Genomic DNA, 113,088 nt, shown 5'->3' on the forward strand with positions numbered 1-113,088 from the left:
GTCTGGCACGGCCCGCAAGGCGCGGTCGAGCGCAATGTCAGCGAGGCATTCCCGGCCGACCAGCTCGAGCTGCTGCGTCATGGCCTGTCGCTGGATGGCGTGCTGCTCAAGCCGGCCAAGGTCAGCTGGCAGAACGAAGAGCAGCTGCGCTTCGTGCTGCGCGAAGGCCGCAAGCGCCAGATCCGCCGGATGTGCGAGCAGGTCGGGCTGGAAGTGGTTGGCCTGAAGCGCGTGCGCATGGGCCGCGTGGTACTGGGCGACCTGCCGCCGGGGAAGTGGCGGTTTTTGGGGCAGTTTGAGAAGTTCTGATGTGAAAAAAGCGGCCGGGATGGCCGCTTTTTTTTGACAGACTTTGGCAAATTGCCACAGCCTCATATCTGTACCGATTGCGTGCTCCCTCTCCCGCTTGCGGGAGAGGGTTGGGGTGAGGGCCGGAGTATCGACGAAGTAAAGCCGTCAGTATGCCAGCGCCTGCCCTCACCCCCTGCCCCTCTCCCGCGCGCGGGAGAGGGGAGCAACCCACCGCCAGCGATCAGTCGTCGCGATCAGTCGTCGCTATTGGCCGGCAAATCCGGGAACAGGATCTCGGTAAACCCGAACCGCGAAAAATCCCTGATCCGCATCGGATAAAGAATCCCCTGCAGGTGGTCGCACTCGTGCTGCACCACGCGCGCATGGAAACCCTCGGCAACCCGGTCGATCCGGTTGCCCATCAGGTCATGCCCGCTGTATTTCAGCCGCACATGCCGCGGCACCACCCCACGCAGGCCAGGCACCGACAGGCAGCCTTCCCAGCCGTCTTCCTGCTCATCCGACAGCATCTCCAGCACGGGGTTGATCAGCACCGTCTTGGGCACCATCGGCGCATCCGGATAACGCGGGTTGCGGTCGAAGCCGAAGATCACCACCTGGAGGTCCACGCCGATCTGCGGCGCGGCCAGCCCGGCGCCGTTGGCATGGTCCATGGTGTCGAACATGTCTTCGATCAGCGTGCGCAGTTCCGGCGTATTGAAACGCTCCACCTTCCGCGCCACCTGCAGCAGGCGCGGATCGCCCATCTTGAGAATCTCGCGGATCATGGCTGTTTCTATTTCCCCGGTTTATTCCTGCGCGGGCGCAGCGCCCGCTTCTGCCAGCAACGCGAGCATGCCGGCTTCGTCCAGCACCGGCACGCCCAATGCCTCGGCCTTGTCGAGCTTGCTGCCGGCTTCGGCCCCCGCCACCACATAGTCGGTCTTCTTCGACACCGAGCCCGCCACCTTGGCGCCCGCGGCTTCAAGCAATTCCTTGGCGTCCTCGCGCGACATGGTCGGCAGCGTGCCGGTCAGCACGAAGGTCTTGCCCGACAGCGGCGCCGGCGCCCTGGCGGCCGGTTCGCTCTCCGGCCAGTGTACGCCTGCGGCGCGAAGTTGTTCGATGACTTCGACGTTATGCGGCTCGCCAAAGAAGTGCGCGATCGATTGCGCCACCACCGGACCGACGTCGTTGACCTCCAGCAGCGCGGCTTCGTCGGCGGCCATCAGCCCGTCGAGCTTGCCGAAATGCCTGGCGAGATCCTTGGCGGTGGCCTCGCCCACATGGCGGATGCCGAGCGCGAAGATAAAGCGGTTCATCGTCGTCTCGCGCGATTTTTCGATCGCCGCGACGAGGTTGGTGGCCGACTTGTCGGCCATGCGCTCCAGCGCCGCCAGCTTGGCCACGCCCAGCTTGTACAGGTCCGCCGGCGTGCGCACGATACCCAGGTCGACCAGTTGCTCGACTACCTTGTCGCCCAGCCCTTCGATATCCATGGCACGGCGCTGCGCAAAGTGCAGCAGCGCCTGCTTGCGTTGCGCCGCGCAGATCAGGCCGCCGGTGCAGCGCGCGATCGCCTCGTCTTCCAGCCGCTCGATATGCGAACCGCACACCGGGCAAGCCGTCGGCATCACGAAGGCGCGCGCATCCGCCGGCCGGCGCTCGGCCACCACGGCCACCACCTCCGGGATCACGTCGCCGGCGCGGCGCACGATCACGGTGTCGCCGATATGGACGTCCTTGCGGCGGATCTCGTCCTCGTTATGCAGCGTGGCATTGGTCACGGTCACGCCGCCGACGAACACCGGCTGCAGCCGCGCCACCGGCGTGATCGCGCCGGTACGGCCGACCTGCACCTCGATGTCCTCGACGATGGTGGTCATTTCCTGCGCCGGGAACTTGTGCGCCAGCGCAAAGCGCGGCGCGCGCGAGACAAAGCCCAGCCGGTCCTGCTCGGCCAGCGCATTGACCTTGTAGACCACGCCGTCGATATCGTAGGGCAGGTCGTCGCGGCGCTTGCCGATATCGCGGTAGAAACCGAGCAATCCCTGCGCACCCTTGACCACGGCGCGCTCCTTGCACACCGGCAGGCCCAGCGCATCGAAGCCGTCGAGCATGGCGCTGTGCGTGGGCGGGCGCTCCACGCCCTGCAGCTCGCCCAGGCCATAGGCGAAGAACGACAGCGGCCGCTTCGCGGTGACGCGCGGATCGAGCTGGCGCAGGCTGCCGGCAGCGGCGTTGCGCGGATTGACGAAGGTCTTTTCGCCGGCTTCCGCCTGGCGCGCGTTGAGCTTGTCGAAGTCGCGGCGATACATGAAGACTTCGCCGCGCACTTCCAGCACCGCGGGCGCCTGGCCGCGCAGCTTCAGCGGGATCGCCTTGATGGTACGCACGTTGACGGTCACGTCCTCGCCGGTCTCGCCGTCGCCGCGGGTGGCGGCCTGCACCAGCCGCCCGTCTTCATAGCGCAGCGACATGGCCAGCCCGTCGAATTTCAGCTCGCAGGAATACTCGACCGCGTCGGCCGCGCTGAACAGGTCGGCCTCGCCCGCCGCGGGCGCGGTGTGCCCCAGCCCCTGCGCGCAGCGGCGGTCGAAGCTGAGCACGTCGTCGTCGGCGAAGCCGTTGTTCAGCGACAGCATCGGCACGCGGTGGCGCACCGTGTCGAAGGCGGCCAGCGCCTCGCCGCCGACGCGCTGCGTGGGCGAGTCCGGCGACTGCAGCTCGGGATGCTCCAGCTCGAGCGCCATCAGTTCGCTGAACAGCGCGTCGTACTCGGCATCCGGGATGGTGGGCGCGTCCAGCACGTAGTACTGGTAGCTGTGGCGGTTGAGCTCGTCGTGCAGCCAGGCGACGCGCCTGGCTGCGGCTTCGGGCGGCAAGCCGCCGGCGGGCGCGGAGGCTTCAGCCTGCGCGCCGCGTGGTTTTGCGGTCATGGCAGGCTCCGGCTAGACGCTGAACAAGCGCAGCGCCACCGGCGAGCCGGCTGGCATGCCGCGCGCTTCCAGCTTCTGGTACAGGGTTTCCAGCTGGCTGAAGATGGCGATGAACGAAGCCTCGGTCAGCGGACGCATGTTGTCGTCGACCAGCTGCGCGCCCATGCGCTGGGCCAGCGTGTTGCCGTACTCGCATACCGTCTTGAACGGCCTGGCGCCCTGGTCCGCCAGCGGCACGTCGAGCAGCAGCGTGATCTGGCGCCCCGACTTGACCGTCAGGTCGTCGCGCAGGAAGTTGGTATCGCCGAACTGCAGCGTGAACAGCGGGCGCTGCACGCCTTCGGCATTGGCCTGGTAGCGGATAAAGCGCGTGCCGTCGCGCGACAGCACCAGCCCGTCCTGGGTGGCCACGTTCTGCACGTAGGCGGCCGACCACGGCGCGCCGTCGGAAATCACGTTGACGCCCAGCTGCACGTCGCTGCCGGCAGCAAAGCCATCGAGCTCGCGCGCGTTGGCCACGGTCTCGCTCATGTCGGGCAGGTCGGCGGAAGCGTCGAGCGCCTCGGCCAGCGATTCCACCGCCGTGATGAACTCGGAGAACTCCAGCGCATTGAGCGGGCCGCTGCGGTTGGCCAGCTGCACGCCGACCTGCAGGTCTTCGTACTGGTGGCCGGCGGTGACCGGTTCCCAGGCATTGGCTTCGGCGCGCAAACCCTCGATATGGACCTGCTTGGTGCCGGCGCGGCGCAGCCGGCCGGTCAGCGGCAGGATGCGGTCGCCGGAGGCCTTGCGCTCCAGGTGCAGCGGCACGATGCAGTCGATCAGCGGATCGACCACGGCCGGCGCGGGCTGGCCATCGGGGACAGCGGCGACTGATGCAGGCGCAGGCGCAGGCACGGGCGCAGGCGCCGCAGCGGGCACCGGCGCAGCGGCCACCGCAGGGCTCGGCGCCGGAACGGATACGGCCTCGCCCTCGTCGCCCTCGTCGCCCTCGTCGCCCTCGGCGCTGGTGGGCTCGGCCTGTGCCACGCCGGCAGCCACCGCGACTTCTTCCGCCACGGCCTCGTCGGCATCGGCGGTACTGGCTGCGGCCGCGGCAGCGGCGGCCACGTGGTTGGGCTGCGACGATGCTGCCGGCGTGCCCGGCGCCAGCGTCGGCTCGCGCCGCTGCACCGAATCGGCGGCAGCCTCGTGCAGCCGCGCCGCGGTTTCCGGCGCGGTGGCCTGGCCGACCACCGGCTCGCGCATCGGCGGCAGGTCGTCCTCGGCGCTCAGCTCGCGGGGACGGCGCGCCTTGCGGATCTGCCACTGGTTGTAGCCAAACAGCAGCACCAGGAAGACCAAACCCGCGACGATCAGCGCGGTCTGCAGGTCCATGTTCAGCGTCATGCTGCAATCTCCAAAGCGCCCATATTGGTCACAGCACGGCCCGCTGCGCGGCCCCCCTGCTTACTCCTCATGCTGCCTCCGCCATCGAAACCGCCGCGTCCATATCCACGGCCACGATCCGCGAAACGCCCTGCTCCTGCATGGTTACGCCAATGAGTTGATGAGCCATTTCCATGGCGATCTTGTTATGTGAGATGAAAACGAATTGAGTCTTGTCCGACATGCGCGCCACCATGTTGGCATAGCGCTCGGTGTTGGCATCGTCCAGCGGCGCGTCCACCTCGTCCAGCAGGCAGAACGGCGCCGGGTTGAGCTGGAACATCGCAAACACCAGCGCGATTGCGGTCAGCGCCTTCTCGCCGCCCGACAGCAGGTGGATGGTCGAGTTCTTCTTGCCCGGGGGCTGCGCCATCACCTGCACGCCGGCATCGAGGATTTCCTCGCCGGTCATGATCAGGCGCGCCTGGCCGCCGCCGAACAGCGACGGGAACAGCTCGCCGAAATGGTGGTTGACCTGGTCGAAGGTGCCCTGCAGCAGCGCACGGGTTTCCTGGTCGATCTTGGCGATCGCGTCTTCGAGCGTGTTGATGGCGTCGTTCAGGTCGGCCGACTGCGCATCGAGGAAGGTCTTGCGCTCGCGCGCCGCCGCCAGTTCATCCAGCGCGGCCATGTTGACCGGGCCCAGCGCATTGATGGCGTTGTTGATGCGCGTGACTTCGCCCTGCAGGTATGACGGCTTCAGGTCGCCGGTGAGCTTGTGCGCCAGCCCTGCCTCGTCGACCTGCGCCGTGGTCAGCTGCTCGCTGAACTGCTCCTGGTTCAGGCGCGCGGCCTGTTCCTTGAGCTGCAGTTCGGTGATGCGGTCGCGCAGCGGCTGCAGGCTGCGCTCGGCGGCCAGGCGCTGCTCGTCGAACTGGCGCAGCTGCGCCGACAGCGCATCGAGTTCGGTGCGCGCGACGGTGAGCTTTTCTTCCTTCTCGGCGCGCAGCTCCAGCGCGTCCTGCAGGCCGGTATGCGCGGTCTGCTCGTTGATGGTTTCCAGCTCGGCGCGCGCGTTTTCCAGCGATTCGGCGATGCGCTCGGCCTGGTCGGCCGCGACCTGGATATTGCGGCGCAGCTCTTCGATGCGGCTCGCCAGGTTGCGCTCGGCAAAGAGCGCTTCCTGCGCGGCGCGCTCGAAGTCGCGCAGCTGGTGGCGCGCGCCCGACAGCTTGCTGTCCAGCGCCTCGAAGGCCATCTGCTGGTCTTCGTGCGAGGCCTGCATCTCGGCCAGCGCGGCGTCGTGCTGCTCGAAGCTGGCTTCGGATTCGGCGCGGATCGCGCGCTGCTCTTCGATCTGCGCGTGGATTTCTTCCAGCTCCTCGCGGATCTGGCCGCTGCGCGCGGCATAGCGCTCCATCGCCTGCGACAGCTTGAGCACGTCCATCTGCAGCGCATGCACGCGGCGCGTGGCCTGCTCGGCGCGCGTGCGGGCCTCGCCCAGCGCCTGGCTGGCCTGCGTGTAGGCGGCCTCGGCGCGCACGGCCTGGGTCTTGGCCTCGTCCGACAGCAGCGCCTGCGCGCGCGCCTGCTTCTGCAGGTTTTCGATTTCCTGCTCGCGCGCCAGCATGCCGGCCTGCTCGGAATCCGCGGCGTAGATCTGGATCGCGTTGCGGCCGACCAGATGGCCCTCCGCCACCACGAACGACGCGCCTTCGGGCAGCGTGCCGCGCGCGGCCAGCGCCTGCGCCACGTCGGTGGCGACGAAGATATCGGCCAGCCAGTCCTGCATCACCGCGCGGATGCCCGGCTCGGTGATCTGCACCAGCGACATCAGCGGACGCAGCCCCGCCGGCGTTTCGAGCGGACGGGCCGCGGCCGGGGGCGAGTAGAACGCCAGCTTGGCCGGCGGCGCGTCGCTCAGGAAGGCCTTGACCCAGTCCAGGTTGGACACTTCCAGCGCGTTCAGCTTCTCGCGCAGCACGGATTCCAGCGCGTTTTCCCAGCCCGGCTCGATATGGACCTTCTTCCACAGGCGCGGCAACTCGGCCAGTTCGTGCTTCGCCAGCCAGGGCTGCACCTTGCCGTCGGTCTGCACGTTCTCCTGCAGCTGGCGCAGTGCATGCAGGCGCGCTTCGAGCGCGGCAATCGCGGCGGCTTCGCTGTGCACGCGCGCCTGTGCGGCGCGTCGCTCTTCATCGAGGCGCGGCACGCTTTCCTCGGCATCGGCCAGCACGGCCTGGGCTTCCTCGACCAGCGCTTCCTGCTCGGCCAGCTCGGCGCGGGCCTGTTCCAGGCGAGTCTCGTCGGGACGATCCAGGCCCTTCTCTTCCGCCGACAGGCGTTCGCGGCGCTGTTCCAGCTGCTGCAGCATCTGGTCGGCGCTGCGCTGCTGCGCGGCTTCGAGCTTGAGCGCCTGCTCGGCCTGCATGATGCCGGCGCGCTGCTCGTTGAGCAGCTGCTGGGCATCGCGCCACTGCGCTTCCAGCGTCGGCAGCTCGTCGTTCTTGTGCGCGACGGCCTCCTGCGCCTCGACCGTGCGGCCTTCGGCCACGGCCAGGTTTTCCTCGGCCTGCGCCAGTTCGTCGGTGGCCTGCTCGGCCTTGCCCTGCCACTGCTCCCGCTGCGCGGTCAGCGCGGCGATCTGCGCCTGCACGCGGTTGCGCGATTCCACCACGTAGCGGATCTCGGCCTCGAGCTTGCTGACCTCGGCATTGGCTTCATACAGCGCGCCCTGCGCCGCGTGCATGCCGTCCGATGCGGCATAGTGCGCGGCGCGCATGGTTTCCAGCTCGGCCTCGACGTGGCGCAGCTGCGCGGTCTGCGCTTCCAGGTCGATCTGGGCCTGCTCGATGGCGCGCTGGTGGCGTTCCTGCTCGACCTGTGCCTCGCGCTTGCGCAGCAGCCACAGCAGGTGCTGCTTTTCTTCGCCATCGGACTGCAGCGTCTTGAAGCGCTGGGCGACTTCGGCCTGGCCTTCCAGCTTTTCCAGGTTGGTGCCGAGTTCGCGCAGGATGTCCTCGACGCGGGTCAGGTTCTCGCGCGTGTCGGACAGGCGGTTCTCCGTCTCGCGGCGGCGTTCCTTGTACTTGGATACTCCCGCCGCTTCTTCCAGGAAGATGCGCATGTCATCGGGCTTGGCCTCGATGATGCGCGAGATCATGCCCTGCCCGATGATGGCGTAGGCGCGCGGGCCCAGGCCCGTGCCCAGGAAGATGTCCTGGATGTCGCGCCGGCGCACCGGCTGGTTGTTGATGTAGTAGGACGAGGTGCCGTCGCGGGTCAGCACGCGCTTGACCGCCACTTCGGCGTACTGGCTCCACTGGCCGGCGGCGCGGCCCTCGGCGTTGTCGAACACCAGTTCGACGCTGGCGCGGCCCGCCTGCTTGCGGGCGGTGGAACCGTTGAAGATGACGTCCTGCATGGACTCGCCACGCAACTCCGAGGCGCGTGACTCGCCCAGCACCCAGCGCACCGCATCGATGATGTTCGACTTGCCGCAGCCGTTGGGCCCTACGATGCCGACCAGCTGGCCGGGCACTTGGAAATTGGTGGGATCGACAAATGACTTGAAGCCCGCCAGCTTGATCGAGGATAGTCGCACGGTTTCTCGTGTGGTATCGGCCTGGTATGGGCCTGGTATGGGCGATGGCCAGTGTTCAGACGCCGGACTATGCGGGAGCCGGCGCGGCGTGACGACTGCGCCCCAAAATACCCCCCAAGCCCGAGAATTGGGGCTAATCATACCATCGCAAATGCCCTCTCCGGCCCGTTTGGCGGTCGCGCCCGCGTCATATTTTCGGGCGATTTCCCTTGCTTTTCCGTCCCTTACACGCGCTTCCGCATGCACTTTGGCAAGCAGCGCCCGCGGCGCCCGGCCATGGCCGCGCGATGTGCCGGGCCTTTGCACGAGATATCAGTTACGCCTTGCGCTGGGCAACTCGCGTACTATCATTCAGGCAAAATGGATAGTTCCGGGCTGTGCCCTGAATGTCCTTTAATGGCGCCTTTGCGCCATTTGACGCTCGGGGGAAAATAAAAGAGTGCCCCACCCACGCGGTGCTCGGAGGCAGGAAGCATTATGGGTTCCTTTCTTCGCAACGCTCGCTGCCTGCAACTGGCAGTACTCAGCCTGCTGAGTGTTCCCGTTTTTTCCGTTTTTGCCTATGAAGTCGCCCCGGTCAGCGGCGGCGGCAAGATCGAGGGCAAGGTCACCTTCCAGGGCACGGTCCCGATCCGCAAGATCATCCCCACCAAGGATCGCGAGGTCTGCGGCGGCCCGCGCGACGAACCCCAGGTTCGCGTCGGCGCCGGCAAGGGGGTCCAGGATGCCGTCGTCTATCTCAAGGAAGTCCCCAAGGGCAAGCCCTGGGGTGCGGCGGACAAGGTTCCCGTGCTCGACCAGGAACACTGCATCTTCAAGCCCGCGGTGCAGGTGATCCGGCCCGGCAAGCTGGAAGTCGCCAACTCCGATCCGGTCCTGCACAACACCCACGGTTTCTACGGCCAGCGCACCGCGTTCAACCTGGCGCTGCCCGAGAAAGGGGTCAGGATCACGCGCGAGCTGCCGCGGCCCGGGCTGGTCCGGGTCGAATGCGACGCGCATGGCTGGATGCTGGCCCACATCTATGTGGCGGACAGCCCGTACTACGCGCTGACGGGCGAAGACGGCAGCTTCCGCATCGATGACATTCCACCCGGCAACTACACCCTGGTCGCCTCGCAGCACTACACCGGCGACACCGAGACGCCAGTCACGGTCACCGGCGGCCAGACCGCGAAACTGACGATCGAACTCAAGAAGAAATAGAGCGCCAGGCTTCGCCGCAGTACTTTCATCACCCCCCGGGGGGCGGAGGACCGCCAGATGAACTCTCTCGACAGCGAACGACGCGAATTGCACCGGACCCTCGCCGGTTCGGGCGATCGCCCGGAAGGCGGCGCGGTGTGGACACGCCGCACCTTCCTGCACCATGCCCTGTTCAAAGGCGTGGCAGGCGCGGCCGCATGCGGGTTTTTCCCGCTCCTGAACACGCTCGACGTGGCCTACGGGCAGACCGGCCAGAGCTTCCGCTTCGCCTGGGTCTCCGACACGCACCTCTACCCCAAGGAGCTCAACTCCCGCTTCGTGGAGAAGACCGTGCGCGCCTTCAGGGAGGTGCAGGCCATGAACCCGCCGGCCGACTTCATGATCTTCGGCGGCGACCTGGCGCAGCTGGGCGACCCCGTCGAACTGCAGCTCGGCTCGGAACTGCTGAAGGAGGTGAAGATCCGCAAGGTCTTCATCCCCGGCGAGCACGACTGGTATCTCGACATGGGCTCGACGTGGAACAAGATGTTCGGCGCCTCGCCCTGGACCTTCGACCACAAGGGCGTGCGCGTGATCGGGCTGAACACGATCGCCGGCGCGCCGGACTTCTGGACCGCGCGCAAGATGACGCCGAAGGAACGCATGGGCCATATGGCCACGCTCGACGGCACGCTGGGCGGCGCGTGGTCGGTCATCGGCGAGAAGCAGCTGCGCTGGCTCAATTCGACGCTGTCGAACTGGCCCAAGAGCAGCCCGGTCATCCTGTTCACCCATACGCCGCTGTACGAGTACTACCCGCCGTGGAATTTCTGGATCCGCGACTGGCGCGAGGCGCATGAAATCCTCAAGCCCTACGCCAACGTCACCAACGTCCACGGCCATACGCACCAGGTGCTCTACAACGAGATCGGCAAGGTGCGCTCGATCGGCATGCTGGCCACCTCCTGGCCGTGGCCGTATGCGCCGGAAGGCGTGCCGCTGCTGACCAAGCCGATGGTCCGCGCCGATCCGGGCGACCACTTCGACGGCGTGGGCTGGAGCATCCTGACCATGACGCCGCAGGGACGGGTGGAAAACGAGTACAAGATGTGGCGCAAGACGGTGTTCGCCGACCAGCCGGCGGATTCCGGCACCGAGGACAACCGCAACCAGGTCCTCAGCCCGCGCATCGCCGACCGGATCTAGTCCGGCCGGCCCCTCATCCGGCGCAGCAATGCGTGAGGAGAGACATGATGAAAAACGACAAATGGCATGCCCGCGCCCTGACGGCGGGCGTCGCCGTGCTGCTGCTGGTCGGCTATGACAGCGACCAGCCGATGGCACACAAAGAACCCCACACCGCAGAACAGTTGAAGGCGTTCGAGGACGTCTTCATGGAACAGGTGAGGACTGGCGACCTGCTGTTCCACGGCGACGCCGCCACGGAGAAACAGCTGAACGTCAAGCTCTCGAACACCGGCATGGCCTGCGCCATGTGCCACCCCTTTGCCTCCGACACGCATCCGCACGAATTCCCCAAGTTCCAGGAGCAGATGAACGAATTCGCCACGCTGCGCGACATGATCAACTGGTGCATCGAGAAGCCCAATGAAGGCGAGAAGATCGACCCCAACGGGCCGGCCATGAAAGCGCTCGAAGCCTACACGTACTACTCGAACCGCAACAGCAAGCTGGACCCCGGCAGGCACTGAGCCGCCGCCCTGCTGACGGAACCAACGGAGCAAGGATATGACCGCCGCCCGCGCGACATCGGCCGCATCCGAGGCCTTTCCCGACCTGGATTCGCTGATCGACCGCGGGCTTGTCCTCAAGTGGCTCTACTGGGGACTGTTCTGGCTGATGTTCACGCCCAGCATCGGCGTGACCATCTCCAGCCTGTTCAACTTCCCCGACTACCTGGGCACCTCGCAATACCTCACCTTCGGCCGCTTGCGGCCGATGCATGTCAATGGCGTGATCTTCGGCGCCTTCTCCACGCTGTTCATCGGGCTGTGCCACTACCTGCTGCCGCGCCTGTGCGGCGTGCCGGTCTGGAAGGGCCACTGGGGGCACTGGCTGGTGTGGATCTGGAACCTGGGACTGATCGCCGGGATGGCGTCGCTGATGCTCGGCTACAACCAGGGACTGGAAGCCGGCGAGTTCCCGCTGGCGATCGACGCGGTGATCTTCTTCGTGGTCTCGGTCACGACCGTGCAGTTCCTGATGACCATCGCCCACCGGCGCGAACCCCAGCTCTACGTGGCGGTGTGGTACCTGATCGGCGCCTTTGTCTGGACCGTGATGAACCTGGTGCTGGGCAGCTTCATCCTGCCCTACGCCATCACCGGCATCAACAGCGCCGCCTTCCACGGCCTGTTCATCCACTACATCGTGGGCTTGTGGATCACGCCGGCGGGCTACGTGCTGATCTACTACTTCCTGCCGGCGAGCGTGCAGAACCCGGTCTACAGCCACAAGCTGTCGCTGGTGGGGTTCTGGTCGCTGGCCCTGTTCTACCCCTTCGTCGGCATCCATCACTACCTGTACAGCCCCATCGCCGACTGGGCCGAGACGCTGGCGATCATTACCTCGATGCTGCTGATCGTGCCGGTCTGGACGGTGCTGCAGAATTTCTTCGGCACCATGATCGGCCGCTGGCACACCTTCACCCAGAACCTGACCGCCAAGTTCCTGATCATGGGCTCGCTGATGTACCTGGTGGGCTGCTTCCAGGGCTCCACCGAGGCGCTGCGCTCGATCCAGCAGCCCACGCACTTCAGCGACTTCGTCATCTCGCACTCGCACCTGACGGTGTTCGGCACCTTCGTGGTGTGGGCCATCGGCGGCACCATCTATGTGCTGCCCAAGCTGGTGAAGCGGCCGCTCTGGTCGCCCAGGCTGGGCAACTGGTCGTTCTGGCTGATCACCTTCGGCATCAGCCTGATGGGACTGGACCTGACCATGGCCGGCCTGCAGCAGGGCTACATGCTGATGGCGGGCGTGGAATGGCTGGACTCGCTGGTGGCGATCCGGCCCTACTGGCTGGTGCGCACCATCGCCGGCATCTCGATGGACATCGGCATGTCGCTGCTGGTCTATAACCTGATGCGCACCGCGCTCTCGGCCGAGCCGGCCACGGCACCGGGCGCGGCCGGTGCCGTACGAGGGGCGTCGACATGACCCGGCGCCGCCCGGACGGCCGCTACGGCCTGCGCTACTATGCCCTGGTCGCGGGCTTCGGCTGCATCTCGCTGGCGGCCTTCGTGCAGGGCGTGCTGCCGATGCTGGAGCCGCAGTCGCGCACCGACAAGGTCACCCAGGTGGTGCGCACCGACCTGGGCGAGCTCAAGTGGACCGAGGCTCGTGCCACCGACTACTCCCCGTTGCAGCTGCGCGGCCGCGAAGTCTATACGCGCGAAGGCTGCTGGTACTGCCATTCGCAGTTCGTGCGCCCCGTCACTGGCGAGACCCGGCGCTGGGGCCCGGTGTCCCAGGCCGGCGAATACGCCTTCGACCTGCCGCACCTGTTCTCGACCCGCCGCATCGGCCCCGACCTGTCGCGCGTCGGGCTGAAGTACAGCGACGCCTGGCACCTGGCGCACTTCTGGGATCCGCGCATGCTCTCGCCCGACTCGATCATGCCGCGCTTCTCCGCGCTGTTCTCCGGGCCGCATACCGCGAAGCTGGTGACCGACCCGCAGAGCCGCCGCACCATCGAGAACACGCCCGAGACCCGGCTGCTGTTCGATTTCGGCAGCAGCGAAACCATCGCGCTGACCCCCAATTCGGCCGGCCTGCTCTATGTGCCGGAACGCGGCAAGTACCCGGTGATCCTGACCCCGAACAAGGAATTCGAAGGCGAGACCGTGATCCTGATCGCGGACACCGAAGACCTGCGCGCGCTGGTGGCCTACCTGCAGAAGCTCGGCACCAACCGCGGCAAGTGGCGCGACCGCTTCGAGCCCCAGCAGATGGAAGCATCGCAGACCAGCCTGCCGCGCTCGGAGGAATGGATCGCGCACGGCAAGAACGTGTACGAGCGCCGCTGCCTGGGCTGCCATGGCGTCAAGGGCGACGGCAACGGGCCGGCGGCCGCCTTCATGCAGCAGGATCGCCCGCGCAACTTCACGCTGGGCGTGTTCAAGTTCCGGCTCACGCCGTCAGGCTCCATGCCGGACGACGGCGACCTGCTGCGCACCATCACGCGCGGCGTGCGCGGCACGGCGATGCCCAGCTGGCACGAACTGCCGGAAAAGGACCGGCTGGCCGTGATCCAGTACATCAAGTACGTGCTGGCGGCCGACCGCAGCAACCCCGACAAGCCCTATTACTATTTCCTCGAAGAGCCGCCGCTGGCGCCGATCTTCATCGGGGTGCCGCCCAAGCCGTCGGCCGAAACCATCCAGCGCGGCAAGCAGGCCTGGGACCGCGCCAAATGCTGGGAATGCCACGGCCGCGGCGGCAAGGGCGACGGGGAGAAGGCAGCGGGGCTCAAGGACGATTTCGGTTTCCCGATCCCGCCGGCCAACCTGACCACCGGCCAGTTCAAGTCCGGGGCCTCGGTAAAGGACATCTTCCGCACCATCAGCACGGGCCTGTCGGGCACGCCGATGCCGTCGTTCAGCGACACGGTGTCCGAGGAGGACCGCTGGGCGCTGTCCTACTTCGTCCTGTCCCTGTCGGCCTACACCGATCCGCTGACCGGAGAGCCGCTGCCGATTCCGCCCGGGCAGAAGGCGGCACTGAATGACCCCGCCCTGCGCGCCGACGAATCGCACCACGCCTATCGCCCGGCGCCGGCCGGACAGCCGGCGGAGCACGGCACCTATGCCGGCGAGGCGTGGGCCAGGCGGCATGGTTTCGTCTTCGCCGACGAGCGCTAGCCGGAGACCTGATATGGCCGAACTCACCTTCCTGCAATTCGTGGTGGCCTTCTTCATGAGCCTGGGCGCGGTCTGCCTGTTCATCTGGGCCGTGCTCTCGGGGCTGTTCGAGGATGTCGAGGCCATCAAGTACAAGGCCTACCGGGCCGAAGTCGATGACGACGAGAACGACGAGAACGACGAGACGGAGACCTCCAGCCATGCCTGACGAACCTGAAAACACCCCCGCCGGACAGGACGTTCCGCATCACCAGCAGACCGAAGACTACGGCGGCGGCCATATCCAGGCGCGGCACGGCCGCATCAACGCGTGGCTGCTGGTCGTCTACCTGGTGCTGTTCGTCTGGGCGCTGTACTACGGCTACACCTATTGGGGCGGGCTCGGGCCGGGCCTGGACCTGACGCGCTAGGCCTTTTACCCACAGGAGCCTCACAGGAGACCACCATGGCACCGAGACTGCTGCTGGCGCTTGCGCTGCTGAACCTGGCGTTCCTGTTCGGCGAGCTCGCGCTGAACGTGCTCGGCGTGGGCCTGCTGTAACGGGAGCCCGCCATGACCCTTGCCGAATCGATCGCCTTCTGGATCTTCGTCGTCATGACGGTTGGCTTCTTTGCCTGGGTGCTCTATCTGGCGCTACGCAAGTAGCGTGGATGCCATGAGCGACCTGTGGCTGATCTTCCTGGCAGGCACCGCGGGCAGCATGCATTGCGTGGGCATGTGCGGCGGCTTTGCCTGCGGCCTGGGCCCGGCGTCCGGCGGCAGCCTTGCCACCCTGCTGCGGCACCTGGCCTACAGCCTGGGCCGCATCGGCAGCTATGCCTTCCTTGGCACGCTGGCCGGCTACCTGGGCATGCTGCTGGTCGGCCATGCCGGCGACTCGGGTGCAGGCAGCGCTGCCGGCATGGTGCAGCGCGGCCTGGCGATCCTGTCCGGCGGGCTGATGCTGCTGATCGGGCTGAACCTTGCCTGGCGCCTTGGCCGCGGCGGCCATGCGCTCGGCGGCGCGGGCGCGCAGTGGCTCGCGCAATCGCTGCGCACGCTGCTGCGCCAGCCGGGCTTGGGCGCGCCGCTGGCCTTCGGCGTGCTGAACGGCTTCCTGCCCTGCCCGCTGGTCTACGCCTTTGCCGCGCAGGCGGCTGCCAGCGGCACCGCGCTGCACGGCCTGCAGATCATGGTCGCGTTCGGGCTCGGCACCTTGCCCGCGATGCTGGCGATGGGCGGCCTGGGCCTGTGGTGGCGCGCGCGCCGCGGGCCGGCGGCGGTCCCGGCGCAGCCCGTCGTGGCGAGCTTCCTGCCGGCGCCGGCGGCGCGCCTGAACTGGCGCATGCAGGGCGTGCGCGCGGCCGGCGCGTTCATCGCCGTGCTCGGCCTGATCACGCTGGCGCGCGGGATCGTGCCGATCGGCGCCCACCTGCACTAGCGGCGGCCATGGACACTTCACACACCTGCAGCCACTGCCAGTTGCCGGTCGGGCGGCTGGGCCAGCGGCGCGAGCTGGACGGGGCAGCGCACTGGTTCTGCTGCTATGGCTGCTGCCTGGCCTACCAGGTCCACCATGGCGAACACGAAGAGCCGCAGGCGGCGGCCGCGCTGATCCGGCTCGGCGTGGGCGGCTTCCTCGCGATGAATGTCATGCTGTTCAGCTGGCTGCTCTATGCGGACGCCTTCACCGGTGACGAAGCCTGGCTGCGCGGCCCGGTGCACTGGCTGCTGTGGGTGCTGGCAACGCCGCTGGTGCTGCTGCTGGGCCGGCCCTTCGCCGAAGGCGCCTGGCAGGCCGCGCGGCAGGGCCGGCTGTCGACCGACACGCTGGTCTGCATCGGCGTGCTGGCGGCCTACTGCTATTCCGGCTGGCAGGTATTGCGCGGCTCGGAGCTGGTCTATTTCGACACCGCTGCCATGGTGCTGCTGCTGTTCACGCTGGGGCGCCTGCTGGAAGCGCAGGTGCGCGTGCGCACGGCACGCCGGCTCGCGCCCATGCTGGCGGCCGCGCGCGCCGAGGCGCGCGTGGTCGATGGCGGCACGGAAAGCTGGCGCCCCGTCGTCGCGATCGGGCCGGGCGAACTGGTGCGGATCCTGCCCGGCGAGCGCGTGCCGGTCGACGGCATCGTCGTGGACGGCCGCTCCGAATGCGACGAGGCGGTCCTGACCGGCCAGAGCGAGCCGCAGTTCAAGCCACCGGGCGCGCTGGTCCACGCCGGCAGCATCAACGGCAGCCGCCCGCTGCTGGTCCGCGCCACCGTGCCGGGCTCCCGGACCCGGTGGCAGCAGATCGGCCGGCAGGTGCGCGAAGCGCTGGCGCGCAAGTCGCTCGCGGGCGACACCATCGACCGCATCATCGCCGTGTTCATTCCCGGCGTGCTGGCGCTGGCCGCGGCCAGCGCATGGTTCTGGGGCAGCCGCGCCGGCGACCTGGCGCAGGCGGCCGACGCCGCCATGCTGGCGGGGCTGGCGGTGCTGGTGGTGGCTTGTCCGTGCTCGCTGGGCCTGGCAGCGCCGCTCACGCATGCGCTGGCCATCGGCCAGGCCGCGCAGCGCGGCATCCTGGTGCGCGGCGGCGACGCGCTGGAACGGCTGGCGCGCCTCCGGGGCATTGCCTTCGACAAGACCGGCACGCTGACCGCGGACATTCCGCACCCGGTCGGCATGCAGGCCGAAGGCGCCAGCCCCGCGCAAGTGCTGGAGGTGGCCGGCGCCCTGGCGCGGGCGTCGGACCACCCGGTGGCACGGGCCATCGCCATGATGGCGCGCGCCGCGGGCACGCCAGGCACGGTGCCCAGCGCAACGCCAGCCTCCGGCGAAGTCGAGACCAGCACCGGCGAGGGCTTGTCGGGGCAGGTCGGCGACCGGCATTGCGCAATGGGCTCGCCGGCCTTTTTCGGCACGCTGGGCTGGCACGTCCCGCCCGCCCTGCTCGCCACCGCGCCGCTGGGATGCACGCTGGTGCTGGTGGGCTGGGCCGGCCAGGCGCACGGGCTGATCGCGTTGCGCACGCTGCCCATGCCCGAGGTCCGCGACGTGATCGGCGCAATGCAGCGCCAGGGCCTGCGCACGCGGCTCCTCAGCGGCGACAATCCGCATGCGGTGGCAGCCATGGCCAGCGCGCTGCAGATTGCCGAATGGCAGGCAGCGCTGCTGCCGCAGGACAAGGTGCGCGCGCTGCGCGACTGGGCCGCCGGCACAGGCCCGGTCGCCATGGTCGGCGATGGCCTCAACGACGGGCCGGTGCTGGCTGCGGCCTCGGTCGGCATCGCCGTGGGCAATGCCTCCGACCTGGCGCGCGAAAGCGCGGATATCGTGCTGCCGCGCACGGGGCTGGCCAGCCTGCCGTGGCTGCTGCGGCAAGCGCGGACGGTGCACCGCACGGTCCGCGCCAACCTGGCATGGGCCTTCGGCTATAACGCCATTGCGCTGGCGCTGGCTGCCAGCGGCCTGCTGCAACCGGTGCTGGCGGCCGTGCTGATGGGCGGCTCCAGCATCCTTGTGGCGATGCGCTCGTGGCGCGCCAGCGCGATGGCCGATCCCTATCCGGGAACAACGGGCAGCGCCGCTTCCACCGCGCCGGCCCGGCCGGCCGCGTTGCCCTCAGGCCACGGGGTGGCACCATGAGACGATGGCTGGCCAGGCTGGCCGCCGGCCTCTTCGCTTGCTTGGCCTGGTCGCTGGCGGGCCTGGCGCCCGCCGCGCATCACGAGACCCAGCGCACCGACCTGGCGTCGCACGGCTGGCCGGTGGGCGACTTCAGCCTGACCGACCAGGACGGCCGCGCCTTCACCCAGGCACGGCTGCAAGGCCACTGGACCCTCGTGCTGCTGGGCGACACCCATTGCGGGAATCCATGCCGCGCGGCGCTGGCGGCGCTGGCCGGGCTGTACCAGCGCCTCAGCCCCACGCAGAAGCTTGCCACCACGCAGGTGCTGTTCGTCTCGCTCGACCCGCAACGCGATACGCCGGACGCGCTGCGGCGCTATCTCGCGCCGTTCGATGCGCGCTTCGTCGGCGCCACCGGCAGCCCGCAGACGCTGGCCAGGCTCCTCGACGACCTGGGCGCCGGGCCGGACATGCCGCCCGCCGCCAACGCGGACTATCCCGGCTCGCTGATCCTGGTCGGGCCGGACGCCACCGTGCGCGCGCAGTTCCTGCCCCCCTTCGATGTGACATTGCTGACCGCGGCCTACCTGAAGGCGCGGGTACGCAAGTGATGGGCAGCCGGCGTCAGCCGCCCGCCGAAATACCCGCCTGCTCAGGCCGCCGCGCCCTCGCAAGCCTGCCCGGCCCGGGCCGGGCGCGCCCGGTGGACCACCCCGGAGAGCGCCCCCGCGGCAACGATGCACAGGCCGCCCGCGGCTTCCTTCCAGCTCAGCACTTCGGTCGCCAGCCACCACGACGACACCGCGGCGATGACGATCTCGAACAGCATCAGCAGCGATACCCGGTTCGCCGGCAAGCGCTGCAGCCCGTACTGCACGACCGAATTGCTGACCACCAGCACGGCCGCCAGGCCCAGCACCAGCATGGCCGCGCTGACCTGCGCACCGGGCACGATGGCCAGCGCCGGGCCGTCCAGCAGCAGCGCCGCGGGCACGCCGACCACCGTGCAGCCGAGGTACACCACCACCGTGCGCGCACGCGCATCCATGTCGGGGAAGCGCTGGCCGGCACGCCGCGACAGCACGTTGTTGACGGCAAAGCCCATGCCGCCGACCAGCCCGGACCATTCCGCCGCGCTGCCCGGCAGCGGCACGCCCACCTCCGGCGTCCACAGCATCAGCCCGGCACCGGACAGCGCCAGCGCCACCAGCCCCAGCCCGGCCGCCGACAGGCGTTCGCCCAGGAACAGCCGGGCAAACAGCGCGGTCCAGACCGGCGTCAGGTAGAACAGCAGCAGCACGCGCATCACATGGCCGTTGACGCTGCCCCAGACAAAGCCGGCATTGGTCACGCCCGCGGCCAGGCCGATCGCGGCGAACAGCCAGTGCGGGCGCAAGCCGGCCAGTTGCCGGCGGAATGCCAGCAGGGACAGGATGGCAGCGACCGCGCTGACCAGCGCCGCCGCGTGCATGCCGCCCAGGCCCCAGCCGGCCAGCACCCGGTACGGAAACCACGCGATGCCCCAGACCGAAGCGCCAAGCAAGATCGAAAGTGATGCCTTGACCGCATGACGGTCGGCCAGCGCAGGCTGCGCCGCAACAGTATTAGTACTCATGAAAGGAATCTGTATGAGGGAGCCCCGGGGCCGCCCGCCGTGGATGACGGGCAAGTCCGGACGGCGCCGGCGGCATCACCGTGGCGTGATGCCCGCCATCCGTGCCGGCGGCCGGCCGCGCGGGCCGGTCCGGCGCACGGTAACCCGCGCCGTTCCTCTATAATGCGTCGTTTCAACCGGCCCCGACTGACAACGTGAATCCGCGCCTCGACCTGCTCCAGCCCTACCCGTTCGAGAAACTGCGGGTGCTCTTTACGCAGGTGAAGCCTGCCGACAAGCCAGCCATCAGCTTCGGCATCGGCGAGCCCAAGCACCCGACGCCCGAATTCATCAAGCAGGCGCTGGCCGAGTCACTGGCGGGGCTGGCGAATTATCCCACAACGGCCGGTTCCGATGCACTACGACAGTGCATTGCCGGCTGGCTGGAACGCCGCTACGGCCTGCCCAGGGTCGACCCCGCCACCGAGGTGCTGCCGGTGACCGGCTCGCGCGAAGCGCTGTTCGCGTTCGCGCAGACCGTGGTCGACGGTACCCGCCCTGGCGCGCTGGTGATGTGCCCCAACCCGTTCTACCAGATCTATGAAGGCAGCGCGCTGCTGGCCGGCGCCACACCCGTGTTCGCCAACAGCGACCCGGCGCGCAACTTTGCTCCGGCCTTCGACCGCATCGGCGACGAGGTCTGGCAGAACGTGCAGCTGCTCTTCGTGTGCAGCCCGGGCAACCCGACCGGCGCGGTGCTGTCGCTGGACGACTGGAAGCAGCTGTTCGCGCTGTCCGACCGCTACGGCTTCGTGATCGCCTCGGACGAGTGCTACTCGGAAATCTATTTCGACGAGGGCCGCGCGCCGCTGGGTGCGCTGGAAGCCGCGCACAGGCTCGGCCGCAGCTTCGAGCGGCTGGTGATGTTCTCCAGCCTGTCCAAGCGCTCCAACGTGCCGGGCCTGCGCTCGGGCTTCGTTGCCGGCGACGCCGCGCTGCTGAAGACATTCCTGCTATACCGTACCTACCATGGCGGCGCGATGAACCCGGCGGTGCAGGCCGCCAGCATCGCCGCCTGGAACGATGAGACCCACGTGCGCGAGAACCGCGCCGCCTACGTGCGCAAGTTCAGCGAAGTGACGCCGATGCTGGCGGAAGTCCTGGACGTGGCGCTGCCCGACGCCGGCTTCTACCTGTGGGCCGATGTCTCGCGCACCGGCCTGAGCGACACCGAATTTGCCGCGCGGCTGCTGGCCGGGCAGAACGTGACCGTGCTGCCCGGCAGCTACCTGGCGCGCGAGGCCGATGGCATCAACCCTGGCGCCAACCGCGTGCGCATGGCACTGGTGGCGACGCCGGAGGAATGCCTGGAGGGGGCGCGGCGGATCGTGGAATTCTGCAAGGGGCTGGGCTGAGCGGCCTGGCTTGTTCGATTGTGTTCCCCCTCTCCCGCAAGCGGGAGAGGGTCGGGGTGAGGGCCGGCGTGTCAACCAAGTTGCGTGTGTCGGCATGCCACCGCCCGCCCTCACCCCCGGCCCCTCTCCCGCAGGCGGGAGAGGGGAGCAAACAAGAGGTCGGGGCTGAGACTCGACACATGAGCATCAACATTCAACACCTGAGAAACCAACCATGACGCAAGCACTGCAAGCCCTGATCGACCAGGCCTGGGAAGACCGCGCCAGCCTGTCGCCCAAGTCCGCCCCCAATGACATCCGCGAGGCCGTCGCCAACGTCATCGGCCAGCTCGATTCGGGCGCGCTGCGCGTGGCCGAGAAGCAAGGCAAGGACTGGATCGTCAACCAGTGGATCAAGAAGGCCGTGCTGCTGTCGTTCCGCCTGGAAGACAACGCGCCGATGAGCGCCGGCGGCTTCGCCCAGTTCTACGACAAGGTGCCGACCAAGTTCGCCAACTGGAGCGGCGACGACTTCGCCCGCGCCGGCTTCCGCGTGGTGCCGCCCGCCGTGGCCCGCCGCGGTTCGTTCATCGCCAAGAACGCGGTGCTGATGCCGTCGTACGTCAACATCGGCGCCTATGTCGATGAAGGCACCATGGTCGACACCTGGGCCACCGTCGGTTCGTGCGCGCAGATCGGCAAGAACGTGCACCTGTCGGGCGGCGTGGGCATCGGCGGCGTGCTGGAGCCGCTGCAGGCCAACCCGGTCATCATCGAAGACAACTGCTTTATCGGCGCCCGTTCGGAAGTCGTGGAAGGCGTGATCGTGGAAGAGAACTCGGTGATCTCGATGGGCGTGTACCTGGGCCAGTCGACCAAGATCTACGACCGCGAGACCGGCGAGATCCACTATGGCCGCGTGCCGGCCGGCTCGGTGGTGGTGGCGGGCAACCTGCCGTCCAAGGATGGCAAGTACAGCCTGTACTGCGCCGTGATCGTGAAGAAGGTCGACGCGCAGACCCGCGCCAAGACCAGCCTGAACGACCTGCTGCGCGGCGACTGAGCCCGCGCAAGGCGCATGCCCCGAGGGGCTGCGCCGGACCATCCCGGGGCGGTGCCCCGGGACCGCACTCCCGCTGTCACCCCGCCTGGCCAGGCTGAACATGCCTTCCCTCCGCAAGCGACTCATGGCCCTGGATCCCGCCACCGTCAGTACCGTGCTCTCCCTGTTGCCCACCATTCTCGACCAGGCCAACAAGACCATCGAGAAATTCAAGAAAAGCAAGCGCAAGGACGAAGCGCCGGACGGCGCCGTGCCGGAGCCGCGCGACCCGGCGGCCCGCATCGCCGAGCTGGAAGCGGCCGTGATGCAGCAGGCCGAGGCGGTCAAGCTGCTGGCCGAGCAGCATGCGATCACCATCGAGGCGCTGCGCAAGGAAGCCGCGCGCCTGGACCGCCGCCTGCGCCTGATGACCGCGGTCGCCATGGGCGGCGTGGCGCTGGGGCTGGGCGGCCTGGTGATTGCGCTGAATGTGCTGTTCCGCTGACCGGTTCGTCGTTCCCGCGCAGGCGGGAATGACGGCAAACATATCGAGATCCCAAGCCATGACCGTCCTCCTCTACGGCATCCCCAACTGCGATACCGTCAAGAAAGCCCGCACCTGGCTGGATGCCAACGGCGTGGCCTACACCTTCCACGACTTCAAGAAGCAGGGCGTGGATGAAGCCATGCTGCGCGGCTGGCTGAAGCACGTGCCGCTGGCCACGCTGCTCAACCGCAAGGGCACCACCTGGCGCGCGCTGCCGGACGCCGACAAGGCCCGCGCCGAGGAAGAAGCCGGTGCGATCGCGCTGATGCAGCAAAGCCCGTCGCTGATCAAGCGCCCGGTGCTGGCCCACGCCGGCAAGGTGATGGTCGGCTTTTCCGCCGACCAGTACGCCAGCCAGTTCTGATTTTCCTGATTCACCCCGTCCCATGACCGCCACCCTTGCCCTCACCGAAGACCTGATCCGCCGCCGCTCCGTCACGCCCGCCGACGAAGGCTGCCAGGCCATCCTGGAAACCCGCCTGAAGGCGCTCGGCTTCGACTGCGAAGCGCTGGTCAGCGGCCCCGATGATTTCCGCGTGACCAACCTCTGGGCGGTGAAGCGCGGCACGCAGGGCAAGGACGGCAAGCTGCTGGTGTTCGCCGGCCATACCGACGTGGTGCCGACCGGCCCGCTGGAGCAATGGCACTCGGACCCGTTCGAGCCGACCCACCGCGACGGCAAGCTGTACGGCCGCGGCGCCGCCGACATGAAGACCTCGATCGCCGGCTTCGTGGTGGCGGTGGAGGAATTCGTCAAGGCGCACCCCGCCCACGCCGGCTCGATCGGCTTCCTGATCACCAGCGACGAGGAAGGCCCGGCGCACGACGGCACCATCAAGGTGGTGGAAGCGCTGGCCGCGCGCGGCGAGCGCCTGGACTACTGCGTGATCGGCGAGCCGACCTCGGTCAACGCGCTCGGCGACATGGTCAAGAACGGCCGCCGCGGCTCGCTGTCGGGCAAGCTCACGGTCAAGGGCATCCAGTGCCATATCGCCTACCCGCACCTGGGCCGCAACCCGATCCATGACGCCGCCCCGGCGCTGGCCGCACTGGCCGCCGAGGTCTGGGACGAAGGCAACGAGTATTTCCCGCCGACCAGCTGGCAGATGTCGAATATCCACGGCGGCACCGGCGCCACCAACGTGATCCCGGGCCACGTCACCATCGACTTCAATTTCCGCTTCTCGACCGCCAGCACGCCCGACGGCCTGAAGGCGCGCGTCCATGCGATCCTGGACCAGCACAGCCTCGAATACACGCTGGACTGGACCCTGGGCGGCGAGCCCTTCCTGACGCCGCGCGGCGACCTGTCCGACGCGCTGGCGTCCGCGATCAAGGCCGAGACCGGCTTCGACACCGAGCTGTCGACCACCGGCGGCACCTCCGACGGCCGCTTCATCGCCAGGATCTGCCCGCAGGTGATCGAGTTCGGCCCGCCCAACGCCAGCATCCACAAGATCGACGAGCACGTCGAGGTGCGCTTCATCGACCCGCTGAAGAACGTTTACCGCGGCGTGCTGGAACGCCTGGTCACCTGATTTTTTCGCCGAAAGACACTGACATGGCAACACCCTCCCCCCTGCGCACCGTGCGCGACCTGCTGCGTCTCGCAGTCTCGCGCTTCACCGCCGCGCGCCTGTCCTTCGGCCACGGCAGCGCCAACGCCTATGACGAGGCGGCCTACCTGGTGCTGCACACGCTGAACCTGCCGCTCGACACGCTCGACCCGTTCCTGGACGCACGCCTGCTGCCCGAGGAAATCGACGCCGTGCTGAAGGTGATCGACCGCCGCGTCAACGAGCGCGTGCCTGCGGCCTACATCACGCACGAGGCCTACATGCACGGCCTGCGCTTCTACGTCGACTCGCGCGTGATCGTGCCGCGCAGCTTTATCGGCGAACTGCTGCAGGAAGGGCTGGAGCCGTGGGTCGGCGAGACGGACCAGATCGGCCCGGTGCTGGAGCTGTGCACCGGCTCGGGCTGCCTGCCGGTGCTGGCGGCACACGTCTGGCCGCACGCCAGGATTGACGCCGTCGACATCTCGCCCGACGCCCTGGCGGTGGCACGCCGCAATGTCGCCGATTACAAGATGGAGGACCGCATCCACCTGTACGAGGGCGACCTGTATGCCCCGCTGCCGCACGGCGCCACCTACGACGTGATCCTGACCAACCCGCCATACGTCAACGAAACGTCGATGCAGGCGCTGCCGCCCGAATACCTCGCCGAACCGCGCATTGCGCTGGCCGGCGGGGACGACGGCATGGACGTGGTGCGGCGGATCATCGCCGGGGCCAAGGCGCGGCTGAATCCCGGTGGCGTGCTCGTGGTGGAGATCGGCAACGAGCATGCCAATGTGGAGGCCGCCTTCCCCGAGCTGGAAATCGTCTGGCTGCCGGTCAGCGCGGGCGAGGAGCAGGTGTTTTTGCTGACGTACGACGCGTTGCCGGGGTAAATCAGCTCACCAAATGTTTGCTCCCCTCTCCCGCTCGCGGGAGAGGGAGCACACAATCTGCACAGAGAGCGGGCCGCGCAATCTGGGCGAACACCGGCCAACCGTTGACCAGGCAACGCGCGCAGCCTCTACACTCGCTGCAGATATTGCGCCACTGACGCCGTGACCCCCAGCAACACCCCCCTTCCCGGATCCCCACCCGGTTCCAACGCCCTGCCCGCCCGCGCCGCGGCCACGTATGCCGTGCGCGGCATCGCCATCCTGACCTTCGCCTTCGCGCTCAGCCAGTTCTTCCGTTCCTGCCTGGCGGTGATGGCGCCGGAGCTGCAGCACGATTTCGGATTGTCCCCGGCAGGATACGGCGCGCTCTCCTCATCGTTCTTCCTCGCGTTCGCCGTGGCGCAGATTCCCGTGGGCATTGCCTTCGACCGCTATGGCGTCGGCCGCCCCACCGCACTGCTGCTCGCCGTTGGCGCGCTGTCGTCGATCCTGTTCGTGCTGGCGCCCAACGGCACCGCGGCCACGCTGGCGCAGGTGGGACTGGGGCTGGCCTGCGCTCCGGTATTCATGGGGCTGCTGCATTTCGCCTCGGAACAACTGTCCGAACGCGACTATACGCGCGTGGTCAGCCGCTCCAACGCCACCGGCATGATCGGCTCGCTGTGCGCCACCGCGCCGCTGGGCTGGGCCATCTCGCTGGTCGGCTGGCGGCCGTCGATGGCGGTATCGGCGCTGGGCATGGTGGCGGCCTGCTATGGCGTGTGGCGCTTCGTGCGCGACCATGGCCATGCCGAGGCACGCAGCGCCTCGTGGCCGGCGATGCTGTCGGAAAGCGCGCAGCTGCTGAAGCTGGCGCCGCTGTGGACGCTGATCCCCCTGTGCGTGGCCATGGCCGCCGGCACTGCCTTTCGCAATGCCTGGAGCGGCCCCTACCTGGCTGAGGTATTCGGCCTGGGTTCGGCACCGCGCGGCGTGGCCCTGACGCTGCTCAGCCTGGCCGGCTTCCTGACGGCCTTCCTGCTGCCGGTGCTGGTGCGGCGCAGCACGCTCAAGACCGCCATCGCCGGCTGGTCGTGCGTTGCCATGTCGGGGGCGATCCTGCTGGCGCTGTGGCCGGACACCGGCATCGGCTACGCCGTGGCGATGATGGCGCTGCTGTCGACCATCGGCATGCTGCATCCGCTGGTGATGGCGCAGGGGCGCGGGCTGATCCCGCCGTCGCAGCGCGGCCGGGGGCTGGGACTGCTCAATACCTTCGTGTTTCTCGGCTCGGCGTTGACCTCATGGGCGTTCGGCCTGATCGCCAATGCGGGGCATGTGCGGCAGTGGCCGGTGGCGTCGACTTACACGGCGATCTTTGTGTCCGCGGCGGTGCTGGTCGCGGTGTCGCTGATCCCGTATTTCTTCAGTCCGCCGCATCCGACCAACTGAGCGCCATTTCGGTCGGAGCCTGCCATGAAAGCGGACCGCCCTGGGCTTCGCCCCAAAAAAGCCAGACTTATCAATTTAAGAATTCCGCTGCCGCGCATCCCGTTTTACCGTTTGTGACATCCACGTCCCAGCCTGCTGCATGGGACGCCGGCCGCGCCCGCGGCCGCATAACAAGGAGACACATCGATGGCATCTTCCCTGCACCCCGTCCGGGGCCGCCGCGCATGGCTCGTCCGCGGCCTGGCCGGCATGCTGGCCGCCGGCTCGCTGGCCGTACCGTTCACTGCCGGCGCCGAAACCTGGCCGGCGCGACCGATCCAGCTGCTGATCCCCTACCCGCCCGGCGGCAGCGCCGACCTGCTGGCGCGCCCGGTGGCCGCCAGGCTGCAGGAAAAGCTGGGCCAGCCGGTGGTGCTCGACTACCGGCCCGGCGCCGGCGGCACCATCGCCACGCAGGCGCTGGCGCGCGCCAAGCCGGACGGCCACACGCTGATCATGGTGCTGGCCGCGCATGCCATCAATGCGAGCCTCTATCCCAAGCTGCCGTACGACACCCGCAAGGACTTCGCACCCGTGTCGCTGGTGGCCAACCTGCCGATGATCCTGGCCGGCAGCTCGTCGCTGCGCGCGAACAACGTGCAGGAGCTGATCGCGGAAGCCAGGGCCAATCCCGGCAAGCTGACCTTTGCCTCGGCCGGCAACGGCAACACCGGCCACCTGGCGGGCGAACTGTTCGATTCCGTGGCCGGCATCAGGATGACCCATGTCCCGTACAAGGGCAGCGCGCAGGTGGTGACGGCGATGCTGTCGGGCGAGGTCCAGCTGACCTTCGACAGCATCTCCACCACGCTGCCGCACGTGAAGAGCGGCAAGCTGCGCGCGCTGGCGGTGACCGGCAGCCAGCGCGCCGCGGTCGCGCCTGATGTGCCGACGCTGGCCGAAGCGGGCGTGCCGGGCATCAGCATCACCGGCTGGTACGCCGTGCTGGCGCCGGCCGGCACGCCGCAGCCGGTGGTCGACCGCCTCAGCACCGAGATCTCGACCGTGCTGCGCCAGCCCGAACTGAAGGCCACGCTGGCGACCAACGGCTACGAGCCGGTCGGCTCCACGCCCGCCGCGCTGCGCACGCATATCGATGCCGAGATCAACCGCTGGAGCAAGGTGGTGAAGGACTCCGGCGCGCAGATACAGTAACCGCTTCCCGGCGGGCGCCGCGATGCCGGCGCCCGCTCCGTTTTTGCGACATGAACTTGCCGACATGAACCAGACGCCCACCCAGCCCGCCCCGCTCACCCGCCCCTTCACCACCATGTCCGTGCTCGTGCGCGAACATGCCACCGAACGCCCCACGCAGCGCGCGCTGATGCATGACGGCCGCGTGCTCGACTACGCCGGGCTGGACGCCGCCATGGACCGCATCGCCGCGGCGCTGGCGCGCGACGACGTGCGCCCGGGCGAGGCCATCGCGATCTGCGCGAACTCGTCGATCGAATATGCCGCGGTCTATCTCGGCGCCGTGCGCGCGGGCGTGGTGGTAGCACCGCTGGCGCCTTCATCCACGGCGGAGAGCCTGGCCGGCATGGTCGCCGACTCCGGCGCGCGCATCCTCTTCACCGACGCCGCGGTCGCCGCGGCATTGCAGCCGGTACGCGCGCAACTGGTGGACACGCCCCTCGTCACGCTCGACGGCAGCGATGGCGGCCAGCCCTATGCGGACTGGCTCGCCCCCGCCGGCACGCCGGTGCAGGAGCCCGGTATCCGCCCGGAAATGCCGCTGAACATCATCTATTCGTCCGGCACCACCGGCAAACCCAAGGGCATCGTGCAGTCGCACGGCATGCGCTGGGCGCACGTGTCGCGCGGCGCGGCCACGGGCTATGGCACCGACGCGGTCACGCTGCTGTCCACGCCGCTGTACTCCAACACCACGCTGGCCAGCTTCTTCCCGACCATCGGCCTGGGCGGCACGGCGATCCTGATGGCCAGGTTCGATGCGGGCAAGTACCTGGCGCTGGCGCAGCAGCACCGCGTCACGCACACCATGCTGGTGCCGGTGCAATACCAGCGCCTGCTGGCGCATCCGGACTTCGACCGCCACGACCTGTCGTCCTTCCGGCAGAAGTTCTGCACCAGCGCGCCGTTCAGCCCGGCGCTGAAGGCCGAGGTGCTGCGCCGCTGGCCGGGCGGCCTCACCGAGCTGTACGGCATGACCGAAGGCGGCGGCAGCTGCCTGCTGCACGCGCACCAGTTCCCCGACAAGCTGCACACGGTGGGCCGCCCCGCGCCGAACGCCGACATCCGCATCATCGACGACGAAGGCCGCGAGCTGCCGCCGGGCAGCATCGGCGAAGTGGTCGGCCGTTCGCCGGCGATGATGAACGGCTACCACAACCAGCCGGAAAAGACCGCCGAGACCGAATGGCACGATGCGCAGGGCAATCGCTTCATCCGCACCGGCGATATCGGCCGCTTCGATGAAGACGGCTTCCTGGTGCTGCTCGACCGCAAGAAGGACATGATCATCTCGGGCGGCTTCAATATCTATCCGAGCGATATCGAGGCCGTGGTGCGCGAGCATCCGGCGGTCGCCGAGGTGGCGGTGGTCGGCGTGCCGTCGGAGCGCTGGGGCGAGACGCCGGTGGGCTTCGTCGCATTGCGCGCCGGCAGCGGCGCGACGGCGCAGGACGTGCTGGCCTGGGCCAACGAGCGCCTGGGCAAGACCCAGCGGCTGGCGGAACTGCACGTGGTCGACAGCCTGCCGCGCAGCGCCATCGGCAAGGTGCTCAAGCGCGAATTGCGCGACCGGCTGACGCAGGCCTGAGGCCTCGATGCAAAGCATGCCGACGCGGTGCGCGCAGCACAATCGCGGAAAGTTTGCCAAGGTGCTTGCGCAATCGCGAGGGCATCCCTATAATTCGCGGCTTCGCTAGGCTCGTAGCTCAGCTGGTTAGAGCACCACCTTGACATGGTGGGGGTCGTTGGTTCGAGTCCAATCGAGCCTACCAACGCACAAAGGAAACGGACGGTACGCAATCGCGCACCGTCCGTTTTTCTTTTGCCGCGCGGCAATGCCAGTCGCTGATGGTCAGGCGCCGATGCCGAACTCCGCCAGCACCGCCTCGGTGTGCTGCCCCAGCGTGGGCGCATCGCCCGCGGGCCGCACCATGCCTGCCATCCCTGGCAGGTTGGCCCAGGGCACGTCACCGATCCCCTCCAGCGCCAGGCGGCCGAAAACCCCCGCCTGCCGGCATTGCGCACTCTGCAGGAAATCGCTGGCGTGGCTGACACGCCCGAACAGCACGTCATGCTCGGTCAGCAGCGCTTCCCAATGCGCGAGCGGCTGCGCGGCCACCGCCTGCGCCACGCGCCGGTTCAGTTCCGCCGCGCGCGGCAGCCGGCCGGCGCTGGTGCGCAGCGCGGCATCGTCGAGCCAGTCGTCAAAGCGCAGCACGCGCGCCAGCCGCACGAACATCGCGTCGTTGAGCATGCTGATGTAGAGCATGCCGTCCGCTGCGGCGAACAACCCGGTCGGGGCATTGGCCGCCGCCATTTCGGCATCGGGGAACATGGCATCGTCCACCAGCAGGTACGACTGCAGCGCTGCACTGGTCTCCAGCAGGGAAAGTTTCACGTGGCGCCCCTTGCCATGGCGCGCGGCCTTGAACAACGCCGCGCAGACATGCTGGGCGGCATAGAGCCCGGTACTGAGGTCGATCAGGAAGAACGGGATGCGCCGCGGCTGGCCCGCGCCGTCGCGATTCAGGTGCATCAGCCCGCTGACCGCCTGTACCGTGGTATCGACTGCCGGCAGCGCCGCCATCGGGCCAGCATGGCCGTAGCCGGTGATCGACACGTAAACCAGCGCCGGGTTGCGCGCCGCCAGCGCCTCGTAGCCCACGCCCATGCGCTCGGCCACGCCGGGGCGGAAGTTCTGGATCACCACGTCGGCACGCTCGGCCAGCCGTGCGATGGCGGCGCGGCCGCTGTCGGTGCGCGCATCCAGCAGCACGCTCTCCTTGCCGGCATTGCACGCGACCGCGATCGCGGTCTGGCCGGCGCGGATGCGGCCCATGTTGCGCGACCAGTCGCCGCCGGGCGGCTCCACCTTGATCACGCGCGCGCCCTGCTGGCGCAGCACCAGCCCGCAGTAGGGGCCGGCGATGCCCTGGCTCAGGTCGAGCACCGTCAGGCCGTCGAGCAGCGCAGCGTCTTGTTCGGATTGCATCTGGTCCTTCCTCCGCGTTTCAGATATCCAGCATGACCTTGCCGATGGCGCGGCGCGACATCGTGGTGTCGACCGCCGCCAGCCAGTCGCGCAGCGGGAAGTGCTGCAGCAATGGCGGCGCCAGCTTGCCGCTCGCCACTGCCTGCATGATCTGTTCGACCACCTGCTGCACGCGCGGCGCGAAGCGCCGGCGCTCGTCGGTCAGACCCCAGCCGATGTAGTAGCCGTAGTTGAAGCCGATCATCGACAGGTTCTTGACCAGCAGCAGGTTGGCCGGCACTGCCGGGATACGCCCGCTGGCATAGCCGATCGACAGCAGCCGCGCGCCCGGCGCCGCGCAGCGCAGCGAGGCGTCGAACAGGTCGCCGCCGACCGGATCGAACACCACGTCGGCCCCGCCCGCCGGGCACAGCGCCTTGACCGAGGCCGCCAGCGTGGCCGCATCGGCAGGCAGCGCGTGCGCGGCGCCGTTGGCCAGTGCCGCCTCGCGCTTGGCATCGGTGCTGGCGGTCGCGATCACGCGCGCGCCCATCAGCTTGCCCACCTGCACTGCGGCCGTGCCGAGCGCGCCGCTGGCGCCGTGCACCAGCATGGTCTCGCCGGGTTGCAATGCGGCGCGCCACGCCAGCGCGGCCCACACCGTGCCGTAGGTGACCGGCAGCGCCGCGGCATGCGCCAGCGCCAGCCCGTCCGGCACCGGATAGACCGTGTCGGCGGTCGTCACCACCTCTTCGGCAAAACCGCCCCAGTCCAGCGCCGCCGCCACGCGCTGGCCCACGCGCAGCCGCGTTACGTCCGGCGCGACCTCCAGGATCTCGCCCGCCGCTTCGGTGCCGGGCGTGAACGGCAGCGGCGGCTTGCGCTGGTACTTGCCCGACACGAACAGGCTCAGCGCAAAGCCGACGCCGGCGTGCCGCACGCGGATGCGCACCCGCCCCGGCCCGAGCGGCTGGCGCGGAATGCGCTGCAGTGCCAGCTCGCTCCAGTGGCACCAGCGCGAGCAAACGAGTCCAAGGTAATCGTCCTCTTGCATCGTCAGTCCAGTCATTCCAGCGTGATGCCGACATCGCGGATGATGCGGCTCCATTTGTCGCGGTCGCTCTTCAGCACCGCGGCAAAGGCTTCCGGCGTGCCGCCGACCGGCACCAGGTTCAGGTCCTGCATCTTCTTCGCGATCTCCGGCATGCGCACAATGCGCGCCACTTCGCGCGACAGCGCCTCGACCCGTGCCTTCGGCACGCCGGCCGGGAACAGCAGGCCCATCCACGCATCGGGCTCGAAGCCCTTGTAGCCCGCCTCGCGGAAGGTCGGCACCCTGGGCAGCAGCGCCGAGCGCTCCGCGCCCGCCATCGCCACCGGGATCAGCTTGCCGCCCTGCAGCAGCGCCATCGCCGTGCCCACCGGGACAAAGCCGATCTTCACATGCCCGGCGGCCAGGTCCGTGACCAGCGGCACCCCGCCCTTGTAGGCCACGTGATCCATCTGCAGCCCGGCCTCGCGCTTGAACAGTTCGCCCAGGATATGCCCGGTGGTGCCGGCACCGTAGGAGCCGTACGGATACTTGTTGGGATTGGCCTTGACCAGCGCCACCACCTCCGGCAGCGTGCGCGCCGGAAAGTCCGGCGACACGGCCAGGATGGTCGACGAGATCGCGACCTCGCTGACCGGCGCGAAATCGGCGATCGGGTCGTAGCCGATGCGCGGGTACAGCGACGGGTTCTGCACGTGCGCGGTGAAGGTCAGCAGCGCGGTGTAGCCGTCCTTGGCAGCGCGCGCAACATGCTTGGTGCCGGTGGTGGTGCCGGCGCCCGGCTTGTTGTCGACGATGACCGGCTGGCCCCAGGTCCGGGTCAGTTCCTGCCCGATCAGCCGGGCGACCGCGTCATTGACATTGCCCGCCACCGACGGCACCACGATGGTCAGCGGCCGCGACGGATACGGCTCGGCGGCGGGCGCATCGGCCGCATGCGCAGCGGCCGCGAATGCGGCCAGCATGATGGCGGGCATGGCGGCATGCAGCCGCGAGCGGAAGGTCGGCATGGTTGGTGTCTCCTGTCTTGGCTCCCTTCTCTGATGCCCGCCGGCCGCTGGCGATGCGAGGGATGCCAGCGCAGTCTAGGGCACCCGCCCGCCGGGGCCGATTCCCGCGCGGGAGTAAGCGAGTCCTGGCAGGCATGGCGCAGCGCTTCATCAATGCCCGTGCATGCGTGCAAGGGTAATTCCCCATGTCGGGGTGCGGTCTCGCTGTCTACTATTTGTTGAAATTTTCAACTATCGAATTTTTCATCGAATTATGCGTAACGCGCTGCGGCTGAAAACCGACTACATCAACATCCTGCTCGACCAGGCCGCCGAGCGCACCCGCGAACGCGGCTCACGCGTCTACGAGGCCAAGTTCGGCATCTCGCTGCGCGACATCCGCCTGCTGCGCATGATCGGCATCGCGCCAGGGATCACCATGGGCCAGCTGGTACAGCAATCGGCCATTGAAAAGACGCTGGCATCCAAGCTGGTCGGCACGCTGGTGAAGCAGTCGCTGGTGCAGCGCGAGATCTGCGCGGAAGACGCGCGCCAGGTGCGCCTGTCGCTGACCGACGCAGGCGTCGACCTGGTGCGGCGCGCCGAGCCGCTGGGCGTCGAACTGGAATCGCACTTCCTGTACTGCCTGACGCCCGCAGAGATCGAGGCCCTGCGCGCCACGCTGCTCAAGCTGATCGACGCCGAGGCCGCCTCGCGCGAGGCCTTCGAAGCGTCGATGGCGAAGCTGCGCAAGCAAGCCGCCAGGCCGGAGTGAAGCAGCCGGCCGGTGCCGCCCTCCCGGCCGTCCTCCATCCGTCTTCCCCTTTCCCCCCAACAGGTGATGATCATGATGTCTGCCACCCTGCTTCGCCACGCCGGCACCGCCGCGCTGTGCGCGCTGGCCTGGATTTCCGCCGGCAGCGCCGGCGCCGAAACCGTGCTGCGCACCGTGCCGTCTTCCGACCTGAAGATCCTGGACCCGGTCTGGACCACCGCGAACATCACGCGCAACCATGGCTTCATGATCTACGACACCCTGTTCGGCATGGACGAGAAAGGCATCATCCGGCCGCAGATGGTGGACAAGTACAGCGCCAGCGCCGACAACAGGACCTGGACCTTCACGCTGCGCCCCGGACTGAAGTTCCATGACGGCACGCCCGTGGCCGCGCAGGACGTGGTCGCGTCGCTGACGCGCTGGGGCAAGCGCGACGTGCTGGGCCAGCGCATGTTCGAAGCCATGGCGAGCATCACCGCCGAGGGACCGTCGACCGTGCGCATGAACTTCCGCCAGCCTTTCGGCGCGGTGCTCGACGCGCTCGGCAAGCCCAGCCCGCTGGCGCCGTTCATCATGCCGAAACGCGTGGCCGACACGCCCGCCGACAAGCAGATCGACGACCTGACCGGCTCCGGCCCGTTCACGCTGAAGAAGGAGGATTACCGCCCCGGCGACCGCGTGGTCTACCGCCGCAATCCCGCCTATGTACCGCGCAAGGAACCGGCGTCGGGCCTGGCCGGCGGCAAGGTCGTGCACGTGGACCGCGTCGAATGGGTGTTCCTGCGCGACCCGCAGACCCAGGTCAATGCGCTGCTCAACGGCGAGGTCGATATCGTCGAGACCGTGCCGGCTTCGCACTACCCGCAGCTGCGCACCGACAACCGCGTGCAGATGGTCGACATCATGCCGGCCGGCCCCTTCACCGTGATCTACAACCACAAGGTGCCGCCGTTCAACGACGCGCGCGTGCGCAAGGCGGCCATGCTGGCGATCAACCAGGAAGCGATGCTGCGCGCGCAGGCGACCTATCGCGACTTCTACAAGCCCTGCACCTCGGTCTACCTGTGCGGCTCGCCGTATGCCAGCGAGCAAACCGGTTTCTTCACCGGCAAGCCGCAGTTCGAGCAGGCGCGCAAGCTGCTGAAGGAAGCCGGCTATGACGGCAAGCCGGTGGTGATCATGCTGCCCGGCGACGCACCCGCGCTGAGCCGCTTGCCGGTGGTGTACGGCCAGCTGCTCAGGCAGGCCGGCTTCAATGTCGACGTGCAGGCCACCGACTGGAGCACGCTGATCACGCGCCGCACCAAAAAGGATCTGCCCGAGAACGGCGGCTGGAATGCCTTCATCACCTTCTGGGGCGGCGTCGATGCCAGCAGCCCCGTCACCTACAGCCCGCTGACCGGCAATGGCGAGCGCGGCTATTTCGGCTGGCCGGAAGATGCGGAACTGGAAGCGCTGAAGACGCGCTTCATCGAGACTGCTGACGCCGTGCAGCGCAAGGACCTCGCCACCAGGATCCAGCTGCGCGCGATCGAGAGCGGCGTGCTGGCGCCGGTCGGCGAAGGCAAGGCGCCTACCGTGGTGCGCCGCGGGGCCGTCAGCGGCCTGCTGCCCGCGCCGGCGGTGCTGTACTGGAACGTGCGCAAGGAATAGCGCCGCGCAGGCTTAAGCCTGGCCGCTTGCCTGCTCCCTCTCCCGCTTGCGGGAGAGGGGAGACAACCAGCTTCCCACCCTACCCCAACAAGGCTACCCCCATGCTGAATTTCCTGGTCCGCCGCAGCCTGGCCACCGTGCCGGTGCTGGCGGTGGTGGCGGTCATCGTCTTCCTGCTGCTGCGGCTCACGCCCGGCGACCCGGCCGCGGCCATTGCCGGCGATGCCGCCAGCGCGCAGGACATCGCCCGCATCCGCGTGCAGCTTGGCCTGGATGAAGCGCTGCCGGTCCAGTTCGCCCACTGGATCGGCCAGGTGCTGAGTGCCGACCTGGGCTACTCGTACTTCTACAAGATGCCGGTGACCGCGCTGATCGCGCAGCGGCTGGAGCCGACCTTGTCGGTGGCGGCGCTGACCATCGCGCTGACCGTGCTGGCTGCGGTGCCGCTGGGCACGCTGGCGGCCTATCGGCGCGGGCGCTGGATCGACCGCATGGTGATGGGCGGCTCGGTGCTGGGCTTCTCGCTGCCGGTGTTCGTCGCCGGCTACCTGATGATCTGGCTGTTCTCGCTGCACCTGGGCTGGTTCCCGGCGCAAGGCTACATGCGCCTGGCCGATGGCGCGGGGCCGTGGCTGCACAGCCTGGCGCTGCCCTGCGTCACGCTGTCGGTGATGTCGTGCGCGCTGGTGGCGCGCGTGACGCGCGCCGCGGTCGCCGAGGCGCTGACCGAAGACTTCGTGCAGACCGCGCGCGCCAAGGGCATCCAGGAGTGGCGCATGCTGACGCGCCACGCGCTGGCCAATGCCGCGGTGCCGATCGCCACCGTGATCGGCCTGAGCGTCGCGGGCCTGATCGGCGGCGTGGTGGTGACCGAGACCATCTTCGCCATCCCCGGCGTCGGGCAGCTCACCGTCGATGCGGTGCTGTCGCGCGACTACCCGCTGATCCAGGGCATCACGCTGTTCTTCTCGGTGTCCTACGTGGTCATCAACCTGCTGGTGGACATGAGCTACCTGCTGCTCGATCCCCGCATCCGCTACTGAGGGCCGTCCCCATGACTTCACTCACCACCGCCATCCAGACCGCCGCGCCCGCGGCCGCCCGCCGCCCCTCGCGGCTGCGCACGGTGCTGGACAACGGCGCCGTACGCGCCGGCGGCGCCATCCTGCTGCTGATGCTCTGTCTTGCCGTGGCCGCGCCCTGGCTCTACACCATCGATCCCAACACCATGGACCCGGCCAGCTCGCAGCTCGCCCCGGGCACCCGCGCCGAGATCATGACGCTGGCCGGCGACACCTTCGAGCGCCTGCTCCCATTCGGCACCGACAGCCTGGGCCGCGATATCTGGAGCCGCACGCTGTACGGCGCGCGGGTGTCGCTGGCGGTGGGCGTGTGCGTGGCGCTGGCGTCGGTGGCGCTCGGGCTGGCCGTGGGGCTGGTGTCGGGATATTTCCGCTGGCTGGATGGCCCGGTGATGCGCGTGATGGACGGCATGATGGCAATCCCCGGCATCCTGTTCGCGATCGTGCTGGTGGCCGCGTGGCGGCCCAGCCTGCTGACGGTGATCGTGGCGATGACGGTGCCCGATACGCCGCGCGTGGCGCGGCTGGTGCGCTCGGTGGTGCTGTCGGTGCGCGAAGAGCCTTACGTCGAGGCCGCCATCGCGCTCGACACACCGGCATGGAAGCTGATGCTGCGCCATATCCTGCCCAACACCATCGCCCCGCTGCTGGTGCAGGGCACCTTCATCTGCGCCGGCGCGATGCTGGTGGAGGCGGTGATGTCCTTCCTCGGCATCGGCCTGCCCACCGACATCCCCACCTGGGGAAACATCATGGCCGAGGGGCGCGCGCACTTCACCTCGCACCCCCATAGCGTGCTGCTGCCCGGCGCGTTCCTGGCCCTGACCGTGCTGGCCGTCAACATGCTCGGCGACGGCCTGCGCGACACCCTCGATCCCAAGTTCAACAAGCGCAACGGATGATGATGGCAGCCAACCCAACCGCGGCGGCAAACGCCGCTGCGCCCGCCCTGCGTGTGCAAGACCTGCGCATCGACCTGCCGCCCGGCGCGGACCGGCCCCATGCCGTGCAAAACGCATCCTTCGAGGTGATGCCCGGCGAAGTGGTCTGCCTGCTGGGCGAATCCGGCTCCGGCAAGTCCGTGATCGCGCGCGCGGTGATGGGCCTGCTGCCCGAGGGCCTGCACGTATCCGGCGGCAGCATTACGCTTTGCGGCGAAGACCTGCTGGCGGCATCGCCCGCGCGCCGGCGCGCCTTGCGCGGCACCGGCGTGGCGATGGTGTTCCAGGAGCCGATGACGGCGCTGAACCCCGTGATGCGCTGCGGCGCGCAGGTGGAGGAAGTGCTGGCGCAGCACACCACGCTCGGCGCGGCGCAGCGGCGCGAGCAGGTGCTGTCGATCTTTGCGCGCGTGCGCTTGCCCGATCCCGAGCGCATCCATGACGCCTATCCGCACCAGCTGTCCGGCGGCCAGCGCCAGCGCATCGTCATCGCCATGGCGCTGATCCTGCGCCCCGCGCTGCTGGTCTGCGACGAGCCCACCACGGCGCTCGACGTCACCACGCAGGCCGAGATCCTGGCGCTGGTGCGCGAGCTGCAGCATGAACACCGCACCGCGGTGCTGTTCATCACGCATGACTTCGGCGTGGTCGCCGACATTGCCGACCGCGTGGTGGTGATGCAGCTCGGCCGGCAAGTCGAATGCGGGCCGCGCGACCAGGTCCTGCGCCGTCCCGAAGCCGATTACACGCGCATGCTGCTCGATGCCGTGCCCGGGCTGGAGCCTGCACGCCGCCCCTCGGACACCGAACGCCCGCTGCTGCTCGACGCCAGCGCGATCGGCAAGACGTATACCTCCGGCGCATGGCCCGGCCGCCGGCGCGTGGTGCAGGCGGCCAGCGAGGTCTCGCTGCAGGTGCATGCCGGCGAGACCGTCGGCATCGTCGGTGAATCCGGCTCGGGCAAGTCCACCGTGGCGCGCTGCATCGCGCGGCTGATCGAGCCATCGGCGGGCGCGATCCACCTCCTGCCGGCGCAGCCGCGCGGGCTGTCGCGGCGCGCGCAGCTGTCGGCATTCCGGCGCGCGGTGCAGGTGGTGTTCCAGGACCCCAACCGCTCGCTGAATCCGCGCCGCACCGTCGGCCAGTCGATCGTCGAGGGCGCGGTGAACTTCGGCGCCACGCCCGCGCAGGCCTGGGAACGCGCCGAAGCGCTGATGGAGCTGGTGCGGCTGCGGCCCGATGCGTTGCACCGCTATCCCAGCGAGTTTTCCGGCGGCCAGCGCCAGCGGCTGTGCATCGCCCGCGCGCTGGCGTGCGAGCCGCGCGTGCTGATCGCCGACGAAGCGGTATCGGCGCTCGACGTCTCCGTGCAAGCCCAGATCCTGAAACTGCTGGCCGATATCCAGCAGCGGCTCGCCATCGGCATCCTCTTCATCACGCACGACCTGCGCGTGGCCAGCCAGATCTGCGACCGGCTGATCGTGATGCACCAGGGCCGCGTGGTCGAGCAAGGCCCCACCCGCGACGTGGTGCTGTCGCCGCGGCAGGACTACACCCGCGCGCTGCTGGCCGCCGCGCCGGGGCGCGGCTACCGCTTCGGCGAAGCGTAGAGCGCCGGATGACCGTCAGCCTGTCGTTCCCGCGCAGGCGGGAATGACGGTGACTAAATAAAGGGCATTACCACACTCACAACGGACCACAACATGAACCAACCGCTCTACGCACTCAGCGCCGTCGACCTGACCCGCTACTACCGCCAGCGCGAACTGTCGCCGGTCGAGGTCGTGCAGGCCGTCCTGGACCGCATCGGACAATGGGAGCCCACCATCGGCGCGATGTACCTGGTGCATGCGCAGCAGGCGCTGGACGCCGCCCGCGCCGCCGAAGCGCGCTGGCTGGCCGGCACGCCGTGCGGCGCGCTCGACGGCGTGCCGGTGACGCTGAAGGAAAACATCGCCACGCAAGGCATGCCGACACCGCTGGGCAGCGCCGCCACGGTGCTCGCGCCGGCGCCCGCCGACGCCCCGGCCGCCGCGCGCCTGCGCGAGGCCGGCGCGATCGTGGTCGGCAAGACCACCATGCCGGACTTCGGCTTCCTCGGCGCGGCGCCGTCGAGCTTCCACCCGCTGACGCGCAATCCGTGGAACCCGGAACGCAATACCGGCGGTTCCAGCTCGGGCGCGGGCGCGGCCGCAGCGGCGGGCTACGGCCCGATCCACCTGGGCACCGATATCGGCGGCTCGGTGCGCATCCCCGCCAGCTTCTGCGGCGTGTTCGGCCTCAAGCCCAGCCATGGCCGCGTGCCGGTGTATCCGCCGGCGGCGGCGCGCGTGCTCGGCCCGCTGACGCGCACCGTGGCCGATGCCGCGCTCGCCATGCAGGCAATCGCCCGGCCCGACGCCCGCGACTACATGAGCCTGCCGCCGCAGGACATCGGCTGGACCAGCCTCGCGCGCGACGTGCGCGGGCTGCGCATCGGCCTGTGGCTGGAACCCACCGGCGGCTGGCAGGTCGACCCGGAAGTGCACGCCGCGGTGCTGGCGGCCGCGCAGGTGTTCGAGCAGGCCGGCGCCGTGGTCGAGCCGGTGCGCGACTGGACCACCATGGACATGCGCATGGGCCTGGCGCACTTTTTCACCATGCGCTGCCGCGTCGACCTCGCCGCGATGCCGCCGGAACGCGCCAGCCTGGCCGCGGGCTATATCCGCAAGGCGGCCGACATCGCGGGCGCGCTGACGCCGGAGCAGACCTTCCAGGCCTTCACCCGCATCCAGCAGCTGCGCGAAGCCACCGTTGCGGCCACGCAGCCCTATGACTTCGTGATCTCGCCGGTGTCGCCGGTGCTGCCGTTCGCCGCCGACGCCATCAACAGCGGCGGCGACCTGCCGCTGAAGGACTCGCATTTCAGCGCGGCGTTCAACCAGTCCGAGCAGCCGGCGGCATCGGTGCCGTGCGGCGTTTCGCGCGACGGGCTGCCCATCGGCCTGCAGATCGCCGGCCGGCGCTTCGACGACCTGGGCGTGCTGCAGCTGTCGCACTGGTTCGAACAGGCGACTAAGCTGCGCTCGCCCTGGCCGGAGCCGCCGGCGCCGCCGGCGCAGTAACGCGGCGCATGCGCGTACCGGCGCTACAATGGCCCGCTCCACGCCAGCGCGGCCCCCATTGCCCGGTACCCCGGTACGTCCCATGCGATTCGAGGATCTTGAAGCCTTCCTGGTAGTCAGCGAACACGGCAACCTGCATCGCGCGGCCGACACGCTCGGCATGACCCAGTCCGGCCTGTCCAAGACGCTGGCGCGGCTGGAGAGCGAGGCCGGCATGCCGCTGTTCGAGCGCACCCCGCGCGGGCTGGTGCCGACCAGCGTCGGCAAGACGCTGCTGGCGCATGCGCGCAGGATCTCGCTGGCGGCAACCGACCTGCGCAATGAACTGGCGGAGCAGCGGCTGGCGCGCGCCGGCACCGTGCGGCTCGGCGCCATCCCTTACCTGGTGCCGTCGCTGCTGTCGCCGCTGCTGGCGCAGTTCTTCGTCAGCCGCCCGCTGGCGGTGTTTTCGATCGAGACGCACCTGAGCGCGCGCCTGATGGCGATGCTGCAGAACGGCGACGCCGACCTGATCCTGGCCGCGCGCCCGGCCAGCGTGCCGGAGGACATCGGCTGGCTGCCGCTGGGGCCGCTGACCATGCAGATCGTCTGCCGCAGCGGCCATCCGCGGCGGGACCGCTTCCGCACGCTGGCCGACCTGACCGAAGAGCGCTGGGCCGTCCCCGCCAGCTCGCTGTACCTGCGCCAGTGGCTGGAGGAGCGGTTCACCTCGGTGGGCCTGCCGCCGCCGCGCGTGGCGGTGGAAAGCACGGCCTCGCCGGTTGCGTTCGGCGAGCTGCTGCGGCACTCCGACCTGCTCGGCATCATGCCGCCGCGCATCCTCAGGCAGGCGGAGGGACAGGGCCTGCAGGCCATCGCCGGGCCGGGCATGTCGTGGCAGCACGAGCTGGCGGTGCTGTGGCGCGCCGGCGGCTACCTGTCGCCGATCTGCCAGGACTTCCGCGACGCGGTGGTCAAGTGGTGCGAGGAGATGGAAATCTGAGGGAGCGCCCCGGCTCCGCCATCAGGCCCGCTCAGGCCGCGGCCAGCGTGCTGCGCACGGCGTCGGTCACCTGCGCCACCACGCCGTCGCGCCAGTCGTCGGCATCGCCGTAGAAGGCCTGCCACATCGCCCCGCGCACCAGCGCGCGCTGGTTCTCGTCCGCCTCGGGGTGCCGGTGCAGCCAGTGGTCGCCGCGCAGCGCGTCCAGCACCTCGCCCACGGGCAGCGTGCCGAACTCCAGCGCGATGCCGGCATAGTCGATCCCCGGCAGCGTCTGCGGCACCGCATGCCAGGCCAGCCCGGTCAGGTTGGCCGAGGTCGACGAGCCGTCATAGATCGACGTCACCCGGCTGCCCCAGATCGCGCGCGTGCGCGTCAGCGATTCGGGCGTGTCCGGGCCCATGTGAATGGGCTCGCCGTAGCCCCACGGCCCCAGCCCGGTGTGCACGTCGATCCAGCGCAGCGCCTCGCGCCCGGCGCCGAAGCGAGCCAGGATGCGGCATAGCGTGTAGTTGCTCCAGGTCGCCTTGGTGCCGCCGAAGAACATGCCGTCCGGATCCTGGTACTGGCCGCCGCTGAGCGCGGCCTGGTACCACGCCATGCCGCGCTCGGCCACGGTCTTCATCAGCCGCGCCTGGTCGGCGCCGGATGGCGGCCACTGCGCCGGCAGCAGCAGCGGCGCGATCTCGGCATAAGGCCCGTTATGCGGCAGCGGCTGCGAGAAATCCATGAAGTTGCGGTTCAGGTCGACGTTGTCTTCGTTGACCCGCCGCAGGTGCGAGAAGCCGTAAGGATTGATGGCATGGACCAGCAGCAGGCTGGTGCCGGCAGCGGCGCAATCGGCCAGCAGCCCGGCGTCGTTCAGCATCGCGATCTGTGCGCCGGAGCCGGCGAAGCCCTCGGCGCCATGGGTACCGGAAGTCACCATCAGGCACTGCCGCGCGCCGGGCGGGCCCACCTGCGCCACGTCGATCGCCAGGTCCTCGCCGGCGCTGCCGCGGCGGGTCGGATGCGGGAACTGCGCCAGGTCGGCCCCGACCGCACGCGCGGCATCAAGGAATTTCTGGCGGGCTTCGGCGTAGCTGCGCGAAAAAGGGCTCATGGCGTCACCGGCGGATGGCGATGCAGGCCATTAGACGCCATTTCCGCCGGTTCTGCCAGCCGGGGCTAGAACAGCGAGCCGGTCGGGTCGGGACGCGCCGGGGCCGGACTTGCCGCTTCCGCCTCCGGGCCCCAGATGCCGGGCGAAGTGAAGGCACGGGGGTGCATCTCGATCCCAGCCGCGGCCAGCTGGCTGGCGGTCATCACCAGGTGGCGCGCCAGCCAGTCGTGCAGGCCGCGCAGGAAGCGGATGTTCTCGACGCTGTTGGATGCGGCGATCAGCCGCTCCAGCTTGACATGGGCGGTGTAGACGTCGAGCAGGTTGGTGGCACGCAGCCGCGGCGGCGTGCCGGGGGCACGCTCGATCGCCAGGATGCGGCGCACCTGGGCGCTGGCCAGGTCGCCGGTACGCAGGTATTGCTCATAGACCGCCTCCAGCGCGGGAAAATGCACGGTAGGCTGCACGCGCGGCACGGCGGCCACCTTCTCCATGCGCAGCACCAGGTAGCGGATGGCGGCGAGGCGCTCGGCCGCCGCGGTTTCGGCCGCACTGCGCCGTCCGCCCCCTCCGCGCCGGGCGCCGGCGGGGATCGGGTCGGGCAAGGACGTGCGCGGCACCACGTCGCGCTCGGTGTAGTCCGGCACCTGCAGCAGCAGCCCGGGATGCGCCACCGCGGCGCGGGCGCAATCCTCGCCGAACGGGTACTCATGCCCGGCGGCGTCGCGCAGGATATAGGCCTGCCCGTGGGGGAAACCGTGGTGCCGGCGGCTGTTGCCGCGCGCCTGGCAGCGGGTGTCCAAGTCGACGAAGTCCTTGCGTACGGGGATCCAGCCCCCGTCGTGTGCCTGGGTCATGCGAATGCTTGATGCTGGTTGGCTGCGGACCCGCTATTGTCGCCGATCCGCGGGATCCGCTGCCGGCAGGCGCTACTTCAGCATGAACGACATCGCCGACAGGCAGTTGAGCATGCGCACCGCTGCCTGCACGGAATCGGCCTGCAAGCCCAGCGTCACGCCGTCCAGGCGTTCCAGCGCCGGCCACTGGCAGAACAGGTCGGCATGCGCCGGGGTCAGGGTCTGCAGCCGGGCATTCACCGGCGTGGCGAGCCGCAGGCATTGCGCCTGCGCCGCGGCGCGCACGCCGTCGGCCGCGGCCGCCTGGATCGCCTCGCGCGCCGCGGCCGGCGACAGCGTGGTGCCGCTGCCGAAGCCGCCGGCACGCTTGGTCCCGGCAAAGCGCGCCCACGGCATCAGCGGCCGGGTTTCCTGCACGAAGACATCGTCGCCGCTGGCCATCAGCACCGGCACGCCCAGCTCTCCGGCCAGCGCGCCGTAGAGGCCGGCCTCGCCCAGCTCCATGCCATTGAGCCAGACCCGGGCGAAGGCGCCGCTGTTGATGGTGTGCGCCAGCACGCCGCGGCTCTGCGCGCGGCCGTGGTAGCCGATCATCAGCACACCGTCGGCGCCGTCCTCGATGCCGGCCATCATGCCGAGGTAGCGCGGCTTGCCGAGCACCAGCCGCGCGCGCGGGTCGAGCTGGTCCGGCAGCAGGTTGCGGAAGCCGCCATGCGAGTCGTTGACCAGCACTTCGGTGGCGCCGCCGGCAAAGGCGCCGGCGACGGCGGCATTGGCCTCGGCGGTCATCCAGGCGCGGGCGCGTTCGTATTCGCCGTTGCCGGGGCGGGTCTGCTCGGCGTGGAAGACGCCGGCAACGCCCTCGATATCGGTGGAAATCAGGATCTTCATCAGGCGGATCAGGCAGACTGGTGCAGTTCTGGCAGGACCTCCAGCAAGGCGCGGCGGGCATGGCCGTCGCGGCCCTGCACCGTCGCCGCATGCCAGAGCGCATGGACGATGGCCTGCTCGACACTGTCCGCGGCGGCGCGGAACAGCGGGTCGAGCAGCGTTTCGTGGAGCATGGCGATGGCGGGCATGGCGCGATCCGCCTGGTGCGGGACGGTACAGGCGGTCGAGAACGCGAGCGCGATATCGCCCGAGCCGTGCCCGAACACCGAGCCGGTACGCGCTAAGCCCGCCCCAGCGCGCAGCGACAGCCGGCGCAGCTGGCGCGCGTCCAGCGGCGCGTCGGTGGCCACGACCATGATGATCGAGCCCTTTTCAGGCTGCGCCGCCGCGTCGGGCTGCGCCAGCCGCTGCGCCAGCTGCGGCCCGACCAGCTTGCCCGCCAGCGTCAGCGACTCCGGCGTGCCGAAGTTGGCCAGCACCAGCGCGCCGACGCAATAGCGCTGCGCCATGCACGACACCATGCGCGACGCCGTGCCGATACCACCCTTGACGCCAAACGACGACATGCCGCGCCCCGCACCGATCGCGCCCTGCACGACCTCCTGGCCGGCAGCGGCCAGCGCGGCGTCATAGTGGCTGCCGTCCACGGCCATGCGCTGGATATCGTTCAGGTAGCCGTCATTGCATTCGAACACCAGCGGATTGACGGTCGGCCACGCGCGCCCGATCTCCGGGTTGGCGGCGATCGCGGCGCGGATCTGTGCCTGCGCCACGGCGCCGACCGAGAAGGTGTTGGTCAGCGCAACCGGCGTCTCCAGCACGCCCAGTTCGTCCACCTGCACCAGTCCGATGCTCTTGCCGAAGCCGTTGAGCACGGTGGCCGCCGCGGGCACCTTGTCGCGGTACGGATCACCGCCGTGCGGGCGGATCACGGTGACGCCGGTCTGCACCGCATCCTGCGCCAGCGTGCAGTGGCCCACGGTCACGCCCGGCACGTCGGCAATGCTGTCGCGCGATCCGGCCGGCAGAGTGCCGATGCGCGGTACGCCCTGCGTCGAGGTCTGCATGGCTTTAGCGCCGGTCGATCTTGGGATCCAGCGCGTCGCGCAGGCCGTCGCCAAGCAGGTTGAACGCCAGCACCGTCAGGAAGATCGCCAGGCTCGGGAAGATCGCCACGTGCGGTGCGGTCACCATGTCGGCGCGCGCTTCGTTGAGCATCGCGCCCCACTCCGGCGTGGGCGGCTGCGCGCCCAGCCCCAGGAACGACAGGCTGGCCGCGGTGATGATCGAGGTGCCGATCCGCATCGAGAAATACACCACGATCGACGACACCGTGCCCGGCAGGATATGGCGCATCAGGATGGTCCAGTCCGACGCGCCGATGCTGCGCGCCGCCTCGACGTATGTCAGCCGCTTCAGCATCAGCGTATTGCCGCGCACCAGCCGCGCGAACGCCGGGATGCTGAAGATCGCCACGGCGAAGATCACGTTGGTCATGCCGTTGCCCAGGATCGCCACGATGCCGATCGCCAGCAGGATGCCCGGGAAGGCAAAGAGCACGTCGGAGATCCGCATCACGATGCGGTCCCACCAGCCTTCGTAGTAGCCGGCCAGCAGGCCCAGCACGGTGCCGATCACCGCGCCGATGATCACCGACAGGAAACCCGCCGCCAGCGAGATGCGCGCCCCGGCCAGGATGCGGCTGAAGATATCGCGCCCGAGCGAATCGACGCCCATCCAGTGCGCGGCCGACGGACCCGCGTTGAGCGCGTCGTAGTCAAAGAAATTCTCGGGGTCGTACGGCACGATATGCGGCGCCAGCACGGCGACCAGCACCAGCAGCAGCACGAACACGCCGGCGCCCAGCGCCAGGTGCTGCTTGCGGAATTTGCGCCAGAACTCGGTCCAGGGCGTGCGCACGGCCTCCGGCACGGGGGCGGTTGCAGGTGCCGCTTCGCTTGCGGCGGGCGTGGAAAGCTCAGTCATGCCGGCCTCACTTGTAGCGGATGGTGGGATTGATCACGGTGTAGAGCATGTCCACCACCAGGTTGATCAGGATGAATTCGAGCGAGAACAGCAGCACCTCGGCCTGGATCACCGGGTAGTCGCGCATCTCGACGGCATCGACCAGCAGGCGCCCGAGCCCCGGCCAGTTGAACACCTTCTCGACCACGATCGAGCCGCCCAGCAGGAAACCGAACTGCAGGCCCATCATCGTCACCACCGGGATCATCGCGTTGCGCAGGCCGTGCTTGGCCACCACCACCGTTTCGCGCACGCCCTTGGCGCGGGCGGTGCGGATAAAGTCTTCCTGCAGCACCTCGACGAACGAAGCGCGGGTAAAGCGCGCCATCACCGCCGCCACCGCGGCGCCCAGCGTGATCGACGGCAGCACGTAGTGCTTCCAGCTGTCGGCGCCGATCGACGGCAGCCAGCCCAGCTGCACCGAGAACACCTCCATCAGCAGCATGCCGAGCGCAAAGGCGGGGAACGAAATGCCCGAGACCGCCAGCGTCATGCCCAGCCGGTCCGGCCAGCGGTTGCGCCATACCGCCGAGCCGATGCCGATCGCCATGCCGAACACCACCGCCCAGGCCATCGACGCCACCGTCAGCAGCAGCGTCGGCATGAAGCGGTCACCGATCTCTTCGCTCACCGGACGCTTGGTGCGCAGCGAATGGCCGAACTCGCCGCGGATCGCATTGGAGAAAAAATTGACGAACTGCTCGGGCAGCGGCCGGTCCAGGCCCAGGTCCTTGCGCACCAGCTCGACCGTGGCCGAGTCGGCCTCGGGGCCCGCCGCCAGCCGCGCGGGATCGCCCGGCAGCAGGTGGACGAACAGGAACACCAGCACTGCCACGATCAGCAGCGTGGGGATCACGCCCAGCACGCGTTTGAGGAAGTAGTTCAGCATTGCACACCATGAAGAAAGGCCGCGGGACGCCTGCCTGCGAACCCCGCGTCGCGGGCAGGCGGCCACCATCGGCTTACTGCTTTACTGCTCGGTTGGGCGGGGTCCTTTGAGGCGGCCAGAGTACTGCCGGCGCCCGCCCTCACCCCCGGCCCCTCTCCCGCATGCGGGAGAGGGGAGCAAACCGCCGGAGCTGGAACGACCCACTGCGTTCTCCCCTCTCCCGCGCGCGCGGGAGAGGGGCGGGGGTGAGGGCCAGCACCTCAACGAAGTGCCGCCGCTCATCTCACCCCTCACTGCTTGACATCGATCTCATCAAAATTGAACGACCCATCCGGCATCACATACGCCCCGGTCAGCCGCTTGCTGCGTGCGAACAGCACCTTCTCCGTCACCAGGAAGGCCCACGGCGCATCCTTCCAGATGCGTTCCTGCGCGTCCTTGTACAGGCGGGCCTTCTCGCTGCGGTCGGTGGTGCGCAGCGCGCCGGCGATATCCGCATCGACCTGGTCGTTCTTGTAGTAGGCGGTGTTCAGCAGCTTGGGCGGCATCGATTCCGAAGCCAGCAGCGGACGCAGCGCCCAGTCCGATTCACCGGTCGACGACGACCAGCCGATGTAGTAGATGCGCACGCCGGCGTCTTCCGGCTTCTGCACGCTTTCGACCTTTTCCACGCGCTGGCCCGCTTCCAGCGCCTGCACCTGCGCCTTGATGCCGACCTGCTGCAGCTGCTGCTGCACGAACTGGATCACCTTCTGCGCGGTGGTGTGGTTGTACGCCGACCACAGCGTGGTGTCGAAGCCGTTCGGATAGCCGGCCTCCTTCAGCAGCGCGCGCGCCTTGGCCGGGTCATACGGCCACGGGCCCAGCTTCTCGGCATAGTCCACGCCCGGCGGCACCACGCCTTCGGCCGGCACGGCATAGCCGGCGAACGCCACCTTGGCCAGTGCGTCCTTGTTGATGGCGTAGTTGATGGCCTGGCGCACCCTGGGGTCGTTGAACGGCTTGACCGTGGTGTTCAGGCTCAGGTAGCGCTGGATGATCGACGGCGACGCGATCAGCTCGACCTTGGCGCTGTTCTTCAGCACCGCGGCCTGCTCGAACGGGATGCTGAAGGCAAAGTCCGCCTCGCCGGTCTGCATCACGGCGGCGCGCGTGTTGTTGTCGACCACCGGCTTCCAGGTGATGGTGTCGATCTTCGGGTAGCCGGTCTTCCAGAAGCCGGCAAACTTCTTGCCCTTGAGGTGATCGGGCTGCTTCCACTCGACGAACTCGAACGGGCCGGTGCCGACCGGGTGGAAGGCAATCTCCTTGCCGTACTTCTGCAGCGCCGTCGGCGAGATCATCACCGCCGACGGGTGCGCCAGCACGTTGATGAACGGCGAGAACGGCTCCTTCAGCGTGACCTTGACGGTGTTGGCGTCGACCACGTCGGTCCTGGCCACGCGGTTGAACAGCGTGTAGCGCTTGAGCTTGTTGGCGGGGTTGGTCACGCGGTCGAGGTTGGCCTTGACCGCGGCGGCGTCGAACGCGCTGCCGTCGTGGAACTTGACGCCCTTCTTCAGCTTGATGGTGTAGGTGAGGCCGTCCTTGCTGACGTCATAGCTCTCGGCCAGCACGTTGACCAGCTTCATGTCCTTGTCCATGCCGAACAGGCCCTGATAGAAGCTCTTGGACACGGCCTGCGACAGCGTGTCGTTGGCGTCGTACGGGTCCAGCGTGGTGAACGTGGAAGCGACAGCCATCACCGCGTCCTTGGCGGCAAAGGCCGACACCGGCGCCAGCGCGCCAGCCATGAGCAGCCCGGCCAGCAGCCTGGGCGAAACCATCCGTGCAGACATCTCGATTCTCCTTGGATTGACTTCCGTTTCAGTAGGCGCCGCCAACGGCGTGCCGCGCAACAAAATGGCCGGCTCCCGCGCTGCCGGCGACCTGCACCAGCGGCTGCACCACCGGTTCGTCGCCGACCGCGCGGATCGGGCTGGGAATCTCATCGTTCAGCGGCTCGCGCCGCAGGTGGCGCCGCGCCGGATCGGCGATCGGCACCGCCGACATCAGCTTCTTCGTGTACGGGTGCTGCGGGTTCTCGAAGATCGCGCGGCGCGGGCCGATCTCGACGATCTGGCCCAGGTACATCACCGCCACGCGGTGGCTGACGCGCTCCACCACCGCCATGTCGTGCGAGATGAACAGGAAGGCGATGCCCAGCTCGCGCTGCAGGTCGAGCATCAGGTTGACGATCTGCGCCTGGATCGACACGTCCAGCGCCGACACCGACTCGTCGGCCACCACCACCTTCGGGTTCAGCGCCAGCGCGCGCGCAATGCAGATGCGCTGGCGCTGGCCGCCGGAGAACTCGTGCGGGTAGCGCGCCGCGTGCGAGGGGTCCAGCCCCACCTTGTCGAGCAGCCAGGCCACGCGCTGCTCGGCCTCCTTGCCGCTGGCGGCCTTGTGCACCAGCAGCGGCTCCATGATCGAATAGCCTACCGGCACGCGCGGATCGAGCGATGCGAACGGATCCTGGAAGATGAACTGGATATTGCGGCGCAGGGTCTGCAGCGCCGGGCCTTCCAGCTTGCTGATGTTCTGGCCGTTGAACTCGATGGTGCCGCTCTGGCTTTCCACCAGGCGCAGCAACGAACGCCCCGTGGTGGACTTGCCGCAGCCGGATTCGCCCACCAGTGCCAGCGTTTCGCCGGGATAGAGGTCGAAGCTGACCTGCTCGACCGCATGCACGCGCCGCGTGACGCGGCCGAACAGGCCGCCGGGCACGTCGAAGCGCGTGACCAGGTCCTGCACGCGCAGGATCGGCGCGGCGCCGGCCCTGACCGTGTCCTGCGGCGCGGCCTGCTCGGCCCTGGCGCTGTCCAGGCGCAGCAGCGGGAACTTGGCCGGCAGGTCGGTGCCGCGCATGGCGCCCAGGCGCGGCACGGCCGACAGCAGCGCACGCGTGTACGGATGTGCCGGCGCGCGGAACACCTCGTCGGAGCTGCCCTCTTCCACCTTCTCGCCGCGGTACATCACCAGCACGCGATCGGCGACCTCGGCCACCACGCCCATGTCGTGGGTGATGAAGACCACGCCCATGTGCATCTCGGCCTGCAGGCTGCGCACCAGCTGCAGGATCTCGGCCTGGATGGTCACGTCCAGCGCGGTGGTGGGCTCGTCGGCGATCAGCAGCGCCGGCTTGCATGACAGCGCCATCGCGATCATCACGCGCTGGCGCATGCCGCCGGAGAGCTGGTGCGGGTAGCGCTCCAGCACGCGGCGCGCCTCGGGGATGCGCACCAGCTCCAGCATGCGCAGCGCTTCGGCGCGCGCCGCGGCGCGGCTCTTGCCCTGGTGCAGGCGGATCGATTCGGCGATCTGCTCGCCCACCGGGAACACCGGGTTGAGCGAGGTCATCGGCTCCTGGAAGATCATCGCCACGTCGGCGCCGCGCACGCTGCGCAGCGTCGCGTTGTCGGCACGCGCCAGGTCGATCACCTCGCCGCCGCGCCGGCGCAGCAGCATGCTGCCGCTGGCGATCCTGCCGCCGCCATGCTCGACCAGCCGCATCAGCGCCAGCGACGTGACCGACTTGCCCGAGCCCGACTCGCCCACCACCGCCAGCGTCTCGCCGCGGTCGACATGGAACGACAGGTTGCGCACGGCCTCGACGGTGCGTTCGGACGTGGCGAAGCGCACGCTCAGGCCGTCGACCGAGACGACGCGCTCGGGCGGCAGGACGATGCCGGAGGCAAAAGCGTACGATTGCGCAGGGGTAGTGGCCACGGGAACTCCTAGTGTTGCTGCGTGATGCTCAGGACTTGCGGATATGGGGATCAGCCGTAGATCGAGACGCTGGCCGCCTCGCCCACGCGGGCAAAGCCGCGGTACATGCCTTCGGTGTTGAACGGCAGCGTGACGTTGCCGTCGCGGTCGACCGCAATCAGCCCGCCGCGGCCTTCGATGGCGACCAGTTTTTCCATCACCACGCGCCGTGCCGATTCTTCCAGCGACAGGCCTGCATAGCGCATCTGCGCCGAGACATCGTGCGCGGCCACGGTGCGGATAAACATCTCGCCGGTGCCGGTGGCCGACACCGCCACCACGTCGTCGGCATAGCAGCCCGCGCCGATGACCGGGGTATCGCCGACGCGCCCCACCTTCTTGTTGGTCACGCCGCCGGTGGAGGTCGCCGCGGCAAGGTTGCCGCGGCTGTCGCATGCCACCGCGCCGACGGTGCCGAACTTGCTGTCGGGGTCGATCGGGTCGGCCGGCATGTTCCGTGCCGCCAGGGCAGCAGCATCGTGGTCGAGCAGCGCCATGCCGGCGGTACCGCGGGCGCGCTGCCATTGCTCATGGCGTGCCTGCGTGAAGTAGTAGTCCTGCTCCACCAGCTCCAGCCCCTGTGCGGCGGCGAAGGCCTCGGCGCCGGTGCCGGCAAACAGCACATGTTCGCTGTGGTCGAGCACCGCGCGCGCCGCCAGCACCGGGTTGCGCAGCCGCGTGACGCAGGCGACCGCGCCGGCAGCGCGGGTGGCGCCGTCCATCACCGCCGCGTCGAGTTCATAGGTGCCGGCATGGGTCAGCACGGCGCCCTTGCCCGCGTTGAACAGCGGGCATTCCTCCAGCAGGCGCACGGCCTCGGTCACGGCATCGAGCGCCGTGCCGCCGGCGGCCAGGATGCGCTGGCCGGCCTGCAGCACGTGTTCCAGCGCCTCGGTGTATTCGCGTTCGCGCGCGGGGTCCATCGCCTCGCGGGTGATAGTGCCGGCGCCGCCGTGGATGGCAATGACTGCTTGTTGCATGGAATGGCTCAGGACTTCTTGAGGTTGGACGCGCGGCGGCGCGTGGTGCCCACCGCCTGGTCTTCGGTAGGCTGCGCTCCGGTTGGCCCGGTGGGTCCGGTCGGCCCGGCGCGGCCGGCGCGTTCGGCGCCCGGCGTGCCATAGAGCCACGGCAGCAGGAATTCGGTCATTTCGGCGGCGGCCTTGACCGGCTGCTCGGCGCGGTGCGCGACCGCGCCGCACAGCGCTTCGATCAGCGCCAGCACGGTCGCATCGGAGTTGGCCGAGAGCCGGTTGGCGGCCTGCGCGTACAGCGCGATATCGGCCAGTGGCGCCAGCGGCGAGGTCGGCCCGTCGGTCAGCGCCAGCACCCGGCCGCCGTGCGCCTTGACGCGCTGCGCCAGCTCGATGGAGTCGGTCACGTAGCGCGGGAAGGCGATCACGATCAGCAGGTCGCTCGGCTGCAGCTTGAACAGCTGGCGTGCTGCGTGCGAGGCGCCGCCGGCGCCGGCGACCGAGGTCACCATGCGGCAATGCATTTCCAGGCCATGCTGCAGCAGGCCGGCCAGGAAGCCGCTGGCGCCGAAGCCCGCCACGTAGACGCGCTGCGCACCCAGGATCGCCGCGACCGCGCGCTCGCACGCCTGCGCATCGATGCCGCGGCGCGTGGCTTCGGCATTGGCGGCCGCATCCTCGAGCGAGGCGGCGAACACTTCGGCCACCGTCGCGGGCCGTTCCAGCTCGCTGCGCAGCCGCTCGACCGGCGCCAGCGTGGCCTCGAAGCCGCGCACCAGCTCGGTACGGAACTGCGGATAGCCATCGAAGCCCAGCGCCCGCGCAAAGCGGTTGGCGGTGGCCACCGACACCTCCACCGCCGCGGCAAACTCATCGATGCGCATCGTGGCCGCGCGGAACAGGTTGGCCAGCACGTATTCCGCCATGCGGCGGTGCGCCGGCGTCAGCGTGGGCAGGCTGCGCGCGATGCGGTCGGAGATCGAATGGCCTTGGGTCATGTCGGGTCGGGACGGCATGCGCATGGCGACGCTGCCGGTTACATCCTGAAAAACGAATGAAAATGAATTTACACTCAACCCACTCATAAAGAAAATAGAGTTTTGGCAGTTCGAGGGTAATCCCTAGCACCGACCGCCATGCGGCGCACCGGGGCGGTGCGCGATGCCGCGGCATTTCTGGTGTTTCGCCATTCGCGGGCATGTCCTGCACCGGAAACGCTACAATGCCGGCCAGCGCCGCCAACCCGCCTTGGCCGGCTTTTCCGCGTAGTTGCCAGTACCCCGTTCAGAAGTTTCCCCGCACGTGATCCGAATCGACCAGCTTGTCCTCCAGCGCGGCACCAAGGTGCTGTTCGACTACACCAGCGTGACGCTCAACCCGGGCGAGCGCGTGGGCCTAGTCGGCGCCAATGGCAGCGGCAAGTCGACGCTGTTCGCGCTGCTGCGGGGAGAGTTGCATCCGGACGGCGGCGATGTCAGCGTGCCGGCGCAATGGCGCGTCGCCCATGTGGCGCAGGAAACGCCGGCGGTCAGCCGCAGCGCGGTCGAGTACGTGATCGACGGCGACACCCGGCTGCGCGAGATCGAAGCCGCCATCGCGTCCGCACAGGCCAGCGGCGACGGCACCGCCGAAGGCGAAGCCCACGCCGCCTATGCCGATGCCGACGGCTACACCGCCCCGGCCCGCGCCGAGGCGCTGCTGCTCGGCCTGGGCTTTACGCTGCCCCAGGTCACGCAGCCGGTGTCATCGTTCTCCGGCGGCTGGCGCATGCGCCTGAACCTGGCGCAGGCGCTGATGTGCCCGTCCGACCTGCTGCTGCTCGACGAGCCGACCAACCACCTTGACCTCGACGCCATCGTCTGGCTGGAAGACTGGCTGGCGCGCTACCCGGGCACGCTGGTGATGATTTCGCACGACCGCGAATTCCTCGACGCGATCTGCAATGTCACCGTGCATATCGAGAACCAGCAGCTGCGCCGCTACGGTGGCAACTACACGCTGTTCGAGACAATGCGGCTGCAGCAGATGGCGCAGCAGCAGGCCGCCTACACGCGCCAGCAGAAGGAAATCGCGCACCTGGAATCGTTCATCACGCGCTTCAAGGCCAAGGCCACCAAGGCGCGCCAGGCGCAGAGCCGGGTCAAGGCGCTGGAGAAGATGGAGCGGCTCGCGCCGGTGCATGTCGCCGCCGGCTTCGCCTTTGAATTCCGCGAGCCCGACGCCGCGCCCAACCCGATGATGGTGCTCGACGGCGTCGACTGCGGCTATGCCGAGGCCGACCCGCCAGTGACCATCCTGCACAACCTGGCGCTGTCGATCCAGAACGGCCAGCGCATCGGCCTGCTGGGCGCCAACGGCCAGGGCAAATCGACGCTGGTCAAGACGCTGGCCGGCACGCAGGATCCGCTGACCGGCACGCTGCGCCTGGGCAAGGGCCTGCAGATCGGCTACTTCGCGCAGCACCAGCTCGAGACGCTGCGCGACCACGACTCGCCGCTGCAGCATCTCGCGCGCCTGGCGCCCGACGTGCGCGAGCAGGAGCTGCGCGACTTCCTCGGCAGCTTCAATTTCCGCGGCGACATGGCCACATCACCGATCGAGCCGTTCTCCGGCGGCGAAAAGGCGCGGCTGGCGCTGTCGCTGATCGTCTGGCAGAAGCCCAACCTGCTGCTGCTCGACGAACCGACCAACCACCTCGACCTCGATACCCGCGAGGCGCTGACCATGGCGCTGGCGCAGTTCGAAGGCACGCTGATCCTGGTCTCGCACGACCGCCACCTGCTGCGCGCCACCGCCGACCAGTTCATGCTGGTCGCCGACGGCACCATCAAGCCTTTCGACGGCGACCTGGACGACTACCGCGACTGGCTGCTGCAGCAGGCCGCCGCCAAGCGCAATGCCGCCACGGCCGCGCACCTGGCGGAAAACGGCGGCGACGCCGCCACGGTCAACCGCAAGGACCAGCGCCGTGCCGAGGCCGACGAGCGCCAGCGCTTGTCGGCGCTGCGCAAGCCGCTGACGAAGGAACTGGAGAAGGTGGAGAAGCGGATGGCGGTGCTGCAAACCACCAAGGAGGAGATCGACCGCTTTATGGCCGATGAGAGCAGCTATGCCGAGGCCAACAAGGCGAAGCTGATGGAGATGCTGAAGCGCCAGGGCGAGGTCAATGGCGAGCTGGACACGCTGGAAGAGAAGTGGCTGGAGTTGCAGGAGCAGATCGAGCAGATTGCGTGAGGAAGACCAAGGCCTCGACAGCAAACACAAACAACGTCTGCAAGAAAGCCGACACCCCCTTGCGTACGCTCTCCCGCTCGCGGGAGAGGGGAGCAAACAAGCGGGTCAGTAAAGTCCGTAGCACTGAAACAAAACCGGCGCCCCAAGGCGCCGGCTTCATCGCCATCCCCGCAACCTCAACGGAAATTCTTCTCCCGCCGGATCAGCCCCACCGCCAGCGTCAGCGTCAGGATGAACAGCCAGATCAGCGACCACGCCGGCACCGACAGGCCCAGCACCGGCGGCAGCGGCGCCGCGCACAGGCCATCGGCATAGAACACCTGCGGCAGCACCTTGGCGGTCGGCAGCGCGTTGACCCAGTTCTCCAGCGGGTCGATGCCGCAGGTCGCCTTGGGGTTCAGCAGCAGCGAAACATGGTAAACAGCGACAGCAATGCCGGCGATGCCGGACAGCATGCCCAGGCCCTGCCACAACGAGCGCGTGTTCTGCGCCACCACGGCGAGCAGCGAGAAGATGCCGATGCCGACAAACGCAAAGCGCTGCATCACGCAAAGCGGACAGGGCTGGTAGCCCTTTTCGAACTGCAGGTAGAGCGCAACGCCGACCAGGCCAAAGGAAACCAGGGCGATCAGCAGGAAATAGGCGCGGGAATTGGCTTGCATAGCGGTGATAAAGGGTGATCCGGGGTGATCCGGCAAACGGGTGCCGTCAGTTGTGTTCAGTTCGGGGTCGCGGCATTGCTGCGCATTATTACCGATTTTTCCGCGCCCGCCTTGGGCGCCACATCGGCTGCGCCCCTGCCCCGTGGCAGAGCGACGCAAGCTGCCAGCGTCCACGCCTCAATCCAGATGCCGCACGCGATCGATGGCCTGCTCGATGCGCTCCACCGCGATCACTTCAAGGCCATCGATCTTCTGCTTGGGCGCGTTGGCCTTGGGAATCACAGCCAGCGTGAAGCCCAGCTTGGCGGCCTCCTTCAACCGCTCCTGTCCGCGCGGGCTGGGCCGGATCTCGCCGGCCAGGCCGACTTCGCCAAACACCACCAGCCCGCGCGGCAGCGGCTTGTTGCGCATCGACGAATGGATCGACAGCAGCACCGCCAGGTCGGCGGCCGGCTCCGTGATCTTGACCCCGCCCACCGCGTTCAGGAACACATCCTGGTCGAAGCAGGCAATGCCCGCATGCCGGTGCAGCACCGCCAGCAGCAGCGCCAGCCGGTTCTGCTCCAGTCCCACCGCCAGCCGGCGCGGGTTGGGCACGTGGGCGGTGTCGACCAGCGCCTGGATCTCCACCAGCAGCGGGCGCGTGCCCTCCTGCGTCACCAGCACGCACGAGCCGGCCACGGTCTCTTCATGCTGCGACAGGAACAGTGCCGACGGGTTGCTGATGCCGCGCAGCCCGCGCTCGGTCATGGCGAACACGCCCAGCTCGTTGACCGCGCCGAAGCGGTTCTTGAAGGCACGGATCAGCCGGTGCGAAGAATGCGTATCGCCCTCGAAATACAGCACCGTGTCGACGATATGCTCCAGCACGCGCGGGCCGGCCAGGCTGCCTTCCTTGGTCACGTGGCCGACCAGGATGATGGTGATGCCGCTGCTCTTGGCGATGCGCGTCAGCTGCGCGGCGCATTCGCGCACCTGCGCGACCGAGCCCGGCGCCGAGGTCAGCGCCTCCGAGTACAGCGTCTGGATCGAGTCGATCACCGCCACTTCCGGCTTCTCGGCTTCGAGCGTGGCCTGGATCTTCTCGAGCTGGATTTCGGCGAGCAGCCCCAGCGCCGGGCTTTCCACGCCGAGCCGCTGCGCGCGCAGGGCGATCTGCGCGCCCGATTCTTCGCCGCTGACATAGAGCACGCGGCGCTGCCCGGCCAGGTTGGCCAGCGCCTGCAGCAGCAGCGTGGACTTGCCGATGCCGGGATCGCCGCCGATCAGCACCACGCCGCCCGACACCAGGCCGCCGCCCAGCACGCGGTCGAACTCGTCGATGCCGCTGGAAAAGCGCGGCACGTCGGCCGCGTCGATCTCCGACAGCTTGCGCACCGTGGCCGATGCCGCCAGCGGCTGGAAGCGCTTGGACGCGGCCGTCTCGGCCACCGTTTCCACCAGCGTGTTCCATTGCTGGCAGTGCGGGCACTGGCCGGCCCAGCGCGGCGCGGTGCCGCCGCATTCGGTACAGGTGTAGACGGTCTTGGTCTTGGCCAATGGAAAATCCTTGCGGGAAAGAACGAGCCGGGCGCAAATGTGGCCCGGCCCTCACACTAACCGGCGGCAATCGCTGCCGCCAGCTCTCGCTTGCAACCTTTTACACCACGGCCGGGGCGGTACTGTCGGACGCAGTGATGGTCGCCACCGTGGTCGGCACGCGCGGCGCCAGCGCGCACATCAGCTCGTAGCCGACGGTGCCGCTGGCCTGTGCCACCTCGTCGATCGGCAGGCCCTGGCCCCACAGCGTCACCGGGCTGCCGACCCGCGCCTTCGGGCACGGCGTCAGGTCCACGCACAGCATGTCCATCGAGACGCGGCCGACCAGCCCGGTGCGCACGCCGTCGACCAGCACCGGCGCGCGCTGCTCGCCCCAGCCGCAGGCATGGCGCGGGTAGCCGTCGGCATAGCCGCAGGCGACCACGCCGATGCGCATCGGGCGGTCCGCGGTAAACAGCGAGCCGTAGCCGACCGTATCGCCCGGTTGCAGGTCCTGCACCGAGATCAGCTCGCTGTGCAGCGACATGGCCGGCTGCAGGCCGGTGCCCGCGATGTCGGCATCGCGGCCGGTCGGCGAGGCGCCGTACAGGATGATGCCCGGGCGCACCCAGGCACGGTGCGCCTGCGGATGCCACAGCACCGCGGCCGAGTTCGACAGGCTGGCCTCGCCCGGCAGGTTGGCCGTGGCGGCGTCGAAGGCAGCGATCTGGTGGGCGATCCCTCGGGGACTATCCGCATCGGAAAAATGCGTCATATGGACGATACTGCCCACACAGGGCATGGCACGGGCGCGCTCCCAGGCCGCGCGGTACTGCGCCGGGTGGAAGCCCAGCCGGTTCATGCCTGTGTTCAGCTTGAGCTGGATCGCCAGCGGCCCCCTGGGACGCGCGCTTTCCAGCATGCGCAGCTGTTCGTCGCAGTGGATCGCGGTGGTAAGCCGGTACTGCTCGATCAGGGCAATGTCCTGCGGCTGGAAGAAGCCCTCCAGCAGCAGGATCGGACCCTGCCAGCCCAGGTCGCGCAGCAGCACGGCCTCGTTCAGGTCCAGCAGGCCGAAGCCATCGGTGCCGCGCAGCGCGGCAAAGACGCGGCGGATGCCGTGGCCGTAGGCATTGGCCTTGACGACGGCCCAGATGCGCGAACCGGGGGTGCTGCGGCGGACGGCGTCGAGGTTGTTGGCGAGAGCGGGTTGGTGGATGACGGCGTGGATGGGTCTTGGCATGGAGTCACATCTCGGAAATCAGGCAGCGCGGTGGCGCATCGCGCACGTCACTGCGGGAACTGGAAGGACGGCTCTGTCTCAGTTTCAATGGCGCGCGCGTCACCTGTCAGTGGGTGGGGGCACGTAGATGCATGCGGAGTGCTTCATATTGCGGGCATGTCGCGCTAAGGTGAGCGGCCATGTGAAATTTGCGTTCGCCTGGTCACCCGGGGTATCGCCCGGCTGCGATATTGTCGTGCCGCTGCACCAGATCAGGGTACACCCGGCGTCTGGCCGGGATCGCAGCCGTTATTTGAACACATCCGGGGGCCGCTGCCGGGGGACATCGGGGAATCGGCACGGCAATTTGCAGTCAAAAAGGCACCTTGCCGGGGTTCGGGAATGTCATGTTTTCGTGATATAAAGCCGGACGCTCCGGCCATGTTCTAAAAGCGAAGCATTATGTCAATGACTGTCAGGCAAGCCGCACGACGCCGCAGCGCAGTGCAACCGAGACAATTCGACACGGCCGCGGCGCAAGGTTCCCTGCAAACCATAGCCTCCCCAGCCGGTGCCGCCCTGACCGGCATGAGGGAAGTCCGCGATGGAGACAAAGTCGAAAGCATGAAGAAGGGTTTTTACACCATCATGGCCGCGCAATTTTTTTCGTCGCTGGCCGACAATGCGTTACTGATCGCCGCCATCGCCCTTCTCACCGAATTGCATTCCCCGCAGTGGATGACCCCGCTGCTCAAGCTGTTCTTCGTTCTTTCCTACGTCATCCTGGCCGCCTTCGTCGGCGCCTTTGCCGACTCCATGCCCAAGGGGCGGGTGATGCTCATCACCAATGCCATCAAGGTGGTTGGCTGCGCGATCATGATGTTCGGCCTCCACCCGCTGCTGGCCTATGGCGTGGTGGGCTTCGGCGCGGCGGCCTACTCGCCGGCCAAGTACGGCATCCTGACCGAGCTGCTGCCGCCGGAGAAGCTGGTGCTGGCCAACGGCTGGATCGAGGGGCTGACCGTGGGCTCGATCATCCTGGGCACCGTGGCGGGTGGCGCGCTGATTTCCGTGCACGTGTCGGATATCCTGCTGCGGCTCGACCTGCCCTTTATCGAGACCGGCATCGACACGCCGGCCGAGGCGGCCATGGTCGTGATCATGCTGTTCTATGTGATCGCGTCGCTGTTCAACCTGTTTATTCCCGATACCGGCGCCCGCTATCCGCAGCAGGAAAAGAACCCGATCAAGCTGATCGCCGAGTTCGGCGACTGCTTCCTGGCGCTGTGGCGCGACAAGCTGGGCCAGATCTCGCTGGCGGTGACGACGCTGTTCTGGGGCGTGGGCGCGACGCTGCAGTTCATCGTGCTGAAGTGGGCGGAGAAGTCCCTGGGCCTGAACCTGTCGCAAGGCGCGCTGCTGCAGGCGGTGGTGGCCGTCGGCGTGGCCGTGGGCGCGATCGCCGCCGCCGCGCGCATTCCGCTGCGCAGGTCGCTGTCGGTGCTGCCCTTCGGCGTGGCGATGGGCGTGACCGTGATGATCATGGCCTTCTACACCAAGGACGCCATGCCCCAGGTGACGCTGCACATCCTGGGCCTGCACATGCCGCTGTACATGGCCATCGCCTATGTGTTCCTGATGCTGGTAGGCGCGATGTCGGGCTACTTCGTGGTGCCGATGAACGCGCTGCTGCAGCACCGCGGGCACGTGCTGCTGTCGGCGGGCCACTCGATCGCGGTGCAGAACTTCAATGAAAACGTATCGGTGCTGCTGATGCTGTGCCTGTACGCGCTGCTGATCAAGCTGAACGTGCCGATCGGCGTGGTCATCGTCGCGCTGGGCCTGTTCATCTGCCTGACCATGATGCTGGTGATCAAGCTGCACAAGCACAACGTGCGCGCCTTCAACTCGCTGGCGATGATCGGCGAGGACAAGCACCACTGACCTCCTGACCTCCCCCTCCGGCCGGCGCCCCCGCTCAGGGTCCGTCGGCCAGCGCCTGCGCCCCCTGCCGCGGCGGCTCCGCCGCCCGCGCCATGGCCCGCGCCTCCCATCCCGGCGGCACCACGAACCCGCGCGAGCATTCGCGCCACCAGCCGTGGCCGGCCGGCTCCAGCTCGCACAGCATCACCGGCGCTTCGCGGCGCCAGCCGTGGTCGTGGCGCGGGTCGGCAAAGCGCTGCGCCAGCGTGGCGTACAGGGCATCGACCTCCTCCGTGCCGCTGGCAGGCACCAGCGCCCCCGACAGCCATCCCGAACGCGGCAGCCGGCACCAGCGCAGGCCCGGCCGCGCCGCCGCGCGCGCGCGCCAGCCGTCCAGCGTCGACCACCAGCCTTGCAGGTGGTCCGGGGCGATGCCCAGCCCGTCGAGTCCCGCCGGCACTTGCCCATCGGGGTAGAACAGCCAGCCCAGCAGGTAAACCTCGCTGCGGTCGACGACATGGCCGAGCAGCGCGCGCGCTTCCGGCGTGCGTCCCAGCGGCAGCTGGCGCCCGACCACATGCCCGAGCTTGTCGCCCAGCCGGTCGACCATGTTTGGCCCGACGAAATCGTGCAGGGTCGGCGCCGCAACGGCACCGGCCATCAGGTAGAACTTGGCGGCCATTTCCCAGTGGACCACGTCGCCGGAGGCCTGCTCGCGCCAGACGAAGTCCAGCTCGCCCAGCGTGCGGATGCCCTGCGCGCCGGCGCGCCGTACCGGGACATTGGCCGCCAGCAGCGTCAGCCCCTCCATATGGCGCAGCGCGAAATGCAGCAGCCGTTCGGCATGGCGCCCCAGCCGCAGGCTGCGGCTGGCGGGATCCGGCGCATGCTGCGCGACGGCGTCCGGGGCGGGATCGGAAGGAAAGGCGGCGTGGCCGCCGGCAAGCTCGTCGATGGTGGCTGGCAGCGCCGCCGGGTCGGCGGCTGCCAGCCAGTGCCGCCACGACGCCAGCGTACCGGCGGGCCAGTGCGCCGGCGCGGCGCCCGCTACCGCGCACAGCAGCGGTGGCGACAGCGTGGTCCAGGCCAGGTCGCGCGTGCGCGGCGACATGGCGCGGCGCCACAGCGGCGGCTCCGGCGGCAGGTTGCCGTCGCCGCCGCGATGCAGCGAGAGGTCAGGCCCCAGCTCCCGCACGGTCATGTACCTCGCGGGCCAGGCACAGGTCTTCCCATGCGCGCGCCTTGTCGGTCAGTGTGCGCAGCAGGTAGGCCGGGTGGTAGGTCACCACCACCGGGATGCCTTCATAGGTGTGCACGGTGCCGCGCAGCTTGCCGATCGGCGTGGTGGTGCGCAGCAGCGACTGCGCGGCGAAGCGGCCCAGCACCACGATCACCCTGGGGCGCACCAGCGCGATCTGGCGGCGCAGGAACGGCTCGCACTGCGCCACCTCGGCCGGCTGGGGATTGCGGTTGCCCGGCGGACGGCACTTGAGCACGTTGGCGATAAAGACGTTGCGCCCGCGCGCCAGGCCGAGCGCGCCCAGCATGTTGTCGAGCAGCTTGCCGGCCTGGCCGACGAAGGGCTCGCCCTGCAGGTCTTCGTTCTCGCCCGGGGCCTCGCCGACCAGCATCCATTCCGCCTGCCGGTCGCCGACGCCGAAGACGGTATTGGTGCGGGTCTGGCACAGTCCGCAAGCGGTGCAGCCGGCCACGGCGGCATCCAGCGCGGGCCATGCCATGGCGGCGATGGCGGCCTCGCGTTCGGCCTGCGCCGAGTCGGGTTCGGGACCGGCCGGTACCAGCGAGGGCTCGGGCCGCGCACGCGAGACAGGCGCCTCCACCAAGTCGACAGGCACCACCGGGATGGCCGTTTCGATCGCCGGCGCGGCCTCCACGACTGGCGCAGCGGCCGGCGCGGCCACCGTGACGGGCTCGGCAATGACCTCGGCAATGTGCTCAACGGCGGGCTCAACGACGGGCTCAACGACGGGCTCGACAAATGCCACGGCTTCGGACACCGCCTCCGCCTGTGGCGCGTCATCGCGTGCCCGCGGCACCCATTCGGCCGTGATGCCCAGCGCCTCGAGGAATCGCGCGCGGCGGCTCATGCGCGGCCCTCCCCGCCTTCCTTGCCGTCCTTGCCTTCCCCGGCCACATCGTCGGGCCAGCTCCGGCGCAGCACCAGCGCGTCCTCGCGCGTGCGGCCCAGCGCCGGGTAATAGCCCTTGCGGCGGCCGATCTCGGCAAACCCCGCGGCCTGGTACAGCGCGATCGCCCCGGTATTGGACGGGCGCACCTCCAGCAGCATGGTATGGATGCGATGCGCGTGCGAGGTCGCCAGCACGATCGACAGCATCAGCCGCCCCAGTCCCTGGCGCTGGCGCGGCGGGTCGACGGTGATATTGAGCAGGTGCATCTCGTCGACCACCGGCATCAGCACGGCATAGGCCACCAGCGTGCCGGCGGGATCGCGCAGCGTCAGGCCGAGATGCCCGGCCTTGACCGAGTTCTCGAAATTGCCGCGGGTCCACGGATGGCTGTAGGCGCGCGCCTCGATGCCCGCTACCGCCTCCAGGTCGAGCGCGCTCATCCGGCCCAGCGCAAAGCCCTGGGGCAGCGGCGGCATGGCGGGCACGGCCGGCCAGACGGCGCGCTCTTCCAGCGGATAGGCGGCGCTCACGATGCGCTCCCGGCCGTGGCCGCGGCGCGCGCGGCGGCGGCCGCTTCGCGTTCGGCGATGGTCTGCGCCACCTTGTCGCGCAGGTAGATCGGCATGGCGCGATCGGCGTCGATGGCCTCGCCACGCGCCAGCGCGCGCAGGGCGATGGCGATCATCGGCTGCGCATGGGGCATCGCCTCGGGCAGCACGCGCTGCGCGCGCGCCAGGCCGGCGAGGCGTTCGCCGAAGACCGTGGCGGCATTGCCCGCCAGCCAGAATTCGCCGTCGGGAAGCTGCACGGTTTCCGGCGCGCTTACCAGCATCGGCGTGCGCTCCGCCCATTCCTGTGCGACGGCATCCCAGCCAAAGGCGCCGGCATAGGCCTCGTCCATGCGTGCATCGAGCGCGACCAGCACCGTGGTATCCGCGGGCAGCGCCGGCTCGGCGGCGCGTACGCGCTCGGCGCAAGCTGCCAGGGTATTGACCGGCACCACCGGCAGTCCGGCACCGAAGGCCAGCCCCTGGGCCACGCCACAGGCGGTACGCAGGCCGGTAAACGAGCCGGGACCGGCGCCGAAGGCGATCGCGGCGCAATCGGCCAGCGCGATGCCGGCCTCGGCCAGCAGCTCGCCGGCGGCGGGCAGCACGCGCGCGGAGGAGCGTGCGCCGGTGTACTCATGGCGCACCAGGCACTCGATGCCGGCACCGGCCACGGCACGTCCGAGCGCGACCGAGCACCACTCCGTAGAAGTTTCAACAGCAAGAATCCAGGACATGGCGCGATTGTAGCCGCTGGCGCCCGGAACCGAGGGCTTCTTCGGTTTTAGACACGCGGTCTGGCGCACCGGCGCGGCTATCATCGGCAGCACTTTCACAACCTCCCACGGAGAAACCCATGAGCGACCTGCAGGCACGCTTCGACCAGGCCCAGATCGACGTCAAGCAGCTGAGCGAGCGTCCCAGCAACATGACCCTGCTGCGCCTGTACGCCCTGTTCAAGCAAGGCAGCGAAGGCGACGCCCACGGCGACAAGCCGGGCATGACCGACTTTGTCGGCCGCTACAAGTTCGAAGCCTGGGAAGCGCTGCGCGGCACCGGGCGCGAGCAGGCGATGGCGCAGTACATCGCGCTGGTGGAAGAACTGCGCAGCGGCGCGGCCACTTAAGCCCCGCCCGCCACGCAAGCCGGCGGCCTCAGCCCGCCGGCAGCGGCCTTGGCCGGATCCGCCAGGCCGCGAAGATCGCACTGGCGATCACCACCCCGACCGCCAGGAAGGTTTCATCGAAGGCGCGGATGCGCGCCGCCTGCAGTGCGGCATCGCCCGCGCCGCCCAGCACCGCACCGTGCTCGCTCAGCCGCCACTGCAGCCCCACCCCCGCCAGGCTCACGCCGATCGCGCCGCCCAGTTGCCGGATAAAGTTGATGCAGCTCGATCCCTGCGCGATCAGCGAGAAATCCACGCCCCGCATCGACCCCAGCGTCAGCGACGGCAAAATGCAGCCGAGCCCGATCCGCCCCAGCACCGCCAGCGCGACCAGCAGCAGATACGGCGTGGAGGGCGACCCCAGCGCCATCAGCAGGAACGACAGCGCCAGCAGCGCCAGCCCGACCGACACCTGGACATGCGGCGCGATCCGGTGCGTGAAGCGGCCCGCCACGGCGATGGTCAGCGCCAGCATCACGCCCGCCGGCAGCAGCACCAGGCCCGCGCGCGAGGGCGTGTACTCCAGCGCCATCTGCATGTAGACCGGCAGCAGGTAGGTCGAGCCGAACAGGCCGGCGCCGTAGATGAAGGCCACCACCGCGCCCGCCGAGAACTGCCGGTAGCTGTACAGCCGCATGTTCATCAGCGGATGGGGCGCGCGCAGCTGCCACAACACGAACGCCGCCAGCATCAGCACGCCGAAGCCGGCCAGCGCCATGCCCGCGGCCACGCTTTCGCGCATTTCGACCACGCCGTTGAGCAGGCTCACGGTGGCTACGCCGGCCAGCATCAGGCCACGCCAGTCCAGCGGCTCGCGCTCGCCCATCATGATCGAATCCACCGCCATGAAGCGCCGCGCCATGAACGCGCCCAGCAGCGTCAGCGGCACCACCACGAAGAAGATCGAGCGCCAGCCGAACGCCTCGACCAGGAAGCCGCCCAGGCTGGGCCCCAGCGCCGGCGCCAGCACCACGCCGAAGCCGAACATGCTGATGGCCTTGCCCTGCTCGCGCTCCTCGAACACGCGCAGGATCAGGATATTGGGCAGCGGCTGCATGATGCCGGCGGCGGCGCCTTCGGCCACGCGCATGGCGATCATCACCCCATAGGTCGGCGAGAACCCGCCGAACAGCCCGCCGGCGCCCAGCAGCAGCAGCGATCCCAGGAAGGTGCGGCGCAGCCCGTAGCGGTTGAGCAGCCACGGCGTCAGCAGCATCGACAGCGTCATCGCGATCATGAAGCTGGCCGCGACCCATTGCGCGCGCTCCTGCCCCAGCACGAAGTGCCGGCTCAGGTCGGGGATGGCAACGTTGATGATGGTGGACGAGACGATCGACGAGACCGTGCCCAGCATCAGTGTCATCAGCACCAGCCAGCGCAGGCGGTCGCCATAGCGGTCGCGCAGCACCGCCCGGGTCGGCCCGCCCGGCTGCTTGCCGGACGTCTCCGGCGCGACGGGGCCCTCGCTCACCCCAGCCGCCCGCTGTCGGCGATCTCGCGGATCTTGCGGACGGTGTCGAGGTCGGCCTCGTGATAGGCGGACTTGACGATCTCGGCGTAGCGGTCGTCGCCGCTGGCATCGACGGCCGGCATGGTGGTGTCGTAGGTGAAGCGCAGCAGCAGCGCGCCCGGGCCGGGGGTCTCGATCATCATGGTCAGCGTGCCGCCGGCGTGCTCGGCGGTGGCGGCGGTTTCGTAGCGGACTTGCCGGCGCGGCTCGAACACCACGCGGTCACGGATGGCCGCCTGGCCGAAATGCAGCACGCGGTCGATCCAGTTGTCGCCCCGCGCCACCACTTCGGCACTGTCCAGACCCAGCACGAACAGTTCGGGCGACTCGGCGCGCAACACCAGGCCTTGCCAAAGCTGGTCGGGTGTCAGCGGATCCAGCTGGGGGTTGCCTGGATCATTGATTTCCACCAAGTGCTCGAAACGCAACTTCCATCTCCCTGTCTTCAATAAGTCGATATTATGAAGTCTCCGCGCGTTCGGAAGACGTTTTGTCTGCGCGGTGCAACATTACTGAGACAGCCCCGGCCCGATATCGGCCAATCAGGAGCCGTCGAATGGTGCGGAATGCGCCGCCGGACCCGGCCGCAATGGGCCGCCCGGGCGGCCCCGGGGTATCGGGATCCGCACACCTCTGCGCGCCGGTGGTCTTGATGCTGGGCAACAACGATTCCCGCTCGATGCACCACCGAAACATCACTCCTGACAGCAGCTGTCAGGAGGCCGCGCGCACAATGCGGCCGCTCTCACACGGAACGCCGCAAGGAGGCTGTCATGGAGTTGCTGATCAATATCGATGTCGACGATCTCGCACGCGGCATCGCCTTCTACGAGCAAGGACTGGGGCTGAAGCTGCAGCGCCGTCTGTTCGACGGCACGGTCGCTGAAATGCTGGGCGGCAATACGCCGATCTACCTGCTCGCCAAACCCGCCGGCACCCGCCCTACCAGTCGTTCGGATACCCGGCGCGACTACGGGCGGCACTGGACGCCGGTGCATCTCGACTTTGTCGTGGCCAACCTGGAAGCCGCGATCGAACGGGCGCTGGAAGCGGGCGCCGAGATCGAGGACTGGCCGCAGGATTTCGACTGGGGCAGGCAGGCTACGTTGTCGGATCCGTTTGGGCATGGGCTTTGTTTTGTTGAGTGGAGGGGGGAGGGGTATGGGGCTGTAGCCGGCTGAGCCCGCCCGCAGGGTTTCGGAAAATTCGCCTGTCCGGGACAGGCCACGATGTCACATTCCCATTCAGGCTTTCGCGCGGCCTGTCCTTGAATCCGGCGACGTTATAACATTGTGCTACTCATCGCCGTAGCGATAGTGACAAGGACAAGCAATGAAAGCAACGATCCGAAAAATGGGCAACTCGCAGGGGATCTTGATCCCCAAGACAATCCTGGCGCAACTGGGTCTGGAGGATGAAGTGGAAATGGATATCGTGAACGACACGCTGGTGATTCGGCGCCCGAGGAATACGCCGCGCGAAGGCTGGGCCGAAGCCAGCCGCGCCATTGCCGAAGCAGGCGACGATGTGCTGGCCCTGGGCGAGTTTCCCAACGCGGACGATGCGGAGCTGAAATGGTAGTGCGGGGTGAGGTCTGGCTTGTCGCCCTTGACCCAGCTGCGGGCAGTGAAATCAGGAAGACGCGCCCGTGCGTCGTCGTCTCGCCACCGGAGATGCATGACTACCTCCGAACAGTCACCGTTGCCCCCATGACGTCCGGTAGCCGGCCCGCACCCTTTCGGGTCGGCGTGACGTTCCAGCGTAAACACGGGCTGATTCTCCTCGACCAGATTCGTGCCGTCGATAAATCCCGACTACTGAAGCGCGCTGGAGAGTTGAACGAGAACACGCTGCGGGAGACCCTCCGCGTCTTGCGCGAGTGCTTCGCGGATTAAAGAACGAGTCGGCAACTTATGCCATCGATTTGACCAGGGCCGGCTTCATAAGCATATGAAAAAGAAATAGACGCCAGATCTGTTCCTGCTGCGCAGTTTTGACGCAATTGCGTTAATCTGTGGCCTCGCCAGCGCAGGCGATCCCTGCCACGGCGCAACTGTCTCACTCGACACATAATCAAAACACTACAGACCTCCTATGCGCAGCACGTCCCTTATCAAGCGCCTGGCGGTTGCCGTCTCCGCAATCGGCGTTATCGCCGCCGGCAGCGCCTCGGCCCAGGAACAGACCATCCGCGTCGGCACCGTCAGCGGTCCGGACGCCGAAGTCTGGCAAGTCGTCCAGAAGGTTGCCAAGCGCAACGGCCTGAACGTCAAGGTCGTGGAATTCAACGACTACGTGCAGCCCAACGCCGCGCTGGACGCGGGCGACCTGGATGCCAACAGCTTCCAGCACCAGCCTTACCTGGACAGCCAGGTCAAGCAGCGTGGCTACAAGATGCAGAGCGTCGGCTACACCTATATCTCGCCGCTGGGCATCTATTCGAAGAACCTGAAGTCGCCCAAGGACCTGCCGCAGGGCGCAAAGGTGGCGGTGCCCAACGACCCGTCCAATGAAAACCGCGCGCTGCTGCTGTTGCAGTCGCAGGGCGTGATCAAGCTCAAGGCCGGTGCCGGCACCAATGGCAACAACGCCACGCCGCTGGATGTGGCCGAGAATCCCAGGAAGCTGAAGATCGTGGAACTGGACGCTGCGCAACTGGCGCGCGCCCTGCCCGATGTCGGCGCCGCGGTGATCAACACCAACTACGCGCTGGCCGCCGGCCTGCAGCCGACCAAGGATGCGATCGCACTGGAAGACATCCACAGCCCGTACGCCAACATCATCGTGGTGCGCACGCAGGACAAGGACAAGCCGTGGGTCAAGAAGCTGGTGGCTGCCTACCAGTCGGAAGACGTGCGCCAGTTCATGAAGGCCCAGTTCAAGGGCGCGATGGTGCCGTCGTTCTGACCGCGCTTGGCCACTGCAATTCTTGCTTGCAAATTCCGCCGCCTTCGGTAGAATGCGGCGCTCACCTTGCCCAGGTGGCGGAATTGGTAGACGCACTAGGTTCAGGTCCTAGCGGTGGCAACACTGTGGAGGTTCGAGTCCTCTCCTGGGCACCAAGGTTTCAAAGCGAGAGGCCCGCACGACAGTGCGGGCTTTTTGTTTTTGTGCAAGCTGAAAGGAATCTTGGGCACTGCGCTTTCCGGGCCTCTTGCAAATTCCGTCGCGCCGTGTAGAATGCGGCGCTCACCTTGCCCAGGTGGCGGAATTGGTAGACGCACTAGGTTCAGGTCCTAGCGGTGGCAACACTGTGGAGGTTCGAGTCCTCTCCTGGGCACCAAGGTTTCAAAGCGAGAAGCCCGCACGACAGTGCGGGCTTTTTGTTTTTCCGGAACCTGTCAATCCATCCGCCGGGCAAAGCTCCGACGCCGCCAGGTCCAATTGCGACTTGACCATTGCCAGCAAGCAATGGATTTCATGCGTCGACGCTGATCGCTCGCTTTCCTTCTCCAGCAACGACAAGATGGCGCTCAATCCGGCGCTGATTCGTTCCAGCGATTCCGCCGTCCCCGCCGGGACGATGTTTAGTACGTCTGTGGTGTGATAATTGCGCGTATGCATGGCGTTCTACCTCCGACAAGAGAAACGCCGCCGACCTGGTTCAGACAGGAGGTGGCGGGCCTGGCAGCGGGGGTGACAAACCGGTGAACCGAGGGAAAACCGGCCAGCCATGCGGCTGCCCCGCCCGGCCCGCCGTGGAAACGGCTTGCTCGCGCGATTCTTAACAAATTCCCTTGGTCCCTTCGGGTTGTCACGCCCGCTCACCGAACCCCTCGGTGAGGCATCCAGTCTCCCGCTCCGACGCCAATGCGTACATGAGACGCTTCGCATTCATTGCCCGCGTCCATCGCCTACAGTAAATCCCAAAGGCGCCGTAGCGCCGCCGTCGGGAGACCAGCCGTGGGCAAACTGCAAGAGCGTCGCCGCTTCCTGGGAGCCGCGCTGAGCGGCCTGCTCGCACCGGCCCTGCCCGCGTGCGGTGGCGATGACGATCCGCCGCCGGATCCGGTTCCCGAAGCGCAGATCACCGCCGCCATCGCCCAGGTCGATACGCTCGCCACCAACCTGATGACCAGCTCGGGCGTGCCCGGCATGGCCGTCGCGGTGGTACGCGGCAATCAAGCCGTTTACGCCAGGGGCTTCGGCCGCCGGCTGGTCACCGATCCCGCGCCGGTCGACGCCGATACCGTGTTCCAGCTGGCCTCCGTGTCGAAGTCCATCGGCGCCACGGTGGTGGCGCGGCAGGTGGGGCGCGGCAGCATCGGCTGGGACACCCCGGTCATCCAGCACCTGCCATGGTTCGCGCTGGCCGATGCGGAAACGACTGAAGCCGTCACCATCGGCGACCTCTATGCGCATCGTTCCGGCCTGCCCGACCACGCCGGCGACCGGCTCGAGGACATGGGCTACGATCGCCGCGAGGTGCTGACGCGCCTGCGCTTCCTGCCGCTGCATCCGCTGCGCGCGGTCTACGAGTACACCAACTTCGGCATGACCGCCGCGGCCGAGGCGGTGGCGAACGCCGCGGGCATCGACTGGGCCACGCTGTCCGAGCAGGCCATCTACCAGCCGCTGGGCATGACCCGCACCAGCTCGCGCTACGCCGACTTTGCCGCACGCGACAACCGCGCGCTCGGACACGTCAAGATCAACGGCAGCTGGGTGCAAGGGATGGGCACCATGCCCGATGCGCAATCGCCCGCGGGCGGCGTCAGCGCCTCGGTCAACGACCTGGCGAAATGGCTGATCATGGTGCTGGCCAAAGGGGAGTTCGCCGGCCAGCGCATCGTCGACGCCGCAGCGCTCGCCCCCGCGCTGTCGCAGCAGATGCAAAGCGGCCCGCCCGTGCAAGGCCGCCCGGCAAGCTATTACGGCTACGGCTTCAATATCGGCACGACGGAACTGGGGCTGACCAACTACAACCATTCCGGCGCGTTCGCGGTAGGCGCGGCGACCAGCTTCACCGCGGTGCCGTCGCTGAACCTGGCCATCGTCACGCTGACCAACGGCTACCCCATCGGCATCCCGGAAACGCTGAACGCGCAGTTCTTCGACCTGGTCCAGTACGGCGCCTTCCGCCGCGACTGGGGCGCGATCTTTGCCGAGGCCTTCGCGCCCTTGCTGCAGCCCGAAGGCAGGCTGGTGGGCCAGTCGCCGCCGGCCAGCCCATTGCCCGCGCGGGCGTTGTCCACCTATGCCGGCACCTATCGCAACGACTATTACGGCCCGCTAGTGGTCGCCGAGCAGGGCGGCGCGCTGGTGATGACGCTGGGCGCGAGGCCGCTGGTGCTGCCGCTGACGCACTGGGACGGAGATGTCTTTACATTGACGCTCCATAACGAGAACGCCAATCCCGGCACGATCTCCCGGGCAGAATTCTCCAGCGACCGGGTATGGCTGGAGTATTACGACCACGAAGGGCTCGGCGTCTTCGTCCGCTAAGCCTTGCCGCAGACCCATGACTCAGCCACGGAAGGAGTGACCATGATCAGATTCCGCGCAGTCGTACTCACCGCCGCCGTCGCCACGCTCTCCGCCTGCGGCACCTCCCCGCCGACACCGACCGCGGTTACGCAGGCGTCCACCGCCACCACCCCTGCCGCCGCCGGCAAGACTGAAGTCCTGTGGCTCGGCCAGGCCGCGATCCGCATCACCTCGCCGGGCGGCAAGGTCATCGTCATCGATCCCTGGCTGACCACCAACCCGAAGACCCCGGCCGGCTTCAAGCAGCTGTCCTCGCTGGGCAAGGTCGACCTGATCCTGGTGACCCACGCGCATAACGACCACCTCGGCGACGCGCCGGCGCTGGCCCAGCTCAACAACGCGCCGATCTACAACGGCGGCGGCATGGGCCAGGCGCTGGTCAACCTCGGCATGGTGCCTGCGGCGCTGTCGCAGCGCTTCGGCAAGAGCGGCACGGTGATGCCGTTCGGTCCCGCCGGACCGAAGATCACTGCAGTGCATGCCGAGCATTCCTCCGAACTGACGCTGAAGAATGCCACCACCGGCAAGGACGAGACGCACTACGGCGGCGAACCGGTCGGCTACATCGTCGAGCTGGAGAACGGCTTCCGCATCTGGCACATGGGCGATACCGGCCTGTTCGGCGACATGCGGCTGATCGGCGACCGCTACAAGCCAGACCTGGTGCTGATCCCGATCGGCGGCCACTTCACCATGGGGCCGCAGGACGCGGCGATCGCGGTGCGCGACATGATCCGGCCGCGCTTTGCGATCCCGATCCACTACCAGACCTCACCGCAGTTGCGCGGCACGCCAGAGGAATTTACCGCCGCGCTGGGCACCGGCGCGGCCACGCGCGTGATCGTGCCGCAGCCGGGAGAGAAGGTGGATTTCTGATCCGCCCGGCAAGGGGCGCGGCCGGGCACACAGCTTCACGCGACGTGCACGGCGGTGCCGCGCAGCGCGGCATCGTCCTTGCCCTTCCCCTCCCCTTCACCTTCAATGCGAAGGCGAGGCAGGAACTGCGGATACTCGCGCTGCATGAAGTCGATCAGCCCTTCGCGCACGACGCAGCGCAGGTCCCACGCCAGGCCGGATGACGCGGCGGTGCACAGCACGCGCAGCTGCATGGTCCGTTCGGTGGCGTCGGTCACCACCAGGTTGAAGAAGCGCCGGTCCCATTGCGGCGCGGCATGGACGATGCGCTCCAGCTCCTTGCGCAGCGGTGCCAGCGGCATGCCGTAGTCCACGTGGAAGAACACCGAGCCCATCAGCTGCGCGCTGCTGCGGGTCCAGTTCTGGAACGGCTTCTCGATGAAATACTGCAGCGGGATGATGAGGCGGCGCTCATCCCAGATCCGCAGCACCACGTAAGTGCCGGTGATTTCCTCCACGCGGCCCCACTCGCCCTCGACGATCAGCACATCGTCCAGCCGGATCGGCTGGGTCAGCGCCAGCTGCAGGCCGGCAATCATGTTGCTGAACACCGGCTTGGCGGCAAAGCCCGCGATCAGGCCGACCACGCCTGCCGAGGCCAGCAGGCTGGCGCCTACCTGCCGCGCACCGGGGAAGGTCATCAGCACCATCGACGCGCCAATCACGATCACCAGCGACATGGCGATGCGCGACAGCACCCGCGTCTGCGTATGGATGCGCCGCGCACCCATGTTGTCCTCCACGTCGACGGGGTGCCGTTCCAGCACGCCTTGCGCAAAGCCGGCGATGATGCGCGCCGCCAGCCAGGTCGTGGCCGTGATCATCAGCAGCCCGTTGAGGTGCCGCACGCTGTCGATCCAGCGCAGGTCGTCCGGCGCCGCCTGCCATACGGTCTGCAACGCCAGCAGCGGCAGCACCGCCTTGGCCGGTGCGCGCGACTTGATCACGATGGCATGCAGCACCGGCGTGGCGCGGGTAATGCGCAACAGCAGCATGCCGCCAAGGCGATGCGCGATCAGCGCGACGATGACGGCGACCAGCGCGGCGGCCCAGGTGCCGAACCAGGGATGATCGAGGATTAGTTCAAGGTTCATGCGTCGTCCTGTTTCATTGCGGGTTGCACTGCCATGGAGCTAACGACACCCCGGCCGTGCAGAAGTTCGCCGCGGTCCACTCCCCCGGCAGCGCGGGAACCAGAGATGTTAGAGCACGCCCTTTGCCTCTTCGCCCTCGACGGGTTCCATTTCTACAACAGGCGGCAAGATGTTCAGAGTGTTCAGAGGGCAGCACGAAAACCCCTGAGCGCGATGCACGGGCCCGCCGGCAGAGCGCCGCAAGAGGGCCGCCGCGCGCCTTGCCCGTCACGGCACGGATGTTGCGACCCCATGGGTTCCGGCCAACCCACTGGAGAGCGATATGGCAACGCGAAAGGAACGGCGGAATGCGCCTGGAGCCCAGCCCAATCCGGGCGTCAGGACCGACCGCGCTGCGAGCGACATCAGGAGCCGCAGCGACGATCCGGGCCAGAGCAGCTATGGCGGCTTCAAGAACGAGGATCCCCGCAGGCAGCACCAGGGCGACGCAAGCCGCAAGCCGGGTCAGCGGCAAGGCAAGTAGCCGTCGCCTGCCGTTGAAGGCAACCCGCGTGCGCGCACGGCCACGGCCGGCGCACGCGGGCCCTGCCTGAGCTATTCCGCCTGCACCTGGTTATCCTCCGTGCGCCATTGCCGACGCTGCCGGCGCCAGCGGTTCATGGCAGCGAGGCCGAGCCGCCACCACCGGCGCGGGTGGGCATGCGGGTGCGCATGGGGATCGACCAGCAGGCTCAACGCGCGGGCATAGTCGCGTACCAGTCCCGGCGTCCACGCCATGGTCTTGCCGCGCTTGCGCAGCTGCGCGGCGAGCCATAGCTCCGGCATGCACAGCGTCTGCAGCAGCAGCGTCCACGACTGCCGCTGTCCGGACCTGCCGCGCCGGCGCATCAGCGCGCCTTCCACCGCGGCTTCGAGCGCCCGCGCCACGCTGACGGCGCAATTCCGATAGGTCAGGTTGTAGGTGGTATCGGCACGCCACGCATCCCAGAAGCGCTGCAGGCGCGCCGCATCGTAGTTGCGCAGGTGCACGCGCACGGTGGAGTCGCCGCGCCGCGACGCCTCGGTCACACAATCGGGTTCGAATACGCCGGGCACATCGTTGTCGATGGTCGCGCGCAGCGCCTGCGTGACGCTTTCCGGAGTGCGACTGAGCGGCTGGGCCGGATCGAAGCTGATGTAGATGCCTTCGGGCGCCTCCAGCGCGGTATGGCCGGTCCAGATGGCGCCGCTGGCGTCCACGGCGGCAATATAGCGGTCGAACACCGGGCGGCGCCGCAGCGGCTGCTGCCCGGAACCGGATGGCGTCCAGACATGTACCGTCAGCCTGGGCGCGCCCTCATCGGGCAGGTGCGTCGCGTGTCCGGCCGGCGCGAACAGCAGCGTCTTGGTGACCCGCTTGGTTGGCGCATGCGATGCATCCGTCCAGTGGGAACCGCCATGGCCCGCGGCATCCCCCGCGGCATCCCCTCTTCGCCGGCGCGGCCCGTGCATCAGGCTTTCGATCGTGGCGCTTTGCGGCACGCGGATGGCCCGGTAGGCCAGCATGACCATGCTCCAGCCGCCGAACAGCAGCCAAAGCGACAGCGCATAAGGCACCGTGCCCTGGTAGTTGGTGGGATATGGCTGGTAGAAGAAGATCGCGATCAGCACCTCAAGCAGGCCGGTGCCGACGGCCCAGCGCCAGCGCGGAAAGCGCACGACCGATGCCGACACGCACTGCAGCAGCCCGTCGGCCAGGAACAGCGTGCCGAAGATCATCGACAGCCAGAAATGCCCGTGATGGTGCCCCGCCAGCACCAGCGACGCCGCCACCACCAATGCCAGGCCCTTGAACAGGCGCATCGTCCGCAGCCCGCCGGCGCCCACCATGGCGACGACCAGCGTGCCCAGCCCGCCCACCAGCAGCAGGCCGGCAAACCATGCCAGCGGGAAGAAATGCGCGCTGTCCAGGCCGTCGATGAACAGCACCACGCCTGCAGCGAGAAACCCGATGCCGAGCCAGAACATGCCGCGCGCACGCTGGCGCAGGTAGTCGAACCCCAACAGGATCAGGACGAGACGGATCATCGTTTCGCTGCGAGATCGTGGATCGTTTGGCGGATTCTAGCCACAACATGCGGCCTGCGTGCGGCCTGCGCGAGATTTATGGCGCGGTCGGCACATCGTCGCCCCATGCCATTGGCAGATCCGAAACCGGTCCTGCGCGGTGGTAAGCTAACAGGCCCCGTCCCCCTCCTGATCCGCAGCGTCCCCGCCCCATGCGCCTGTCCAAGGTCTCCGCCATCTCCCTCGATCTCGACGACACCCTGTGGCCGTTCGGCCCCGCCGTGGCCCGCGCCGAGGCAACGCTGCTGGCCTGGCTGCTGCAGCACGCGCCGAAGACAGCCGGGGTGCTGGCCTCGCCCGCGGTGCTGCGCGACCTGCGCGCGCGCTATGAAGGCAAGAACCCGCACCTTGCGCATGACTACCGCGCGCTGCGCCTCGGCTCGATCCTGCTGGCGCTGGAGATGGCCGGAGAAGATGCCAGCCTGGCCGAAGACGCATACGACGCCTTCTTTGCCGCGCGGCAGCAGGTCGAGTTCTTCGAGGATGCGCTGCCGGCACTGGAATGGCTCAGCGCACGCTTCCCGCTGGTGGCGGTGTCCAACGGCAACGCCGACCTGAAGGTCACCGGCGGCCATCACTTCTTCCGCGCGGCGCTGAGCGCCGGGACGTTCGGCACGGCCAAGCCTGCCGCGGCGATCTTCCATGCGGCGGCCGCGGCAGTGGATACGCCGCCGGCGCAGATGCTGCATGTCGGCGACGACCCCGACCTCGACGTCGCCGGCGCACTCGGTGCGGGACTGCAGGCCGCGTGGCTGGTGCGCCCGGACGGTCCCCACACGGCGCAATGGCAACGCGGCGGCGCGCGCCCGCACCTGATCCTCAGCGACCTGCAATCGCTCTGCCGCGCGCTGGCCGGCTGAGCGCGCCAACGCGACAGCCCCGCTCCCCGAAGGCGATATCGGGCCAACACATACCTAATATGCGAAAATGTCGGCTCGCGACCAGGGCCGAGACCCCTGCGCTTGCCTCGCCACCGCACGATCCAGACGTTCCCCGCCATCCGCTCCGGGCCGTTCCAGTGCCCGACACCGCCGCAATCCGACAGGTTCACAGGCAGCAAGCCAGGGTCCGCCCCGCAAGATTTCGATCGAGGAGAAACCAGATGTTGAAGGCCCTCTTTGCCACCCTGCTGGTGGCATGCGGACTGACGAGCGCCCACGCGCAGACCCCGGCCAGCTTTCCGACCAAGCCGATCCGGCTGGTGATTCCGTTCCCGCCAGGCGGCGGCACCGACATCCTGGCCCGGCTGGTGGCGACCCAGGTCGGCCAGGCCACCAAGTGGAATTTCGTGCCGGACAACAAGCCGGGCGCCGGCGGCACGCTCGGCATCGCCGAGGCGGTCCGGGCCGCGCCGACCGGCTACGAGCTGGTGATGGGCCAGAAGGACAACCTGGTGGTCGCGCCGTGGCTGTACAAGTCCGTCAGCTATGTGCCGAACCGCGACCTGGTCGCGATCAGCCATGTCGCCTACACGCCGATCGTGATCGTCACGTCGGCCAACTCACGCTTCAAGACGCTGGCCGACGTGGTCACCGCCGCGCGCAGCGCGCCGGGCGCGGTGAAGTATGGCTCGCCCGGCAACGGCACCACCATCCACCTGGCCGCCGAGATCTTCAGCCATGCGGCGGGGATCAAGCTTCTGCACGTACCCTACAAGGGCTCCAATGCGGCGATGATGGACGCGCTGGCCGGCAACGTCGACCTGATGGTGGCATCGGTGCCGTCGGCGCTGGCGCAGGTCAAGGCGGGCAAGCTGCGCGCACTGGCCGTGACCTCGGCCTCGCGCAGCACGTCGCTGCCCGACGTGCCCACCGTGGCGGAAAGCGGCTACAAGCAGGTGGACGTCAGCACCTGGTACGGCCTGTTCGCCCCGGCCAAGACGCCGCCGGAGGTGGTCAACCGCATCCATGCCGAAGTGAACAAGGTCCTCGCCACGCCGGCGATGATCCAGGCGATCCAGGAGCAAGGCGCGGAAGCCAGGCTGATGACGACCAGGGAGTTCTCCGACCTGGTGCAGTCGGACTACAAGAAGTGGAAGGATATTGTCGAGCGCTCGGGGGCGAAGCTGGAGTAAGCCCGGCGCTTCGCCATCGCTTTCGTTGCCAGGGAATGCCCGCCGTTAATCACGGCGGGCATTTTTTTGGTTCAACGAGGAATTCCGATGATTCGCTCAGGAAGAGTGCCGAGGCCCAAGGCCTGCGCCATCGGCAGCAGTTCTCTTTCGGCCGTACGCTCGACCAGGCTGTACTCCAACTGAACGCCGGCGATGGGAAGCGAACCCCGCACCTCGGCCAACGTGACTGCGCGAGACACGCGCCATGCGGGGAAGTCGGACAGGCCGGCATACAAGATCTTGCCGGCTCGCGCCAGGTCGTCCACACCGCGCATGCAGGACCTGACCACATCGGGCGCAACTGCCGCCACCGTCCCGCCCCAATACGTCACGGTGCAAGGAAATCGCATCGGCTACCGAGCCATCGGCCAGGGGGCTCCACTCGTCCTCGCCAATCGCATGCGCGGAACGCTTGATACGTGGGACCCGCTGTTCCTGGATACGTTGGCGGGGACAGAGACCCGAGCACAGCGGCTCAGAACTGGTATCCACTGATCGGTCGCATTCCTCGGGGTCAGTTGGTGGTGCTCCCCGAAGCCGGCCACGGACCGCAGCACCAATACCCTCAACTGTCGGCCAAGTACATCGAACAGTTCATTGCGCTGACCGAGGCCTAGGGTCAAAGAAGGAGCCCAACATCTGCAGCGACGTTCCACCTATCTCAAGCAGGCGGCCGATCTCCCGACAGTAGGTATGCGCGTCCCAAGCCACCAGGGGCCGCCTCTGGTGACCCAAATGGGAATCGTTCGCGAGCCAGCCTACGCTTGACATCCGTCATGGCATGGCAACCGCCAGTGTGCGGAGCGCAACAGTGCGCGCAGCGGATCGCATGTAAGAATCCCCGACACCGGTGCAGGCATCCTGCGGTCCGGGCGCCGGTCCGACACGGCCGCCGTGGATCCCAGCACTGATGACACGACATCCGCGGCCGGACGGCAGAAATTCCCAACGGTCATGCCGGCAAAGCATTTACCGGCACCATTTTCGGGAGAGACCTGGCTATGCATATGCGAATCGCCCGCAACGTGCTCTGGCTGGTTCTTGAGCGTGGCTTGCAGGTGCTGCTTGGCATCGCCAGCATTGCCCTGATCGCACGCGCCGTCGGGCCTGTGGGCTTTGCCGAGTTCCAGTATGCACAGTCGCTGGTGTTGATTGCGTCAGCGGTCGCCCTGATCTGCTGCGATGAAGAGGTCATCCCCCGACTCGTTGCCAACCCGGCACCGGCCGCGCAACACAAGTTGCTGACCCATGTGTTCGGCTTACGCATCATTGCCGCGGTTGCCGGCTATCTGCTGCTCGTGGTTGTCGTGGCGACGACGGAAGAGGACAAGGCCATTGTCCTGGCCGCCATGATCTTTGGCATCCCCATGTTGTTGGGCGAACCCTTCAGCGCGGTCCGTGCCTGGCTGCAGGCGCGTACCGACAGTCGCCCTGCGGTCGTTTTCGGCATGATTGGCCTTGCCTTCCGGATGGTGAGTGTCTCAGTGCTCTATCTGGCCGGCTCGGACTCTGCCCCGGTTTTTGCCTGGGCTTTCGCCGCGGAGTCCTTGCTCGGTGCCGTGCTGCTTACGCGCTATTATCACCAGCGCGCCCCCCGCGTGGCGGTAGGCATCGACTGGCTACTGGCGAAGCGGCTGCTGCGCGACGGCGCGGTCTTCTGGGCGAGCATGCTGCTGATGCTCTGTGCGAAGCGCGTTGACCAACTCCTGCTCAGGCCGCACATTTCCCTGTTCGAACTTGGCGGCTATGCCGCCTCGATGCAGATCCTGGACAACTTCATGATGCTCGCCACCATCGTCGCGAGCTCGGTGGCTCCGTTGATGATCTATGCGCAGCCGACCCTTGCGCTGGTACGACGCAATGTGCTTTATGTCGCCGCCGGCATGGCCGCCATGGGGATGGCGGGAGGCGCGGTGATCGCCTATTGTGCGCCCTGGGTCATTGACTTGATCTACGGCAATCACTATGAGGCAGCGGCAGATCTGCTGCGCCTTTCCGCGATGGGGGCCGGACTGGTGTTCGCGGATGCGGCACTGTCGTTGTTAGCGATCTATCTGCGCAAGCCGACCTGGCTGGTCGAGAAATGGATCCTCGTGCTGGTCACCATGATCGTGGTGGACCTCGTCCTGATCCCGCACTACGGTGCACGTGGCGCCGTCTATGGCTATATCGCCGGCTATGCGGTAGCCGTGATTGCCGGCCTCGGGTTCTTTATCCGGTCTCGTGCAGCGGTTGCGCTGGCGCGGGCGGCGTGACCACGGGTGTGCGCGCGGCAAGCGCGACCTGGCGAAGACTGGTGGCAGGCCCTTGCGGCCACGAGCAAGGGCGGGCCGCCGCTGGGCAGTCCACCGCCTTGACAGCGACTGACCACCCGTCCCTGCGTCAGTCCATATGCTGACCGCCGTTGATGGCGAGATTCGCGCCAGTCAGGTAGGCCGCATCGTCGGAGCAAAGGAAAGCGACCAGTCCCGCCACTTCCTCGGGCTTGCCCAGGCGCCCCATCGGAATCTGCGGCAGGATCTTGCTGTCCATGATCTCCTTCGGCACGGCCGTCACCATCTTGGTGGCCAGATAGCCCGGCGATACCGTGTTGACCGTCACGCCTTTCCTGGCGACCTCCAGGGCCAGTGCCTTGGTGAAGCCATGCATGCCGGCCTTGGCCGCGGAATAGTTGGTCTGGCCAAAGGCGCCCTTGGAACCGTTGACTGACGAGATGTTGATGATCCGTCCCCACCCGCGCTCCACCATGCCCTCGCAGAGGGGCTTGGTGACATTGAACACAGAGTCGAGATTGGTCCTGATCACCGCATCCCAGTTTGGCTTGTCCATCTTCCTGAACGCCATGTCCCGGGTGATGCCGGCGTTGTTCACCAGGATGTCGACGCGGCCGAGCTCGGCCAGGATCCGCGCCATGCCTGCCTGGCAGCTCTCGTAGTCCGCCACATCGACCTCGTAGGCGCGGATCTCGCGACCGGCGGCAGCCATGGATGCCAGCCATTCCTGCACTTTGGTGTTGCCCGGCGAATGGGTGACCACCACCGTATAGCCCGCATCATGCAAGCGGATGGAAATGGCCTCTCCCAGGCCACCCATGCCGCCGGTAACCAGTGCGATTTTTTTCGTCATGCTGATTCTCTCTTTCTGCAAAGTAAAAGACCCCTGGCCTGCCGGGAATGGCAGGCCGACCTTAACGGCTTATCGCAACAGCTACAGCCCCTGCCGGCGCCATGCCGCAAGGGGGAACCGATCGATAGCCGAGTTTCTTCTTGAATGGATACCGGCTATGCCGGCGCGCCCGATCCGCGCCCGATCTGCAGACTAGCGGTGCGTTGGCTGGCGATCCGAACCCGTGGCCGCGCCGGGGGTTGCGGTGAACGTGGTGGAAGCCAGGCCGGTCAACTGCTGGCTGATGGCTTGCGCGGCGCGGTAGGATTGCGTGGCGTTATCCAATGTCGCCTGCAGCGTGGCCGAAATGGCTTCGGAACCAGCCGGGGCATTCTTCACGAAGGCGTCGACGAAAGCCTGCACATTGCGCTGCTGCAACTCGTATTGCTCTTCAACGGCCCTGGCCAGGTCGGCCTGGGCCTGCGTTGCGATCTCGCACACATGACGCGCGTATTCGATGGCTTTGTCTGCAGCAGGCTGCGGCGCATTGCCCTTCAGGACATCGCCGGGATCTTTGCTGGCCGACACGGCCTGCAGCATTGCCTGCCCATCGGCCATGGCTGCCTTGGCCGCCTGCAGGTTCAGTTCCGTCAGCTTCTGGATCCCTTCGAAGGTGGTGTTCGACAGCTTGGCCAGATTGGTCAGGTTGTTCTTATGGACTGCCGCGAACTGATCGGATGTAAAAAAGGACATGGGTTGGGTATGCCTCCTGTAGCCGCCGGGTGTCGCCTGCCGCAAGGCTACAAGGCACCGGTCGAGCGTGGTTTCCAAACGATTAGGGGCCCTGGTGCACTGCACAAAGACCAAACGCCAAGATTAGAGGAGTTGCTCTAATTTCGTCCCTAGGGATTTACCCAGAAAGGAAGTGGGGCCAACACCTAAATGTGACTTTAAAGTCATGTATATAACATTAACTTACAGAATCGCGTATCGTTGGCAGCCGGTCGGAACGGACTGGCGTCTTCTGTGGGGCATTACCCGGCTATACCTCCCCACCCCGCTCGCCGTCTGCCGCGGCGCGCCGGAGGAGATTCATCGGGCCAACCCTCACAACCGTCCGCCTTTGCGCTGCATCCCGGACAAACAACGAGCCGGCAAACGCGAGGGCATTGAGGGGGATGCCTTCCACACACTCCCTGGCTCTGCGCACCAGCAGCAGCCCGGCAGGCATGACCAGCAGGTTGTATGGCGCCGATTGAAGCAATGCCCCATCGACCTGCAGCGCCCGCACGCCCACCGAATCGAGCAAGGCGCGGTAGCGCGCGCAGGCGGCGCGCGCCATCTCGTGCAGTGGTGCTGCAAGCAGGTCCAGTGGCGCGAATGCGTGCGCAAACGGGAGGCCCGGGACGGCGCCGAGGGTGCCCGGAGCGCCGGCGATTTGCGCCGGCTGCAGCACGGTGTCGATCGGCAGCAACGGGCCGTTTTCGGCGAGAGGCAGCGGCACGAGCTGCAGATGCTTGTGGGCCTGGCTCGCTCCCGCGGCGGCCCCGCCGTTGTAGAAGCCCAGGCTCGGGAATTCCGCCATGCAAGCAAGCAGCGCGGCAAAGTCCGGGACGGTCAGCAGGGACTCCTGCGGTTCGAAGCAGCGGGTGACGATCAGCAGGTGATGATCGATGACGTTGAACTTGTTCAGCAGGGCCACATGGTGGTCGGAGATATCCATGACAAACAGTTCCGCGTCATAAGGCAGGAACGGATTGCCGCCGGCACTGCCCGCCTTGCGCGCCTTGTCCTTGCTCCGCAGGCTCGACACCTCGCGCACCTGGAAGCGCACGCCGCCGTCCTCGATGACTGTCTGGATGGTTTCGATCGGACATAACGCCCCGCTCTGCAAGGCGAGCGCTGTCCGTTGGACGATAGCCGACCAAAGTGTGCCGGGCTGAAGGTGTGGATGGTGCATGTCCGCTCGCGCTCCCACTTCAGCATAGGGTAGGGCCGCCGGAGGGCCCGCTCAACTGGCGATGCCCGCGCACCAAAGATTCAAGCCTGTGCCAGGGTAAGCGCGCCGGTACCTGGGCCTGGCGACGGCCCGCGCCTCCCGACCTGCATCAGGCGTGATGCCCGGCATTGGCATTCTCGACACCGACGCATGTGACCGTGCAAACCTTCGAGATCATGTATCCCACGCCGGCGATCCGGTGCTGGTGGCGGGGCGCGAAGGCGTTCAGATGGGCAGTGATGCAACGATCGATCGCCTCGCAAGCCGCAGCGTCATCGAACTCCGGCAGGAATGCAATCGAGATCCCGGGTAGCTGGTAGTCGAGCAGGCGCGCCTCTGCCAGGCGGGTATAGAGATTGCCGTTGCGGAAGTCCACTGGGATGTCGTCCCATCCCGGCAGCAGTTTCATGGTGCTGCATTTCACGTCACCATCGGTAATGCTGTCCACGTCGGCGCGCGAGAGCGAATAAGTCATGCTGGTTACATCCTTCCAAGAACATCGCGACACGAGACATGCCCGGCAACGCGCCCCGGCTGGATCCGCGTCAATTCCGGTCATGGCCTATGTGGCGTAGCCTAGCGGCGCCAGGGGGCTACACGCCATGCAAAGGATGCCAACGACTTTGCATTACATGCCACCGCCTTGACCGGTGGCCCATGAAGCACACAGCGTTTTCTGATTTCGAGGGCTAACGCAGGCAATCGAAGCGCAGCGTTGGTTCCGTCCTCGCCTGGAGCACATCCCTGGAAACGCCGGGCGCCATTTCCCGGACGATGAGGCCGTCGCCAGTCACGTCGATGACCGCCAGGTCGGTGATGATGCGGTTGACCACTCCCGCTCCGGTGAGCGGCAAGGAACAGCGCTCCAGGATCTTCATTTCGCCATCGCGCGTGTTGTGTTCCATGACCACCACGACGCGACGCACGCCGCCGACGAGGTCCATCGCGCCACCCATGCCCTTGACCATCTTTCCCGGAATCATCCAGTTCGCCAGATCCCCGGCCGCGCTGACCTGCATGCCCCCCAGGATCGTGAGATCCATATGACCGCCGCGGATCATCGCGAAGGACATCGACGAGGAACAAATGGATGCGCCTGGCACCGTCGTGATGGTCTGCTTGGCGGCATCGATCAGATCGGGATCGATTTCGTCTTCATAGGGGGGAGGTCCAATGCCAATCAGGCCATTCTCCGATTGAAGCCAGACCTGCATGCCCGCTGGCACGTGCCCGACGACCTTGGTAGGCAAGCCGATGCCCAGGTTCACATAGTCCCCGTCCCGAAGTCATCTGACCGGAGATGGAGCGCCCTGCATCGGATGCGAGAAATACGGCGAGCGCTGCAATGTCGGCGGGATCGACGAAGCGCTTGCTCGACTGGTTGCTTCGGCGGCGGCTCGCTGTTCTGGTCGATCCCGCCGACCTATCTTGGCCGACAGGCCGCGGCGGCCGGCATCGCGGTGGTCAGCTCGCTTGGAATTCTTGGCGGCTTTGTCAGCCCGACGCTGATCGGCTGGATCAAGGGGGCGACCGGCAGCATTCAGATCGGCCTGCTGTCGCTGACCGGCCTGGTTCTCGCTGGCGGTCTGACGATCCTCATCGGATTGCCCAAAAGCGCCATCCGCGTGGGTCCCGGCCCCACGGATAGCACGCACTAGCTTCACCTACGGAACAGATTTGCCCCCTCTCAGATGGGCTACGAGCCGGCTACGCCGGCCGAAGCACGGGAAATCACCGGCTTGAGGCCGCTGCGACAAGAAGGCAACGCTGCGTGTCTGGCGGATTAGACTGGCTGCAGATGAGCCCCTGAGCCTGCGGTCGCCAGCAGGCGTCATCTCACCAGAACTGTGGCGAAACCCGGCACACTCCGATACCTTGGCGTCGAGGTAGACGATGCACTCGAAATGGCGGAGCAGTGTGATAACCCGTTAGCCGGCGGGTGGTCGCTTGCGGCCAGTTGCTGCCACCCCACACCGTCATTCAAACGACTCCTTCCCTCGAAAACCGGTCACCTGCGTTTCATACGTGCGCCGGCCTTCGGCGCTCCGGATTTCCCGCTTCCGAGTCCTCGGTTTGCGAGGAGCCCCTTGCTGCAATGGTGCTAGCATTCGCCATAAGCGAAGAGTTTCCTTCGAAGTGGTCTGACCAGTGAGACATACCATGCAGGAAGACAACCCGGAATATGCGTCGCAGATCGCGGATATGGTCGCTGAACGCATCGAAGGCCTGATAGTCGACGGCGTCCTGAAACCGGGACAACCGCTGCCTTCCGAGCGACGCCTAACCGCCAAACTTGGCGTGTCGCGGTCCGCCGTGCGGGAGGGGCTGCAGGTCTTACGGACGCGCGGAATCATCGAAACCGCACACGGACGCGGATCGTTCGTCGCGGCGCTTACCTCGCAGCCGGCGCTTACGCCGATGATGCATCTCCTCGGCTCTCAGCCGAGAACGCTATACGACATCTTCGAAGTACGCGAGATACTCGAGGCCGAATCGGCGCGCCTTGCCGCGCTTCGTGGCACGCAGGCGGATTTCGCGCTGATTACCCGCCGCTATGAGGACATGCTGGCCGCGAATGAAAGCGACGTCGGCGAGTCGATGCGCGCGCGGCTCGACTATGCCTTCCACCTCGCGATCTGCGAGGCATCGCACAACCCAGTCCTCGTGCATACGCTGAGTTCGCTCACCGATTTATTGCTGAGTTCGGTCTTCGCCTCCGTAAACAACCTCTACCATCGCGAGGCTGAAAAGCGTGTGATCGACAAGCAGCATGCCCGTCTATACAAGGCCGTGATCGGCAAACAGCCGGAGCAGGCGCGCAAGGCTGCCGATGCACATATCGCCACCACTATTGCCAGCCTTAGAGAGATCGAAGCGGAGGAACAGCGTCTGGTTCGGGCCACGCTGCGGCTCAAGGGATGGGCATGACGCGAGCGAACACGAACATGCGTCCATCCTGGCGCCCGCGCCGGCATTAATTCTCGCGAAAGTTCGTGCCTGGCACGACAAAAATAACTGGTCGGACCAGTGTCGTAACGTCTCGACAGTCTCCTGCTGCCGCGAAACAATGCGCGCTGGCAAACTCAGTTGCGGTGGCAAACCGCACACGAATCAGGAGACTCGCGATGACCCCGCACGACTCGACAAGCGCGTCCGCCGGCCCCACTACCGGCAGATCCCATACCCACGCCCCAGTCGCAACGCCAGCGTTCGAGAACGCGACTTACGCGAAAGTGACCTGGCGTCTGCTGCCGTTTCTCTTCATCTGCTATGTTGCGGCTTATCTCGATCGCGTCAACGTCGGATTTGCAAAGCTGCAGATGCTCAGCGACCTGAAATTTAGCGAGTCGGTGTACGGGCTTGGTGCGGGGATTTTCTTCATCGGCTATTTCGTTTTCGAGGTGCCGAGCAATATCTTGCTGCATCGCCTGGGCGCGCGCGTGTGGATAAGCCGCATCATGGTGACATGGGCACTGGTATCGGCAGCGACGCTGTTTGTGAAGACGCCGGCCATGTTCTATGCGCTGCGTTTTATCCTCGGTGTCGCGGAGGCAGGCTTCTTTCCGGGTATCGTGCTGTATCTGACGTACTGGTATCCGTCGGCCCGCCGCGGCCGCATGAACGCGCTTTTCATGATCGGCATTCCCGTTGCGGGCGTGGTCGGCGGCCCGCTGTCGGGCTGGATCATGCAGGCGTTCAACGGCGTGCAGGGTCTGTCGAACTGGCAATGGCTATTCCTGCTTGAAGCGCTTCCGTCGCTGCTGCTGGGCATCGTCACGCTGTTCGTGCTGCCGAACGGCATCCGGGCGGCGGCGTGGCTCGACGAGCGTCAGAAGCAACTTCTCGAGGACAACATCGCACGCGACGGATATGCGGGCGCGGAGGCGTCGCTACGCAGCATCGTGTCGAATGGCCGTGTCTGGCGGTTCGCGGCGATCTACTTCTGCTGCATGATGGGGCTCTACGGCGTGAGCTTTTACTTGCCCACGCTCATCAAGGCGGCGGGCGTCAAGGACGCACTGGATGTCGGCTTGCTGACCGCAGTCCCGTACGCGGTCGCTATCGTGTCAATGATTCTGGTCGCGCGCAGTTCCGACCGTCACAACGAGCGCCGCTGGCATCTCGCGATGGCGGGCGTCGCCGCCGCTGCGGGATTTTATGCAAGCACGCTCTATACGGGAAATATCGCGCTCGTATTACTCACGCTGTCGCTCGGCACCGCAGGTGTTTTGTCGATGATGCCCGTCTTCTGGACCTATCCGAGCAGTGTGCTGACGGGCACGGCCGCCGCTGCCGGCATCGCGATGATCAATTCGATCGGCAATCTCGCCGGATTCGTAAGCCCGTCGGTCATCGGATGGATGAAGGACGTTACGCATAGCACGAACGCCGGACTGGTCGTCGTCGCGGCGGCGCTGTCCGTCGGCGCGGCGCTGACACTGACGCAGCGCGCGCTGTCGGTATCGCCGACGGCGCCGGAACCGAGCCGGGCTTGAAGCGGCTCCTAGTTGATACGTGATCGAAGATTGTCATGTCAGATTCAGCTTACTCCGCCATTCCCCTCGCGGATACACGTAAAACGTTGCTCGCGTCATTTGCCGAAATCGTCGGTGGACGCAACGTGCTCACCGGCGATGCGCAAACGCGCCGCTACCGCACTGGCTACCGTTTCGGGACGGGCCGCGTACTGGCAGTCGTGCGCCCTGGCACTCTGGTCGAACAATGGCGCGTGCTCGCCGCATGCGTCGCCGCGCGCGCGATCGTCATCACGCAGGCATCGAATACCGGACTGACCGGTGGGTCGACGCCCGATGGCGACGACTACGACCGCGACATTGTTATCGTCAGCACGATGCGCATCCGTGGCGTGCATCTGATCCGCGGCGGCCATCAGGTGGTTTGCATCGGCGGCACGACGCTCGACCAACTCGAACGTTCGCTGAAACCGCTCGGACGAGAACCGCATTCGGTGATCGGCTCGTCATGCATCGGCGCATCGGTGCTGGGCGGCATCAGCAACAATTCGGGCGGCTCGCTGGTGCATCGCGGGCCGGCTTACACGGAGATGGCGATGTTCGCCGCCGTCGATGGATCGGGCATGCTGCGGCTCGTCAATCATCTGGGCATCGAACTTGGCGGCACGCCGGAAGAGGTTCTGTCGCGCGTGGAAAACGGCACGTTCACCGAGGCGCACATTCGCCACGGCGCGACGGCGTCGGATCACGAATACGCGACCCACGTCCGCGACGTCGATGCGCCCACGCCCGCGCGCTTCAACGCAGACCCACGGCGCCTATTCGAAGCCTCCGGTTGCGCGGGCAAGCTGATGGTTTTTGCTGTGCGTCTCGACACGTTCGCGGTGGAGCATGGCGCGAAGGTGTTCTACATCGGCACGAATGATTCGGACGTGCTGACCGACATCCGACGTCACGCGCTCGCCAATTTCGCGCACCTGCCGATTGCGGGCGAGTATCTGCATCGCGATGCATTCGATATTGCGCGAAAGTATGGCAAGGATCTGTTTGTCATCATCGACAAGTTCGGCACGGACCGGCTTCCGATGTTCTTCAATCTGAAAACGCGCTGCGATGCGTTGTTCGAGCGCCTCGGTTTCATGCCGAAGCACCTGACCGATCGCATGCTGCAATGGATCAGCAATTGCTTGCCCGATCATCTGCCTACGCGACTGAAGGCGTACCGCGACGAGTATGAGCATCATCTGATGCTGAAGGTGCCGGCGGCGGGCATCGACGAAGCGCGCGCCTTCCTGTCGAAACATTTTGCGCAATCCGGCGGTGCATATTTCGAATGCACCGAAGACGAAGGCCGCAAGGCATTTCTGCACCGCTTCGCTGCAGCCAGCGCCGCCGTTCGATACCGCGCGGTCCATCACCGCGAGGTCGAGGATATCGTTGCGCTCGATATCGCGCTACGTCGCAACGATCGCGACTGGTTCGAGCGCCTACCAGATAAGATCGAACGTGCGGTCGTGCTGAAGCTGTATTACGGACACTTCCTGTGCCATGTATTTCACCAGGACTACATCGTCGCCAAGGGCAACAACTGCCTCGCACTCGAACACGAGATGCTTGAGTTGCTCGACATGCGCGGCGCCGAGTACCCGGCCGAGCACAACGTGGGACATCTGTACGAGGCCAAGCCGCAGCTCGCCGCGTTTTACGAAAAGCTCGACCCGTGCAATTGCTTCAATCCCGGCATCGGAAAGACTTCGAAGTTTTCTGCCTATCGCGATTGCACGGTTGAAGCATGATGGCAACCTCGAGTGGGTCCTTCATCGCCAATTTCCGGCACCGCGCGGGCCTGCTGGCCAGCCGCCAGGACGGCCGCTCCATTATTTACATGGCCCATTTCGAGACCATGAACGCATTGCTGGGTTACCTCATGGAGAACTGCTGCAGCGGCAATCCGTGCTCTTCTGTGTCCGATTGTTCCGTTGCCTCGGAGCCCAAATCATGAAGCGGTTCCGCGTCCACGTCAGTGTCGCCGATCTGTCTGCGAGCATTCGTTACTACTCGGCCCTCTTCGCCGCCCAGCCCACCGTGGTGAAAGAGGACTACGCGAAATGGTATCCCAGGATGGTGCACCGTCACTCGATTTCGTGGTTACCGTGTGCGACAAGGCGGCAGGCGAGGTCTGTCCCGTCTGGCCTGGCCAGCCGATGACAGCCCATTGGGGCATCCCTGATCCGGCTGCCTGCGAAGTCTTCGGACCGATCAGCGGCGCCCATTTCAACCCGGCGGTCAGTTCTGTCATGGTGGTGCAAGGAGAACTGCCTGGTGCCGCACTGGTTCCGTATATCGCCGCACAACTTGTCGGCGCGGTACTAGGAGCCTGGCTGGTTCATGCCATGTTCGACATGACAATCCTGCAGTTCTCGGCCAAGGTTCGCAGTGGCCCGGGGCAATGGATTGCAGAGACGGTTGCAACCGCCGGTCTCATTCTGGTGATCCTGCGCGCTGCGAGCGGTCGGGCCTCGGCCATGGTAGCGGCGTATATCGGTGCTGCATACTGGTTCACCGCTTCCACGTCGTTCGCCAATCCCGCGGCGGCATTCGGGCGCATGTTCAGCGACAGCTTTGCTGGTATTGCACCGGGCAGCGTGCCAGGATTCGTGCTGGCGCAATGCGCAGGTGCCGCCATCGGACTTATGCTGCACCGGATGCTCGAACCGCGCCACGTGCGCCGTGGCCATCCCAATGTCCTCGAGTCTTCTGGCGAGCACCAAGTCGATTGACGCTGCAGTGCGCCCGAGACAGCACCATGTCTGTCACCATCTAGCCATTCGCCTTGCGCTCGGCCGCCGAAATCAATCCGGCTGCCTCGTAAGAGCGGATGCGGGACGCTGCCAGGCAGCTGAGCTTCGCCAGTTCCCCAGTTTTCATACAGCACCTGGGAAAAGTATTGACCTTGATGTCAACTTTAATCCTACAGTGATTCCTGGCAGGTGAGGCGGACCGCCAGGCCGGTTCGGTGAGCGAATGTGTCGGTACATTCCTGTGCGAACGATGGCGTCGACGGCATGTCAGCAGTCTGGCCCGGGCATGACCTCAACTCCCCTTCCCGTCTTCTATCTACCACCTTGAAAGGAGCAAGACTCGGCCTCAGGGCGCATATCACCGGTAGCAGGGCTTACCCACCACACAGGAGAAGCGAAAAATGGGATACGTGACAACAAAGGATGGCGTTGAGATCTTCTATAAAGATTGGGGTCCGCGTGACGCGCAGGTTATCTTCTTTCATCACGGCTGGCCGCTCAGCGCTGATGACTGGGATGCCCAGATGCTTTTTTTCCTGGCGAACGGCTATCGGGTTGTCGCCCATGACCGTCGCGGCCATGGGCGATCCAGTCAGGTCTGGGACGGCCATGACATGGACCACTATGCCGACGATGTGGCGGCAGTCGTCAACCACCTCGGCGTGCGGAAGGCCATCCATGTCGGCCACTCCACGGGCGGCGGCGAGGTCATCCACTATGTCGCCCGTCACGGCGAGGACCGTGTCGCCAAGGCCGTGCTGATCAGCGCCGTTCCGCCGCTGATGGTGAAGACCGAGAACAACCCGGGTGGCCTGCCCAAGGACGTCTTCGACGACTTCCAGGCCAAGCTCGCGGCAAATCGTGCGCAGTTTTATTACGACGTTCCCGCCGGGCCTTTCTACGGCTACAACCGTCCCGACGCGAAGCCGTCGGAAGGCGTCATCTGGAACTGGTGGCGGCAAGGCATGATGGGGAGCGCAAAAGCCCACTATGACGGCATCGTCGCCTTCTCGCAGACCGACTTCACCGACGACCTGAAGAGCGCGACGATTCCCGTTCTGGTGATGCATGGGGACGACGACCAGATCGTCCCCTATGAAAACACGGGGCTCCTGTCGGCAAAACTGCTAAGGAACGGGACCCTGAAGACCTATCCGGGGTTTCCGCACGGAATGCCAACCACAAACGCCGATACGATCAACGCCGACCTCCTCGCGTTCGTGCGCGGCTGACAGCCGGGCCAGAACGTGGCCCTCCGGACCTGGCTGTCTCTCTTCCGGAAGCACTTCAGGGCGCTCGATCGCGCTGCAGTGGAGACAATGCAGTACTGCTCGCCATGATGTTTGTGGCGAGCTTTTGTTTACCTGCCGGCTTGCTGCCCCCTACCCCGCCGAGCGCTGCAAGCGCATCGAAACAGAAAAGCTGTCGGCGGGGTGCACGGTCACCGAGACTTCGAAAATCTCGCCGGCGGCGTCCAGGTAACGCCGCACGATCTTCAACGCGGCCGCGCCCGCTTCGAGCCTGAGCGCTTCGGCGATACGCCCGTCCCCGATCGCGAACGCGCGCACGTCCTGGTGGATCTCCGCGATCTGCCGGTCATAGCGCGACTCGATCAGCGCGCTCACCAGCATGTCCGGCGACGCGCGCACCAGCTCGCCGAGCTCGGCATAGGCCGGATCCACGTAGACGTCGGTCCAGGCCATCGGCGTGCCGTCCTTGCCGCCATCCATCCGCAGGCTGGAAATCCGCAGCCAGCGCGCACCCGGCGCGCAGCCGATTTCGGCCGCCACCCCGGCGGTCACCGCCACTTCCTCCACCGACTGCACCACGCGCAGGTGCTCGGCGCCGAACTGCACCAGGTCGTCCACCGACGCCAGCGAGGGCCGGAACACCGGCCGCGGCCGCGCCGATTCCACGCGCGTGCCCACGTTCTTGCGCCGCGACACCAGCCCCAGCTGCTGCAGTTCCTGCAACACCGCGCGGATGGTGTAGCGGCTGGCCTGGTACTGCTCGCACAGCTCGAATTCGGTGGGCAGCAGCGAGCCGACCGCGTAGCGGCCCGTCGTGATGCCCTCGATAAGTTGCCTGCTGATCTCTGCCGGATTGGTTTTGCTCATGACCGCCTGCCCGCGGCCTGGTGCGGACGCGGGTTTACCCTCCTTTTCTAAATATGTTCGAACATATTTAATGCTGGATATGTTCGAACATATTAACGAACTACCCTCTTGCTCTCAAGGTAGCCACATGACCCTGTTCACTGCCCCCACGGCCAGCACCGTCGTCGACTCGATCCTGTTCCGCGATGCGTTTGGCACCGCCGGCATGCGCCAGATTTTCTCCGATATGGCCCTGATCCAGCGCTATATCGAGGTCGAGGTCGGACTCGCCAAAGCCGAGGCCAGGGTCGGCATCATCCCCGCGGAAGCGGCCGAGGTCATCGCCCGCGAGTCGCGCCTGGAGCGCATCGACCTCGACCACATGCGCGAGGAAACCGACATTGTCGGCTATCCGATCCTGCCCCTGGTACACCAGCTGGTGGCGATGTGCGGCGAGGCCGGGCGCTACGTGCACTGGGGCGCCACCACGCAGGACATCATGGACACCGCGGTCGCTCTGCAGGTGCGCGACGCGCTCGACAGCATCGACGCCGATATCCGCGCGCTGCGCGGCATCCTGGCCGACCTGGCCATCAAGCACCGCGACACGCCGATGGCCGGCCGCACCCACCTGCAGCAGGCGCTGCCGGTGACGTTCGGCTACAAGGCGGCGATCTGGCTGGCGATGTTCGACCGCCACCAGCAGCGCCTGGCCGAACTGCGGCCGCGTGTGGCCGTGGTCGAGTTCGCCGGCGCCGCCGGCACGCTGGCATCGCTGGGCGCACAAGGTGAAAACAAGGGCTTCGCGGTGCAGGAAGCGCTGGCGCAGGAACTGGGCCTGGGCGTGCCGGCCACCACCTGGCACGTGGCGCGCGACGGCCTTGCCGAAGCGGTCAACCTGCTCGCACTCGTCACCGGCTCGCTGGGCAAGATCGCGCTCGACATCATGATCATGGCGTCGACCGAATTCGCCGAGGTGTACGAGCCCTTCGTCAAGGGCCGCGGCGCCAGCAGCACCATGCCGCAGAAGCGCAACCCGATTTCCAGCGAGCTGATGCTGGCCGCTTCCAAGGCGGTGCGCCAGCACGCCGGCCTGATGGTCGACGCGATGGTGCAGGACTTCGAGCGCGCCACCGGGCCCTGGCATGCGGAATGGATCGCCATCCCGGAGAGCTTCATCCTGACCGCCGGCGCACTGCACCAGGCGAAGTTTGCGCTGGGCGGCCTGATCGTCGACGCCGCGCGCATGAAGCACAACCTCGGCATCTCCAACGGCCTGATCGTGGCCGAGGCCGTGATGATGGGGATGGCCTCGCATATCGGCCGCCAGCAGGCGCACGACGTGGTCTACGACGCCTGCCGCACCGTCAACGAGCACGGCGGCACGCTGGCCGACGCGCTGGCCGCGCTGCCGGCCGTCACCAGGTACTTCGACCGCGCCGCCATCGACCGGATGACCGATCCGGCCAACTACCTCGGCCTCGCGCCGCAGATGGTCGACCGCGCCGTCGCGCTGTCCCGGGAACAATCCGCGGCCTGAGGCACCAGGCTCGCACATCATCATTCCAAACCAGGGAGACAACCCATGAACCCCATCCGCAAAGCGGCCGCGTGCGCGGCGCTGGCGCTCGCCACGGCCGTGGCCGCAACCCCGGCCATGGCACAGGCCTGGCCCGGCAAGCCGATCACCTGGATCGTCCCGTTCGCCGCCGGCGGCCCCACCGACGCGCTGGCGCGCACCATTGCCGAGCGGGTCTCGCGCGAGGTCGGCCAGTCGATCATCATCGACAACTCGCCGGGCGCCGGCGGCACCGTCGGCACGGCCAAGGCCGCGCGCGCGCCGGCTGACGGCTACACCATGCTGGTCGGGCACATGGGCTACATGGGCGCCGCGCCGGCGCTGTACAAGAAGCTGCCCTACGACCCGGTCAAGGACTTCGCGCCGGTGTTCCGCTTCCCGGATACGCCGATGGTGCTGATGGTGCGCAAGGACCATCCCGCGAAAAACGTGCGCGACCTGGTCGAGCTGGGCAAGAAGAACCCGGGCAAGCTCAACCTGAGCAACGCCGGCATGGGTTCCACCTCGCACCTGGTGGCGGCGCTGTTCGCGGCGTCGGCGGGCATGCAGGTATCGCTGGTGCCGTACAAGGGGGCCGGGCCGGCGCTGATCGACGTGATCGGCGGGCAGGTCGACGGCATGTTCGACCAGACCAATACCGCGCTGCCGCAAATCACCGAATCCAAGGTGCGGGCGCTGGCGGTGACATCGGCGACCCGCGTGGCGCAGCTCAAGGACGTGCCCACGCTGGCCGAATCGGGGCTGCCCGGCTTCGAGGCCAGCACGTGGTACGGCATCTACGCGCCCAGGGGCACGCCGCAGGGCGTCATCGACAAGATGCAGCAGGCCTACCTGAAGGTCATGGCCGACCAGGCCTTCACCGGCAAGATGTCGGCGCAGGCGATCCAGCTGCTGCCGCCGGAGCAGTACACCGCCAGCGCGTTCGGCAAGCACACCCAGGCCGAGATCACGCGCTGGAAGGCGGTGGCGGCCAAGGCCAATATCTCCCTGGACTGAGCGCCGGACCGAGCACCATGACGGCATATCGCGTAGAACACGACGCCTTCGGTCCGGTCGACATCCCCGCCGACCGCTACTGGGGCGCCCAGACGCAGCGGGCGCTGGCAATCTTCGAGATCGGCGAGGAGCGCTTTCCCGACTGCCTGCTGCATGCCTTCGGCGTGCACAAGATGGCGGCGGCCCGCGCCAACCTGCGTTGCGGCGTGCTCGACGCGGCCATCGCGGAGGCGATCGTCGCCGCCGCCGACGAGCTGCGCAGCGGCCGCTTCGACGGCCATTTCCCGCTGACGGTCTGGCAGACCGGCTCGGGCACGCAGACCAACATGAACGCCAACGAGGTCATCGCCAACCGCGCCAACGAGCGGCTTGGCCAGCCGCTGGGCACGCGCGCGCCGGTGCATCCGAACGATCACGTCAACGCGTCGCAGTCTTCCAACGACAGCTTCCCGACGGTCATGCACCTGAGCGCGGTGCTGGAACTGGAAGACCGGCTGCTGCCCGCCCTGGTGGTGGTGCGCGACACCCTGCGCGAGCGTGCCCAGGCCTTTGCCGATGTGCTCAAGATCGCGCGCACGCACCTGATGGATGCCGTGCCCATGACCATGGGGCAGGCCTTCGACGGCTTTGCCGCGCAAATCGACAACGCCATCGAACGCGTGCGCGGCACCCTGCCGCGCCTGCTGGTGCTGCCGCAAGGCGGCACCGCCGCCGGCACCGGCCTGAACGCGCCGCCGGGCTTTGCCGAAGCCTTCTGCGAGGAAGCCAGCCTGTTGACCGGCCAGGCCTTCCGCTCCAGTCCCTGCAAGGTCGAGGGCATGGCCGCGCACGATGCGCTGGTCGAGCTGTCGGGCGTGCTCAACGTGATTGCCGTCTCCTTCACCAAGATCGCCAACGACCTGCGCTGGCTGGGCTCGGGCCCGCGCTGCGGGCTGGGCGAGCTGGTGCTGCCCGACGATGGCCTGACTTCGTCGATCATGCCCGGCAAGCGCAACCCGACCATCGCCGAGGTCGTGGCGCAGGCCGCCATGCAGGTGGCCGGCAACCACGTCACCGTGACCATGGCGGGCGCCTCCGGCAGCTTCGAGCTGAACGTGGCCAAGCCGGTGCTGATCTACAACGTGCTGCAGTCGATCCGCGTGCTGGCCGACGGCGCGCGCGTGTTCGCACTGCGGCTGGTGCAGGGGCTGGACGTCAACCCTGAACGGCTGGCGCGCAACCTGGACAATCCGCTGCTGGCGGTCACGGCGCTCAACCCGGTGCTGGGCTATGACCGCGCGGCGCAGATCACCAAGCTCGCGCTTGCACAAGGGATCTCGCCGCGGGAAGCGGCGATCGCGCTGGGATTGCTGAGCGGCGAGGCGTTCGACCGGCTGGTGGATCCGATGCGGCTGGCCAAGGGGCAACAGTAGGCCTGCGGGCGCACGGCGCCAGCGCCAGCGCCAGCGCGCTGCGCAGCGTCCGGCAACGGCCGCCGCCGGGCCGGAACCGTCCCGATAGATAACATCCGCTAGAATCGGCCCAACTTCATACGCCCCTGTTCCGCTTCATGCATTGCTGGATTGCCGCCGCTGCCCTGGTTGCCCTGGTTCTCGCCGGCGCCGCCCATGCCGCTACCGATATCGACTGCGCCCCGTCCACCGCGCCTGCCGGCCGCGTGCCCTCGCAGCGGCTGATCTGCGAGTCGGCGCTGTTTTCGATGGGCTACCAGCGCATTTATGCCGACCAGCAGCGTCTGCTGAAGGCCGGCACGATTACGGAGGCCGAGGTTGCCGCGTTCCGCAAGAAGCGCGACAGCTGCGAGACCGCGGCATGCCTCGACGCCGTGTTCCGCGAATGGCGGACGTTCGCGGCGCAGGCCGGCAGCAAGCGCTGAAGGCCGCTAATGCTGCGGCACTCAGAAGTTCGTCTCGATCGCCATCCTGGCGCCGTCCGGCACATGGTTCGGAATGACCCGGTGCGCAAGGATCGCGTAGTCCCGGGCAGCCGCCACTGAAGTGGGATTCACCAGCCGCTTCGGGCCGCCCAACCAGGCGAAATGATCCTTGCCGTCGTCGCTGCTGAACCAGGCAAAGTCGCCGATGCGGTCGAGGCCGCGCTTCACCATCTTCAGCAGCGCCAGGGCTTCCTCTGAAACGCCGAGGTGCCGTCCTGTGTCATGGATGACCGTGGCCAGGTTGCGGAGCTTGTCGGTCGAGGTGCCGTCGCCGTTCGCCTGGTCAGGCACCAGTTCGACGACCAGAATCCCTTTATGCGCGGTGATGCGTGCTTGATGCATGGCTTCTCCCAACGGATGTGTCCCCTGCCGGCTACATGCACTTGACAAGCAAGTTTGCTGCCAGGTTTGCCGGATGTGCAGCGTACATGCCCCGCATGACATTTCTAAGCGGACTGGGGATGCGCGTCGCGGGAATGGAACGGCGTGCGGGTTCGCCAGGCGCAAACTGACGCTGGTGTGGCGGAATGGGCGCGGTGTTGGCCCCGGCCCTGCATTTGCGTGAAACCGTTGGGCTGCAGGCAACTTTTGCCATGCAGGGCTGGAGCAACCGGAATCAGCCGACCTGGTAGCGCCGGATCACTTCCGGATCGGGATCGATGCCCAGCCCCGGCCCGTCCGGCACCCGGATCATGCCGTCGCGCGGCACCACCGCATCGCCGAGCACCCGGGCCTCCATGTCAAAGTAGCGCCATTCGATCATGGCACGCGCGTCGCCGAGCGCCGCCGTGGCATGGATGCTGGCCAGCAGCCCGGGGCCGTCGTAGAAGGTGTGGATCATCACCTGCGTGTTGTGCGCCTCGGCCAGCGCGAACACCTTGCGCAGCGCGCTGATGCCGCCCATCTTGGCCGGGCTCGGCTGGATGACGTCGACCGCGCCGGCGCCGAGCATCTGGTGGAAGTCCATCAGCGTCGAGGCGTTCTCACCCGCCGCAACGGCAATGCCGCATTGCCGGCGCAACGCGGCCAGGCCGGCGTAGTTCTCCGGCGGCCACAGCGGCTCCTCGAGCCAGCGCAGCGACAGCGGCGCCAGCGCGCGCGCCATGTCGATGGCCTCGGCCAGCGACCAGGGGCAGTTCACGTCGAGCGTGATTTCGATATCCGGCCCGGCCGCCGCGCGCGCGGCCCGTATGACAGCGAGGTCGACCTCGTGCAGCTTGACGCTGCGGTAGCCGTCGGCGATCGCGCGCTGCGTGTTGGCCGCGATCGCCTCACGGTCGGCGTAGCGGATCAGGCTGGCATACGCGGGCAGTTGTTCCCGCCGCGTTCCACCCAGCAGCCGGTACAGCGGCAGGCCGGCGGCCTTGCCGCAGATGTCCCACAGCGCGATATCTAGCGCCGACAGCCCGTACATCATGGCGCCGCCGCGGCCGAAGACGTGGAACCGGCGCTGCAGGTCCAGGCCGAGCGCCTCGGGCTGCGTGGCATCCATGCCGAGGCACGCGGGCGCCAGCAGTTCGTCGAGCGCCGCCTTGACCATCGGGATGCCGATAAAGCCGAAGCTTTCGCCCCAGCCTACGATGCCGTCGTCCGTGGTGACCCGGAGCAGCAGCGAATCGGCGGCCTGCAAGCCTGCCCCGCCCCACACGCCGGCGGCGGAGACCCCGCCGACCGTGAATGGCACGCGCAGCACGATGGTGTCGATCGACGCAATCTGCATGGCTCGCCTCCCGCGGCCGCTGCAGCCCCCGAGGGCCGGCTGGCTGCATGGCTGCGTTCACTATAGGCGAGCGCGTGTTCCCCAGCCGCGCTGGACTGGCTGGCTCAACCGCTCGCGCTCAGCCCTGGTCGCCGCCCCCGACCGGCAAGACCGTGCCGGTGATATAGGACGCTTCGTCCGATGCCAGGAACAGGATCGCATGCACCTGTTCATCGATCGTGCCATAGCGGTGCATCAGGCTGCTGTCACGGGTCTGGTCGACGATGGCCTGGTACCAGCCCGCCTCCTGCTCGCCCTGCGCCTCGGTGTTGCGTGGAATCCTGCGCGGCGGCGCCTCGGTCCCGCCGGTGGCGATGGCGTTGACGCGGATGCCTTCGTGCGCGTGTTCGAAGGCCAGGCTGGCGGTCAGCGCATTGACGCCGCCCTTGGCCGCCGCATAGGGCACGCGGTGGATGCTGCGCGTGGCGATCGACGACACGTTGACGATCACCCCCTGCCGGCGCTCGACCATGCCGGGGAGCACGGCGCGGCAGCACCACAGCGTGGGAAACAGCGAGCGCCGGATCTCGGCCTCGATCTGGTCCGCTTCATAGAACTGGAACGGCTTGGCCCAGATCGTGCCGCCGACATTGTTGACGAGGATATCGATGCGGCCGTAGGCGGCCTCCGCCGCCTGCGCCATGTGCGTGGCGCCGGCAAACGTTTCCAGGTCGGCATGCACGGCGATGGCCCTGCCGCCGCCGGCAGCGATCTCGGCGGCGACTTCATCGACCAGCGCCGAGCGGTCGACCAGCGCCACCGACGCGCCCTCTGCGGCGGCGGCCAGCGCCACGCCGCGGCCGATGCCCTGCGCGGCGCCGGTGACGATCATCGCCTTGCCGGCGAATCGTGCGGAGCTTCTCATGTCGTTGCCCTCCTTCGTCACACCGCGTTGCTGGCCGAGAACTTCTCGTAGTAGAAGCCCGCGGGCGTGATGCCGCTCTGCTGCAGCCAGCCGCGCACCGCTTCCACCATCGCCACGGGGCCGCACAGGTAGATGTCGACATCGCCACCGTTGAGCCATTCGGGCTCGACGTGCGCGGTGACGTAGCCCTTGCGCGCGTGGCCGCTGGCGGGATCCGCAACACAGGTACGGTATTCGAAGCCGCCCAACGTGGCCAAGGCGGCCTGGGCGGCGTCGATGCGAGGCAGCCCCACGAGGTCGATATCGTTCGTGACGCCGTAGACCATGCGCACCGGATGCGCGCAATCACCGGCGGCCATCACGTCGAGCATCGACAGGAACGGCGCAATGCCGGTGCCACCCGCGAGGAACAGCACCGGACGCGTCACGGGGCGCAGGTAGAAGCTGCCATACGGCCCGGAGAACGCCACGCGCTCGCCGGACTTGGCCTCGCTGGTCAGCCACGTGCTCATCCTGCCGTCCGGCACGTTGCGCACCACGAAGCCGGTGCGCGCGCTGCCGGGCGCGGAGCTGAAGGAATACGAGCGCGTCTGGCCGGTGCCCGGGATCTCGACATTGACGTACTGCCCCGGCAGGAAGTCCACGCCGGCGGCATCGTCCAGGTCGATGGCGAAGCTGATGGTCGAATCGGACAGCGATTCCAGTTCGGCCAGCGTCCCCTGGTAGGTCGCGACGCCGGTCTTGCACGCCGCCGACGATGCCGGCACGCGGATCACGCAGTCCGAACGCGGGCGCGTCTGGCACGCCAGCACGTAGCCCTGCCCCGCTTCCTCGGCGGTCAGCGCGTCCTCGATATAGCTCGACTCGGGCAGGTCATAGCTGCCCGACTCGCACAGGCCGCGGCAGGTGCCGCAGGCGCCGTCGCGGCAGTCCAGCGGGATGTTGATCTGCTGCCGGTAGGCGGCGTCGGACAGGGTCTCGTTGTCACCGCAGGTGATGAAGCGCGTGACGCCGTCCTCGAATTGCAGGGCGATGGTGTGTTCCATGGCGCGGTCCTCCAGCCTGGATCAGATGTGATAGATGTCGATGACCTGGTTGATGTAGTCGTTCTTGAGCACGACATACTTGTCCAGGATGCGCGGCTGCGCGCCGCAGAGGTCGAGCCGGTAGCGCGACATGCCGAAGTAGCTGTACGTGGTCTGGTAGCGATGGCTCAGCGTGTGCCAGTTGAAGCGCACGGTGCAGGTGTCGCCGTCGACGTCCAGCAGCTCGACATTGCTCAGGTTGTGACTGGTGCGCGTGTCCGGCATGGTGGCGCTGGAGCGCTCGGTCTTGATGCGGAACACGCGGTCTTCCAGCCCCTGGCGGCTCGGGTAATAGATCAGCGAGATCTCTCGCTGCGGGTCGGTGATGAGCTTGCCGTCGTCGTCCCAGCACGGCATCCAGAACTTCACCTCCGGGTGGTAGCACTCGACCCATTCGTCCCACGCTTCGTCGTCGAGCAGGCGTGCCTCGCGGTACAGGAAGGCCCGGATGGCGGCCAGGTCGACCGGCTTGTCGACGACGGTGTCGGGCGTGATGTCGGCGGTGCTCATGCTGCGCTCCCTTCGGTGCCGTTGGTTACGGCATTCGTTGCTTCATTCGCGGCGTGCGCAGCCTGCCCCGCCACGGCCTTCTTCATGACGTCCAGCCAGTAGCGATGCTGCACGGTGTACAAACCCTCGTCCTCGGTGCGCACGCCGCTCATCACCGGCTTCAGCCCGATGCGTTGCGCGGCTTCGTCCGCGCCGTCGATCCAGTGCTTCGCGCCCCGGCACATGTCGTTCCAGGCCAGCGCCTGGCCGGCGTAGCCCTGCTGGCAGGCGCGGAATTCTTCCAGGTCGTCCGGCGTGGCCATGCCGCTGACGTTGAAGAAGTCTTCGTACTGGCGGATGCGGCGCGCGCGTGCCTCGTCGGATTCGCCCTTCGGCGCGATGCAGTAGATCGTGACCTCGGTCTTGTCGACGGCCAGCGGGCGCAGCAGGCGGATCTGCGAGCCGAACTGGTCCATCAGGTAGACGTTGGGATACAGGCACAGGTTGCGCGAATTCTGGATCATCCAGTCCGCGGTCTCCTCGCCGCAGCGCGCGGCGAATTCGTCGCGGCGGCTGAAGTTGGGACGGTCTTCGGGATTGGCCCACTTTGTCCACAGCAGCATGTGGCCATGCTCGAAGGCATAGAAGCCGCCGCCCTGCTGCCCCCACTTGCCCGCGTCCATCGCGCGGATCTGGTCGCCCGCATTCTTCTGCTTGCGGTGGCTGGTGGTGGCGGCGTAGTTCCAGTGCACCGCCGACACGTGGTAGCCGTCGGCACCGTTCTCGGCCTGCAGCTTCCAGTTGCCCTCGAAGGTGTAGGTGGAGGAGCCGCGCAGCACCTCCAGCCCGTCGGCGGACTGGTCGACGATCATGTCGATGATGCGTGCCGCCTCGCCCAGGAAGTCCTGCAGCGGCGGCACGTCGGCGTTCAGGCTGCCGAACAGGAAGCCGCGGTAGTTCTCGAAGCGCGCCACCTTCTTCAGGTCGTGCGAGCCTTCCTTGTTGAAGCACTCGGGATAGCCCGCGTTCTCGGGGTCCTTCACCTTCAGCAGCTTGCCGCTGTTGTTGAAGGTCCAGCCGTGGAACGGGCAGGTGTAGGTGGCCTTGTTGCCGCGCTTGTGGCGGCACAGCATCGCGCCGCGGTGGCTGCACGCATTGATGAAGGCGTTCAGCTCGCCTTGCCGGTTGCGCGCGATCACCACCGGCTGGCGGCCGATATGGGTGGTGTAGTAGTCGTTGTTGTTCGGGATCTGGCTTTCATGCGCCAGGTAGATCCAGTTGCCCTCGAAGATGTGCTTCATCTCCAGTTCGAACAGGTCTTCGTCGGTGAAGGCCGCGCGATGCAGGCGGTAGTCGCCGCTGGCCTTGTCTTCCACCAGGAAGTCATCGAGGTCGAGTCGCCGGGATTGCGTGACGTGTTGCATGACTTCAGGGCGAACGGGGGCCGTCCCCGCCGGATAGATCGGGATCATGGGAGTTGTCTCCTGCTGGTCTTGTTGCCGGGCCGGCGCTGCGGATGTGTGGCAGATGCGCGCCCGGACTGGATCTGCCGGCCCGCGAGCGCGGGCGGCCTTGTCTCACTCAGGCGGCAGCGCGCAGGCGCTCCACCTCGGCGGGCGGCGCGCCTTCCTGCTCGGGCAGCAGCCGGAAGTCAAAGTCGATCGAGGCGAACGGCTGGTCCACGCCGTGCTGGTCGAGCGCGGCGGCGTCGGCGATACGGTTCACCGCCGGCACCAGCCCCTCGCGGCTGGCGAAGGCGAAGTCATCCCACAGGTACTTGTCGCCGTCGATATTGATCTGCGTGGTCAGCTTGCGGTGGCCGTCCGCCGACACGAAGAAGTGGATATGCGCCGGCCGCTGGCCATGGCGCGCGAGCCGGTCCAGCAGGCGCTGGGTCGTGCCTTGCGGCGGGCAGCCGTAGCCGGTCGGCACGTTGCTGCGGAACTGGTAGCGGCCGTTGGCATCGGTGACGATGGTGCGGCGCAGGTTGAAGTGCGACTGGGTCTTGTCGAAGAACGAGTAGCTGCCCATCAGGTTGGCATGCCACACCTCGACCTTGGCACCCGGCAGCGGCTTGCCGTCGGCACCGTACACCGTGCCCTGCATGAACAGCACCTCGCCCTTGCCATCGTCGCCACCGTCGTCAAGGCGGGCAAAGCCGGTGCTTTCCGGCGCGCCGGCCACGTACAGCGGGCCTTCGATGGTGCGCGGCGTGCCGCCGGCCAGCCCGGCGCGGGCTTCGGCCTCGTCGGCGCGGACATCGAGGAAGCGTTCCAGCCCCAGGCCGGCGGCGAGCAGGCCCAGTTCCTGGGTCGCGCCCGCCTCGGCAAAGTACTCGATGCCCTTCCAGACTTCGCTGGCGCTCAGGTCGAGGTCTTCGATCGCCTTGAACAGGTCCGCGGTCAGGCGCACGACCACCTGCTGTACGCGCGGGTCGGGCGTGCCTTGCGTGCCCGTGGCGACGATAAAGCTGTGGACCAGGGCGTCGATTTCCGAGTGAGTCATGAGGGTCTCCATATTTGTGGTGGGGTTCCCGGTCGATGCCTTGCAGGTATCAAGCTTGTTTTCCGGGCACGGATGGAGCATAGTCAACGCCTGTTTTTGCAGTCCAACACTGATTTAGTATCCGCTTGATACCCTGGAGGTATAGTCGTGGAATTGCGGCACCTGCGTTACTTCGTGGCCGTGGCAGAGGAACGCAACTTCACCCGCGCGGCCGAGCGGCTGCATATCGCCCAGCCCCCGCTGTCGCGCCAGATCCAGCAGCTGGAGGAGGACCTGGGCGTGCAACTGTTCGAGCGCCACTCGCGCCCGCTCAAGCTGACCGATACCGGGCGCTACTTCTACACCCACGCGCTGCAATTGCTGGCCCAGACCGCCGAGTTGCAGGCGATGACCAAGCGGGTCGGCAAGATCGAGCACAAGATGTCGGTCGGCTTTGTCGGCTCGACGCTGTACGGCATGCTGCCGCGCATCATCCGGCGCTTCCGCCAGATGCACGCCGACCTGGAACTGAGCCTGCACGAGATGTCGACCATGGACCAGATCAAGGCGCTCAAGGAGGGCCGCATCGACGTGGGCTTCGGGCGCATCCGGCATGAAGACCCGTCGGTCCGGCGCGTGGTGCTGCGCGAGGAGCGCATGATCGTGGCGCTGCCGGTCGGGCACCCGCTGGCGGCGGCCAAACCGCAGCTCGCGCTGCACGACCTGGTGGGCGAGCCGCTGATCATCTTTCCCAAGGCGCCGCGTCCGAGCTTTGCCGACCAGGTGCTGGCCGCCTTCCACGACCGCGCGCTGAAGCCGAGCCGGCTGCACGAGGTGCGCGAGCTGCAGATCGCGCTCGGGCTGGTGGCGATGGGCGAAGGCATCTCGGTGGTGCCCAGCAGCGTCTACGGCCTGAAGCGGGATGACGTGACCTACAAGGAACTGGATGATCCCAAGCTGGTGTCGCCCATCATCATGAGCACCCGCATGATGGACGAGTCGGCCGACCTGCACTCCCTGCGCGACATGATCTACCAGCTCTACGAGGAAGAAGGCATGGCCTACCTGCCCCCTCAGAAGGAATAAGGCGCCGGCGGCAATCCATACTCTCTAAGTATCGAATCAGACGACAACGGTCTTGGACAGCTGAAAAATAGCCCTCCATACTCCGATGCAACGTTCAACTGCATCAGGAAGGTATGAAAGTGGCAACCCAATCCAGCTCCACGACCATCGAGTCGATCGAGGCCATCCTGGTCGACCTGCCGACCATCCGCCCGCACCAGCTCGCCATGGCGACCATGCAGCGCCAGACCCTCGTGATCGTCCGCCTGCGCTGCGCCGACGGCGTGGAAGGCATCGGCGAGGCCACCACCATCGGCGGCCTGTCCTATGGCGATGAAAGCCCCGAGGGCATCAAGCTGACCATCGACACGTACCTGGCGCCGGCGTTGATTGGGCAGGACGCCACCAATGTGCATGCCGCCATGGCGCGGCTGAACAAGGTGGCGCGCGGCAACCGCTTCGCCAAGTCGGCACTGGAAACGGCGCTGCTCGACGCGCAGGGCAAGCGCCTGGGCGTGCCGCTGTCGACGCTGCTGGGCGGCGCCGTGCGTGACACGCTGCCGGTGCTGTGGACGCTGGCCAGCGGCGATACCGCGCGCGACATCGACGAGGCCGAACGCCTGCTGGCCGAGCGCCGCCACGACACCTTCAAGCTCAAGATCGGCCGGCGCGGCGTGCGCGAGGACGTGGCCCATGTGTCCGCGATCAAGCGCGCGCTGGGCGACCGCGCCCGCGTCACCGTCGACGTCAACCAGGCCTGGAACGAAGCGGAGGCCGCCACCGGCATCGCCATGCTCGAAGCCGCCGGCATCGACCTGATCGAGCAGCCCACGCCGCGCGAGCAGCGCACCGCGCTGGCCCGGCTGGCGGCGCGCTTTGTCGTGCCCATCATGGCCGACGAAGCCGTGTGCGGCCCCGAGGACGCGATGGGACTGGCGCGACTGGGCGCCGCCGACGTGTTCGCGCTGAAGATCGCCAAGTCCGGCGGCATCTTCGGCATGCTGCGCACCGCCGCGGTCGGCGACGCGGCCGGCATCGCGCTGTATGGCGGCACCATGCTGGAAGGCAGCGTCGGCACCATCGCCGCGGCCCACGGCTTCGCCACGCTGCCGCAGCTGGCCTGGGGCACCGAGCTGTTCGGCCCGCTGCTGCTGAAGGACGATATCGTGCTGGAGCGGCCGGTGTACCGCGACTTTGCGCTGCACCTGCCGCAAGGGCCCGGGCTGGGGATCGCGCTCGACGAAGACAAGCTGGCGCACTATCGTCGCGCCTGAAATCACCATCAGACTGGAACAAGGAGAACCCGATGCTGTATCTGGTACGAATGGACGTGAACCTGCCGCCCGACATGCCCGCCGCGCAGGCCGACGAAATCAAGGCGCGCGAGAAGGCCTACGCGCAGGACCTGCAGCGCCAGGGCAAATGGCTGCACCTCTACCGCGTGGTCGGCGAGTATGCCAACTACAGCGTGTTCGACGTCGAGTCGAACGAGGCGCTGCACAACCTGCTGTCGGCCCTGCCGCTGTTCCCGTACATGAAAATCGCCGTCACGCCGCTGGCGCCGCATCCGTCTTCGATTCGCTGAGAGAGGCCGCCCTAATGAGCATTGCCACCCGTGACGGGCTGCGCCTGCACTACGAACTCCAGGGCCCGGCCGGCGCGCCGGCGCTGGTCATGTCCAACTCGCTCGGCACCAGCCTGTCGATGTGGGACCCGCAGATGCCGGCGCTGCTGGAGCGCTTCCGCGTGCTGCGCTACGACACGCGCGGCCACGGCGCCTCTGCCGTGCCTGACGCGCCGTTCGGCATGGCCGAACTGGGCGCCGACGTGCTGGCCGTGATGGACCATGCCGGCGTCGAACGCGCACATTTCTGCGGCCTGTCGATGGGCGGCATGACCGGCATCTGGCTGGCACGTCATCACCCCGGACGCTTCGGCCGCTTTGTGCTGGCCAACACCGCGGCGCTGATCGGCCCGGCTTCCGGCTGGAACACGCGCATCGAGCGCGTGCGGGCCGAAGGCATGGTGGCCATCGCCGAGGGCGTGCTGGCCCGCTGGTTCACCCCGGCGGCGCTCGCCGGCGATCCGGCGCGCATGGCACCGGTGCTGTCGATGCTCGCCTCGACCGATGCCGACGGCTATGTCGCCAATTGCGCCGCGGTGCGCGATGCCGACCTGCGCGGCCTGCTGCCCGGCATCGATGCGCGCGTGCTGGTGATCGCCGGCGTCCAGGATGCCGCCACCACGCCGGAACAGGGGCGCGAGCTGGCTGAAGGCATTGCCAACGCCGATTACCTCGCGCTCAATGCGGCGCATCTGTCGAACTGGGAATTGCCGGCGGAGTTTTCCGACGCGGTGATCAACTTCGTTTCAGAGGCCTGATACCGGCGCTGCTTGCGCGAGGCTGGTTCACACCACCATCTCGACCCCAGACGCTGGCCGGCGCTCGAGCAATGCCGCCAGCTTCCTCAGAGCCAGCGACAGCTGCGCGTGATTGTCGACGCCGCCCAGCGAGATGCGGATGGCATTGGGCGCATTGGGCCCGTCCCAGAACGCGTCGGAAGGCGTGACCCGCAGGTCTTCCGCCAGCGCGGCCCGGGTGAGCTGCTGCGCCGACCACTGCGCGGGAAGGCGGTGCCAGACGTGGATGGCGCTGGGCGGCAGCTGGCCGATCCCGCTCAGCCATCGGCTTGCCAGCGCGCACCGCGCCAGCGCTTCGGTGCGGATGCCGTCGAGCAGCTGCATGGCCGAGCCGTCACGGATCCATTGCGTGGCCAGCGCCGCGGTCATCGGCGCGGCCATCAGCGCGAAGGCGCGCAGCGAAGCCAGCAGGTCGTCGCCACTCCTGCCCTCCGGCAACAGGACGTACGCGGTGCGCAGGCCCGGCGTGAGCGCCTTGGACAGCGTCGCGACGTAGCAGGTGCGCTCGGGCGCAAAGGTGGCGAGCGGCGGCGGTGCCGACGGCGTCAGCAGCCAGTACGGGTCGTCCTCCAGCAAGGCGATATCGCATCGGTGCGCGGCGCTGGCGATCTCTGCCCGGCGCGAGGCCGGCATGGTGTGCGTGGTCGGATTCTGCGCGGTCGGGTTGAGGTAGGCCAGCGTGGCGCCTGCGGCGCGGGCCGCGGCGAGCGCGTCGGGCAGCATCCCGTCCGCATCGCACGGTGCGACCACCACGCGCCGGCCCAGTTGCGCTGCCGCGGCGCGGATGCCCGGATAGGCCAGCGGCTCGGTCACGATTGCCTCGCCGGGCCGGGTCCAGCTCAGGATCACGGCGGCCAGCGCAGCCTGGGCGCCGGGGCACACCACCAGCCGCGCCGTGTCGACCTGCCCGAAGATCGGCGCAAGCCAGAGCGCCCCGGCCGCCCGGTCCGACGCACTGCCGCCGCCAAGCTGGTAGGTCATCAGCAGGTGCGGGTCGCTGCGCAGCAGGACCTGGTTCAGGCCGCGCCGCAACAGGTCCGGGAAATCCACGCCCGCCGGCGGCGGCGGCACGTTCATGCTCATGTCGACCACGCGCGCGAGTTCCGCACGCGGCGCGGCAATGAAGGTGCCGAGCGCGCCCCTCGCTTCGATCAGCTGTCTTCGCCGCGCCTCGTTATAGGCGCGCGTCACTGTCGTCAGGTCCACGCCGAGAGATTGCGCCAGGCTGCGCTGCGGCGGCACGCGGTCGCCGGCCACGAGGCGGCCCTCGCCGATTGCCCGCTCGATGAAGTCGACGATCTGCAGGTACCGGACCCCACCGGACGCAGTGATCCGCAGATCCCACTGGCCGGTGATCCGGGCAGCGCTTTCGCTATCTTGTATGGATTCTGCCCCCAAAACTTTCCTCGATGTATGGGTCTTGTCTTCGACTAGCATGCCAGACATTGTCGAGGGAATCCATACAAGCCCGCAGCCGCGGGCTGACGCAGCACTTGAATCGGAGCGCGTGGCCGGATGCCTTCGGTAATCCGTAACCAAGGTGTCCGACATGCTCAAACCTACCGCCGGGCTGGCAAACAAAGATCGACAAGGCCCGTTGCCCCACCCTTCCCCCAGCCTCAGCCCATCGCCCGCCCTGCCGCCCCGCATCGGCGCGTTGCTGCTGGCCGCCGGGCTGAGCGCCCTGCTCAGCGGCTGCAACCTCGAACTGCTCAATCCCAAGGGCAGCATCGGCGCACAGGAAAAATCGCTGATCCTGATCGCGTTGTTCGTCATGCTGATGGTCGTCATCCCGGTGATCTTCCTGACGCTGTGGTTTGCCTGGCGCTACCGCGAGAGCAACACGCGCGCGACCTACGCGCCCAAGTGGTCGCACTCGACCAAAATCGAGATCGTGGTGTGGGGCATCCCGTGCGTGATCGTGGCCTGCCTGGCCGTGCTGATCTGGGATTCGACGCACAAGCTCGACCCCTATCGGCCGCTGGAGTCCGAGGTCAGGCCGCTGCAGGTCGACGTCATCGCGCTGAACTGGAAATGGCTGTTCATCTATCCCGAATACGGCGTCGCCTCGGTGAACCAGCTTGCCATCCCGGTCGGCACGCCGGTCAACTTCCGGCTGACCGCGGAATCGATGATGAATGCGTTCTTCATTCCGCAGCTTGGCAGCATGGTCTACACCATGGCCGGCATGCAGACCCGCCTGCACCTGATCGCCGACACGCCGGGCGTCTATCTCGGCCAGTCCGCGGCCTACAGCGGCGCGGGCTTCTCGGACATGCATTTCAAGACCCTGGCGACCTCGCGCGAGAACTTCGATGCGTGGATCGGCAAGGCACGGGCCTCGGCCCACGCGCTTGACGCGAACACCTACGGCGCGCTGGAGCAGCCCAGCACCAGGGACCCCGTCACGCTCTACGCATCGGTGACGCCCAAGCTGTTCGACCAGGTCGTCGACAAGTATATGCAGGCCAACGGCGCAATCTGCCGCGCGAACACCCCCGAATCTCTGCAGGCCTTCCAACGCGTCCCGTCGGCGCTCCCCGGCCGCCTGGAGCAATGACATGCTAGGAAAACTCAACCTCGAAGCCATCCCCTATCACGAGCCGATCATCATGGGGACGCTGGCCGTGGTGCTGGTGCTGGGCGCCGCGCTGCTCGGCGCCATTACCCGATACGGAAAGTGGAAGTACCTGTGGACCGAATGGATCTGCTCGGTCGACCACAAGAAGGTCGGCGTGATGTACATCATCCTGGCCCTGGTCATGCTGCTGCGCGGCTTCGCCGACGCGATCCTGATGCGCACGCAGCAGGCCGTCGCCTACGGCGACGCCGCCGGCTACCTGCCGCCGCACCACTACGACCAGATCTTTACCGCCCACGGCGTGATCATGATCTTCTACGTGGCCACGCCGCTGGTGGTGGGGCTGATGAACGTGATCGTGCCGCTGCAGATCGGCGCGCGCGACGTGGCCTTCCCGTTCGTCAACTCGCTGAGCTTCTGGCTGTCGGCCATGGGCGCGGTGCTGGTGATGCTGTCGATGTTCGTCGGCGACTTCGCCGCGACCGGCTGGGTGGCCTACCCGCCGTTGTCGGAGCTCGGCTACAGCCCGACCGTCGGCGTGGACTACTACATCTGGTCATTGCAGATATCCGGGCTCGGCACCACGCTGACCGGCATCAACTTCATCGTCACCATCCTGCGCATGCGCGCTCCGGGCCTGACCCTGATGAAGATGCCGGTGTTCACCTGGACCGCGCTGATCACCAACATCCTGATCGTCGCCATCTTTCCGGTGCTGACCGCCACGCTGGCCCTGCTCACCGCCGACCGCTACCTCGGCATGCACTTCTTCACCAACGAGCTGGGCGGCAACGCCATGATGTACGTGAACCTGATCTGGATCTGGGGGCACCCCGAGGTCTATGTGCTGATCCTGCCCGCGTTCGGCGCGTTCTCGGAAATCATCGCCACGTTCTCGCGCAAGCCCCTGTTCGGCTACAAGTCGATGGTCTATGCGACCTCGTCGATCGGCGTGCTGTCGTTCTTCGTCTGGCTGCACCACTTCTTCACCATGGGCTCGGGCGCCAACGTCAACGCCTTCTTCGGCATCATGACGTCGATCATCTCGATCCCCACCGGCGTGAAGCTGTTCAACTGGCTGTTCACCATGTACCGGGGCCGGATCCGCTTCCATACCTCAACCATGTGGACCATCGGCTTCATGGTGACGTTCGCGGTCGGCGGCATGACCGGCGTGCTGCTGGCGGTGCCGGGCGCCGACTTCGTGCTGCACAACAGCCTGTTCCTGGTCGCCCACTTCCACAACGTGATCATCGGCGGCGTGCTGTTCGGCTGCCTGGCGGCGATCAGCTTCTGGTTCCCGAAGGTGTTCGGCTTCAGGCTGAACGAGTTCTGGGGCAAGGTGTCGTTCTGGTGCTGGCTGACCGGCTTCTTCCTGGCCTTCATGCCGCTCTACGTGCTGGGCTTCAAGGGCATGACCCGCCGGATGAACCACTACGCCAACGTCGACTGGCATCCCTACCTGGTGGTGGCGATGATCGGCGCCTTCGTCATCGGCGCCGGCATCCTGGCCATGATCGTGCAACTGGCCGTCAGCATCCGCGACCGCAAGCAGAACCAGGACCTGACCGGCGACCCGTGGGACGGCCGCAGCCTGGAATGGTCGACCGCATCGCCGGCGCCGTTCTACAACTTCGCCAGGGTGCCCCACATCACCTCGCTGGAGCAGCACTGGGACGACAAGGAAGCCGGACGCGCATGGCGCCAGCCGGCCCGCTACGAGGACATCCACATGCCACGTCCCACCGCGGCCGGCTTCCTCGTGTCCGTGTTCGGGCTGGTGTCCTGCTTCGCGCTGGTCTGGCACATGTGGCTGGTCGCCATCGCCGGGCTGGTTGGCGCGATCGCAACCTTCGTGCTGCGCAGCTACGACCGCAACGTGGACTACTACGTCCCGGCCGCCGAAGTCGAGCGCATCGAGCGCGCCCGCTACGCCCAACTGCAGCAAGCTGCCTGAGCCATGAACCCGACGCTATCTTCTACCCTGCACCATCCGGGCCCCGACGCCACGCACCACGCTGCACATACTGCGGCACACGCCGCCGACCACGGCCATCACGATGCCGGCGCCCATACCACGCTGGGCTTCTGGCTCTACCTGATGAGCGACTGCCTGATCTTCGCGGTGCTGTTCGCCACCTTCGGCGTGCTGTCCGGCAACACGGCGGGCGGGCCCGGCGGGCAGCAACTGTTCGAGCTGCCGTTCGTGTTCGCCGAAACCATGGTGCTGCTGCTGAGCAGCTACACCTTCGGCCTGGCCATGCTGCGGCAGGACGCCAATGCCGCGCCGCGCATGATCCGCTGGCTCGCGGCCACCTTCGTGCTGGGCGCCGTGTTCGTCGCCATGGAGGTCTACGAGTTCGCCCACCTGCTGCACCAGGGCGCCGGCCCGGGCGTGAGCGCCTACCTGTCGGCGTTCTTCACGCTGGTCGGCACCCACGGCCTGCACGTCACCGCGGGCCTGTGCTGGCTGGCGGTGATGATCCACCAGATCCGTCGTTTCGGCCTCGATGACATCGTGCGCCGCCGGCTGGCGTGCCTGAGCCTGTTCTGGCACTTCCTGGACCTGGTCTGGATCTGCGTCTTTACCTTCGTCTACCTGCGGGAGTTCGCATGAAGCCGTCCCATCTGCATTCCGTCCATCCGGGCGAGCACGCCCTCCACGGCAGCGTGCGCAGCTACACCATCGGCCTGCTGCTGTCGGTCGCGCTTACCGTGGCATCGTTTGCCGCGGTCATGACCGGCGCGTTGCCAAGCCACGCCGCGATCGCGCTGGTCGTGGGCCTCTGCGTTGCGCAACTGCTGGTGCAGCTGGTGTACTTCCTGCACCTGGGCACCGGTCCCGGCCAGCGCGGCAATACCGCCATCTTCGCCTGCACCGGCTTCCTGATCGTCATCGTCGTCGCCGGCTCGCTGTGGGTGATGCACAACGCCGACCTCAACATGATGCCGACCGACATGTCCATCGAACGGGCACGGGCCAAAGACTAGCGCGCGGGCGCGAGGAGATCTTCACCATGTATGTCTATGACGAGATCGACCAGAGGCTGGTCGACGAACGGGTCGTGCAGTTCACCGGCCAGACCCGCCGCTTCCTGGATGGCGAGCTCGACGAGGAAGAGTTCCGCGTGCTGCGGCTGCAGAATGGGCTGTATATCCAGCGCCATGCTCCCATGCTGCGCGTGGCCATCCCCTACGGCATGCTGGCGTCGCGGCAGCTGCGCAAGCTGGCGGAGATCGCCCGCCGCTGGGACCGCGGCTACGGGCACTTCAGCACGCGGCAGAACCTGCAGTTCAACTGGCCGCGCCTGGAAGACGCGCCTGCCATCCTCGCGGAACTCGCCACCGTGCAGATGCATGCCATCCAGACCAGCGGCAACTGCATCCGCAACACCACCACCGACCATTTCGCCGGCATCGCGCCCGACGAGCTGGTGAACCCGCTGGTGTGGTGCGAGATCGTGCGGCAATGGTCGATGCTGCATCCCGAGTTCGCCTACCTGCCGCGCAAGTTCAAGATCGCGATCAGCGGCGCCACCACCGACCGGGCCGCGGTCGGCGTCCACGACATCGGGCTGCAGGCGGTGGAAGAAGACGGGCAGGCCGGCTTTCGCGTGTGGGTCGGCGGCGGCATGGGGCGCACACCCATGGTCGGCAAGCTGATCAATCCTTTCGTGGCGTGGCAGGACCTGCTGACCTACCTGCAGGCCACGCTGCGCGTCTACAACCTGCATGGCAGGCGCGACAACAAGTACAAGGCGCGCATCAAGATTTTGGTGAAGGACCTCACGCCGGAGGTCTTCCGCGAACAGGTTGCGGAGCAGTGGCAGCGCATCCGGGGCGGCCCGGATACGGTCACCGAAGACTTCGTCGCGTCGGTGGCGGCGCGCTTCACGGTGCCGCCTTATGACCCGGAAGCGGCGCATGACGCCGATGAAAGCGCCGAACTCGCCCGGACCGACCGCGCATTCCGGCTCTGGCTGCGCAGCAACGTCCATCCACACCGCGTACCGGGCTACGCCGCGGTGACCGCATCGCTCAAGGCAACCGG

Annotated in this window: 103 protein-coding genes, 3 tRNA genes and 3 pseudogenes (2 of these 109 running past the window's edge); 64 read left to right on the plus strand and 45 right to left on the minus strand. The window is 67.5% G+C overall.

Features of this window, described 5'->3' with window-relative positions; translation table 11 throughout:
• Nucleotides 1-309: the end of a pseudouridine synthase gene (locus JTE92_RS22010; protein WP_063237874.1), read on the plus strand. The gene continues 1,401 nt to the left of window position 1, outside the view; 309 of the gene's 1,710 nt are visible here — the last part of the coding sequence; the start codon falls outside the window, past its left edge; the stop codon is at nt 307-309.
• Nucleotides 310-545: 236 nt separating this feature from the next.
• Here JTE92_RS22010 and def read toward each other — a convergent pair whose 3' ends face one another.
• From def to smc, 4 genes are all read right to left on the minus strand, one after another.
• On the minus strand, nt 546-1,079 hold the full coding sequence (gene def, locus JTE92_RS22015) for a peptide deformylase (RefSeq protein WP_063237875.1): 534 nt from the start codon (nt 1,077-1,079) through the stop codon (nt 546-548).
• A gap of 21 nt (nt 1,080-1,100) precedes the next feature.
• Nucleotides 1,101-3,230 (minus strand): NAD-dependent DNA ligase LigA, encoded by a 2,130-nt coding sequence (gene ligA / locus JTE92_RS22020; RefSeq protein ID WP_063237876.1) that lies wholly within the window; start codon nt 3,228-3,230, stop codon nt 1,101-1,103.
• Nucleotides 3,231-3,242: 12 nt separating this feature from the next.
• Nucleotides 3,243-4,619 (minus strand): cell division protein ZipA C-terminal FtsZ-binding domain-containing protein, encoded by a 1,377-nt coding sequence (locus JTE92_RS22025; protein ID WP_063237877.1) that lies wholly within the window; start codon nt 4,617-4,619, stop codon nt 3,243-3,245.
• A 67-nt stretch (nt 4,620-4,686) separates the two neighbouring features.
• On the minus strand, nt 4,687-8,202 hold the full coding sequence (gene smc / locus JTE92_RS22030; RefSeq protein ID WP_063237878.1) for a chromosome segregation protein SMC: 3,516 nt from the start codon (nt 8,200-8,202) through the stop codon (nt 4,687-4,689).
• A gap of 477 nt (nt 8,203-8,679) precedes the next feature.
• Here smc and JTE92_RS22035 point away from each other — a divergent pair, with 477 nt between their 5' ends.
• The 10 genes from JTE92_RS22035 to JTE92_RS22080 all read left to right on the plus strand — a co-directional run bounded on the left by JTE92_RS22035 (nt 8,680) and on the right by JTE92_RS22080 (nt 18,473).
• The gene (locus tag JTE92_RS22035; RefSeq protein WP_084254488.1) at nt 8,680-9,408 is read left to right on the plus strand and encodes a carboxypeptidase regulatory-like domain-containing protein; all 729 of its coding nucleotides are present in this window, start codon (nt 8,680-8,682) and stop codon (nt 9,406-9,408) included.
• 57 nt (nt 9,409-9,465) lie between these two features.
• The gene (locus tag JTE92_RS22040; RefSeq protein WP_063237879.1) at nt 9,466-10,593 is read left to right on the plus strand and encodes a metallophosphoesterase family protein; all 1,128 of its coding nucleotides are present in this window, start codon (nt 9,466-9,468) and stop codon (nt 10,591-10,593) included.
• Between the two features lie 47 nt (nt 10,594-10,640).
• Nucleotides 10,641-11,099, plus strand: coding sequence for a hypothetical protein (locus JTE92_RS22045; RefSeq protein WP_063238082.1), 459 nt, complete (start codon nt 10,641-10,643; stop codon nt 11,097-11,099).
• A gap of 37 nt (nt 11,100-11,136) precedes the next feature.
• Nucleotides 11,137-12,567 carry a cbb3-type cytochrome c oxidase subunit I gene (locus JTE92_RS22050; RefSeq protein ID WP_063237880.1) on the plus strand — a complete coding sequence of 477 codons (1,431 nt, stop codon included), beginning with the start codon at nt 11,137-11,139 and terminating at the stop codon, nt 12,565-12,567.
• Nucleotides 12,564-14,270, plus strand: coding sequence for a cbb3-type cytochrome c oxidase subunit II (locus JTE92_RS22055; protein WP_063237881.1), 1,707 nt, complete (start codon nt 12,564-12,566; stop codon nt 14,268-14,270). The genes JTE92_RS22050 and JTE92_RS22055 overlap by 4 nt, the downstream gene beginning before the upstream one ends.
• Nucleotides 14,271-14,283: 13 nt before the next feature.
• The gene (locus tag JTE92_RS22060; RefSeq protein ID WP_063237882.1) at nt 14,284-14,478 is read left to right on the plus strand and encodes a cbb3-type cytochrome oxidase assembly protein CcoS; all 195 of its coding nucleotides are present in this window, start codon (nt 14,284-14,286) and stop codon (nt 14,476-14,478) included.
• A complete protein-coding gene (locus tag JTE92_RS22065; RefSeq protein ID WP_063237883.1) occupies nt 14,471-14,680 on the plus strand; it encodes a hypothetical protein in 210 nt (69 codons plus the stop codon). The genes JTE92_RS22060 and JTE92_RS22065 overlap by 8 nt, the downstream gene beginning before the upstream one ends.
• Nucleotides 14,681-14,926: 246 nt before the next feature.
• Nucleotides 14,927-15,691: a sulfite exporter TauE/SafE family protein gene (locus JTE92_RS22070; protein ID WP_084254496.1), complete on the plus strand. Its 765-nt coding sequence runs from the start codon at nt 14,927-14,929 to the stop codon at nt 15,689-15,691.
• Nucleotides 15,692-15,699: 8 nt separating this feature from the next.
• Nucleotides 15,700-17,880, plus strand: coding sequence for a heavy metal translocating P-type ATPase (locus tag JTE92_RS22075; protein WP_084254489.1), 2,181 nt, complete (start codon nt 15,700-15,702; stop codon nt 17,878-17,880).
• A complete protein-coding gene (locus JTE92_RS22080) occupies nt 17,877-18,473 on the plus strand; it encodes an SCO family protein (RefSeq protein ID WP_063237886.1) in 597 nt (198 codons plus the stop codon). Before JTE92_RS22075 ends, JTE92_RS22080 begins: the two co-directional genes overlap by 4 nt.
• A 41-nt stretch (nt 18,474-18,514) precedes the next feature.
• Here JTE92_RS22080 and JTE92_RS22085 read toward each other — a convergent pair whose 3' ends face one another.
• Entirely contained in the window at nt 18,515-19,477 is a 963-nt protein-coding gene (locus tag JTE92_RS22085) for a DMT family transporter (RefSeq protein ID WP_063237887.1), read from the minus strand.
• A gap of 194 nt (nt 19,478-19,671) precedes the next feature.
• Here JTE92_RS22085 and dapC point away from each other — a divergent pair, with 194 nt between their 5' ends.
• The 10 genes from dapC (at nt 19,672) to JTE92_RS22135 (ending at nt 29,330) form a co-directional block, all read left to right on the plus strand.
• The gene (gene dapC / locus JTE92_RS22090; protein ID WP_063237888.1) at nt 19,672-20,871 is read left to right on the plus strand and encodes a succinyldiaminopimelate transaminase; all 1,200 of its coding nucleotides are present in this window, start codon (nt 19,672-19,674) and stop codon (nt 20,869-20,871) included.
• Nucleotides 20,872-21,085: 214 nt separating this feature from the next.
• Nucleotides 21,086-21,913 (plus strand): 2,3,4,5-tetrahydropyridine-2,6-dicarboxylate N-succinyltransferase, encoded by an 828-nt coding sequence (dapD, locus tag JTE92_RS22095; protein WP_063237889.1) that lies wholly within the window; start codon nt 21,086-21,088, stop codon nt 21,911-21,913.
• 100 nt (nt 21,914-22,013) lie between these two features.
• A complete protein-coding gene (locus JTE92_RS22100; RefSeq protein ID WP_063237890.1) occupies nt 22,014-22,397 on the plus strand; it encodes a hypothetical protein in 384 nt (127 codons plus the stop codon).
• Between the two features lie 58 nt (nt 22,398-22,455).
• Nucleotides 22,456-22,803, plus strand: a complete 348-nt coding sequence (locus JTE92_RS22105; RefSeq protein WP_063237891.1) for an ArsC family reductase — start codon at nt 22,456-22,458, stop codon at nt 22,801-22,803.
• Nucleotides 22,804-22,825: 22 nt separating this feature from the next.
• Nucleotides 22,826-23,977 (plus strand): succinyl-diaminopimelate desuccinylase, encoded by a 1,152-nt coding sequence (gene dapE / locus JTE92_RS22110; protein WP_063237892.1) that lies wholly within the window; start codon nt 22,826-22,828, stop codon nt 23,975-23,977.
• 23 nt (nt 23,978-24,000) lie between these two features.
• Entirely contained in the window at nt 24,001-24,894 is an 894-nt protein-coding gene (gene prmB, locus JTE92_RS22115; RefSeq protein ID WP_063237893.1) for a 50S ribosomal protein L3 N(5)-glutamine methyltransferase, read from the plus strand.
• A 162-nt stretch (nt 24,895-25,056) separates the two neighbouring features.
• Nucleotides 25,057-26,325, plus strand: coding sequence for an MFS transporter (locus tag JTE92_RS22120; protein ID WP_063237894.1), 1,269 nt, complete (start codon nt 25,057-25,059; stop codon nt 26,323-26,325).
• A gap of 186 nt (nt 26,326-26,511) precedes the next feature.
• Nucleotides 26,512-27,519, plus strand: coding sequence for a Bug family tripartite tricarboxylate transporter substrate binding protein (locus JTE92_RS22125; protein WP_063237895.1), 1,008 nt, complete (start codon nt 26,512-26,514; stop codon nt 27,517-27,519).
• A gap of 64 nt (nt 27,520-27,583) precedes the next feature.
• Nucleotides 27,584-29,146 carry a class I adenylate-forming enzyme family protein gene (locus JTE92_RS22130; protein WP_063237896.1) on the plus strand — a complete coding sequence of 521 codons (1,563 nt, stop codon included), beginning with the start codon at nt 27,584-27,586 and terminating at the stop codon, nt 29,144-29,146.
• A gap of 107 nt (nt 29,147-29,253) precedes the next feature.
• Nucleotides 29,254-29,330, plus strand: a tRNA-Val gene (locus JTE92_RS22135).
• Between the two features lie 80 nt (nt 29,331-29,410).
• On the opposite strand, the gene JTE92_RS22140 is transcribed toward JTE92_RS22135, so the two are convergent.
• The 3 genes from JTE92_RS22140 to JTE92_RS22150 are packed head-to-tail and all read right to left on the minus strand — an operon-like array spanning nt 29,411 to nt 32,590.
• A complete protein-coding gene (locus JTE92_RS22140) occupies nt 29,411-30,550 on the minus strand; it encodes a CaiB/BaiF CoA transferase family protein (protein WP_063237897.1) in 1,140 nt (379 codons plus the stop codon).
• A gap of 19 nt (nt 30,551-30,569) precedes the next feature.
• Entirely contained in the window at nt 30,570-31,583 is a 1,014-nt protein-coding gene (locus JTE92_RS22145) for an NADPH:quinone oxidoreductase family protein (RefSeq protein ID WP_063237898.1), read from the minus strand.
• Between the two features lie 11 nt (nt 31,584-31,594).
• Complete coding sequence (locus JTE92_RS22150; RefSeq protein WP_063237899.1) at nt 31,595-32,590, minus strand: tripartite tricarboxylate transporter substrate binding protein; 996 nt, start codon at nt 32,588-32,590, stop codon at nt 31,595-31,597.
• A gap of 253 nt (nt 32,591-32,843) precedes the next feature.
• On the opposite strand from JTE92_RS22150, the gene JTE92_RS22155 reads away from it, so the two are divergent.
• From JTE92_RS22155 to JTE92_RS22185, 7 genes are all read left to right on the plus strand, one after another.
• On the plus strand, nt 32,844-33,344 hold the full coding sequence (locus JTE92_RS22155) for a MarR family winged helix-turn-helix transcriptional regulator (protein WP_063237900.1): 501 nt from the start codon (nt 32,844-32,846) through the stop codon (nt 33,342-33,344).
• Between the two features lie 72 nt (nt 33,345-33,416).
• The gene (locus JTE92_RS22160) at nt 33,417-35,000 is read left to right on the plus strand and encodes an ABC transporter substrate-binding protein (protein WP_063238083.1); all 1,584 of its coding nucleotides are present in this window, start codon (nt 33,417-33,419) and stop codon (nt 34,998-35,000) included.
• Between the two features lie 101 nt (nt 35,001-35,101).
• Nucleotides 35,102-36,043: an ABC transporter permease gene (locus tag JTE92_RS22165; protein ID WP_063237901.1), complete on the plus strand. Its 942-nt coding sequence runs from the start codon at nt 35,102-35,104 to the stop codon at nt 36,041-36,043.
• Between the two features lie 11 nt (nt 36,044-36,054).
• A complete protein-coding gene (locus JTE92_RS22170) occupies nt 36,055-36,984 on the plus strand; it encodes an ABC transporter permease (protein WP_063237902.1) in 930 nt (309 codons plus the stop codon).
• 2 nt (nt 36,985-36,986) lie between these two features.
• Nucleotides 36,987-38,633, plus strand: a complete 1,647-nt coding sequence (locus JTE92_RS22175) for a dipeptide ABC transporter ATP-binding protein (RefSeq protein WP_116386852.1) — start codon at nt 36,987-36,989, stop codon at nt 38,631-38,633.
• A gap of 93 nt (nt 38,634-38,726) precedes the next feature.
• Entirely contained in the window at nt 38,727-40,127 is a 1,401-nt protein-coding gene (locus JTE92_RS22180; RefSeq protein ID WP_063237904.1) for an amidase, read from the plus strand.
• An 82-nt stretch (nt 40,128-40,209) separates the two neighbouring features.
• Complete coding sequence (locus JTE92_RS22185; protein WP_063237905.1) at nt 40,210-41,109, plus strand: LysR family transcriptional regulator; 900 nt, start codon at nt 40,210-40,212, stop codon at nt 41,107-41,109.
• Nucleotides 41,110-41,140: 31 nt separating this feature from the next.
• On the opposite strand, the gene JTE92_RS22190 is transcribed toward JTE92_RS22185, so the two are convergent.
• From JTE92_RS22190 to JTE92_RS22235, 10 genes are all read right to left on the minus strand, one after another.
• Nucleotides 41,141-42,211, minus strand: a complete 1,071-nt coding sequence (locus tag JTE92_RS22190; RefSeq protein WP_063237906.1) for a M14 family metallopeptidase — start codon at nt 42,209-42,211, stop codon at nt 41,141-41,143.
• A 65-nt stretch (nt 42,212-42,276) separates the two neighbouring features.
• Nucleotides 42,277-43,065 (minus strand): hypothetical protein, encoded by a 789-nt coding sequence (locus tag JTE92_RS22195; protein ID WP_063237907.1) that lies wholly within the window; start codon nt 43,063-43,065, stop codon nt 42,277-42,279.
• Between the two features lie 72 nt (nt 43,066-43,137).
• Entirely contained in the window at nt 43,138-43,956 is an 819-nt protein-coding gene (locus tag JTE92_RS22200) for a M55 family metallopeptidase (RefSeq protein WP_063237908.1), read from the minus strand.
• Between the two features lie 8 nt (nt 43,957-43,964).
• Nucleotides 43,965-45,023, minus strand: a complete 1,059-nt coding sequence (locus tag JTE92_RS22205) for a DmpA family aminopeptidase (RefSeq protein ID WP_063237909.1) — start codon at nt 45,021-45,023, stop codon at nt 43,965-43,967.
• Between the two features lie 4 nt (nt 45,024-45,027).
• Complete coding sequence (gsiD, locus tag JTE92_RS22210; protein WP_063237910.1) at nt 45,028-45,942, minus strand: glutathione ABC transporter permease GsiD; 915 nt, start codon at nt 45,940-45,942, stop codon at nt 45,028-45,030.
• 7 nt (nt 45,943-45,949) lie between these two features.
• Complete coding sequence (gsiC, locus tag JTE92_RS22215; protein ID WP_063237911.1) at nt 45,950-46,870, minus strand: glutathione ABC transporter permease GsiC; 921 nt, start codon at nt 46,868-46,870, stop codon at nt 45,950-45,952.
• Nucleotides 46,871-47,160: 290 nt separating this feature from the next.
• A complete protein-coding gene (gsiB, locus tag JTE92_RS22220; RefSeq protein ID WP_063237912.1) occupies nt 47,161-48,708 on the minus strand; it encodes a glutathione ABC transporter substrate-binding protein GsiB in 1,548 nt (515 codons plus the stop codon).
• Between the two features lie 28 nt (nt 48,709-48,736).
• Nucleotides 48,737-50,641: a dipeptide ABC transporter ATP-binding protein gene (locus JTE92_RS22225; protein WP_063237913.1), complete on the minus strand. Its 1,905-nt coding sequence runs from the start codon at nt 50,639-50,641 to the stop codon at nt 48,737-48,739.
• A gap of 50 nt (nt 50,642-50,691) precedes the next feature.
• The gene (locus tag JTE92_RS22230) at nt 50,692-51,660 is read right to left on the minus strand and encodes an isoaspartyl peptidase/L-asparaginase family protein (protein WP_063237914.1); all 969 of its coding nucleotides are present in this window, start codon (nt 51,658-51,660) and stop codon (nt 50,692-50,694) included.
• Between the two features lie 8 nt (nt 51,661-51,668).
• A complete protein-coding gene (locus tag JTE92_RS22235; RefSeq protein ID WP_063237915.1) occupies nt 51,669-52,652 on the minus strand; it encodes a MurR/RpiR family transcriptional regulator in 984 nt (327 codons plus the stop codon).
• Nucleotides 52,653-52,956: 304 nt separating this feature from the next.
• Here JTE92_RS22235 and JTE92_RS22240 point away from each other — a divergent pair, with 304 nt between their 5' ends.
• A complete protein-coding gene (locus JTE92_RS22240; protein WP_063237916.1) occupies nt 52,957-54,888 on the plus strand; it encodes an ATP-binding cassette domain-containing protein in 1,932 nt (643 codons plus the stop codon).
• Between the two features lie 176 nt (nt 54,889-55,064).
• Here JTE92_RS22240 and JTE92_RS22245 read toward each other — a convergent pair whose 3' ends face one another.
• From JTE92_RS22245 to alr, 3 genes are all read right to left on the minus strand, one after another.
• The gene (locus JTE92_RS22245; RefSeq protein ID WP_063237917.1) at nt 55,065-55,550 is read right to left on the minus strand and encodes a disulfide bond formation protein B; all 486 of its coding nucleotides are present in this window, start codon (nt 55,548-55,550) and stop codon (nt 55,065-55,067) included.
• 177 nt (nt 55,551-55,727) lie between these two features.
• The gene (radA, locus tag JTE92_RS22250) at nt 55,728-57,089 is read right to left on the minus strand and encodes a DNA repair protein RadA (protein WP_063237918.1); all 1,362 of its coding nucleotides are present in this window, start codon (nt 57,087-57,089) and stop codon (nt 55,728-55,730) included.
• Nucleotides 57,090-57,189: 100 nt separating this feature from the next.
• Complete coding sequence (gene alr / locus JTE92_RS22255) at nt 57,190-58,311, minus strand: alanine racemase (RefSeq protein WP_063237919.1); 1,122 nt, start codon at nt 58,309-58,311, stop codon at nt 57,190-57,192.
• 603 nt (nt 58,312-58,914) lie between these two features.
• Here alr and lplT point away from each other — a divergent pair.
• Nucleotides 58,915-60,234 carry a lysophospholipid transporter LplT gene (gene lplT / locus JTE92_RS22260; RefSeq protein WP_063237920.1) on the plus strand — a complete coding sequence of 440 codons (1,320 nt, stop codon included), beginning with the start codon at nt 58,915-58,917 and terminating at the stop codon, nt 60,232-60,234.
• Nucleotides 60,235-60,268: 34 nt separating this feature from the next.
• Here lplT and JTE92_RS22265 read toward each other — a convergent pair whose 3' ends face one another.
• The 4 genes from JTE92_RS22265 to tsaB are packed head-to-tail and all read right to left on the minus strand — an operon-like array spanning nt 60,269 to nt 63,648.
• Nucleotides 60,269-61,414 carry a DUF1853 family protein gene (locus JTE92_RS22265; protein WP_063237921.1) on the minus strand — a complete coding sequence of 382 codons (1,146 nt, stop codon included), beginning with the start codon at nt 61,412-61,414 and terminating at the stop codon, nt 60,269-60,271.
• Nucleotides 61,389-62,321: a uracil-DNA glycosylase gene (locus JTE92_RS22270; protein WP_063237922.1), complete on the minus strand. Its 933-nt coding sequence runs from the start codon at nt 62,319-62,321 to the stop codon at nt 61,389-61,391. Before JTE92_RS22270 ends, JTE92_RS22265 begins: the two co-directional genes overlap by 26 nt.
• Complete coding sequence (gene rimI, locus JTE92_RS22275; protein ID WP_084254490.1) at nt 62,318-62,893, minus strand: ribosomal protein S18-alanine N-acetyltransferase; 576 nt, start codon at nt 62,891-62,893, stop codon at nt 62,318-62,320. Before rimI ends, JTE92_RS22270 begins: the two co-directional genes overlap by 4 nt.
• The gene (tsaB, locus tag JTE92_RS22280; protein ID WP_063237923.1) at nt 62,890-63,648 is read right to left on the minus strand and encodes a tRNA (adenosine(37)-N6)-threonylcarbamoyltransferase complex dimerization subunit type 1 TsaB; all 759 of its coding nucleotides are present in this window, start codon (nt 63,646-63,648) and stop codon (nt 62,890-62,892) included. The genes rimI and tsaB overlap by 4 nt, the downstream gene beginning before the upstream one ends.
• 119 nt (nt 63,649-63,767) lie before the next feature.
• Here tsaB and JTE92_RS22285 point away from each other — a divergent pair, with 119 nt between their 5' ends.
• The gene (locus tag JTE92_RS22285; RefSeq protein WP_063237924.1) at nt 63,768-64,037 is read left to right on the plus strand and encodes an acyl-CoA-binding protein; all 270 of its coding nucleotides are present in this window, start codon (nt 63,768-63,770) and stop codon (nt 64,035-64,037) included.
• 28 nt (nt 64,038-64,065) lie between these two features.
• Here the strand turns inward: JTE92_RS22285 and JTE92_RS22290 are convergent, their stop codons facing one another.
• The gene (locus tag JTE92_RS22290; RefSeq protein WP_063237925.1) at nt 64,066-65,547 is read right to left on the minus strand and encodes a DHA2 family efflux MFS transporter permease subunit; all 1,482 of its coding nucleotides are present in this window, start codon (nt 65,545-65,547) and stop codon (nt 64,066-64,068) included.
• The gene (locus JTE92_RS22295; protein WP_063237926.1) at nt 65,544-66,014 is read right to left on the minus strand and encodes an SRPBCC family protein; all 471 of its coding nucleotides are present in this window, start codon (nt 66,012-66,014) and stop codon (nt 65,544-65,546) included. Before JTE92_RS22295 ends, JTE92_RS22290 begins: the two co-directional genes overlap by 4 nt.
• Nucleotides 66,015-66,359: 345 nt before the next feature.
• Here JTE92_RS22295 and JTE92_RS22300 point away from each other — a divergent pair, with 345 nt between their 5' ends.
• The 6 genes from JTE92_RS22300 (at nt 66,360) to JTE92_RS22325 (ending at nt 68,869) form a co-directional block, all read left to right on the plus strand.
• Nucleotides 66,360-66,767 (plus strand): VOC family protein, encoded by a 408-nt coding sequence (locus JTE92_RS22300; protein ID WP_063237927.1) that lies wholly within the window; start codon nt 66,360-66,362, stop codon nt 66,765-66,767.
• Between the two features lie 151 nt (nt 66,768-66,918).
• The gene (locus JTE92_RS22305; protein WP_063237928.1) at nt 66,919-67,167 is read left to right on the plus strand and encodes an AbrB/MazE/SpoVT family DNA-binding domain-containing protein; all 249 of its coding nucleotides are present in this window, start codon (nt 66,919-66,921) and stop codon (nt 67,165-67,167) included.
• Nucleotides 67,161-67,481 carry a type II toxin-antitoxin system PemK/MazF family toxin gene (locus JTE92_RS22310; protein ID WP_063237929.1) on the plus strand — a complete coding sequence of 107 codons (321 nt, stop codon included), beginning with the start codon at nt 67,161-67,163 and terminating at the stop codon, nt 67,479-67,481. Before JTE92_RS22305 ends, JTE92_RS22310 begins: the two co-directional genes overlap by 7 nt.
• Nucleotides 67,482-67,680: 199 nt before the next feature.
• A complete protein-coding gene (locus tag JTE92_RS22315) occupies nt 67,681-68,493 on the plus strand; it encodes a MetQ/NlpA family ABC transporter substrate-binding protein (RefSeq protein WP_063237930.1) in 813 nt (270 codons plus the stop codon).
• Nucleotides 68,494-68,561: 68 nt separating this feature from the next.
• A tRNA-Leu gene (locus JTE92_RS22320) sits at nt 68,562-68,648 on the plus strand.
• A gap of 134 nt (nt 68,649-68,782) precedes the next feature.
• Nucleotides 68,783-68,869: transfer RNA gene (locus JTE92_RS22325), tRNA-Leu, on the plus strand.
• Between the two features lie 5 nt (nt 68,870-68,874).
• On the opposite strand, the gene JTE92_RS22330 is transcribed toward JTE92_RS22325, so the two are convergent.
• Nucleotides 68,875-69,150, minus strand: a complete 276-nt coding sequence (locus JTE92_RS22330; protein WP_084254492.1) for a DUF1484 family protein — start codon at nt 69,148-69,150, stop codon at nt 68,875-68,877.
• Between the two features lie 339 nt (nt 69,151-69,489).
• Here JTE92_RS22330 and JTE92_RS22335 point away from each other — a divergent pair, with 339 nt between their 5' ends.
• Together JTE92_RS22335 and JTE92_RS22340 are read left to right on the plus strand one after the other, a co-directional pair.
• Nucleotides 69,490-71,031, plus strand: a complete 1,542-nt coding sequence (locus tag JTE92_RS22335; protein ID WP_063237931.1) for a serine hydrolase — start codon at nt 69,490-69,492, stop codon at nt 71,029-71,031.
• Nucleotides 71,032-71,073: 42 nt separating this feature from the next.
• Entirely contained in the window at nt 71,074-71,949 is an 876-nt protein-coding gene (locus JTE92_RS22340) for a metal-dependent hydrolase (protein WP_063237932.1), read from the plus strand.
• A gap of 35 nt (nt 71,950-71,984) precedes the next feature.
• Here the strand turns inward: JTE92_RS22340 and JTE92_RS22345 are convergent, their stop codons facing one another.
• Complete coding sequence (locus JTE92_RS22345) at nt 71,985-73,082, minus strand: mechanosensitive ion channel family protein (RefSeq protein WP_063237933.1); 1,098 nt, start codon at nt 73,080-73,082, stop codon at nt 71,985-71,987.
• A gap of 322 nt (nt 73,083-73,404) precedes the next feature.
• Between JTE92_RS22345 and JTE92_RS22350 the strand changes: the two genes are divergently transcribed.
• A complete protein-coding gene (locus JTE92_RS22350) occupies nt 73,405-73,605 on the plus strand; it encodes a hypothetical protein (RefSeq protein ID WP_063237934.1) in 201 nt (66 codons plus the stop codon).
• 71 nt (nt 73,606-73,676) lie between these two features.
• Here the strand turns inward: JTE92_RS22350 and JTE92_RS22355 are convergent, their stop codons facing one another.
• Entirely contained in the window at nt 73,677-75,149 is a 1,473-nt protein-coding gene (locus JTE92_RS22355) for an HdeD family acid-resistance protein (RefSeq protein ID WP_063237935.1), read from the minus strand.
• A gap of 191 nt (nt 75,150-75,340) precedes the next feature.
• On the opposite strand from JTE92_RS22355, the gene JTE92_RS22360 reads away from it, so the two are divergent.
• Entirely contained in the window at nt 75,341-76,048 is a 708-nt protein-coding gene (locus JTE92_RS22360) for an HAD-IA family hydrolase (protein ID WP_063237936.1), read from the plus strand.
• Nucleotides 76,049-76,290: 242 nt separating this feature from the next.
• Nucleotides 76,291-77,262: a Bug family tripartite tricarboxylate transporter substrate binding protein gene (locus JTE92_RS22365; protein ID WP_063237937.1), complete on the plus strand. Its 972-nt coding sequence runs from the start codon at nt 76,291-76,293 to the stop codon at nt 77,260-77,262.
• A gap of 107 nt (nt 77,263-77,369) precedes the next feature.
• Here the strand turns inward: JTE92_RS22365 and JTE92_RS22370 are convergent.
• Nucleotides 77,370-77,573 (minus strand): annotated as a pseudogene (locus JTE92_RS22370) (aldo/keto reductase); the annotation flags it as partial.
• Nucleotides 77,574-78,308: 735 nt separating this feature from the next.
• Here JTE92_RS22370 and JTE92_RS22375 point away from each other — a divergent pair.
• Nucleotides 78,309-79,556: an oligosaccharide flippase family protein gene (locus tag JTE92_RS22375; RefSeq protein ID WP_239477815.1), complete on the plus strand. Its 1,248-nt coding sequence runs from the start codon at nt 78,309-78,311 to the stop codon at nt 79,554-79,556.
• A gap of 127 nt (nt 79,557-79,683) precedes the next feature.
• Here JTE92_RS22375 and phbB read toward each other — a convergent pair whose 3' ends face one another.
• The 5 genes from phbB to JTE92_RS22400 form a co-directional block, all read right to left on the minus strand.
• Nucleotides 79,684-80,427: an acetoacetyl-CoA reductase gene (gene phbB, locus JTE92_RS22380; protein ID WP_063237940.1), complete on the minus strand. Its 744-nt coding sequence runs from the start codon at nt 80,425-80,427 to the stop codon at nt 79,684-79,686.
• A gap of 192 nt (nt 80,428-80,619) precedes the next feature.
• Nucleotides 80,620-81,237 (minus strand): phasin family protein, encoded by a 618-nt coding sequence (gene phaP, locus JTE92_RS22385; protein ID WP_232353298.1) that lies wholly within the window; start codon nt 81,235-81,237, stop codon nt 80,620-80,622.
• A gap of 211 nt (nt 81,238-81,448) precedes the next feature.
• Complete coding sequence (locus JTE92_RS22390; protein ID WP_063237942.1) at nt 81,449-82,366, minus strand: ATP adenylyltransferase family protein; 918 nt, start codon at nt 82,364-82,366, stop codon at nt 81,449-81,451.
• Nucleotides 82,367-82,514: 148 nt separating this feature from the next.
• Entirely contained in the window at nt 82,515-82,880 is a 366-nt protein-coding gene (locus tag JTE92_RS22395) for a hypothetical protein (protein WP_169834800.1), read from the minus strand.
• 214 nt (nt 82,881-83,094) lie between these two features.
• Nucleotides 83,095-83,673, minus strand: a complete 579-nt coding sequence (locus tag JTE92_RS22400; protein WP_063237943.1) for a 3-oxoacid CoA-transferase subunit B — start codon at nt 83,671-83,673, stop codon at nt 83,095-83,097.
• 51 nt (nt 83,674-83,724) lie between these two features.
• On the opposite strand from JTE92_RS22400, the gene JTE92_RS22405 reads away from it, so the two are divergent.
• The 8 genes and pseudogenes from JTE92_RS22405 to JTE92_RS22440 all read left to right on the plus strand — a co-directional run bounded on the left by JTE92_RS22405 (nt 83,725) and on the right by JTE92_RS22440 (nt 90,913).
• Nucleotides 83,725-84,063 (plus strand): MFS transporter, encoded by a 339-nt coding sequence (locus JTE92_RS22405; protein WP_232353299.1) that lies wholly within the window; start codon nt 83,725-83,727, stop codon nt 84,061-84,063.
• 502 nt (nt 84,064-84,565) lie between these two features.
• A complete protein-coding gene (gene glcC, locus JTE92_RS22410; RefSeq protein WP_063237945.1) occupies nt 84,566-85,333 on the plus strand; it encodes a transcriptional regulator GlcC in 768 nt (255 codons plus the stop codon).
• A 197-nt stretch (nt 85,334-85,530) separates the two neighbouring features.
• Entirely contained in the window at nt 85,531-86,901 is a 1,371-nt protein-coding gene (locus JTE92_RS22415; protein WP_084254493.1) for an MFS transporter, read from the plus strand.
• 35 nt (nt 86,902-86,936) lie between these two features.
• Nucleotides 86,937-88,676, plus strand: a complete 1,740-nt coding sequence (gene dld, locus JTE92_RS22420) for a D-lactate dehydrogenase (RefSeq protein ID WP_063237947.1) — start codon at nt 86,937-86,939, stop codon at nt 88,674-88,676.
• Nucleotides 88,676-88,882: pseudogene (locus JTE92_RS30540) on the plus strand (ArsR/SmtB family transcription factor); the annotation flags it as partial. The gene dld and the pseudogene JTE92_RS30540, both read left to right, overlap by 1 nt.
• Nucleotides 88,879-88,992, plus strand: a pseudogene (locus tag JTE92_RS22425) (ArsI/CadI family heavy metal resistance metalloenzyme); the annotation flags it as partial. The pseudogenes JTE92_RS30540 and JTE92_RS22425, both read left to right, overlap by 4 nt.
• On the plus strand, nt 88,989-89,660 hold the full coding sequence (locus tag JTE92_RS22435) for an aquaporin (protein ID WP_232353300.1): 672 nt from the start codon (nt 88,989-88,991) through the stop codon (nt 89,658-89,660). The pseudogene JTE92_RS22425 and the gene JTE92_RS22435, both read left to right, overlap by 4 nt.
• Before the next feature lie 422 nt (nt 89,661-90,082).
• Nucleotides 90,083-90,913: an alpha/beta fold hydrolase gene (locus tag JTE92_RS22440; protein WP_063237949.1), complete on the plus strand. Its 831-nt coding sequence runs from the start codon at nt 90,083-90,085 to the stop codon at nt 90,911-90,913.
• Nucleotides 90,914-91,063: 150 nt separating this feature from the next.
• On the opposite strand, the gene JTE92_RS22445 is transcribed toward JTE92_RS22440, so the two are convergent.
• Nucleotides 91,064-91,798 carry a GntR family transcriptional regulator gene (locus JTE92_RS22445; RefSeq protein ID WP_063237950.1) on the minus strand — a complete coding sequence of 245 codons (735 nt, stop codon included), beginning with the start codon at nt 91,796-91,798 and terminating at the stop codon, nt 91,064-91,066.
• A gap of 127 nt (nt 91,799-91,925) precedes the next feature.
• Between JTE92_RS22445 and JTE92_RS22450 the strand changes: the two genes are divergently transcribed.
• The 4 genes from JTE92_RS22450 to JTE92_RS22465 all read left to right on the plus strand — a co-directional run bounded on the left by JTE92_RS22450 (nt 91,926) and on the right by JTE92_RS22465 (nt 96,228).
• A complete protein-coding gene (locus JTE92_RS22450; protein WP_063237951.1) occupies nt 91,926-93,317 on the plus strand; it encodes a class-II fumarase/aspartase family protein in 1,392 nt (463 codons plus the stop codon).
• Between the two features lie 45 nt (nt 93,318-93,362).
• Nucleotides 93,363-94,352 (plus strand): tripartite tricarboxylate transporter substrate binding protein BugD, encoded by a 990-nt coding sequence (locus JTE92_RS22455; protein ID WP_063237952.1) that lies wholly within the window; start codon nt 93,363-93,365, stop codon nt 94,350-94,352.
• Between the two features lie 17 nt (nt 94,353-94,369).
• Nucleotides 94,370-95,764, plus strand: a complete 1,395-nt coding sequence (locus JTE92_RS22460) for a class II fumarate hydratase (RefSeq protein WP_063237953.1) — start codon at nt 94,370-94,372, stop codon at nt 95,762-95,764.
• A 137-nt stretch (nt 95,765-95,901) separates the two neighbouring features.
• Nucleotides 95,902-96,228: a hypothetical protein gene (locus tag JTE92_RS22465; RefSeq protein WP_063237954.1), complete on the plus strand. Its 327-nt coding sequence runs from the start codon at nt 95,902-95,904 to the stop codon at nt 96,226-96,228.
• A 21-nt stretch (nt 96,229-96,249) separates the two neighbouring features.
• On the opposite strand, the gene JTE92_RS22470 is transcribed toward JTE92_RS22465, so the two are convergent.
• From JTE92_RS22470 to catA, 7 genes are all read right to left on the minus strand, one after another.
• The gene (locus JTE92_RS22470; RefSeq protein WP_063237955.1) at nt 96,250-96,630 is read right to left on the minus strand and encodes a hypothetical protein; all 381 of its coding nucleotides are present in this window, start codon (nt 96,628-96,630) and stop codon (nt 96,250-96,252) included.
• Nucleotides 96,631-96,904: 274 nt separating this feature from the next.
• The gene (locus JTE92_RS22475; RefSeq protein WP_063237956.1) at nt 96,905-98,008 is read right to left on the minus strand and encodes a mandelate racemase/muconate lactonizing enzyme family protein; all 1,104 of its coding nucleotides are present in this window, start codon (nt 98,006-98,008) and stop codon (nt 96,905-96,907) included.
• A gap of 118 nt (nt 98,009-98,126) precedes the next feature.
• Complete coding sequence (locus JTE92_RS22480; RefSeq protein ID WP_063238086.1) at nt 98,127-98,912, minus strand: 1,6-dihydroxycyclohexa-2,4-diene-1-carboxylate dehydrogenase; 786 nt, start codon at nt 98,910-98,912, stop codon at nt 98,127-98,129.
• Between the two features lie 17 nt (nt 98,913-98,929).
• Entirely contained in the window at nt 98,930-99,958 is a 1,029-nt protein-coding gene (gene benC / locus JTE92_RS22485; RefSeq protein WP_063237957.1) for a benzoate 1,2-dioxygenase electron transfer component BenC, read from the minus strand.
• A gap of 21 nt (nt 99,959-99,979) precedes the next feature.
• Nucleotides 99,980-100,507, minus strand: a complete 528-nt coding sequence (benB, locus tag JTE92_RS22490) for a benzoate 1,2-dioxygenase small subunit (RefSeq protein ID WP_063237958.1) — start codon at nt 100,505-100,507, stop codon at nt 99,980-99,982.
• Nucleotides 100,504-101,958, minus strand: a complete 1,455-nt coding sequence (benA, locus tag JTE92_RS22495) for a benzoate 1,2-dioxygenase large subunit (protein WP_063237959.1) — start codon at nt 101,956-101,958, stop codon at nt 100,504-100,506. Before benA ends, benB begins: the two co-directional genes overlap by 4 nt.
• A gap of 109 nt (nt 101,959-102,067) precedes the next feature.
• Nucleotides 102,068-102,991: a catechol 1,2-dioxygenase gene (gene catA / locus JTE92_RS22500; RefSeq protein WP_063237960.1), complete on the minus strand. Its 924-nt coding sequence runs from the start codon at nt 102,989-102,991 to the stop codon at nt 102,068-102,070.
• 147 nt (nt 102,992-103,138) lie between these two features.
• On the opposite strand from catA, the gene JTE92_RS22505 reads away from it, so the two are divergent.
• The 4 genes from JTE92_RS22505 to pcaD all read left to right on the plus strand — a co-directional run bounded on the left by JTE92_RS22505 (nt 103,139) and on the right by pcaD (nt 106,417).
• Nucleotides 103,139-104,056 (plus strand): LysR family transcriptional regulator, encoded by a 918-nt coding sequence (locus JTE92_RS22505; RefSeq protein ID WP_063237961.1) that lies wholly within the window; start codon nt 103,139-103,141, stop codon nt 104,054-104,056.
• 113 nt (nt 104,057-104,169) lie between these two features.
• A complete protein-coding gene (locus tag JTE92_RS22510; protein ID WP_063237962.1) occupies nt 104,170-105,309 on the plus strand; it encodes a muconate/chloromuconate family cycloisomerase in 1,140 nt (379 codons plus the stop codon).
• Nucleotides 105,310-105,341: 32 nt separating this feature from the next.
• Nucleotides 105,342-105,620 carry a muconolactone Delta-isomerase gene (gene catC, locus JTE92_RS22515; RefSeq protein ID WP_063237963.1) on the plus strand — a complete coding sequence of 93 codons (279 nt, stop codon included), beginning with the start codon at nt 105,342-105,344 and terminating at the stop codon, nt 105,618-105,620.
• Nucleotides 105,621-105,634: 14 nt separating this feature from the next.
• On the plus strand, nt 105,635-106,417 hold the full coding sequence (pcaD, locus tag JTE92_RS22520) for a 3-oxoadipate enol-lactonase (protein WP_063237964.1): 783 nt from the start codon (nt 105,635-105,637) through the stop codon (nt 106,415-106,417).
• A 27-nt stretch (nt 106,418-106,444) separates the two neighbouring features.
• Here pcaD and JTE92_RS22525 read toward each other — a convergent pair whose 3' ends face one another.
• Nucleotides 106,445-107,854, minus strand: coding sequence for an aminotransferase-like domain-containing protein (locus JTE92_RS22525; RefSeq protein ID WP_232353301.1), 1,410 nt, complete (start codon nt 107,852-107,854; stop codon nt 106,445-106,447).
• A gap of 151 nt (nt 107,855-108,005) precedes the next feature.
• Here JTE92_RS22525 and cyoA point away from each other — a divergent pair, with 151 nt between their 5' ends.
• The 5 genes in view from cyoA to JTE92_RS22550 are tightly spaced (at most 26 nt apart) and all read left to right on the plus strand, a layout consistent with a single transcriptional unit that may run on beyond the window.
• Nucleotides 108,006-109,016 (plus strand): ubiquinol oxidase subunit II, encoded by a 1,011-nt coding sequence (cyoA, locus tag JTE92_RS22530; protein ID WP_063237965.1) that lies wholly within the window; start codon nt 108,006-108,008, stop codon nt 109,014-109,016.
• A gap of 1 nt (nt 109,017) precedes the next feature.
• Nucleotides 109,018-110,994, plus strand: coding sequence for a cytochrome o ubiquinol oxidase subunit I (cyoB, locus tag JTE92_RS22535; protein WP_063237966.1), 1,977 nt, complete (start codon nt 109,018-109,020; stop codon nt 110,992-110,994).
• 3 nt (nt 110,995-110,997) lie between these two features.
• Nucleotides 110,998-111,654, plus strand: coding sequence for a cytochrome o ubiquinol oxidase subunit III (gene cyoC / locus JTE92_RS22540; RefSeq protein ID WP_063237967.1), 657 nt, complete (start codon nt 110,998-111,000; stop codon nt 111,652-111,654).
• A complete protein-coding gene (gene cyoD / locus JTE92_RS22545) occupies nt 111,651-112,028 on the plus strand; it encodes a cytochrome o ubiquinol oxidase subunit IV (RefSeq protein WP_063237968.1) in 378 nt (125 codons plus the stop codon). The genes cyoC and cyoD overlap by 4 nt, the downstream gene beginning before the upstream one ends.
• A 26-nt stretch (nt 112,029-112,054) precedes the next feature.
• Nucleotides 112,055-113,088: the 5' portion of a nitrite/sulfite reductase gene (locus JTE92_RS22550; protein WP_063237969.1), read on the plus strand. 679 nt of this gene lie beyond the right edge of the window; 1,034 of the gene's 1,713 nt are visible here — the first part of the coding sequence; it begins with the start codon at nt 112,055-112,057; its stop codon lies beyond the right edge, outside the window.

Origin of the sequence: Cupriavidus oxalaticus (genome assembly GCF_016894385.1) — a bacterium.
Taxonomy (GTDB): Bacteria; Pseudomonadota; Gammaproteobacteria; order Burkholderiales; family Burkholderiaceae; genus Cupriavidus; species Cupriavidus oxalaticus.

What these genes read in the sequence shown, in the direction of transcription:
- def (WP_063237875.1), bottom strand. Translation starts at nt 1,079, where the DNA reads ATGATCCGCGAGATTCTCAAGATGGGCGATCCGCGCCTGCTGCAGGTG.
- ligA (WP_063237876.1), bottom strand. Translation starts at nt 3,230, where the DNA reads ATGACCGCAAAACCACGCGGCGCGCAGGCTGAAGCCTCCGCGCCCGCC.
- JTE92_RS22025 (WP_063237877.1), bottom strand. Translation starts at nt 4,619, where the DNA reads ATGACGCTGAACATGGACCTGCAGACCGCGCTGATCGTCGCGGGTTTG.
- JTE92_RS22035 (WP_084254488.1), top strand. Translation starts at nt 8,680, where the DNA reads ATGGGTTCCTTTCTTCGCAACGCTCGCTGCCTGCAACTGGCAGTACTC.
- JTE92_RS22040 (WP_063237879.1), top strand. Translation starts at nt 9,466, where the DNA reads ATGAACTCTCTCGACAGCGAACGACGCGAATTGCACCGGACCCTCGCC.
- JTE92_RS22045 (WP_063238082.1), top strand. Translation starts at nt 10,641, where the DNA reads ATGAAAAACGACAAATGGCATGCCCGCGCCCTGACGGCGGGCGTCGCC.
- JTE92_RS22050 (WP_063237880.1), top strand. Translation starts at nt 11,137, where the DNA reads ATGACCGCCGCCCGCGCGACATCGGCCGCATCCGAGGCCTTTCCCGAC.
- JTE92_RS22055 (WP_063237881.1), top strand. Translation starts at nt 12,564, where the DNA reads ATGACCCGGCGCCGCCCGGACGGCCGCTACGGCCTGCGCTACTATGCC.
- JTE92_RS22060 (WP_063237882.1), top strand. Translation starts at nt 14,284, where the DNA reads ATGGCCGAACTCACCTTCCTGCAATTCGTGGTGGCCTTCTTCATGAGC.
- JTE92_RS22065 (WP_063237883.1), top strand. Translation starts at nt 14,471, where the DNA reads ATGCCTGACGAACCTGAAAACACCCCCGCCGGACAGGACGTTCCGCAT.
- JTE92_RS22070 (WP_084254496.1), top strand. Translation starts at nt 14,927, where the DNA reads ATGAGCGACCTGTGGCTGATCTTCCTGGCAGGCACCGCGGGCAGCATG.
- JTE92_RS22075 (WP_084254489.1), top strand. Translation starts at nt 15,700, where the DNA reads ATGGACACTTCACACACCTGCAGCCACTGCCAGTTGCCGGTCGGGCGG.
- JTE92_RS22080 (WP_063237886.1), top strand. Translation starts at nt 17,877, where the DNA reads ATGAGACGATGGCTGGCCAGGCTGGCCGCCGGCCTCTTCGCTTGCTTG.
- JTE92_RS22085 (WP_063237887.1), bottom strand. Translation starts at nt 19,477, where the DNA reads ATGAGTACTAATACTGTTGCGGCGCAGCCTGCGCTGGCCGACCGTCAT.
- dapD (WP_063237889.1), top strand. Translation starts at nt 21,086, where the DNA reads ATGACGCAAGCACTGCAAGCCCTGATCGACCAGGCCTGGGAAGACCGC.
- JTE92_RS22100 (WP_063237890.1), top strand. Translation starts at nt 22,014, where the DNA reads ATGCCTTCCCTCCGCAAGCGACTCATGGCCCTGGATCCCGCCACCGTC.
- JTE92_RS22105 (WP_063237891.1), top strand. Translation starts at nt 22,456, where the DNA reads ATGACCGTCCTCCTCTACGGCATCCCCAACTGCGATACCGTCAAGAAA.
- dapE (WP_063237892.1), top strand. Translation starts at nt 22,826, where the DNA reads ATGACCGCCACCCTTGCCCTCACCGAAGACCTGATCCGCCGCCGCTCC.
- prmB (WP_063237893.1), top strand. Translation starts at nt 24,001, where the DNA reads ATGGCAACACCCTCCCCCCTGCGCACCGTGCGCGACCTGCTGCGTCTC.
- JTE92_RS22125 (WP_063237895.1), top strand. Translation starts at nt 26,512, where the DNA reads ATGGCATCTTCCCTGCACCCCGTCCGGGGCCGCCGCGCATGGCTCGTC.
- JTE92_RS22130 (WP_063237896.1), top strand. Translation starts at nt 27,584, where the DNA reads ATGAACCAGACGCCCACCCAGCCCGCCCCGCTCACCCGCCCCTTCACC.
- JTE92_RS22140 (WP_063237897.1), bottom strand. Translation starts at nt 30,550, where the DNA reads ATGCAATCCGAACAAGACGCTGCGCTGCTCGACGGCCTGACGGTGCTC.
- JTE92_RS22145 (WP_063237898.1), bottom strand. Translation starts at nt 31,583, where the DNA reads ATGCAAGAGGACGATTACCTTGGACTCGTTTGCTCGCGCTGGTGCCAC.
- JTE92_RS22150 (WP_063237899.1), bottom strand. Translation starts at nt 32,590, where the DNA reads ATGCCGACCTTCCGCTCGCGGCTGCATGCCGCCATGCCCGCCATCATG.
- JTE92_RS22155 (WP_063237900.1), top strand. Translation starts at nt 32,844, where the DNA reads ATGCGTAACGCGCTGCGGCTGAAAACCGACTACATCAACATCCTGCTC.
- JTE92_RS22160 (WP_063238083.1), top strand. Translation starts at nt 33,417, where the DNA reads ATGATGTCTGCCACCCTGCTTCGCCACGCCGGCACCGCCGCGCTGTGC.
- JTE92_RS22165 (WP_063237901.1), top strand. Translation starts at nt 35,102, where the DNA reads ATGCTGAATTTCCTGGTCCGCCGCAGCCTGGCCACCGTGCCGGTGCTG.
- JTE92_RS22170 (WP_063237902.1), top strand. Translation starts at nt 36,055, where the DNA reads ATGACTTCACTCACCACCGCCATCCAGACCGCCGCGCCCGCGGCCGCC.
- JTE92_RS22175 (WP_116386852.1), top strand. Translation starts at nt 36,987, where the DNA reads ATGGCAGCCAACCCAACCGCGGCGGCAAACGCCGCTGCGCCCGCCCTG.
- JTE92_RS22180 (WP_063237904.1), top strand. Translation starts at nt 38,727, where the DNA reads ATGAACCAACCGCTCTACGCACTCAGCGCCGTCGACCTGACCCGCTAC.
- JTE92_RS22185 (WP_063237905.1), top strand. Translation starts at nt 40,210, where the DNA reads ATGCGATTCGAGGATCTTGAAGCCTTCCTGGTAGTCAGCGAACACGGC.
- JTE92_RS22190 (WP_063237906.1), bottom strand. Translation starts at nt 42,211, where the DNA reads ATGAGCCCTTTTTCGCGCAGCTACGCCGAAGCCCGCCAGAAATTCCTT.
- JTE92_RS22195 (WP_063237907.1), bottom strand. Translation starts at nt 43,065, where the DNA reads ATGACCCAGGCACACGACGGGGGCTGGATCCCCGTACGCAAGGACTTC.
- JTE92_RS22200 (WP_063237908.1), bottom strand. Translation starts at nt 43,956, where the DNA reads ATGAAGATCCTGATTTCCACCGATATCGAGGGCGTTGCCGGCGTCTTC.
- JTE92_RS22205 (WP_063237909.1), bottom strand. Translation starts at nt 45,023, where the DNA reads ATGCAGACCTCGACGCAGGGCGTACCGCGCATCGGCACTCTGCCGGCC.
- gsiD (WP_063237910.1), bottom strand. Translation starts at nt 45,942, where the DNA reads ATGACTGAGCTTTCCACGCCCGCCGCAAGCGAAGCGGCACCTGCAACC.
- gsiC (WP_063237911.1), bottom strand. Translation starts at nt 46,870, where the DNA reads ATGCTGAACTACTTCCTCAAACGCGTGCTGGGCGTGATCCCCACGCTG.
- gsiB (WP_063237912.1), bottom strand. Translation starts at nt 48,708, where the DNA reads ATGTCTGCACGGATGGTTTCGCCCAGGCTGCTGGCCGGGCTGCTCATG.
- JTE92_RS22230 (WP_063237914.1), bottom strand. Translation starts at nt 51,660, where the DNA reads ATGCAACAAGCAGTCATTGCCATCCACGGCGGCGCCGGCACTATCACC.
- JTE92_RS22235 (WP_063237915.1), bottom strand. Translation starts at nt 52,652, where the DNA reads ATGACCCAAGGCCATTCGATCTCCGACCGCATCGCGCGCAGCCTGCCC.
- JTE92_RS22245 (WP_063237917.1), bottom strand. Translation starts at nt 55,550, where the DNA reads ATGCAAGCCAATTCCCGCGCCTATTTCCTGCTGATCGCCCTGGTTTCC.
- alr (WP_063237919.1), bottom strand. Translation starts at nt 58,311, where the DNA reads ATGCCAAGACCCATCCACGCCGTCATCCACCAACCCGCTCTCGCCAAC.
- lplT (WP_063237920.1), top strand. Translation starts at nt 58,915, where the DNA reads ATGAAGAAGGGTTTTTACACCATCATGGCCGCGCAATTTTTTTCGTCG.
- JTE92_RS22265 (WP_063237921.1), bottom strand. Translation starts at nt 61,414, where the DNA reads ATGACCGTGCGGGAGCTGGGGCCTGACCTCTCGCTGCATCGCGGCGGC.
- JTE92_RS22270 (WP_063237922.1), bottom strand. Translation starts at nt 62,321, where the DNA reads ATGAGCCGCCGCGCGCGATTCCTCGAGGCGCTGGGCATCACGGCCGAA.
- tsaB (WP_063237923.1), bottom strand. Translation starts at nt 63,648, where the DNA reads ATGTCCTGGATTCTTGCTGTTGAAACTTCTACGGAGTGGTGCTCGGTC.
- JTE92_RS22285 (WP_063237924.1), top strand. Translation starts at nt 63,768, where the DNA reads ATGAGCGACCTGCAGGCACGCTTCGACCAGGCCCAGATCGACGTCAAG.
- JTE92_RS22300 (WP_063237927.1), top strand. Translation starts at nt 66,360, where the DNA reads ATGGAGTTGCTGATCAATATCGATGTCGACGATCTCGCACGCGGCATC.
- JTE92_RS22305 (WP_063237928.1), top strand. Translation starts at nt 66,919, where the DNA reads ATGAAAGCAACGATCCGAAAAATGGGCAACTCGCAGGGGATCTTGATC.
- JTE92_RS22310 (WP_063237929.1), top strand. Translation starts at nt 67,161, where the DNA reads ATGGTAGTGCGGGGTGAGGTCTGGCTTGTCGCCCTTGACCCAGCTGCG.
- JTE92_RS22315 (WP_063237930.1), top strand. Translation starts at nt 67,681, where the DNA reads ATGCGCAGCACGTCCCTTATCAAGCGCCTGGCGGTTGCCGTCTCCGCA.
- JTE92_RS22330 (WP_084254492.1), bottom strand. Translation starts at nt 69,150, where the DNA reads ATGCATACGCGCAATTATCACACCACAGACGTACTAAACATCGTCCCG.
- JTE92_RS22340 (WP_063237932.1), top strand. Translation starts at nt 71,074, where the DNA reads ATGATCAGATTCCGCGCAGTCGTACTCACCGCCGCCGTCGCCACGCTC.
- JTE92_RS22345 (WP_063237933.1), bottom strand. Translation starts at nt 73,082, where the DNA reads ATGAACCTTGAACTAATCCTCGATCATCCCTGGTTCGGCACCTGGGCC.
- JTE92_RS22350 (WP_063237934.1), top strand. Translation starts at nt 73,405, where the DNA reads ATGGCAACGCGAAAGGAACGGCGGAATGCGCCTGGAGCCCAGCCCAAT.
- JTE92_RS22355 (WP_063237935.1), bottom strand. Translation starts at nt 75,149, where the DNA reads ATGATCCGTCTCGTCCTGATCCTGTTGGGGTTCGACTACCTGCGCCAG.
- JTE92_RS22360 (WP_063237936.1), top strand. Translation starts at nt 75,341, where the DNA reads ATGCGCCTGTCCAAGGTCTCCGCCATCTCCCTCGATCTCGACGACACC.
- JTE92_RS22365 (WP_063237937.1), top strand. Translation starts at nt 76,291, where the DNA reads ATGTTGAAGGCCCTCTTTGCCACCCTGCTGGTGGCATGCGGACTGACG.
- JTE92_RS22375 (WP_239477815.1), top strand. Translation starts at nt 78,309, where the DNA reads ATGCGAATCGCCCGCAACGTGCTCTGGCTGGTTCTTGAGCGTGGCTTG.
- phbB (WP_063237940.1), bottom strand. Translation starts at nt 80,427, where the DNA reads ATGACGAAAAAAATCGCACTGGTTACCGGCGGCATGGGTGGCCTGGGA.
- JTE92_RS22390 (WP_063237942.1), bottom strand. Translation starts at nt 82,366, where the DNA reads ATGCACCATCCACACCTTCAGCCCGGCACACTTTGGTCGGCTATCGTC.
- JTE92_RS22395 (WP_169834800.1), bottom strand. Translation starts at nt 82,880, where the DNA reads ATGACTTATTCGCTCTCGCGCGCCGACGTGGACAGCATTACCGATGGT.
- JTE92_RS22405 (WP_232353299.1), top strand. Translation starts at nt 83,725, where the DNA reads ATGCGAGAAATACGGCGAGCGCTGCAATGTCGGCGGGATCGACGAAGC.
- glcC (WP_063237945.1), top strand. Translation starts at nt 84,566, where the DNA reads ATGCAGGAAGACAACCCGGAATATGCGTCGCAGATCGCGGATATGGTC.
- JTE92_RS22415 (WP_084254493.1), top strand. Translation starts at nt 85,531, where the DNA reads ATGACCCCGCACGACTCGACAAGCGCGTCCGCCGGCCCCACTACCGGC.
- dld (WP_063237947.1), top strand. Translation starts at nt 86,937, where the DNA reads ATGTCAGATTCAGCTTACTCCGCCATTCCCCTCGCGGATACACGTAAA.
- JTE92_RS22435 (WP_232353300.1), top strand. Translation starts at nt 88,989, where the DNA reads ATGGTATCCCAGGATGGTGCACCGTCACTCGATTTCGTGGTTACCGTG.
- JTE92_RS22440 (WP_063237949.1), top strand. Translation starts at nt 90,083, where the DNA reads ATGGGATACGTGACAACAAAGGATGGCGTTGAGATCTTCTATAAAGAT.
- JTE92_RS22445 (WP_063237950.1), bottom strand. Translation starts at nt 91,798, where the DNA reads ATGAGCAAAACCAATCCGGCAGAGATCAGCAGGCAACTTATCGAGGGC.
- JTE92_RS22450 (WP_063237951.1), top strand. Translation starts at nt 91,926, where the DNA reads ATGACCCTGTTCACTGCCCCCACGGCCAGCACCGTCGTCGACTCGATC.
- JTE92_RS22455 (WP_063237952.1), top strand. Translation starts at nt 93,363, where the DNA reads ATGAACCCCATCCGCAAAGCGGCCGCGTGCGCGGCGCTGGCGCTCGCC.
- JTE92_RS22460 (WP_063237953.1), top strand. Translation starts at nt 94,370, where the DNA reads ATGACGGCATATCGCGTAGAACACGACGCCTTCGGTCCGGTCGACATC.
- JTE92_RS22465 (WP_063237954.1), top strand. Translation starts at nt 95,902, where the DNA reads ATGCATTGCTGGATTGCCGCCGCTGCCCTGGTTGCCCTGGTTCTCGCC.
- JTE92_RS22470 (WP_063237955.1), bottom strand. Translation starts at nt 96,630, where the DNA reads ATGCATCAAGCACGCATCACCGCGCATAAAGGGATTCTGGTCGTCGAA.
- JTE92_RS22475 (WP_063237956.1), bottom strand. Translation starts at nt 98,008, where the DNA reads ATGCAGATTGCGTCGATCGACACCATCGTGCTGCGCGTGCCATTCACG.
- JTE92_RS22480 (WP_063238086.1), bottom strand. Translation starts at nt 98,912, where the DNA reads ATGAGAAGCTCCGCACGATTCGCCGGCAAGGCGATGATCGTCACCGGC.
- benC (WP_063237957.1), bottom strand. Translation starts at nt 99,958, where the DNA reads ATGGAACACACCATCGCCCTGCAATTCGAGGACGGCGTCACGCGCTTC.
- benB (WP_063237958.1), bottom strand. Translation starts at nt 100,507, where the DNA reads ATGAGCACCGCCGACATCACGCCCGACACCGTCGTCGACAAGCCGGTC.
- benA (WP_063237959.1), bottom strand. Translation starts at nt 101,958, where the DNA reads ATGATCCCGATCTATCCGGCGGGGACGGCCCCCGTTCGCCCTGAAGTC.
- catA (WP_063237960.1), bottom strand. Translation starts at nt 102,991, where the DNA reads ATGACTCACTCGGAAATCGACGCCCTGGTCCACAGCTTTATCGTCGCC.
- JTE92_RS22510 (WP_063237962.1), top strand. Translation starts at nt 104,170, where the DNA reads ATGAAAGTGGCAACCCAATCCAGCTCCACGACCATCGAGTCGATCGAG.
- catC (WP_063237963.1), top strand. Translation starts at nt 105,342, where the DNA reads ATGCTGTATCTGGTACGAATGGACGTGAACCTGCCGCCCGACATGCCC.
- pcaD (WP_063237964.1), top strand. Translation starts at nt 105,635, where the DNA reads ATGAGCATTGCCACCCGTGACGGGCTGCGCCTGCACTACGAACTCCAG.
- cyoA (WP_063237965.1), top strand. Translation starts at nt 108,006, where the DNA reads ATGCTCAAACCTACCGCCGGGCTGGCAAACAAAGATCGACAAGGCCCG.
- cyoB (WP_063237966.1), top strand. Translation starts at nt 109,018, where the DNA reads ATGCTAGGAAAACTCAACCTCGAAGCCATCCCCTATCACGAGCCGATC.
- cyoC (WP_063237967.1), top strand. Translation starts at nt 110,998, where the DNA reads ATGAACCCGACGCTATCTTCTACCCTGCACCATCCGGGCCCCGACGCC.
- cyoD (WP_063237968.1), top strand. Translation starts at nt 111,651, where the DNA reads ATGAAGCCGTCCCATCTGCATTCCGTCCATCCGGGCGAGCACGCCCTC.